The organism is Acidovorax sp. LjRoot129 (assembly GCF_964253765.1).
In the GTDB taxonomy this organism is placed as follows: domain Bacteria; phylum Pseudomonadota; class Gammaproteobacteria; order Burkholderiales; family Burkholderiaceae_C; genus Acidovorax.
In genome coordinates, this window is sequence record NZ_CAXUSE020000001.1 from 3,541,471 (window position 1) to 3,655,507 (window position 114,037).

Annotated in this window: 96 protein-coding genes and 1 pseudogene (2 of these 97 running past the window's edge); 52 read left to right on the plus strand and 45 right to left on the minus strand. The window is 66.1% G+C overall.

All coding sequences use genetic code 11. The features are described from left to right. Positions 1-1,001, minus strand: partial view of a phosphoenolpyruvate synthase gene (gene ppsA / locus ACSQ3Q_RS16230; protein ID WP_436135374.1) — the start only. Its footprint begins 1,390 nt before the window's first position; 1,001 of the gene's 2,391 nt are visible here — the first part of the coding sequence; the start codon lies at positions 999-1,001; the stop codon falls past the left edge of the window. A gap of 195 nt (positions 1,002-1,196) precedes the next feature. On the opposite strand from ppsA, the gene ppsR reads away from it, so the two are divergent. After that, complete coding sequence (gene ppsR / locus ACSQ3Q_RS16235) at positions 1,197-2,018, plus strand: posphoenolpyruvate synthetase regulatory kinase/phosphorylase PpsR (RefSeq protein WP_436135375.1); 822 nt, start codon at positions 1,197-1,199, stop codon at positions 2,016-2,018. Between the two features lie 375 nt (positions 2,019-2,393). Continuing rightward, entirely contained in the window at positions 2,394-2,615 is a 222-nt protein-coding gene (locus tag ACSQ3Q_RS16240) for a hypothetical protein (RefSeq protein ID WP_436135376.1), read from the plus strand. 96 nt (positions 2,616-2,711) lie between these two features. Here the strand turns inward: ACSQ3Q_RS16240 and ACSQ3Q_RS16245 are convergent, their stop codons facing one another. The 6 genes from ACSQ3Q_RS16245 to ACSQ3Q_RS16270 form a co-directional block, all read right to left on the minus strand. Further along, positions 2,712-3,104 carry a hypothetical protein gene (locus tag ACSQ3Q_RS16245; RefSeq protein ID WP_436135377.1) on the minus strand — a complete coding sequence of 131 codons (393 nt, stop codon included), beginning with the start codon at positions 3,102-3,104 and terminating at the stop codon, positions 2,712-2,714. Between the two features lie 42 nt (positions 3,105-3,146). Continuing rightward, positions 3,147-6,266 carry an efflux RND transporter permease subunit gene (locus ACSQ3Q_RS16250; RefSeq protein ID WP_436135378.1) on the minus strand — a complete coding sequence of 1,040 codons (3,120 nt, stop codon included), beginning with the start codon at positions 6,264-6,266 and terminating at the stop codon, positions 3,147-3,149. 12 nt (positions 6,267-6,278) lie between these two features. Then, the gene (locus ACSQ3Q_RS16255; RefSeq protein WP_436135379.1) at positions 6,279-7,400 is read right to left on the minus strand and encodes an efflux RND transporter periplasmic adaptor subunit; all 1,122 of its coding nucleotides are present in this window, start codon (positions 7,398-7,400) and stop codon (positions 6,279-6,281) included. Beyond that, entirely contained in the window at positions 7,397-7,954 is a 558-nt protein-coding gene (locus ACSQ3Q_RS16260; protein ID WP_436135380.1) for a hypothetical protein, read from the minus strand. Before ACSQ3Q_RS16260 ends, ACSQ3Q_RS16255 begins: the two co-directional genes overlap by 4 nt. A gap of 37 nt (positions 7,955-7,991) precedes the next feature. Continuing rightward, positions 7,992-9,251: a TolC family protein gene (locus ACSQ3Q_RS16265; RefSeq protein WP_436135381.1), complete on the minus strand. Its 1,260-nt coding sequence runs from the start codon at positions 9,249-9,251 to the stop codon at positions 7,992-7,994. A 140-nt stretch (positions 9,252-9,391) separates the two neighbouring features. Then, positions 9,392-9,796, minus strand: coding sequence for a hypothetical protein (locus ACSQ3Q_RS16270; protein WP_436135382.1), 405 nt, complete (start codon positions 9,794-9,796; stop codon positions 9,392-9,394). A gap of 157 nt (positions 9,797-9,953) precedes the next feature. Here ACSQ3Q_RS16270 and ACSQ3Q_RS16275 point away from each other — a divergent pair, with 157 nt between their 5' ends. Both ACSQ3Q_RS16275 and ACSQ3Q_RS16280 read left to right on the plus strand, forming a co-directional pair. Beyond that, positions 9,954-10,382: a GNAT family N-acetyltransferase gene (locus ACSQ3Q_RS16275; protein WP_436135383.1), complete on the plus strand. Its 429-nt coding sequence runs from the start codon at positions 9,954-9,956 to the stop codon at positions 10,380-10,382. Positions 10,383-10,484: 102 nt separating this feature from the next. Continuing rightward, positions 10,485-10,862, plus strand: a complete 378-nt coding sequence (locus ACSQ3Q_RS16280) for a DUF4288 domain-containing protein (protein ID WP_436135384.1) — start codon at positions 10,485-10,487, stop codon at positions 10,860-10,862. A 163-nt stretch (positions 10,863-11,025) separates the two neighbouring features. Here ACSQ3Q_RS16280 and ACSQ3Q_RS16285 read toward each other — a convergent pair whose 3' ends face one another. The 3 genes from ACSQ3Q_RS16285 to ahpC form a co-directional block, all read right to left on the minus strand. After that, positions 11,026-12,186: a PIN domain-containing protein gene (locus tag ACSQ3Q_RS16285; RefSeq protein ID WP_436135385.1), complete on the minus strand. Its 1,161-nt coding sequence runs from the start codon at positions 12,184-12,186 to the stop codon at positions 11,026-11,028. A 323-nt stretch (positions 12,187-12,509) separates the two neighbouring features. After that, positions 12,510-14,126 carry an alkyl hydroperoxide reductase subunit F gene (ahpF, locus tag ACSQ3Q_RS16290; protein WP_436135386.1) on the minus strand — a complete coding sequence of 539 codons (1,617 nt, stop codon included), beginning with the start codon at positions 14,124-14,126 and terminating at the stop codon, positions 12,510-12,512. A gap of 150 nt (positions 14,127-14,276) precedes the next feature. After that, a complete protein-coding gene (gene ahpC / locus ACSQ3Q_RS16295) occupies positions 14,277-14,852 on the minus strand; it encodes an alkyl hydroperoxide reductase subunit C (protein WP_436135387.1) in 576 nt (191 codons plus the stop codon). A gap of 424 nt (positions 14,853-15,276) precedes the next feature. Here ahpC and ACSQ3Q_RS16300 point away from each other — a divergent pair, with 424 nt between their 5' ends. The 7 genes from ACSQ3Q_RS16300 to ACSQ3Q_RS16330 all read left to right on the plus strand — a co-directional run bounded on the left by ACSQ3Q_RS16300 (position 15,277) and on the right by ACSQ3Q_RS16330 (position 24,329). Beyond that, the gene (locus ACSQ3Q_RS16300) at positions 15,277-16,080 is read left to right on the plus strand and encodes an FTR1 family protein (RefSeq protein ID WP_436135388.1); all 804 of its coding nucleotides are present in this window, start codon (positions 15,277-15,279) and stop codon (positions 16,078-16,080) included. Between the two features lie 274 nt (positions 16,081-16,354). Next, a complete protein-coding gene (locus tag ACSQ3Q_RS16305; protein ID WP_436135389.1) occupies positions 16,355-18,400 on the plus strand; it encodes a carbohydrate-binding domain-containing protein in 2,046 nt (681 codons plus the stop codon). A 191-nt stretch (positions 18,401-18,591) separates the two neighbouring features. Then, the gene (gene bfr / locus ACSQ3Q_RS16310; RefSeq protein WP_436135390.1) at positions 18,592-19,068 is read left to right on the plus strand and encodes a bacterioferritin; all 477 of its coding nucleotides are present in this window, start codon (positions 18,592-18,594) and stop codon (positions 19,066-19,068) included. A 464-nt stretch (positions 19,069-19,532) separates the two neighbouring features. Next, positions 19,533-19,841: a DUF3649 domain-containing protein gene (locus ACSQ3Q_RS16315; RefSeq protein ID WP_436135391.1), complete on the plus strand. Its 309-nt coding sequence runs from the start codon at positions 19,533-19,535 to the stop codon at positions 19,839-19,841. Continuing rightward, positions 19,838-21,634, plus strand: a complete 1,797-nt coding sequence (locus tag ACSQ3Q_RS16320) for a PepSY-associated TM helix domain-containing protein (RefSeq protein ID WP_436135392.1) — start codon at positions 19,838-19,840, stop codon at positions 21,632-21,634. Before ACSQ3Q_RS16315 ends, ACSQ3Q_RS16320 begins: the two co-directional genes overlap by 4 nt. A gap of 5 nt (positions 21,635-21,639) precedes the next feature. After that, positions 21,640-21,972: a DUF3325 domain-containing protein gene (locus ACSQ3Q_RS16325; protein ID WP_436135393.1), complete on the plus strand. Its 333-nt coding sequence runs from the start codon at positions 21,640-21,642 to the stop codon at positions 21,970-21,972. A gap of 173 nt (positions 21,973-22,145) precedes the next feature. Further along, entirely contained in the window at positions 22,146-24,329 is a 2,184-nt protein-coding gene (locus ACSQ3Q_RS16330; RefSeq protein WP_436135394.1) for a TonB-dependent receptor, read from the plus strand. Between the two features lie 229 nt (positions 24,330-24,558). On the opposite strand, the gene ACSQ3Q_RS16335 is transcribed toward ACSQ3Q_RS16330, so the two are convergent. Both ACSQ3Q_RS16335 and ACSQ3Q_RS16340 read right to left on the minus strand, forming a co-directional pair. After that, positions 24,559-24,984 (minus strand): type VI secretion system amidase immunity protein Tai4, encoded by a 426-nt coding sequence (locus ACSQ3Q_RS16335; protein WP_436137016.1) that lies wholly within the window; start codon positions 24,982-24,984, stop codon positions 24,559-24,561. 89 nt (positions 24,985-25,073) lie between these two features. Continuing rightward, positions 25,074-27,227: a M48 family metalloprotease gene (locus ACSQ3Q_RS16340; RefSeq protein WP_436135395.1), complete on the minus strand. Its 2,154-nt coding sequence runs from the start codon at positions 27,225-27,227 to the stop codon at positions 25,074-25,076. 312 nt (positions 27,228-27,539) lie between these two features. Between ACSQ3Q_RS16340 and ACSQ3Q_RS16345 the strand changes: the two genes are divergently transcribed. The 7 genes from ACSQ3Q_RS16345 (at position 27,540) to ACSQ3Q_RS16375 (ending at position 37,610) form a co-directional block, all read left to right on the plus strand. Next, positions 27,540-27,719 carry a hypothetical protein gene (locus ACSQ3Q_RS16345; RefSeq protein ID WP_436135396.1) on the plus strand — a complete coding sequence of 60 codons (180 nt, stop codon included), beginning with the start codon at positions 27,540-27,542 and terminating at the stop codon, positions 27,717-27,719. 84 nt (positions 27,720-27,803) lie between these two features. Then, positions 27,804-29,033, plus strand: a complete 1,230-nt coding sequence (locus tag ACSQ3Q_RS16350; RefSeq protein ID WP_436135397.1) for a PepSY-associated TM helix domain-containing protein — start codon at positions 27,804-27,806, stop codon at positions 29,031-29,033. Then, on the plus strand, positions 29,030-29,308 hold the full coding sequence (locus tag ACSQ3Q_RS16355; protein ID WP_436135398.1) for a hypothetical protein: 279 nt from the start codon (positions 29,030-29,032) through the stop codon (positions 29,306-29,308). Before ACSQ3Q_RS16350 ends, ACSQ3Q_RS16355 begins: the two co-directional genes overlap by 4 nt. 34 nt (positions 29,309-29,342) lie before the next feature. After that, a complete protein-coding gene (locus tag ACSQ3Q_RS16360; protein WP_436135399.1) occupies positions 29,343-31,583 on the plus strand; it encodes a TonB-dependent receptor in 2,241 nt (746 codons plus the stop codon). A 341-nt stretch (positions 31,584-31,924) separates the two neighbouring features. Further along, complete coding sequence (locus tag ACSQ3Q_RS16365) at positions 31,925-32,662, plus strand: DUF4198 domain-containing protein (protein WP_436135400.1); 738 nt, start codon at positions 31,925-31,927, stop codon at positions 32,660-32,662. A gap of 411 nt (positions 32,663-33,073) precedes the next feature. Next, a complete protein-coding gene (locus ACSQ3Q_RS16370; RefSeq protein WP_436135401.1) occupies positions 33,074-35,239 on the plus strand; it encodes a TonB-dependent siderophore receptor in 2,166 nt (721 codons plus the stop codon). Between the two features lie 184 nt (positions 35,240-35,423). Beyond that, positions 35,424-37,610, plus strand: a complete 2,187-nt coding sequence (locus tag ACSQ3Q_RS16375; RefSeq protein WP_436135402.1) for a TonB-dependent siderophore receptor — start codon at positions 35,424-35,426, stop codon at positions 37,608-37,610. A 301-nt stretch (positions 37,611-37,911) separates the two neighbouring features. On the opposite strand, the gene ACSQ3Q_RS16380 is transcribed toward ACSQ3Q_RS16375, so the two are convergent. Continuing rightward, positions 37,912-41,868, minus strand: coding sequence for an IPTL-CTERM sorting domain-containing protein (locus ACSQ3Q_RS16380; RefSeq protein WP_436135403.1), 3,957 nt, complete (start codon positions 41,866-41,868; stop codon positions 37,912-37,914). Between the two features lie 683 nt (positions 41,869-42,551). Between ACSQ3Q_RS16380 and ACSQ3Q_RS16385 the strand changes: the two genes are divergently transcribed. After that, positions 42,552-43,520: a porin gene (locus ACSQ3Q_RS16385; RefSeq protein WP_436135404.1), complete on the plus strand. Its 969-nt coding sequence runs from the start codon at positions 42,552-42,554 to the stop codon at positions 43,518-43,520. A 176-nt stretch (positions 43,521-43,696) separates the two neighbouring features. Here ACSQ3Q_RS16385 and ACSQ3Q_RS16390 read toward each other — a convergent pair whose 3' ends face one another. The 7 genes from ACSQ3Q_RS16390 to ACSQ3Q_RS16420 all read right to left on the minus strand — a co-directional run bounded on the left by ACSQ3Q_RS16390 (position 43,697) and on the right by ACSQ3Q_RS16420 (position 54,418). Further along, positions 43,697-44,380: a GNAT family N-acetyltransferase gene (locus tag ACSQ3Q_RS16390; RefSeq protein ID WP_436135405.1), complete on the minus strand. Its 684-nt coding sequence runs from the start codon at positions 44,378-44,380 to the stop codon at positions 43,697-43,699. Further along, positions 44,377-44,925: a MarR family winged helix-turn-helix transcriptional regulator gene (locus ACSQ3Q_RS16395; RefSeq protein WP_436135406.1), complete on the minus strand. Its 549-nt coding sequence runs from the start codon at positions 44,923-44,925 to the stop codon at positions 44,377-44,379. The genes ACSQ3Q_RS16390 and ACSQ3Q_RS16395 overlap by 4 nt, the downstream gene beginning before the upstream one ends. Positions 44,926-45,153: 228 nt before the next feature. Then, positions 45,154-46,590, minus strand: a complete 1,437-nt coding sequence (locus ACSQ3Q_RS16400; RefSeq protein WP_436135407.1) for an NAD-dependent succinate-semialdehyde dehydrogenase — start codon at positions 46,588-46,590, stop codon at positions 45,154-45,156. A 368-nt stretch (positions 46,591-46,958) separates the two neighbouring features. After that, positions 46,959-48,476 (minus strand): efflux transporter outer membrane subunit, encoded by a 1,518-nt coding sequence (locus ACSQ3Q_RS16405; RefSeq protein ID WP_436135408.1) that lies wholly within the window; start codon positions 48,474-48,476, stop codon positions 46,959-46,961. Positions 48,477-48,552: 76 nt separating this feature from the next. Next, positions 48,553-51,786: an efflux RND transporter permease subunit gene (locus ACSQ3Q_RS16410; protein WP_057269874.1), complete on the minus strand. Its 3,234-nt coding sequence runs from the start codon at positions 51,784-51,786 to the stop codon at positions 48,553-48,555. 28 nt (positions 51,787-51,814) lie between these two features. Next, positions 51,815-53,068 (minus strand): efflux RND transporter periplasmic adaptor subunit, encoded by a 1,254-nt coding sequence (locus ACSQ3Q_RS16415; protein ID WP_436137017.1) that lies wholly within the window; start codon positions 53,066-53,068, stop codon positions 51,815-51,817. Between the two features lie 471 nt (positions 53,069-53,539). Further along, positions 53,540-54,418 carry an alpha/beta hydrolase gene (locus ACSQ3Q_RS16420; RefSeq protein WP_436135409.1) on the minus strand — a complete coding sequence of 293 codons (879 nt, stop codon included), beginning with the start codon at positions 54,416-54,418 and terminating at the stop codon, positions 53,540-53,542. A gap of 177 nt (positions 54,419-54,595) precedes the next feature. Between ACSQ3Q_RS16420 and ACSQ3Q_RS16425 the strand changes: the two genes are divergently transcribed. Next, a complete protein-coding gene (locus tag ACSQ3Q_RS16425; protein WP_436135410.1) occupies positions 54,596-55,513 on the plus strand; it encodes a LysR family transcriptional regulator in 918 nt (305 codons plus the stop codon). 61 nt (positions 55,514-55,574) lie between these two features. Next, a complete protein-coding gene (locus ACSQ3Q_RS16430) occupies positions 55,575-55,913 on the plus strand; it encodes a VF530 family DNA-binding protein (protein WP_436135411.1) in 339 nt (112 codons plus the stop codon). A 103-nt stretch (positions 55,914-56,016) separates the two neighbouring features. Here the strand turns inward: ACSQ3Q_RS16430 and ACSQ3Q_RS16435 are convergent, their stop codons facing one another. The 4 genes and pseudogenes from ACSQ3Q_RS16435 to ACSQ3Q_RS16450 form a co-directional block, all read right to left on the minus strand. Further along, complete coding sequence (locus ACSQ3Q_RS16435) at positions 56,017-56,976, minus strand: alpha-E domain-containing protein (RefSeq protein WP_436135412.1); 960 nt, start codon at positions 56,974-56,976, stop codon at positions 56,017-56,019. A 56-nt stretch (positions 56,977-57,032) separates the two neighbouring features. Beyond that, positions 57,033-57,125: pseudogene (locus ACSQ3Q_RS16440) on the minus strand (alpha-E domain-containing protein); the annotation flags it as partial. 1 nt (position 57,126) lies between these two features. Continuing rightward, positions 57,127-58,647 (minus strand): circularly permuted type 2 ATP-grasp protein, encoded by a 1,521-nt coding sequence (locus ACSQ3Q_RS16445; RefSeq protein WP_436135413.1) that lies wholly within the window; start codon positions 58,645-58,647, stop codon positions 57,127-57,129. 91 nt (positions 58,648-58,738) lie between these two features. Continuing rightward, positions 58,739-61,282, minus strand: coding sequence for a DNA internalization-related competence protein ComEC/Rec2 (locus tag ACSQ3Q_RS16450; protein WP_436135414.1), 2,544 nt, complete (start codon positions 61,280-61,282; stop codon positions 58,739-58,741). A gap of 210 nt (positions 61,283-61,492) precedes the next feature. Here ACSQ3Q_RS16450 and ACSQ3Q_RS16455 point away from each other — a divergent pair, with 210 nt between their 5' ends. After that, the gene (locus ACSQ3Q_RS16455; protein ID WP_436135415.1) at positions 61,493-61,951 is read left to right on the plus strand and encodes a RidA family protein; all 459 of its coding nucleotides are present in this window, start codon (positions 61,493-61,495) and stop codon (positions 61,949-61,951) included. Positions 61,952-62,102: 151 nt separating this feature from the next. Here ACSQ3Q_RS16455 and ACSQ3Q_RS16460 read toward each other — a convergent pair whose 3' ends face one another. The 4 genes from ACSQ3Q_RS16460 to ACSQ3Q_RS16475 all read right to left on the minus strand — a co-directional run bounded on the left by ACSQ3Q_RS16460 (position 62,103) and on the right by ACSQ3Q_RS16475 (position 69,593). Then, positions 62,103-63,938, minus strand: coding sequence for a methyl-accepting chemotaxis protein (locus ACSQ3Q_RS16460; RefSeq protein ID WP_436135416.1), 1,836 nt, complete (start codon positions 63,936-63,938; stop codon positions 62,103-62,105). A 259-nt stretch (positions 63,939-64,197) separates the two neighbouring features. Further along, a complete protein-coding gene (gene parC / locus ACSQ3Q_RS16465; protein WP_436135417.1) occupies positions 64,198-66,555 on the minus strand; it encodes a DNA topoisomerase IV subunit A in 2,358 nt (785 codons plus the stop codon). After that, positions 66,552-67,361, minus strand: a complete 810-nt coding sequence (locus ACSQ3Q_RS16470) for a lytic transglycosylase domain-containing protein (protein WP_436135418.1) — start codon at positions 67,359-67,361, stop codon at positions 66,552-66,554. Before ACSQ3Q_RS16470 ends, parC begins: the two co-directional genes overlap by 4 nt. 246 nt (positions 67,362-67,607) lie before the next feature. Continuing rightward, positions 67,608-69,593, minus strand: a complete 1,986-nt coding sequence (locus tag ACSQ3Q_RS16475; RefSeq protein ID WP_436135419.1) for a DNA topoisomerase IV subunit B — start codon at positions 69,591-69,593, stop codon at positions 67,608-67,610. Between the two features lie 259 nt (positions 69,594-69,852). On the opposite strand from ACSQ3Q_RS16475, the gene ACSQ3Q_RS16480 reads away from it, so the two are divergent. The 6 genes from ACSQ3Q_RS16480 (at position 69,853) to ACSQ3Q_RS16505 (ending at position 74,858) form a co-directional block, all read left to right on the plus strand. Further along, a complete protein-coding gene (locus ACSQ3Q_RS16480; protein WP_436135420.1) occupies positions 69,853-71,070 on the plus strand; it encodes an MFS transporter in 1,218 nt (405 codons plus the stop codon). Between the two features lie 2 nt (positions 71,071-71,072). Beyond that, on the plus strand, positions 71,073-71,258 hold the full coding sequence (locus ACSQ3Q_RS16485) for a hypothetical protein (protein WP_436135421.1): 186 nt from the start codon (positions 71,073-71,075) through the stop codon (positions 71,256-71,258). An 81-nt stretch (positions 71,259-71,339) separates the two neighbouring features. Beyond that, positions 71,340-71,885, plus strand: a complete 546-nt coding sequence (locus ACSQ3Q_RS16490) for a class I SAM-dependent methyltransferase (protein WP_436135422.1) — start codon at positions 71,340-71,342, stop codon at positions 71,883-71,885. 30 nt (positions 71,886-71,915) lie between these two features. After that, entirely contained in the window at positions 71,916-72,812 is an 897-nt protein-coding gene (gene dapA, locus ACSQ3Q_RS16495; protein ID WP_436135423.1) for a 4-hydroxy-tetrahydrodipicolinate synthase, read from the plus strand. Positions 72,813-72,856: 44 nt separating this feature from the next. Further along, complete coding sequence (gene bamC, locus ACSQ3Q_RS16500) at positions 72,857-73,951, plus strand: outer membrane protein assembly factor BamC (RefSeq protein WP_436135424.1); 1,095 nt, start codon at positions 72,857-72,859, stop codon at positions 73,949-73,951. A gap of 115 nt (positions 73,952-74,066) precedes the next feature. Next, positions 74,067-74,858, plus strand: coding sequence for an MBL fold metallo-hydrolase (locus ACSQ3Q_RS16505; protein WP_436135425.1), 792 nt, complete (start codon positions 74,067-74,069; stop codon positions 74,856-74,858). 163 nt (positions 74,859-75,021) lie between these two features. On the opposite strand, the gene ACSQ3Q_RS16510 is transcribed toward ACSQ3Q_RS16505, so the two are convergent. The 3 genes from ACSQ3Q_RS16510 to ACSQ3Q_RS16520 all read right to left on the minus strand — a co-directional run bounded on the left by ACSQ3Q_RS16510 (position 75,022) and on the right by ACSQ3Q_RS16520 (position 77,159). Next, the gene (locus ACSQ3Q_RS16510; RefSeq protein ID WP_436135426.1) at positions 75,022-75,276 is read right to left on the minus strand and encodes a hypothetical protein; all 255 of its coding nucleotides are present in this window, start codon (positions 75,274-75,276) and stop codon (positions 75,022-75,024) included. Between the two features lie 199 nt (positions 75,277-75,475). Next, entirely contained in the window at positions 75,476-76,003 is a 528-nt protein-coding gene (locus tag ACSQ3Q_RS16515; protein WP_436135427.1) for a hypothetical protein, read from the minus strand. Positions 76,004-76,022: 19 nt separating this feature from the next. Next, entirely contained in the window at positions 76,023-77,159 is a 1,137-nt protein-coding gene (locus tag ACSQ3Q_RS16520) for a JmjC domain-containing protein (protein ID WP_436135428.1), read from the minus strand. 52 nt (positions 77,160-77,211) lie between these two features. Here ACSQ3Q_RS16520 and ACSQ3Q_RS16525 point away from each other — a divergent pair, with 52 nt between their 5' ends. After that, positions 77,212-77,736, plus strand: a complete 525-nt coding sequence (locus ACSQ3Q_RS16525) for an FKBP-type peptidyl-prolyl cis-trans isomerase (RefSeq protein ID WP_436135429.1) — start codon at positions 77,212-77,214, stop codon at positions 77,734-77,736. Positions 77,737-77,800: 64 nt separating this feature from the next. On the opposite strand, the gene ACSQ3Q_RS16530 is transcribed toward ACSQ3Q_RS16525, so the two are convergent. The 4 genes from ACSQ3Q_RS16530 to coaBC form a co-directional block, all read right to left on the minus strand. After that, the gene (locus tag ACSQ3Q_RS16530) at positions 77,801-78,304 is read right to left on the minus strand and encodes a glycine zipper 2TM domain-containing protein (RefSeq protein ID WP_436135430.1); all 504 of its coding nucleotides are present in this window, start codon (positions 78,302-78,304) and stop codon (positions 77,801-77,803) included. A 187-nt stretch (positions 78,305-78,491) separates the two neighbouring features. Next, on the minus strand, positions 78,492-78,938 hold the full coding sequence (gene dut, locus ACSQ3Q_RS16535; protein ID WP_436135431.1) for a dUTP diphosphatase: 447 nt from the start codon (positions 78,936-78,938) through the stop codon (positions 78,492-78,494). Continuing rightward, complete coding sequence (locus ACSQ3Q_RS16540) at positions 78,935-79,414, minus strand: hypothetical protein (RefSeq protein WP_436135432.1); 480 nt, start codon at positions 79,412-79,414, stop codon at positions 78,935-78,937. Before ACSQ3Q_RS16540 ends, dut begins: the two co-directional genes overlap by 4 nt. A 19-nt stretch (positions 79,415-79,433) precedes the next feature. After that, positions 79,434-80,657, minus strand: coding sequence for a bifunctional phosphopantothenoylcysteine decarboxylase/phosphopantothenate--cysteine ligase CoaBC (coaBC, locus tag ACSQ3Q_RS16545; RefSeq protein WP_436135433.1), 1,224 nt, complete (start codon positions 80,655-80,657; stop codon positions 79,434-79,436). A gap of 371 nt (positions 80,658-81,028) precedes the next feature. Here coaBC and ACSQ3Q_RS16550 point away from each other — a divergent pair, with 371 nt between their 5' ends. The 6 genes from ACSQ3Q_RS16550 (at position 81,029) to ACSQ3Q_RS16575 (ending at position 86,397) form a co-directional block, all read left to right on the plus strand. Then, entirely contained in the window at positions 81,029-82,684 is a 1,656-nt protein-coding gene (locus tag ACSQ3Q_RS16550) for a CTP synthase (protein ID WP_436135434.1), read from the plus strand. Positions 82,685-82,695: 11 nt separating this feature from the next. Further along, positions 82,696-83,550 carry a 3-deoxy-8-phosphooctulonate synthase gene (kdsA, locus tag ACSQ3Q_RS16555; protein ID WP_436135435.1) on the plus strand — a complete coding sequence of 285 codons (855 nt, stop codon included), beginning with the start codon at positions 82,696-82,698 and terminating at the stop codon, positions 83,548-83,550. A gap of 12 nt (positions 83,551-83,562) precedes the next feature. Continuing rightward, entirely contained in the window at positions 83,563-83,868 is a 306-nt protein-coding gene (locus ACSQ3Q_RS16560; RefSeq protein WP_436135436.1) for a DUF1330 domain-containing protein, read from the plus strand. Between the two features lie 25 nt (positions 83,869-83,893). After that, positions 83,894-85,180 carry a phosphopyruvate hydratase gene (gene eno / locus ACSQ3Q_RS16565; protein WP_436135437.1) on the plus strand — a complete coding sequence of 429 codons (1,287 nt, stop codon included), beginning with the start codon at positions 83,894-83,896 and terminating at the stop codon, positions 85,178-85,180. A 260-nt stretch (positions 85,181-85,440) separates the two neighbouring features. Beyond that, on the plus strand, positions 85,441-85,719 hold the full coding sequence (locus tag ACSQ3Q_RS16570; protein ID WP_436135438.1) for a septum formation initiator family protein: 279 nt from the start codon (positions 85,441-85,443) through the stop codon (positions 85,717-85,719). 171 nt (positions 85,720-85,890) lie between these two features. Then, positions 85,891-86,397, plus strand: a complete 507-nt coding sequence (locus ACSQ3Q_RS16575; RefSeq protein ID WP_436135439.1) for a hypothetical protein — start codon at positions 85,891-85,893, stop codon at positions 86,395-86,397. Between the two features lie 190 nt (positions 86,398-86,587). Here ACSQ3Q_RS16575 and ACSQ3Q_RS16580 read toward each other — a convergent pair whose 3' ends face one another. The 3 genes from ACSQ3Q_RS16580 to ACSQ3Q_RS16590 form a co-directional block, all read right to left on the minus strand. Further along, on the minus strand, positions 86,588-87,064 hold the full coding sequence (locus tag ACSQ3Q_RS16580) for a CZB domain-containing protein (RefSeq protein WP_436135440.1): 477 nt from the start codon (positions 87,062-87,064) through the stop codon (positions 86,588-86,590). Between the two features lie 268 nt (positions 87,065-87,332). Next, on the minus strand, positions 87,333-88,325 hold the full coding sequence (locus ACSQ3Q_RS16585; protein WP_436135441.1) for an Hsp33 family molecular chaperone HslO: 993 nt from the start codon (positions 88,323-88,325) through the stop codon (positions 87,333-87,335). A gap of 39 nt (positions 88,326-88,364) precedes the next feature. Further along, entirely contained in the window at positions 88,365-88,889 is a 525-nt protein-coding gene (locus ACSQ3Q_RS16590) for a gamma carbonic anhydrase family protein (RefSeq protein ID WP_436135442.1), read from the minus strand. A 92-nt stretch (positions 88,890-88,981) separates the two neighbouring features. Between ACSQ3Q_RS16590 and ACSQ3Q_RS16595 the strand changes: the two genes are divergently transcribed. The 3 genes from ACSQ3Q_RS16595 (at position 88,982) to ACSQ3Q_RS16605 (ending at position 92,536) form a co-directional block, all read left to right on the plus strand. After that, complete coding sequence (locus tag ACSQ3Q_RS16595; RefSeq protein WP_436135443.1) at positions 88,982-89,785, plus strand: ferritin-like domain-containing protein; 804 nt, start codon at positions 88,982-88,984, stop codon at positions 89,783-89,785. Between the two features lie 95 nt (positions 89,786-89,880). Beyond that, on the plus strand, positions 89,881-91,146 hold the full coding sequence (locus ACSQ3Q_RS16600) for an EAL and HDOD domain-containing protein (RefSeq protein WP_436135444.1): 1,266 nt from the start codon (positions 89,881-89,883) through the stop codon (positions 91,144-91,146). A gap of 109 nt (positions 91,147-91,255) precedes the next feature. Then, complete coding sequence (locus tag ACSQ3Q_RS16605) at positions 91,256-92,536, plus strand: EAL and HDOD domain-containing protein (protein ID WP_436135445.1); 1,281 nt, start codon at positions 91,256-91,258, stop codon at positions 92,534-92,536. A gap of 101 nt (positions 92,537-92,637) precedes the next feature. Here the strand turns inward: ACSQ3Q_RS16605 and ACSQ3Q_RS16610 are convergent, their stop codons facing one another. From ACSQ3Q_RS16610 to ACSQ3Q_RS16620, 3 genes are all read right to left on the minus strand, one after another. Further along, positions 92,638-93,627 carry a Bug family tripartite tricarboxylate transporter substrate binding protein gene (locus ACSQ3Q_RS16610; protein ID WP_436135446.1) on the minus strand — a complete coding sequence of 330 codons (990 nt, stop codon included), beginning with the start codon at positions 93,625-93,627 and terminating at the stop codon, positions 92,638-92,640. 72 nt (positions 93,628-93,699) lie between these two features. Beyond that, positions 93,700-94,599 carry a site-specific tyrosine recombinase XerD gene (gene xerD / locus ACSQ3Q_RS16615; RefSeq protein WP_436135447.1) on the minus strand — a complete coding sequence of 300 codons (900 nt, stop codon included), beginning with the start codon at positions 94,597-94,599 and terminating at the stop codon, positions 93,700-93,702. A gap of 94 nt (positions 94,600-94,693) precedes the next feature. Then, a complete protein-coding gene (locus ACSQ3Q_RS16620; protein ID WP_436135448.1) occupies positions 94,694-95,659 on the minus strand; it encodes a tripartite tricarboxylate transporter substrate binding protein BugE in 966 nt (321 codons plus the stop codon). Between the two features lie 171 nt (positions 95,660-95,830). On the opposite strand from ACSQ3Q_RS16620, the gene ACSQ3Q_RS16625 reads away from it, so the two are divergent. The 3 genes from ACSQ3Q_RS16625 (at position 95,831) to ACSQ3Q_RS16635 (ending at position 98,199) form a co-directional block, all read left to right on the plus strand. Then, positions 95,831-96,736, plus strand: a complete 906-nt coding sequence (locus tag ACSQ3Q_RS16625) for an AEC family transporter (protein WP_436135449.1) — start codon at positions 95,831-95,833, stop codon at positions 96,734-96,736. Positions 96,737-96,874: 138 nt separating this feature from the next. After that, positions 96,875-97,357, plus strand: a complete 483-nt coding sequence (locus ACSQ3Q_RS16630; protein ID WP_436135450.1) for a hypothetical protein — start codon at positions 96,875-96,877, stop codon at positions 97,355-97,357. Positions 97,358-97,518: 161 nt separating this feature from the next. Continuing rightward, a complete protein-coding gene (locus ACSQ3Q_RS16635; protein WP_436135451.1) occupies positions 97,519-98,199 on the plus strand; it encodes a GDSL-type esterase/lipase family protein in 681 nt (226 codons plus the stop codon). Between the two features lie 106 nt (positions 98,200-98,305). Here the strand turns inward: ACSQ3Q_RS16635 and queG are convergent, their stop codons facing one another. Further along, entirely contained in the window at positions 98,306-99,352 is a 1,047-nt protein-coding gene (gene queG / locus ACSQ3Q_RS16640) for a tRNA epoxyqueuosine(34) reductase QueG (RefSeq protein WP_436135452.1), read from the minus strand. Positions 99,353-99,364: 12 nt separating this feature from the next. Here queG and tsaE point away from each other — a divergent pair, with 12 nt between their 5' ends. From tsaE to ACSQ3Q_RS16660, 4 genes are all read left to right on the plus strand, one after another. Then, complete coding sequence (gene tsaE, locus ACSQ3Q_RS16645) at positions 99,365-99,913, plus strand: tRNA (adenosine(37)-N6)-threonylcarbamoyltransferase complex ATPase subunit type 1 TsaE (RefSeq protein WP_436135453.1); 549 nt, start codon at positions 99,365-99,367, stop codon at positions 99,911-99,913. Positions 99,914-99,934: 21 nt separating this feature from the next. Further along, positions 99,935-100,081: a hypothetical protein gene (locus ACSQ3Q_RS16650; RefSeq protein WP_436135454.1), complete on the plus strand. Its 147-nt coding sequence runs from the start codon at positions 99,935-99,937 to the stop codon at positions 100,079-100,081. Continuing rightward, positions 100,078-101,514 (plus strand): N-acetylmuramoyl-L-alanine amidase, encoded by a 1,437-nt coding sequence (locus tag ACSQ3Q_RS16655; protein ID WP_436135455.1) that lies wholly within the window; start codon positions 100,078-100,080, stop codon positions 101,512-101,514. The genes ACSQ3Q_RS16650 and ACSQ3Q_RS16655 overlap by 4 nt, the downstream gene beginning before the upstream one ends. 320 nt (positions 101,515-101,834) lie before the next feature. Further along, a complete protein-coding gene (locus tag ACSQ3Q_RS16660; protein WP_436135456.1) occupies positions 101,835-102,173 on the plus strand; it encodes a cupin domain-containing protein in 339 nt (112 codons plus the stop codon). 14 nt (positions 102,174-102,187) lie between these two features. Here the strand turns inward: ACSQ3Q_RS16660 and ACSQ3Q_RS16665 are convergent, their stop codons facing one another. Continuing rightward, a complete protein-coding gene (locus tag ACSQ3Q_RS16665) occupies positions 102,188-103,753 on the minus strand; it encodes a methyl-accepting chemotaxis protein (RefSeq protein ID WP_436135457.1) in 1,566 nt (521 codons plus the stop codon). Positions 103,754-104,015: 262 nt separating this feature from the next. On the opposite strand from ACSQ3Q_RS16665, the gene ACSQ3Q_RS16670 reads away from it, so the two are divergent. Next, positions 104,016-104,255 carry a glycine zipper 2TM domain-containing protein gene (locus ACSQ3Q_RS16670; RefSeq protein WP_436135458.1) on the plus strand — a complete coding sequence of 80 codons (240 nt, stop codon included), beginning with the start codon at positions 104,016-104,018 and terminating at the stop codon, positions 104,253-104,255. Between the two features lie 129 nt (positions 104,256-104,384). Here the strand turns inward: ACSQ3Q_RS16670 and ACSQ3Q_RS16675 are convergent, their stop codons facing one another. Next, positions 104,385-105,035, minus strand: a complete 651-nt coding sequence (locus tag ACSQ3Q_RS16675; protein WP_436135459.1) for a DedA family protein — start codon at positions 105,033-105,035, stop codon at positions 104,385-104,387. Between the two features lie 156 nt (positions 105,036-105,191). Between ACSQ3Q_RS16675 and mutL the strand changes: the two genes are divergently transcribed. The 3 genes from mutL to ACSQ3Q_RS16690 all read left to right on the plus strand — a co-directional run bounded on the left by mutL (position 105,192) and on the right by ACSQ3Q_RS16690 (position 109,174). Next, positions 105,192-107,222 carry a DNA mismatch repair endonuclease MutL gene (gene mutL, locus ACSQ3Q_RS16680; protein WP_436137018.1) on the plus strand — a complete coding sequence of 677 codons (2,031 nt, stop codon included), beginning with the start codon at positions 105,192-105,194 and terminating at the stop codon, positions 107,220-107,222. Positions 107,223-107,287: 65 nt separating this feature from the next. After that, entirely contained in the window at positions 107,288-107,974 is a 687-nt protein-coding gene (locus ACSQ3Q_RS16685; RefSeq protein ID WP_436135460.1) for a hypothetical protein, read from the plus strand. Positions 107,975-108,079: 105 nt separating this feature from the next. After that, positions 108,080-109,174, plus strand: a complete 1,095-nt coding sequence (locus tag ACSQ3Q_RS16690; protein WP_436135461.1) for a phosphotransferase enzyme family protein — start codon at positions 108,080-108,082, stop codon at positions 109,172-109,174. Positions 109,175-109,307: 133 nt separating this feature from the next. Here ACSQ3Q_RS16690 and ACSQ3Q_RS16695 read toward each other — a convergent pair whose 3' ends face one another. After that, on the minus strand, positions 109,308-110,471 hold the full coding sequence (locus tag ACSQ3Q_RS16695) for a glycerophosphodiester phosphodiesterase (RefSeq protein WP_436135462.1): 1,164 nt from the start codon (positions 110,469-110,471) through the stop codon (positions 109,308-109,310). 223 nt (positions 110,472-110,694) lie between these two features. Between ACSQ3Q_RS16695 and gdhA the strand changes: the two genes are divergently transcribed. The 3 genes from gdhA to ACSQ3Q_RS16710 all read left to right on the plus strand — a co-directional run. Next, the gene (gdhA, locus tag ACSQ3Q_RS16700; protein ID WP_436135463.1) at positions 110,695-112,038 is read left to right on the plus strand and encodes an NADP-specific glutamate dehydrogenase; all 1,344 of its coding nucleotides are present in this window, start codon (positions 110,695-110,697) and stop codon (positions 112,036-112,038) included. Positions 112,039-112,173: 135 nt separating this feature from the next. Continuing rightward, positions 112,174-113,007 carry an alpha/beta hydrolase gene (locus tag ACSQ3Q_RS16705; RefSeq protein WP_436135464.1) on the plus strand — a complete coding sequence of 278 codons (834 nt, stop codon included), beginning with the start codon at positions 112,174-112,176 and terminating at the stop codon, positions 113,005-113,007. 153 nt (positions 113,008-113,160) lie between these two features. Then, positions 113,161-114,037, plus strand: partial view of a multidrug effflux MFS transporter gene (locus tag ACSQ3Q_RS16710; RefSeq protein ID WP_436135465.1) — the 5' portion only. Its footprint extends 365 nt past the window's final position; the window shows 877 of its 1,242 coding nt (coding positions 1-877); it begins with the start codon at positions 113,161-113,163; the stop codon falls past the right edge of the window.

Genomic DNA, 114,037 nt, shown 5'->3' on the forward strand with positions numbered 1-114,037 from the left:
TAGAGCAGGCCGTCGGTGCCGTCCTTGCCCCATTCGATGTCCATCGGGCGGCCATAGTGCTGCTCGATCACCAGCGCATAGTGCGCCAGCTGCTGCACGTCGGCGTCGCTCAGCGAATAGCGGTTGCGCTGCTCGGTGGCCACGTCGATGGTCTTGACCAGCTTGCCCGAAGCGGCTTTTTCTTCGGGGGTCGAGAACACCATCTGCAGCAGCTTGCTGCCCAGGTTGCGGCGGATCACGGCCTTCTTGCCGGCCTTGAGCATGGGCTTGTGCACGTAGAACTCGTCAGGGTTCACGGCCCCTTGCACCACCGTCTCGCCCAGGCCATAGCTGCTGGTGATGAACACGACTTCTTCAAAGCCCGATTCGGTGTCGATGGTGAACATCACGCCGGCCGCGCCCAGGTCGGAGCGCACCATGCGCTGCACACCGGCGGACAGGGCCACCACGTCGTGCTCGAAGCCCTTGTGCACGCGGTACGAGATGGCGCGGTCGTTGTACAGCGACGCGAACACTTCCTTCATCTTGTGCAGCACGTCGTCGATGCCCACCACGTTCAGGAAGGTCTCCTGCTGGCCCGCAAACGATGCGTCGGGCAGGTCTTCGGCCGTGGCGGACGAGCGCACGGCGAACGATGCGGCGGGGTTGCCGGCGCTCAGCGTGGCAAAGGCCTCGGCAATGGCGGCTTGCAGGTCGGCCGGGAAGGGCTGGGCCTCGACCATGGCGCGGATTTCGGCACCCACCGTGGCCAGGGCGCGCACGTCTTCGGTGTCCAGGCTCTTGAGCTTGGCGCTGATCTTGTCGGCCAGGCCGTCGTGGGCCAGGAACTGGCGAAACGCGTGCGCCGTGGTGGCAAAGCCCGTGGGCACCCGCACGCCCTGGGGCAGTTGGGAGATCATCTCGCCGAGGGAGGCGTTTTTACCGCCTACCGACTCGACATCGGTCATTCTCAGGTTTTCAAACGGTACGACCAGGGCGGTCGGGCTGAAAAGTGCAGACATGGGAAAGCTCCAGAAGTTGAAACCGGGTCTGCGCGCCCGCCCCCTTGGAGCGATGGGCGAGCGGCCATGCACGGCGGGCGGCTTTGTCGTTGTGGTTGTAGGCCGACGAAGTGCATGGTGAGAATTTGGATAATTGTGACAATTGTAGGCCTGCGGCACTGGCGGCAGGCTGACGCTCTGAAAGGCTCCCCCTCCATGCACACGCGCACCGTATTTTTTGTCTCTGACGGCACCGGCATCACGGCCGAGACGTTCGGCAATGCCATCCTGGCCCAGTTCGAGATGAAGCCGCGCCACGTGCGCCTGCCCTTCATCGACAGCGTGGACAAGGCCCACCAGACGGTCCGCCAGATCAACCATACGGCCGAGATGGAAGGCAAGAAGCCCATCGTTTTCACCACGCTGGTGAACATGGAGGTCCTCAAGGTCATCCAGGAAGGCTGCAAGGGCATGCTGCTCGACATGTTCGGCACCTTCGTGCACCCGCTGGAGGAAGAGCTGGGCATCAAGTCACACCACCGTGTGGGCCGCTTCAGTGACGTGAGCCGCAGCAAGGAATACACCGACCGCATCGAGGCCATCAACTTCAGCCTGGCGCACGACGACGGCCAGAGCAACCGCGACCTGGCCGGTGCCGACGTGATCCTGGTAGGAGTGAGCCGCAGCGGCAAGACCCCCACCAGCCTGTACCTGGCCATGCAGTGCGGCCTCAAAGCCGCCAACTACCCGCTGATCCCCGAAGACTTCGAGCGCCGCCAGCTGCCGCCCGCACTGGTGCCGCACCGCGCCAAGATCTTCGGGCTGACCATCCAGCCCGAGCGCCTGTCCGAGATCCGCAACGAACGCCGCCCCGATTCCAAGTACGCCAGTCTGGTGAACTGCCGCCACGAGGTGGCCGAGGCCGAGGCGATGATGAGGCGATCGGGCATCCGTTGGCTGTCTACCACCACCAAGTCGATCGAAGAGATCGCGACGACGATCCTGCAGGAGATTCGGCCGGAACGCCTGGTGTACTGACGACACCCGAGGGTGGCCGCCTGCCGCGAGAGCGCCGAGCAGCCAAAATATTGATCAAAATGGGCCCTAGCGCTTATTCCATAAGCGCTAACAGCTATTAATAAGTGAGCAATCGACACTGTGCCGGTCGCCCCTCCCCGAGGGGCTAGGGGATGTGCGGGTGCACTCGCACAGCCTCGCGGGTCTACCAACTGCTTCATGATGCGGCCACTGCGCGGCGCGGACAGATGGCTTTGTTCCGGTTCGGGCCACGAGCCCGACCTCCCTCTCGCACCGCAAAATCCACCCGCCTTTTCACCTTTATCTGGACACCGTCCATCACCCACTCCCCCGGAGCCCCTCTTGCAAAAATCTCCCGTCCTTAAAGTTGTCCTGATGGTGTTCGTAGCCACCCTCGTGGTGACCCTGTATGTTGGCAAGCGTTGGTATGACTACGTGAGCAATGCCAGCTCGCCCTACGACGAAGTAGGGATCGAGCTGAACTCCCGCGCGCCCGGCCCCATCAACCGGTGGGGCTGCGCAAAGCTGCAGGAACGCTTTGCCCGGGCGACGCCGCCGTATGGATGCTCGGCAGGCAACGGACGCCAGTGGAAATAGGCCGCCGTTGACGGCGAAACGCACCCACGCCAGCCAGCGGCGCGCAAGGCAGGCGCCGCGCCGCTGGCTGCGGGCGATCTTCTCTTAGGCAGTTGGTTACTTCACCGCAAACCGCACATTCGCCGGCTTCTTGCCCGGCAGCGTCACCAACGCCACCACCTTGGTGCCCGCCGCCACCTTGAACGTGCCATTGGCTTCGAGCTTGCCCTCACCAGCCGGGACCAACACCGCTTCGGATTTTTCGGTGCCGTTGAGCAAGGTCAGCTTGGCGCTCACGCCCTGGGAACTGGCCGGCTTGCCGTGGTCGCGCAGGTGCAGGGTGATCACGTCGGGCCGCGCCACCAGTTCGTAGTCCATGTCGTGGGTGCCGGCCACGATGCCGCCGTGCTGCGGCTTGTGGTCGTCGCCATGGGTGTGGTCGCCGGCGGCGAAGGCTGCGCCAGAGAGGGCCAGAGCCAGCGTGGCCAGGAGGTACTTGGTGGTTGTCATGGAGGTCCTTTCAAAGGGTTGAGGGAACGGGAGAGAGAAAGATCAGAACGCCTCGGCGTTCTTGTCGTCCAGTAGCCGCTCGGCATCGCGGCGGCCGAACAGCCAGAACAGAGCCGGGGTGAGGAAGGTGTCGAGTAGGGTCGAGCTGATCAGGCCCGAGAAGATCACCACCGCCACCGGGTGCAATATCTCGGTGCCGGGGCGCTCGGCCTCCAGCAGCAGCGGGGCCAGCGCGAAGGCGGTAACCAGGGCCGTCATGAGCACGGGAGAGAGGCGTTCGAGCGAGCCGCGCACGATCATGGCGTGGTCGAAGTTCTCGCCCTCCACGCGCATCAGGTTCAGGTAGTGGCTCACCTTCAAAATGCCGTTGCGCACCGAGATGCCCGCCAGCGTGATGAAGCCGATCAGCGCCGCCACCGACAGCGGTTGCCCCGATATCCACAGCCCCAGCACGGCCCCCACCAGCGCCAGCGGGATGTTGGCCATGATCAGCACCGACAGCGTGGCCGAGCGGTAGCGCGTGTACAGCACCACGAACATCAGCACCAGCGAGACGATGGCCAGCATGCCCACCAGGCGGCTGGCCTCCTCCTGCGCCTGGAACTGGCCGCCCAGGGTGATGAAGTAGCCATCCGGCAGGCGCGTCTCGCCCACCACCTTGCGGATGTCGGCCACCACGTCGGACAGCGCCCGGCCCTGCGCGTTGGCAGACAGAACGATGCGGCGCCTGCCGTCGTCGCGGCTGATCTGGTTGGGGCCGTCGCCGTCCTCGATGCTGGCCAGGCGCGACAGCGGCACCCGCCCGCGCGGGGTCTCGATCATGATCTGCGCCAGGCCTTCGAGTGAGCGCGCGCTCTCGGGCAGGCGAACCACCAGCGCAAAGCGCCGGCTGCCCTCGACGATCTGCGTGACCTTTTCGCCCTCCACCAGGCCCTGCAGCGTGGCCAGCACCTGCGCGGCCGGCACGCCGTACTGCGCGGCTGCCGCGTGGTCCACGCGCACGGTGATCTGCGGTGCCAGCACCTGCTTTTCCACCTCCAGGTCGGCCAGGCCGTCGATGGTGGCCAGGCGTGCGCGCAGCGCATCGGCCTGTCCGCGCAGGGTGTCGAGGTCTTCGCCAAAGAGCTTGATCGCGATCTGCGAGCGCACGCCCGACAGCATGTGGTCGATGCGGTGTGAGATCGGCTGGCCGATGGCGATGGCTGCCGGCATCTGCGCGAGCCGGCTGCGGATGTCGGCCTGCACCTCGGCCATGCTGCGCTTCAGCTCGGCCGCAGGCAGCAGGCCCACGTCGAGCTCGCTCACGTGTACGCCCTCGGCATGCTCGTCCAGCTCGGCCCGGCCGCTGCGCCGGCCCACGTGCGTGACCTCGGGCACCTGGCGCACCAGCACCTCGGCCTGGCTGGCCAGGGCGGTGGACTCCGCCAGCGTCACGCCCGGGTTCAGGCGCATGCCGATGAGCAGCGTGCCCTCGTTGAACGGCGGCAGAAAGGTGGTCGGAAAGAACGGCACCGCCGCCACCGAGAGCACCACAGCCACTGCGCTCACGGCCATGGCGATGCGCGGCCGCGCCAGCACACCCAGGAGCCCGCTGCGGTAGCGCGCCTTGAGCCAGGCCACCACGCGCGTGTCGCCGTGGTCCAGGTTCTTCATGCGCGGCAGCAGGTAGAACGCCAGCACCGGCGTGACCGTGACCGACACCAGCAGCGACGCCACGGTGGAGACGATAAAGGCGATGCCCAGTGGCACGAACAGCCGCCCCTCGATGCCCGGCAGCGCAAACAGCGGCAGAAACACCAGCACGATGATGGCCGTGGCATAGAGGATGCCCGAGCGCACCTCCATCGACGCCAGCTTGACCACCTCCAGCGGGTGCAGCCGGTGGTTCGGGTGCTTCGAGCGGTCCATCTTCAGGCGCCGCAGCACGTTCTCCACGTCCACCACGGCATCGTCCACCAGGCCGCCGATGGCAATCGCCAGGCCGCCCAGCGTCATGGTGTTGATCGACAGGCCGAAGTACTTGAACACCAGCGCGGTGATGAAGATCGATACCGGGATGGCCGTGAGTGCGATCACCGTAGGCCGCAGCGTGCCCAGGAACACGAACAAAATCACCGCCACGAACACCGAGGCGCCCATGAGCTTGCCCTGCAGCGTAGTGACCGAGGCCTCGATGAAGCTGGCCTGGCGGAAGGTGACGCGCGGCGCCGCCATGCCTTCGGGCAGCGACTTCTTCAAATCACCCAGCGCCGACTCGATGCTGCGCGTGAGCGCGATGGTGTCGGCCGTAGGCTGCTTCTGGATACCGAGGATCACGGCCGGCTTGCCTTCGAAGCCCGCGTCCCCGCGCTTGAGGGCGGCAGCAAAGGTCACCTCGGCCACCTGGCGCAGCAGCACCGGTTGGCCATTCTTCGCAGTGAGCGCCAGGTTCTGCAGGTCTTCCAGGCGCGATGTGCGGCCCAGGTGGCGTATCAGGTACTCGCGCCCGTTGAGCTCCAGAAAGCCCCCCGACGTATTGGCCGAGAAGCCCTTGAGCGCCCCGGTGAGCTGGTCGTGCGTGATGCCCAGCTCGGCCATGCGCGCCGTGTTGGGCTGCACCTGAAACTGGCGTACCTCGCCGCCGATGGGGATCACCTGGGCCACGCCGGCAATCGCCAGCAGGCGCGGGCGCAGCACCCAGTCGGCGTACTCGCGCACGGCCATGGGCGTGGTGCGCTGCACGTCGATGGGGATCGCCACCTGCATGATCTCGCCCATGATGGAGCTGATGGGGCCCATGCGCGGCGTCACGCCCACGGGCAACCCCTCCTCCATGGACGACAGGCGCTCGGACACCATCTGCCGCGCGCGGAAGATGTCGGTGCTCCAGTCGAAGGTGACGTAGATGAACGACAGGCCCGCGCTGGAGGTGGAGCGCACGCTCTCCACGCCGGGCAGCCCGTTCATCGTGGTTTCCAGCGGAAAGGTGATGAGCTGCTCCACCTCCTCGGCGGCCATGCCGCCGGCCTCGGTCATCAGCGTGACGGTGGGTTTGTTGAGGTCGGGGAACACGTCCACCGGCGTGCGCGAGAGCGTGAAGGCGCCATAGGCCATGAGCACGCCGGCGGCGATGAGCACCAGCAGCCGGTTGGCCAGGCTGTTTTCGAGTAGCCACTTGAACATGCGGTACTCCCTTCAGCGGACTTGGTTGATCAGCGTGGCGCCCTGCGTGGCCACGCGGTCCCCGGCCTTGAGGCCCGAGGTCACGGCCACCGAGGTGCCGTCCAGCGGCACGTAGGTGACCACGCGCGGCACAAAGCGCTCGGGCGACTCCTTGACCCAGACGATGGTCTGGTTCGCGGGGTTGCGCAGCAGCGAGGCCACGGGCACCTGCACACCGGCTGCCTGCTCGGTGGACTGCACGAACACGCGCACGGGCTGGCCCAGGGCCAGAGTGCCGAGCACGGCCGAGTCACCGGCGAACTGCATCGGCAACGCCTGCTCGCGCAAGCTGCGCGCCGCTCCGAGGAAGCGCAGCGGCACACGTTGCCCGCCCACGGCCAGCGCGGCACCGGCGACGCTGTGCGCTTGCGCCGTGTCGTAAGCCAAGGCCTCGATGCGCAGGCGCGCGGGGTCCACCACCTCGAACAGCAGTTCGCGCGCATCCACCACCTGTCCTGCCACGGCGTTGGCCGAGGCGATCACGCCCGACACGGGCGCCACCAGCGCATCGCGCGTTGCTAGGCCGGCACCCACCGCGCCCAGGCGCTGGGTAAAACTCTGCAGCTCGCTCTCGGCGGCCTCGATGTCCTTGCGCGGCACGGTATCTGCTAGCTCTTTCAGCCGCGCCACGCGCCGTGCAGCCAGGTCGCGCGCCGCGCGCAGCTCGGCCTGCTGGGCCACCTGGTTAGAGCGCTCGATGGCGCCCGCCGTGGGCACCACATAGGCCAGCACCTCGCCCTTTCGCACCGCCTGGCCCACGCCAGGCAGGCCCTTGGGGCCCGCTTCTAGGCGCCCGGCCAGCGCGGCCTGCACCTTGCCGCCGGCATTGGGGTCCATCACCACCGTGCCCGCCAGCTCGAAGGCCTTGGGGTGCTGGCCTTCGGCGGCCACCAGGGTGCGCACGCCCAGCTGGCGCTGCGCGGGCTTGGGCAAAAACACGCTGCCATCGGGCTGTCGCTTGGGGCCATTGCCTTCGGCAGCCGGTGGGGCGTCGCCATGGTCGTGGCCTTCGCCAGCGTGTGCCACCGCCGGGGCGCACAGCGCCGCGGCCATCAACAGCGCCGTCATGGAATGCAGAGAGGTCAACCGCTTCATGCTGCACCTCCCAAGCGCTGAGTGCGCGCGGTGCGGCCACGCCGCAGGCGCCATACCGCGGCCAGGGCCAGCAGCACGGCAGCCACGGCGCCTGCGACCAGCGCATTGCGCCGGCCCGTGGGCTCGGCATGGGCATGCGCTGCGGCATGGATGTCGATCTCGCCGGCCAGCAGGTCGGTGTCTTTGCCGGCCACCACGGTGGCGGTGACGGGGCTCACGCCCTCGGCCAGTGGTGCGGCCAGCGCGGCCTGGAACTCGCCGTCCGCCACGCGGGTGACGGGCACGCGTGCGCCGGCAATGTCGAGCTCGAGCTGCGCCTCCTTTACCGGGCTGTTGTCGCCCGCATGGTCGAGGTAGAGCGCCAGCTTTTGCCCGTCGAGCACACCGACCAGCTCGAACAGGTCGGAGGTGGCGGCAAAGCGCGGAATGGCAGGGCCGGCCGCGGCGGCGGGAGCTTCGCCGTGGTCATGCCCAGCATCGGCCAAGGCTGCCGGCGGAACGAGGCCCAGCACCAGAGCCAGGCCCAGTGTGGAAAGAAGAGAAAGGAATGGCATGGTGATCACAAAAATGAGGTGGGGATAAACAGCGCGCTCACTGCGGCAGCAGGCCCAGGGCCTGGCGCAGGGTGGAGACGGCGGCGGCGGCATCGATGCGGGCGCGTGCCCACTGGCGTTCGGCCTGCACGGCTTCGAGCTCCACACGCAGGCGCGTGGGCCAGTCGGCCTCGCCCAGGCGGAAGGCCTTGTCGATGAAGCCGCGCGTGTCGCGCGCCAGGGCCGCATGGCGGGACATGGCCTCGCGCTGGGCCTGGGTGGCCTTTACACGCGCAGTAGCAGCGGCCACGTCGGCGGCCAGGCGGTCCTGCTCCACGCGGGCGCGCACCTCGGCATCGAGGGCATCGGCTCGGGCCGCCGTCTCTTTGGCACGCGCACGGTCACCACCGCCCAGGGGCACGCGCACGCCGACGGTGAAGCTTTGCAGGTAGCGCTCGCCCGCCTGTTCACGCCCGCGCGTGGCGGCCACCGTGAGCTCCGGGTTGGCACGCGTTTGCACGGCGGCCAGATCGGCGGCGCGGCGCGCCACCTCGGCCTGATCCTGCCAGTCGGCCACGGCCGGGTGGTCCGCCGGCAGCGCGGTACCGGGCATGGCTTCGGCCTCTGGCTCTGCACCCACTTCAACGCTGCCACCCCAAGCACTCAAGGCCGCCTGCGCAATATCCCGCGCACCCTCGGCCTCCGCCACCGCGGCTTCAGCTTGGGCCACTGCACCGTCGGCCTGAGTCTGGTCGGCACGCGACATGTCGCCCGCCTTGAAGCGGCGCGCCACATCGGCCGCCAAGCGCTGGGCATTCAGCAGCCGGTCCTGGGCCAAGCCCAGTTCCGCCTGCGCACGCTGCAGGGTCCACCAGGCCTCGCGCACGGTGGCAGCCAGTTGCAGCTGCGCGGCCAGTCGGCGACTCTCCACCGCCTTGATTTCCGCATCGCCCAGCGCAGCCTTGCGTGCGCGCTCGCCGGGCAACCACAGCGGCAGGGCCACGCCCAGCTCGACCTCGCGGCTGCCCTGGTTGCTGCCGGGCCGGTCGGTCTTGGCCTGCAGCTCCAGCGCCGCGGGCTCGGCCGTCCAGGACGATGCGCCACTGCGCGCAGCCTGCGCCGATTCGCGCCGCAGCGCGGCCGACTGCGCCTCGGGCTGGCGCTCCCAGGCCCTGTCGAATAAGGCCTTGAGCGTGAGGGGTGGGGCAGCGGGCGCTGCCATGGGCTGGGCCAGCGCGGCACTGCCGGCCAGCATCCACCCCAGGGCCACGGCCACCATCCATGGCCGAGGTGTGTGTGTTCTTCTCGTTTGTTGCATCCGATTCCTCTGCAGTGGCCAGCGGCCACAGGGTTGAAATCGGCAAGGCACGATGCCAGGCGCACCAGCGTGCGCCGCTACTGCCCGCCAGGGCAGCGTGGAATCATCAGAAAGGGGCTACCCGCAGCCCGCCTCGCCGCTCAGGCGAGGAAGGACCAGTTGGGGCGTTCTGGGCGGGAAAGCGGGGGGTGTACCCAAGCCTGGGTCACATGGTGCACAGGGCGCGCAACCGTGACCACAATGGCCTGGGCATTCGTGCTCAACGCCATGCCGCTGCCGGCACCGTGGCAGGCATGGCAGTCGATGTCGGCCATGGCACCTGGTCCGGTGTTGCCTAAGGCCTTCAGGTCGAGTGCCTCGCCGGCCCCTGGGGACACAGAAGACTCAGCGTGCTCCATGGAGGCGCCGGCATGGTGCTCATGCGCATGGTGACCAAAGTGCGACGCCTGTGGCGCGGCCTCGTGCGCGCAATAGGGCGACGCGGCCGCCCAGATGCTCTGGAGCGGCAGGAACACCAACAGGAATGTGAGCAGCAAGCGGCGCATGGGCAGCGGGATTCTAAGCAGACAGCACAGCCAGCGCCCTCACATGGCCCGCAGCGGACAAGGGCATAGGCCCGTCACCACAAGCCGGACGCCCGGCCTTTCGATGTCGGCCAGAAGCTGACCTTCACAGCGCAGGCTCCGTTATGCTTCTTCCAGAATGGAAAACATCGTCATCACCGCAGCCACGCCCGACGAAATTCGCTCCGGCGAACTTGGCCGCCAACTGCGTCACTACATCTATGGCTTCGTCGGGGAGTATCCCGAGCAGCAGTACATCCGGCTCAACGCCAGAGACGGGAACGGCCGACTGCTAGGCGGACTGCGAAGCTTTGTGTTTCTCTACTGGCTCAACATAGATGTGCTGTTCGTCGAAGCCGACGTACGCGGCTCTGGCCTGGGCAGCCGCCTGCTCGCTGAAGCGGAGCAGCAGGCTATTGAGTTAGGTGCAGCGAACGCCAGGCTTGAGACTTTCGAATGGCAAGCGCCCGCGTTCTACCGGAAGCACGGGTACGAGGAATACGCGCGCGTCGATGGCTATGCCCCCGGGTTCTTCCTCTCCTCCATGAAGAAATCGCTGGCGCGGTGAGAGCTGGCACAACTTCGGCTGCCGGCCAGGAGCAGTCGCTCAGGGTTGCGGTTGAGCGAGTGGCGCTTTCTTTGGTACTGGCTACAGGTTTGAGAGTTTTTGATGACGTACGACAAAAATCTTTCCCCAGTGGGCTGGTATGTGGTCTCGTATTTGATGCGCTTCGTTGAGTTGGAAGACGACAGAAAGGACGATGATGAAGCTCGATTCCTGTCGTGGGAAAACACAATCCTCGTACGTGCATCGACCCTTGAAGAAGCCTATGAAAAGGGCATGACGGTAGCTCGCGAGAATGCGAAACCATACAAGGGCGGAACTCAAGGCGTACCTGTTCAATGGAAGTTGGTAGGTATCACCGATGTCCTCCCAATCTACGAGGAGCTGGAAGATGGGGCGGAAATTTTGTGGACTGAGCGCGCGCCTCGAAAGCTTAAGAATCTCAAACAGATGGTGAGACCGAAGGGCTCGTTTCGGCAGTAGCTGCCAACTTAGAGCAGGGGCGACGAATGTGAACTGGAGGCCCGCTTTCCAGAAAGTTTTACGTCGCCTCAGGGCCCGCTAGCGTCCGTCGCCGTAGGGCAGAATTCGGCCAGGAACGGCAGTTCATAAACGGCTGCTCTGCGCCTCATCGCCAGAGCCTGCGCTATTCCGGTTCCTCTTCATCACCCGAATGCCTCAACCAATCAGGCCCTATTTCGCCAAAGTCCATCGTCGTGCTTGCTGGAAGCAATTCGACTGAGTCGATGGTCGCGCTTCCATTGTCGAAGAGCACGGTGATGATGAGGTCCAGCTCGAGGGCCTCCGTTTGGCTTACCGTAGTTGAGCCCATGCTCGAGTACTCGCGATCGATGGAATCCCAAAGCTGGAAGCTCGCGCTGAAATGCGCTGTGACGTCGATCGTCAGCGAAGTTTGAAGCACCAGCGTTTTGTCCTCGTACTCAACGACGTCAAAGGCTTTGATTTGGTCAGTAAGCGGTGTCACAGATGTGACCTTGACATTGTCTACCTCGGCTTCGTAGTACCAATTGGATGCCGCCTCGAAATCAATGTCGATCTTGTCTGACTGTGTATCGACAGCATCCAGCAAAATCGCATCAAGGTCCTCGATTTTTCCGTCGCGCAGCATGGCCTTGAACAACGCAGCGGCATCGTCCCCACTCGCCTGAAATACCGACAACGCATGGGCTAGGTCGTCAACATAATGGACGTGATCGGACTCTAAGCAGAACCGCTTCCAGTCCCCATCAGAAGAAACTGCGACAACGGTGGTGTCGTTCTTGATAGCCCATCCTTCGAGAGCCAGCAATGCGATGGCATCTGGGAATTCGTACTTCTTAGCCTCCTTGTTGCCAAATGGTGGCTTTGTCTCAACGAATCGCGAGAGCACATCCTGTAAGCCGACGAACTCAGCACAGGTAACCACCGTGGCCGCGCTGTCATCGAGAAATGCCTGCAGGCGTTCTTGTGTTCTTGCGTCGCCCGACTGAGCGCCAAACAAAATACGAAGCGCTTCTACTCGCCTGTCCTTGTCGATGCCCCATGAATTGCCAAGCGGCTTCAGCGCGTTCGTTACTTGGCTACGGACAAGGTCTGCCTCCTTCGTGAGGTGCGCACGCATTTCGTGGAGCACTATGTCCAGAGCCAGATGCTTTGTCTCGGCACGGCTGAACTGAGACATCTTGGCAAGGACACCGCTCTCGAAGCCGTACTGATGACGTTCGACAACTGACGTATCAATGGAGATGGCGCCGACACGACCGGCAACCACGGATTGCTTTAATTCGTCGATTGATAAGACTGCCATATTTCCCTCTTGAAAATTCGTTGCCCGTTGGCGCACTACGCTCGGATTGAACCGAAACTCGGGAGATACCCACAGTGTGTGCCGATCTCAACCCCACTTGATCGTTGGCTGATTGCTCCAAAAGGTTGAACGGCTGCTCTTGGATACCCAATCCCATGGAGCCAAGGACGGCAATGGGCCCCGAGCCGCCATCGACCACGCACGCCGTGGCACGCTCTCGCCCCAAACAAAAGCGACCGGCTGCACAAGACAACCAGTCGCTCTTCTTTTGATAGCTACTAGCGCTTTACCATCAAGCGCTAGCGGCCATTTTTACCTAAAATTCAGGCCACTTCTGCCACAGGCTCGGCGGCCAGAGCCCCCGCTGGCGCAGCCGCCACGACGGGCATGCGGATGAGGTGGTCAAACGCGCTCAGCGCGGCCTTCGACCCATCACCCGCCGCGATCACGATCTGCTTGAACGGCACGGTGGTGCAGTCGCCCGCCGCGAACACGCCGGGGATGTTGGTGCGGCCGTGCGAGTCGACGATGACCTCGCCGAACTTGGACAGCTCCACCGTGCCCTTGAGCCATTCGGTGTTGGGCACCAGGCCGATCTGCACAAACACGCCTTCGAGCGGCACCAGGTGCTCCACGTTGGTGACGCGGTCCTTGTATTTCAGGCCGTTGACCTTGCCGTCGGCGCCGGTGATCTCGGTGGTCTGCGCGTTGGTGTGGATGGTCACGTTGGGTAGGCTCTTGAGCTTGTTGACCAGCACGGCGTCGGCCTTGAGTTGGTCGGCAAACTCCACCAGCGTGACATGGGCCACGATGCCGGCCAAATCAATCGCCGCCTCGACACCCGAGTTGCCGCCGCCGATCACCGCGGTGCGCTTGCCCTTGAACAGCGGGCCATCGCAGTGCGGGCAGTAGGCCACGCCCTTGTTCTTGTACTCGGCTTCGCCGGGCACGTTGACATTGCGCCAGCGCGCGCCGGTGGACAGGATCACCGTCTTCGATTGCAGCGTGGCGCCGTTGGCCAGTTGCACGCCGATCAGGCCGCCGGGCTGCGCCGCGGGGATCAGCTTGTCGGCGCGCTGCAGGTTCATGATGTCCACATCGTAGGCGCGGGTGTGGGCTTCAAGCGCGGCGGCGAACTTGGGGCCGTCGGTTTCGAGCACCGAGATGTAGTTCTCGATGGCCAGTGTGTCGTTGACCTGGCCGCCGAAACGCTCGGCCGCGATGCCGGTGCGGATGCCTTTGCGGGCGGCGTACACGGCGGCTGCGGCGCCTGCGGGGCCACCACCGACGATGAGCACGTCGTACGGTGCCTTGGCCGACAGCTTGGCGGCATCACGGGCAGCGGCGCCGGTGTCGAGCTTGGCCACGATTTCTTCAATGGTCATACGGCCCGAGCCGAAGACTTGGCCGTTCATGAACACCATGGGCACGGCCATGATCTCGCGGTCGGTCACTTCCTGCTGGAAGGCGCCGCCTTCGATCACGGTGGCCTTGATGTGGGGGTTGACGATGGCCATGAGCGACAGCGCCTGCACCACGTCCGGGCAGTTGTGGCAGGTCAGGCTCATGTAGACCTCGAAGTTGAAGTCTCCGTCCAGCGCCTTGATCGAATCGATCACGTCCTGCTCGACCTTGGGCGGGTGGCCGCCGGTCCACAGCAGGGCCAGCACCAGCGAGGTGAACTCGTGGCCCAGAGGCAGGCCAGCAAAGCGCAAGGAGTTGGTAGCGCCCACGCGCTGCAGGCTGAACGAAGGCTTGCGCGCATCGTTGCCATCGGTGCGCAGCGTGATCTTGTCGCTGCGCAGCGCCTGGATGGTCGTCAGCAGCTCGCGCATGTCGCGCGCCGTCTCGCTGTCGTCCAGGGAAGCCACCAGCTCAAACGGCTGCTGCACGCGCTCCAGGTAGGCGGCGAGTTGGGTCTTGAGTTGTTCGTCGAGCATGGTGGTGTCCTTTGAATTTGGAGTTGTATGTGGGGAGCGTGATGGCAAGCGTGGTTCGGATCAAGCCTGCGGGTCAAACTCCGGGCGTAAAAAAGCCGGACGGCATGGCGCACAGGCGCCATGACGCTGTCCGGCTTTGGGGGCCGAAGATTAGATCTTGCCAACCAGGTCCAACGAAGGCGTCAGGGTCTTGGCGCCTTCCTTCCACTTGGCGGGGCAGACTTGGCCGGGGTTGGCGGCGGTGAACTGGGCCGCCTTGAGCTTGCGCAGGGTTTCCGACACGTCACGGGCGATCTCGTTGGAATGGATTTCCAGGGTCTTGATCACGCCATCGGGGTTGATCACGAAGGTGCCGCGCAGTGCCAGGCCTTCTTCAGCGATGTGCACGCCGAAAGCGTTGGTCAGTTGGTGCGTTGGGTCGCCGACCAGAGGGAATTTGGCCTTGCCCACGGCGTCCGACGTTTCGTGCCAGACCTTGTGCGAGAAGTGGGTGTCGGTGGTCACGATGTAGACCTCGGCGCCAGCCTTCTGGAACTCGGCGTAGTTGTCGGCAGCGTCTTCGATTTCGGTGGGGCAGTTGAAGGTGAAAGCGGCTGGCATGAAGATCAGCACGGACCACTTGCCCTTGAGGTTGGCTTCGGTCACTTCGATGAATTCACCCTTGCCGTCGCGGTTGACGAAAGCGGTGGTCTTGAAGGGCTGAACTGGCGTATTGATCAGGGACATTGCTGTTTCCTTAGTGGTTGGTTGTGAGAACAAGGATGGAGTCTAGGCCCATCGGGGCCATGAATCCAATTAATTGATTGAATTGAATCAATTGTCTATGACTATAAGGCGGCGCGGCCTGCCGAGGCTTGAGACTGTGTTGCTCCCTCTGGCACAGAGGGGTTCCGACCTCTTGGACTTCTCGGCGGCGCGCCGGGTTTTGCGCACACCGACTGCTGACCCTTGCGGCAACTCAAACATTCAAATACAACTGATTCGCATTTGAATTCATAATCAGGACACCTGCGCTTCGCTAGTCGATTGCGCAGGCTGCCGGCTGACGGAGGGCCACCCTCCCCCAGCCAGAAATATTGGTCAAAACAGCCTCCAGCGCTTATTCCATAAGCGCCAAAAGCTCATAAATTCATAGCAAAGACCTCCAACCGTGTTCCAAACCCTGTTGATCTGTTTCCGCGAAGGGCTTGAAGCCCTGCTCGTCGTGGCCATTGCCACCTTGTACCTGCGCAAGACCGGGCGCTTGCACTTGCTGATGCCGCTGCGCGCGGGCGTGGTTGTGGCCGCGCTGCTGTCCGTGGTGCTGGGCTGGGTGCTCTCGCAGGTGGGCGCGATGTCGCCCGCGGCCGAGGGCGTGATGGCCCTGGTGGCCGCAGCGGCGGTGGCCTGGTGTGTGGTGCATATGCGCAGCGCTGGCAAAGGCATGGGCCAGGACATCGCGCAGCGCATGGATCGCGCCAGCATCCTGGAAGGCCCGCGCGCCTGGGCTGCGGTGTTCCTCTTCGCCCTGTTCATGGTCGGCCGTGAAGGCGTGGAGACCGCGACCATGCTGGCCGCCCTGGCCCGCAGCGCCGAGCTGGCCTACATGGCGTGGGGCGGGGTGGCGGGCCTGGCCCTGGCGATAGCGATTGCCTGGGCGTGGACCCGTTACGGCCGCGCCGTGAACCTGGCGCGCTTCTTTCAGGTCACCTCGTGGTTCATGGCGGTGTTTGCGGTGCAACTCGTGATCTACGCGCTGCACGAGTTCACCGAAGGCGGTCTGGTCCCGGGCATCGATAACGCCTGGTGGCATGCCAATACCGAGGACCTGGCCGAAGGCACCATCGCGCAGGCGATCTCGCTGGCGCTGGTGCTCGTGCCCACGGTCTGGCTGGGCGTGGCGCAGTGGCGCGACCGGCAGCACAACGCGGGCACGGTGTCCGCCCAGCCGGGCCCATCGGCCAAAGCGCTGTAGCCCGTCAGAAGCCGGCCAGACTGCGGCCGGTACATCTTCCAAGCCCAGGGCCGCAATGCCCCGGGCTTTTGTTTTTGTGGGCGGGAAGCCACGTCGCAAGCGCCCCGCCCCGCGCCTCCCCGCCTGCGCAGATCACCAAAGTGTTTCGGATTGAAACGCCATGAGCTCCCACCCCCCTTCTTTGCGCTTTTTACTGGGTCACCGCCCAAAAGCTGCACTACAAGGCAAAAGGCGGTGACAGCAGATGTCATCAACTGAACGAGAGGGTGTTTCCATGAGCACGAGATCTTTAACTTATGCGATTGCATGCGGCACAGCGGCGTTGGCCCTGACCGCCTGCGGGGGCGGAGGCAGCGACACGGCAACGATGGCGGCAGGCGATCTGTCGGCCGGCAGCGCCAAGGCCGAGGCCGCGAACCTGGTGGTGCGCGCCCGCGCCAGCCTGCTCGCCAACGTCGGCCCCCTGATGCAATTGCGCGTCAACGGCATTGCGGTGGCCGACACCGAAGTGCGCGAGACCAGCTACCAGAACTACAGCTTCACCGTGCCTGCCATCGCAGGCGGCGACAAAGTGGACGTGGTCTTCACCAACGACCTCAACGCGAATGGCGAAGACCGCAACCTGTACGTGGAATCGATCACCGTGAACGGCACCACGGTGGCTGCCACCGCCGAGGGCGTGACCCTGGACCGCGGCACGGGCGCGAAGGCGTTTGATGGCGTGGACGTGATCCCCGGGCAGCGCTCGCTGCTGTGGAACGGAGCGCTGCGCTTTACCGCACCCGGCAGCACCGCCATTGCCTCTACCCTGAGCCCGGGTTGCAAGGCCTTTTACGAAGCGCGCCCCGGCTTTGAGCTGAGCACCGCACGCACCCTGGTGACCGCGGCCACGCTGGCCAAGCCTGCCAAGGGCACCGTGCTGGCAGAACCCGACTACGGGACCTGCTTTACGCGCGCCACCAACCACGCGGCCGACGGCGTGGCGACCTTCGCGCGCAACGACTACGCGCGCCGCCAAGCCTTCAACGCAGACAGCACCCGCCACCTGATCTATGCGCTCGACGGCCACTGGCATCTGTACGACGCACACACGCACGCGCGGCTGAAGGTGCTGCCCTACCTGGCAGCCGATGCCGAGCCACAGTGGCACGCCAGCAACCCCGACCTGCTGTACTACCTGCCCACCAACGGCGTGGGCATGCAGATCCACGAACTCAACACCGCCACCGGTGCCACGCGCGTGGTCACCAACCTGTCTGCGCGCCTGAAAACCCGCTGGCCCGGCGCCAATGCGGCATGGACCCGCTCCGAAGGGTCACCGTCCAAGGACGGCCGCTACTGGTGCCTGATGGTGGACGACGCCAACTGGAAGAGCCTGGGCGTGATCACCTGGGACCGCGACACCGACACCATCGTCGGCACCAAGAACACCAACGGCGTGCGCCCCGACCACGTGAGCATGAGCCCGAGCGGCAACTACTGCGTGGTCTCGGGTGACGATGCCAGCGGCACCGTGGCGTACTCGCGCGACTTCAGCCAGTCCAAGAAGCTGCTGCACAAGTCCGAACACTCGGATCTGGCGATCGATGCCAATGGCGACGATGTGTATGTGTCGGTGGACTATCAATCCGGCGTAGGCGACATCTTCCTGGTCAACCTGCGCACCGGCGTGCGCACCTTCCTGCTGCCCAGCTACCTGAACGGCTCGACCACGGCGCTGCACCTGTCGGGCAAGGGCTTCAACAAGCCGGGCTGGGTGCTGTTGAGCACCTACGCCGACACCGTGAACCGCCAGTGGTTCCACCGCAAGCTGATGGCTGTAGAGCTCAAGGCCAACCCGCAGGTCCACACCCTGGCGTTCACGCGCGTGGCCTCCAATGAGTATTGGTCGGAGCCGCACGCGTCCGTCAACCGCGACTTCACCAAGGTGCTGTTCAACTCCAACTGGGACACGGGCAGCGCGACCGACGTGGACGCGTACATGGTGCAGATCCCGGCAGGCGTGCTCAAGTCCACCGGCTTGCCCGGCACCGGCACGCCACCGCCCACAGAGGCCCTGACGGTCGCCGTGGGTTCGGTCGCCCACGCCGGCTACAGCGCCAGCTACGTGCTGACCACCAACCAGGCAGCGGCTTGCCGGGCATCGTGGAGCACGGGCAACAGCTACGGCGCGCTGTATGACGACATTGCCGCCAGCGCCAACGGCCTCACGCACACCAAGTCGCTGTCGCTGGGCAGCACCGGCGCGCAGACGGTGTATGCCGTCTGCAAAGCCACCGCTACAGGGGCCGAGGAGGAAGTCGCGATCCTGCTCCCCTGACCCGCGCCGACCGCGGTCTGCGGATCCAAAGGGGCTGGCTGCCGTTGAGGCAGCCAGCCCCTTTTTTGGTGTCCAGATGCGAACACAACTCAGCATCACACGCAGACAGAGCGACGCAACAGGGGTTTGGCTTGCGGTGGTGGAGCGAGGTCACGACAATCGGGCCCGAATCAACACAATAAGGAGTCCCCATGAAAGGTGACGCACAGGTTATTGGCCATCTGCAGGCCCAGCTCAAAAACGAACTCACGGCCATCAACCAATACTTCCTGCACTACCGCATGCTCAAGCATTGGGGCTTCGACAAGCTGGCCAAGAAAGAATATGCGGAATCCATCGGCGAGATGAAACATGCCGACTGGCTCATGGACCGCATCTTCACGCTGGACGGCCTGCCCAACCTGCAGGACCTTGCCAAGCTCCAGGTCGGCGAAGACGTGCCAGAGATCCTGGCCTGCGACCTGAGCTCTGAGCTCGGCGCCCAGGCGACGATCAAGGAAGGCATTGCCCACTGCGAAACGGTGCGCGACTATGTCTCGCGCGACCTGCTGCAAAAGATCCTGGACGACACCGAAGAGCACATCGATTTCCTCGAAACCCAGATCGACCTCATTGGCAAGGTCGGGCTGCAAAACTACCTGCAGTCGCAGATGGGCGAGATCGAGTGAGCTGAGAGTTTCACGAGCGCTCCACGAAACTACCAAGAAGAATTAAAAACGGGCCTCGGCCCGTTTTTTTGTGCCGGACTCTCCACAGGCCGTCCGCAAACGCCTCACGAGGCACCCCTACCCGTCACACGATGTTGCAATTGCACATCAAAGCACTCGACGCAGCACGGCGGTTAATGCGAATGCTTCTCAACAAAAGTAGAATGCGCCATACCGGCGGCCTATCTGGTCGCCGAATGAAGGCGCTGCCAAGGCACGCCGCACACACCGCGCGCCCTTCAAGGCCGCACATCCATACTTAGCCAGCCAGTCAGCCCGGGCCTTGCCGCCGCTGCAGCCAGCGTTTGCACACCAACGTGCACTACCTGCCTGGAGCTTGCCCTGATGCTGAGCCGCACCGCCAGCCCCCGCACTGCGGGGTTCTTGTTCCGACCCTTGCGCCGCTGCCGCACGGCGGCACAGCCATGAAGGCCGCCCGCGTCGACAGGCGCTATCGGCTCGCCGTCGCGTCCCGCGCGCTGGCGGCAGCAGGCGGCGGCTACGCGCTGGCTGCCGGCTTCACGGCCGCGCTGTCGCTGCTGCTGGCGCAATCCATGCCGCGGGTCGAGGCCGTGCTGACCGCGACCATGCTCGCCTGGTTGATGTATGCCATCGCCGCCGGCTGGGCGTTTTACGCACGCACGGCCTGGGGGGCCTGGGGCGGCACGTTGCTGCCGGCACTGGCGCTGGGCGCGTGCGCCATGGCACCGCAATGGATAGCGGGTGCGCAATGACAACCACGACCACTACCGCTGCACGCAACGGCGCCGACCGCGAAGGCTTTCGCCAGGCGATGGCGTGGCTGCACACCTGGGCCGGGCTGATCCTGGGGTGGCTGCTGTTTGCGATCTTCCTCACGGGCACGCTGTCGTTCTTTCGCAGCGAATTCAACCTGTGGATGCGGCCCGAGTTGCACAGCATGCTCGGCGCAGCCACCACCCCGGCAAACCAGGCGGCCCAAGCAGCCATCGATGCAGACGGTGCCGCCTTCCAGGTCGCACAAAAATCCATCGATGCGCTGATGCGCAAGGTGCCCGATGTCACGCAATGGATCCTGCACCTGCCCGACGAACGCGACCCCGCCGTCAACATTCTGTGGCGCGACACCGGCAACGGCCGTTTTGAAACCCTGCGCATGGACCCGCAGACCGGCGAGGCCATCGACACGCGCCAGACCATGGGCGGCGATTTTTTCTACCGCTTCCACTTCGAGCTGCGCACGGCCCAGAAGGGCCGGTGGGCCATCGAGGGCCGCTGGGTGGTGGGTGTGGCCACGATGCTGATGTTCATCGCGCTCATCACGGGCGTGATCACGCACCGCCGCATCTTCAAGGACTTCTTCACCTTCCGCCCCACCAAGGGCGGGCAGCGCGCCTGGCTCGATGCGCACAACGTGAGTGGCGTGCTGGTGCTGCCGTTCTATTTGATGATCACCTTCAGCGGGCTGATGATCTTCCACTCGCTGTACATGCCGGCCGGCATCGCAGCCACCTACAAAAACGAGAAAGGCGTGGACTCCAACGCGTACTTTGCTGAGCTCCAGGGCGAAAAGGCGGAGCAGCGCGTGCGCCGCGGCCCGGGCGACAAGGTCGCGCCCCTGCCGGCCATCGCGCTGCAGCCGATCCTGAACGAAGCGCGCACGCGCTGGGACAACGGGCGCATCGGCAGCGTGCAGGCGCGCCGCGATGCCAAGGGCCGCGCGGTGGTGGAGGTCACGCGCCACGAAGGCGACCGCCTGCAATACCGCCCGCCGCGCCTTTTGTTCGACGCCGCCACCGGCCAGTGGCTCGACCAGGCCGACCCCACCGGCCCTGCCGCCAAGACCTACGGCGTGCTGTACGGCCTGCACATGGCGCGGTTTGCCGACGTGGGCCTGCGCTGGGCGCTGTTCGGATTTGGCGTGCTGGGCAGCTTGATGATCGCCACGGGCATGGTGTTGTGGTCGGTCAAGCGCGGCGCCAAACACCTGGGCAGATCGCCATTGCAACCGCAAATGCAGCCCGGCAGCAACGATGCCACCGAGCCCCATGCCAAACCGTTCAAGGCGCCCTTCGGCGAGCGCCTGGTGGTGGGCATCAACATCGCCACGCTGGCGGGCTTGCCGCTGGCTTGCGGGGTGTACCTCGCCTCCAACCGCCTGATCCCTGTGGGCACCGACGGCCGGGCCGATGTGGAACTGGCCTGGTTCTTCAGCGCCTGGGGCCTCACGCTGCTGTGGGCTCTGGCGTGCGCGGTGGTGCGGCCCAGCCGCATGGGCTGGTCGGTGCCGCTGGGCGCGGCGGGCCTGGTGTGGGCCGCACTGCCGGTGCTCAACGCCGTCACCACCCACACCCACCTGGGCATCACGCTGCCTGCGGGGCAATGGGCGTGGGCGGGCATGGACCTGGCCTTCCTGGTCAACGGCGCGGTGTTTGGCTGGCTCTCCTGGCGGCTGCGCCCGGGCCGCGTGCGGCGCGCCAGCGCAGGCGCTGCCCACGTGTCGCGCCAGGTGGGCCCGGCCCCGGACGTTTCCGCCTCGGGAGCCTGACCGCCATGTCGGCATTTCTGCTTTGTTTTGCAGCCTGGGCCGCCATCGCCCTGGGCATGGACCGCCACCACGCAGACGCGCTGGGCAGGGAGGCCACCGCGCGCCGCTTGCTGCAGCTGCGCCGCGGCGGATGGCTGCTGCTGGCCCTGTCGCTGTGGCTGGCGGCGCGGCCAGTGGGCAACGTCCCCGCCTCGGTGGGCATCACAGCCTGGACGGTGGCGCTGTCGCTGGCTGCAGTGGCCGTGACCGCGGCAGTCACCTGGCGCCCGCAGCGCACCCCGGCGCTGGCCGGAGCTGCTTTGCTGGCGGGCTTGCTGGCCTGGGCGCTGGGGTGGTGATGGCCTGCACTTCGCCGCGCTGAGCCGCCGCTCCTGTCCCTTTTCCCCTTTCTCCCGCTTCTTTCTTCACTCACGCCGCTCCCCCAGCCAGCGGGCCGCCAAGGCCTGCGCCAGGCCGGGCGTGCGTGGGCTCTTCGTCGTCACCGCGTTGCGCATCTACCAGGAAAAAAACCATGCACGCCTTTGCTTCCCACCCGCACCACCGTTTGCACCCCTTGATGGCCGCCCTGCTCGTTGCGTTCTGCGGCACCGCGTTTGCGCAAGCCGCGCCGCCTGCAGCCACCACCGCGACAAACACAGCCACCCGGACGCTGGGCGAAGTCACGGTGCAATCGACCACCGGCGATGACGGGTACTCTCCCGCTGCCAGCACCTCGGCCACCAAGGGCAGCGCGCCGCTGCGCGACGTGCCCCAGGCCGTGAACGTGGTGCCCGAGCAGCTCATGCGCGACCAAGGCGCGCGGTCGATGGAAGACGTGCTGCGCAACGTCCCCGGCGTGGCCATGAGCCACGGCGACGGCCAGCGCGACCAGGTGGTGATCCGCGGCTTCACGGCCATTGCCGACCAGTTTGTCGACGGCGTGCGCGACGATGCGCTGTACTTCCGCGACCTGGCCGACATCGAGCGCGTGGAAGTCCTCAAGGGCCCCGCCGCCGTGCTGTACGGGCGCGGCTCATCCGGAGGCCTGATCAACCGCGTGACCAAGAAGCCCAAGTTCGGCGAGACCTCGGGCGAGGCATCGCTGGGCCTGGGCAGTTTTGACTACCGCCGCGCCACGGCCGATGTGAATGTGGGCATCAGCGACTCCGCAGCCTTCCGCATCAATGCCGCGGTGGAAGACTCCGGCAGCTACCGCGACCAGCAGTTCGTCAAGCGCCACAACTTCGCGCCGTCGCTTGCGCTCAAGCTCGCGGCGCAGACCGACCTGCTGCTGCAGTACACCAACGCGCGCGACAAGCGCCTGACGGACTTCGGCATTCCGGCGCTCAACGGCCGCCCCGTCAACGTGTCGCCCCGCACGTACTACGGCTCCAGCAACGCCGCGCAAGACGACACCACCACCAGCACCATGCAGTCGTTCGCGGCCACGCTGAACCACCGCTTCAACGAAGACTGGTCGGTGCGCAACGTCACGCGTTTGTACGACTACGCGCTCGACCGCTACAACACCCTGCCCGGCGGCACCACCGACCCGGTCAACCTGACCGTGGGCCGCACGCGCTCGTTCATCCTACGCGACGAAAAAGGCTTCTTCAACCAGACCGACGTCACCTGGCGCAACCAGCTGGGCGGCTTCAAACAGGAATGGTTGATGGGCGTGGAACTGGGCCAGCAGAAGAAGCGCGCCGAATCCGTCTCGGGCGGCGCCGACCGCGTGCCGATCTTCAACCCCGGCAACCGCCCTGCCCCCGCCATCCCGGCCGCCAGCTTTGCGGCCGACAGCGCCATCCCCAGCCACACCACGCAGGACACCGCAGCTCTGTACTGGCAAAACCAGATCACGCTGACGCCCCAGTGGAAGGCGCTGGTGGGCGCCCGCTACGACGTGTTCGGGCAGGAGACCACGTTCGACCGCAAGCTCGCGGGCCTGTCGCGCACCGACAAGAAGTTCAGCCCCCGCGCGGGCCTGGTGTGGCAGCCCAACGATGCGCTGTCGTACTACGTGTCGTACAGCAAGTCGTTCCAGCCCTCGGCCGAGACCTTTGCGCTGGCGGCCAACACCACGGCGGCCGAGCCCGAGATCACCGAGAACAAGGAAATCGGCGTGAAGCTGGATGTGCTGGACGGCCGGCTGAACTTCACCGGCGCGCTCTTCAACCTGGAGCGCACCAACATCAAGAACACCGACCCGACCAACCCTTCGCGCCAGATCAACGTGGGCACGCAGCGCACCAACGGCCTGGAGCTGACCGCCAACGGCCGCCTGCCCGGCCGATGGGACGTGAGCGCCGGCTACGCCTGGCTCGATGGCCGCATGACGAAGTCGCTGGCCACCACCGGCTCGCTGCAGCTGCCCGTGGCCGCCACCCCCGCGCTGGGCAAGGTACCTGCACTCACGCCGCGCAACTCCGCGTTCCTGTGGGCCATGAAGGACCTGGGCCACGGCCTGCGCGTGGGCGGCGGCGTGAACTACGTGGGTGCGCGCTTCACCTCGCTGACCAACCTGGTCACCCTGCCCGGCTACACCACGCTCGACGCGGCGCTGCAGTACACGCTGGGCCAGTGGGATGTGGACGTGAACATCAAGAACCTGGCCAACCGCAAGTACTACGTGTCGTCCCACGGCAGCAACGACAACCTGATCCTGCCCGGCTCGCCGCGCGCACTGCAGGTGACGCTGCGCACGCGGTTCTGAAGCGGCGCTGTCGTGCCGCCTCCCTGTGCCGCCGCAGGCCGTACGGGCTTTTCAGAACCTTGATTTGAAGCTTTTTAGGCTGCTAGCGCTTGATACATAAGCGCTAGCAGCTACTAAATTAATAGCAAACAAGAAATACCGAGGAGGAATTACCTGTGGGGGATGGTCCAGCCGGCACAGCCGCATCGTTTTAAATTGGCCGGGCCCTTTCAGCGAACCCGCACACAGCTCAGTTTCTCTTCGCCGGGTTGTCCTGACGATAGGTCCGCTGGGGGCGTATCACTAGGCGCTTGACCTGGGCATCCAACTCTTTGCTGTGGTACAGGTCCAGACACTTCAGCAGATCGAATCGAACACCCTTGATTTCCGACTCCACCATCGGATTGGCGTAGTCGCGTGCCAGATAGCTTTCGACCAACGACTTCACCGCATCGGGGCTTTTTTCAAGGTCGTAGTAGGTCCAGTCACGCAAGGCGCTCACGCTGCTGCCGGCGTCCGCCGCCGTGCTCTTGTCTTTGCCATAGGCGGTCGCGATGCAGGTTGCCAAAACCATGTCCCGGTAGTTTTGCGCATAGGTGCGTTCGCCAGCCTGGGGTGAGACGGGTGCGCCTTCCTTTGCATGCAGCGCCGCGGCACTGAGGGCAAGGGCCCACATTGCCGCCATGCGACCGACCGCCATCACGGCAGGCACGCCTGCACGCAGCCGCACCACCCACGGCACCAAGGCAACCGCCATCCGTGGCCTCACATCGTCTCCAGGTGCTGCCGCGCGTGCCAGCCCGCCAGGTAGCCCGTCACCGCGTTGTGCAGCGCATCCAGGTCCATGCCGCGCACCTTGGCGGTGTTGACCACCAGCTTGTGGGCCTTGGCACGATAGGTCACGCGGCCCAGGTTCTTGTGGGGCGCTTGAAGGCGCGGGGCGCCCGGGTGCAGTTCGAATTGCATGACCAGGTTTGAGCCGTTGATCAGCGTCGATGAATAGTCGTTCACGGACGACCAGGGCACGACCTCTGGCCAGCCGGGAACCACGATGCCATCGGCCGTGAGCTGCATGAGCATCACCGAGGAGCGGCGCCAGAACCAGGCAGCAAACGCCCCCAGCACCAGGGCGCCCGCCAACGTTCCGCCCAGCAGCTTCCACGAGCCCGCCAGCGATTTACCGGGCGCCAGGTGGGTCACCACCAAACCGATGAACGCCGCCAAAACCACCGCGGCCAGACCGGCAAAAAGCCAGACGTTGCTCTTGCGCTCATACACCTCGACCGCGCCCTGCGCCTGCTGCACGGCGTCGGTGAGTTCCTTGCGCACCTGCTCGTTGTGCTCGTGCGCCACGCCCTTGAAGTCGGCCAGCAGCCGGGCCTGCAGGCCCTGGCTGTCGGCAAACAGCGAGCGCACCCACACCAGGGATTCCGGGTCCGGCACCGTAAGGGTCGACTGCACCATCGCGTCGGTCACCGGCGCGTTCACGGCCTTGGCGCGCTCCAGCGTCGGAGGATGCGTGTCGGTAGGGTGGGCCGTGGCCACTTCGGTGGCGAAGTTGGGGGCTGTGAGGCCGGTCTCGCGCACGGCGTCGTGCAGCATCTGCACCAGGTCGCTGCCCGCCTGCTGGGGGCGCCGGCCGATGTCGGTAAGCACTTTGTCGACCACCTCATGCAGGGCCGTCACCCGCACCAGCGACCGCGCGATGGCGTCACCGCTGACCAGCTTGGCCGCGACCTGGTCGGCCGCGAATTCGCGCACCCGGCTCCAGTGCTTCACGGCCAGGTCGAAGCGCTGCAGCAGGTATTCGATGAAGGTGGTGGCGGGCAGGTCCATCCATTCGCCGCTGTCATCGCGGCCATAGATGGCATGCAGGCTGGCCACCAGCTGCTGGTAGATGGGCGAAAACTTCAGGCTGTAGGCCGTATCGGCCCCGGCAAAGTGCCCCAGCTCATGGGCCAGGATGGCGCTGATCTCGTCGCGCTGCAGCAGCGAGAGGTACGTGAGCGGCAGGTACATGGTCTCGCCGGAGAGCTGCTGGCCGCTGGGCACCAGCCGCATCGCATGGCCGGTGACGTAAAAGCCATCGGTCAGGCCCACCACCAGATGGGCTGGCGCTGCAGCCCCGGCGCCTTGGGCCAGCGTGTCCACATAGGCCCACAGCGCAGGCGCTTCGTGGCGCGACACCGTCACGCCCATGACTTCGCTGGGTTCGTCGTGCAGCACTTTCAGCGACTTGTAAAGCGCCAGTAACAGCGTTGCGCTCCACCACAGCACCAGGGCGGCAAACAGCAGGATCACCATCTGGAACTTGGCCTCGCCCGACCCTGCGCGCTGCAGGATTACGACCTGGTACGCCACGCCCAGGCGCGCCACCAGCAGGCCCCCCACCGTGGTCATCAGCAGGCCCATGTGCACGGTGAGGTAGGTGGGCAGGAGCTTGCGCCACCGGGCAAACTGGTGCATCAGCGCATCGCGCGACTGCAGTGCCCGGCGGCCGGCTGCATTGACGCCCCACAGCCCCGCAAGCGCCACCAGCGCGGTCAGCACACCCGCCACCATGGCCACGATGCTGGCCGGGCGCACCACAGCCGCCACCTGGGCGCGCGATTCGCTGTCGCCCCGGATGCTTCTGGCGATCTGCTGCAGCTGGTAGGTGGCTGCCAGGCCGCTGACTTGCCGGCCGTCGATGGTGAAGGTGCTGCGGGGGTTGGCGCGGGCCTCGGCCTCGGCCTGGGTCACTTCCTCCAGCAGTTCCTGGAGCTCGGGGGACAAGCCCGTGTGCTGGTATTGCCGGTACTCCCACAGCCCGATGCCCGAGAGCAGCAAGGGAACACACACCGCCCACAGCACCAGTTGGGCACTGCTGGGCAACCGGTTCCACACCTTGCGGATTTTTTGACCGAACGAAGACGCCATGATTTTTGAATGATTGGTTTTTGATGGACTGGAATCGAGGCACCCACGGGTTGCCTGTGGGTGCGCGGGCCACTGCCTCCACGTCAGTGACCAGCCCCCTTGCGGCTGCCAAGCGCCGCCCGTGTAGAGACAGAGGCCGGCGTGCATCAGCGCGGGCCGATTCTGCCGCCGGTGCGGGCCAGAACCCCGCGGTACACAGTGGCAAGAAGCAACCGTTTGTACGTTGTGTGGCGTCGTGCGTTTCCGCGAGGACCGGTCAGCCGCAACCGACAAATCGCCTCCACCTGTCCGTGTTGCGAAAACGCCTCCTCCATGACCCACCAAACCTCAAATCAACGTAAAAAGAACCATTCTCATTTAGAATGTAACTTTACTTATCTGCAAGCCACGGCAAAGCACCCTTGCTTTGCGCAGCCAGCATTTGCCTTCCACCCTGCTGTGGTGAAGGCCGTCTGGCTCGAGCCCGTGGGCTTGCCGCAAATGCCACCCTGACCGCTGCACCGCAGCCATGAGGTTCAGGGGCGTTGCCATGCCAGAGGGTCCGCACCAGCGCTCCCCTTCTGCCCACTACCCGCCATGCTTTCGCCCACCGCCCTGCGCCGCTGGTCATGGACCCACAAGTGGTCCAGCCTGGTGTGCACCGTGTTCATGCTGCTGCTGTGCCTCACCGGCCTGCCGCTCATCTTTCACCACGAGATCGGCCACCTGCTCGGCACCGAGGTGGAAGCGCCTGCCATGCCCGCCCACACGCCGCGCGCCAGCCTGGACAAGGTGCTGGCCGCCGCGCAGGCCCTGCACCCTGACCGCGTGGTGCAGTTCGCCTCGCAGCCCGAGGACGACGACGCGCTGTGGTTCGTCACCCTCACGCCCACGCCCGCACCGACCGAGGACTTCAAGTCCATCGCGGTCGACGCGCGCACTGCCGCCGTGCTGTCGCAGCGGCCGGTGGACGAGGGCTTCATGCACATCATGTTCCGCCTGCATGTGGACCTGTTCGCGGGCCTGGCGGGCAAGCTGTTCCTGGGGTTCATGGGCTTGCTGCTGCTGGTGGCCATCGTCACCGGCGTGGTGCTGTATGCGCCCTTCATGCGCAAGCTGGCCTTCGGCGAGGTGCGCCGGGACAGATCCACCCGCGTGAAGTGGCTCGACCTGCACAACCTGCTGGGCATCGTCACGCTGGTGTGGGCCTTTGTGGTGGGCGGCACGGGCATGATCAACACCTGGGCGGACCTGATGATCAAGTACTGGCAGTACGACCAGCTGTCCACCCTGCTCAAACCGTATGCGGGCCAACCCACCGTGCCCGTGGCCGAACGCGGGCCGCTGCAGCAGGCGCTGCAGGCCGCGCAGGCGCATGCGCCGGGCATGAAGCTGTCGTTCATTGCCTTCCCGGGCACGGCGTTTTCCAGCCCGCACCACAACACGTTTTTCCTCAAGGGCAACGAGCCGCTCACGTCACGCCTGCTGCAGCCGGTGATGGTGGATGCCCGCACCGCAGAGGTCACCGCCGCACCGAAGCTGCCGTGGTACCTGACCGCGCTGCTGGTGTCGCAGCCGCTGCACTTTGGCGACTACGGCGGCATGCCGATGAAGATCCTCTGGGCACTGCTCGACATCGCGACCATCGTCGTGCTGGGCAGCGGGCTGTACCTGTGGCTGCGCAAGGGCGTGCAGGCGGGCAGCGCCAGCAACGCCAGTGCCAGCAGCACCACGGCGGCCGCCACCGTACAAGGCCACACCAGCCTGCCAGCAACGGCTGCAGCGCGCACCGGCAGCCCGCGGCCCCACACGGAGGGCCGAGCATGAAGCCGAACCCGTTGTGGTCGCTGTGGGGCTGGCCCATCGTGATGGGCGTGCTCACCACCACGGGCCTGATCACCGCGCTGGTGTCCGACACCTGGGGCGACTGGTGGTCGTGGGTGGGCCTGGGCGTTCCGGTGGCGGTGATGGGCTGGTTCTCGTGGCCTTTTGCGCACCGTGCCCACCGTGCCTCCTCTGCCCCGCACGCCACCCAAAGCCGCGCCGACGACTCTGCAGATACCGACGTCCGCAGCAGCGACACCGCTTCCGCCCCGCGCTGACACCTCCTTCAATTTCACTTTTCACACCACCACCATGCGCCCAGCCACATCCTTCCAGCCCGCTCCGCTGCGCCCTGTTTTTGCCGCCACGCCGGTGGCCATCGCCGCCGCCGTGATGTTCGCCCTGGCCGCGCCTGCCGTGCTGGCCCAGCAGGCTGCGCCAGCCGCCGCAACTGAAGGCAAGGCGCTGTCCACCGTCACGGTGAACGCCAGTGCCGACGCATCGGCACAGGGCCTGTCGCCGGCCTACGCTGGCGGCCAGGTGGCCCGCGGCGGGCGTGCCGGCGTGCTGGGCACCAAGGACACGATGGACACGCCGTTTTCCATCACCAGCTACACCAACGAGTTCATCCAGGACCGCCACGCCCGCAGCGTGGGCGATGTGCTGCAGAACGATCCCACGGTGCGCGTGGCGCGCGGCTTCGGCAATTTTCAAGAGGCGTATTTCATCCGCGGCTTCATCCTGGACTCGGACGACACGGCCTACAACGGCCTGTACAGCCTGCTGCCTCGCCAGTACATCGCCACCGAGCTGTTCGAGCGCGTGGAAGTGCTGCGCGGTGCATCGGCCTTTTTGAGCGGTGCCAGCCCCAACGGCGGCGGCATCGGCGGCTCGATCAACCTGCTGCCCAAGCGCGCGCCCAACGAGCCCTTGAACCGCGTCACGTTCGGCGTGTCGAGTGGCGGGCAGACGCAGCTCGCGGCCGACATCGCGCGCCGCTTCGGGCCCGACGGCAACACGGGCATCCGCGTGAATGCGGCCACCCACAACGGCGGCACGGCCGTGGACCATGAAGACGTCAAGCTCGGCCTGGCAGCCGTGGGACTGGACTGGCGCAGCCGCGACGTGCGCCTGTCGGGCGACATCGGCTGGCAGGACCACAAGCTCAAGAGCACCCGCACCAACGTGACACTGGGCGCCACGGCCACGCAGATGCCCATGGCCCCGGACGGCGGCACCAACTTCGCACAGCCCTGGACGTATTCCAACGAGCGCGACACCTTCGGCACGCTGCGCGGCGAGTGGGACATCACGCCCGGCATCACCGGCTGGGCTGCGGCCGGCGCACGCCGCAGCTCCGAGGCGAACTCGCTGGCCAACCTGACGGTCAGCAACAGCAGCACCGGCGCAGCATCGACCTACCGCTTCGACAACACCCGCAAGGACAGCGTCAACACCGGTGAAGCAGGCCTGCGCGGCAAGCTGCAGACGGGCAGCGTGGGCCACGAATGGGTGGTGGTGGCATCGCACTTCAGCGCGGACAAGAAGAACGCGTATGCCATGGACTTTGCCAACACGCAGGCCACCAACCTCTACAACCCCGTGTACAGCCCGCTGCCAGGCTTCAGCGCGGGTGCCTTCCGTGGCGGCGACCTGGCCGACCCGCGCCTGACCGGCAGCACGCGCCTGACCAGCTTTGCCATCGGCGACACCATCTCGCTGCTGGACAAGCGCCTGCTGCTCACCGGCGGCCTGCGCCACCAGAAGCTGGAGATCGCCAACTACGCCTACGGCACAGCCGCCGAGACCGACCGCTACGACCAGAGCCGCACCAGCCCGCTGCTGGCGGCGGTGTACAAGCTGGACAAGAGCCTGTCGCTGTACGGCAACTACGTGGAAGGCCTGAGCCAGGGCCAGACCGCGCCCTCCACCGCCGCCAACCGCGGCGAGATGCTGTCGCCCTATGTCGCCAAGCAAAAGGAAGTGGGCGTGAAGTTCGACGGCGGCCGCTTCGGCGGCAGCGTGGCGCTGTTCTCCACCACCAAGCCGCGCGCCTACGTGGGCAGCGACAACATCTTTCGCAGCAACGGCAAGGACCGGCACCAGGGTATCGAGCTGGCCGTGCAGGGCGAGGCCACCAAGGGCCTGCGCCTGCTGGGCGGCCTGACCTGGCTGGAAGCCAAACAGCTGAACACAGGCACCGCCAGCACCGACGGCCGCCGCGTGATCGGCGTACCCAAGCTGCAGGCCAACATCGGTGCCGAATGGGATGTGCCGGGCGTGACCGGCCTGGCGCTGGACGGCCGCCTGGTGCACACCGGCTCGGTCTATGCCAACGCCACCAACACCATCGGCGTGCCCAGCTGGAACCGCCTGGACATGGGCGTGCGCTACCTGACCGAAGTGCAAGGCCGCCTCGTGACGCTGCGTGCCCGCGTGGACAACCTCACCAACCGCAACTACTGGGCATCGTCGGGCGGCTACCCCGGCGCGGGCTACCTGGTGGTGGGTGCGCCGCGCACGCTGTCGGTCAGCGTGGGCGTGGACTTCTAACGAGTGGTAGGCGTTGGTCTGGACCAGCGCCTCACCCTGCCTTGTTCGGGCTGACCTGGCTTGTGCGGGACGTGATGAAGCGCCCCAGATGCGCGGCCCTGGCTGAAGAGCCGCTGGCGCCGCCCAGGGCGAACGGTGCTGCCCGAGGCTGTCGCCCATGTCAGGCAGAAATTGAGGCAAAAAAGCCACCCAGCGCTTATTCCACAAGCGCAGGAAGCTATCAAAAAGTGAGTATTTCACCGCCCCTGCATTTGCAGGTGCGCGGAGCCTTGCGCCCCGCCCTTTGTTGCTGTCGTCGCTATTGCTGTTCTTGTCATCAAACCATTGAAAGGAAAACGTTCATGTCCTCGCACCCCTCCCTCAAGGCACCGCTGCTGGCCACCCTGCTGGCCTGCGCCACCCTCGCCGCGGTCAACACCGCCCACGCCCACCAGGTCTGGCTGGAAAACGCGGGCGGCCAGGCGCGCCTGCACTTTGGCGAGTTCAACGAGAACCTGCGCGAGACCTCGCCTGGCCGGCTGGACAAGTTCAAGGGCGTGCCCACGCTCGAGCAGCAGCGCAGCGGCGGCGCCGCCCAGCGCGTGGAGGGGCAGCTGGGCAAGGATGCGTTCACCTACACCACCACCGGCACGCCAGACACCCTGTTCGCCACCGCCCACTACCCGCTGATCGACCGCAGCCAGCGCAACCTGCCAGCGATGTACTGGCAGCCTTCGGCCCGCTGGGTGGCGGGCCTGACGCAGCCCGTGGCGCCCACCGCGCCGCTGGACCTGGTGCCCACTGGCAAGCCCGGCGAGTTCAAGGTCGTGTTCAAGGGCGCACCGCTGCCCAAGACCAAGGTGCAGCTGGCTGCCCCCTCGGGCTGGACGCGCGAAGCCGAGGCCGATGCCAACGGCACCGTGGCCTTTGTCACACCGTGGAAGGGCCAGTACGTGGCCGAGGTCAAGCACAGCGACAAGACCCCCGGCGAAGCGCAGGGCGAGAAGTACGGCGAAGCCAGCTACGTGACCACGCTGACGTTTGTGCTGGCCGAGGGCATGGCATCGCCCGCGCTGCCGCCTGCGCCCCACGCGCACTGAGGCGCTGAGGCACTGAGGCGCTGAGGCACTGAGCGCTGACGGCGACTGCGCAGCAGCCTCGCGCTTGCTTCGCTGCCGCCCTGCAGCCCTGCGGACACACAGCCACCCGGACACACGCAGCGGTTTGCGCGGCGCGTGCTGCGGCAGCGGGGCACCCCCCGCAGGTCGGCAATGTGATCCATCGGTCTCGGCGGGCGCACGTCGCCATTGCGTGGCCGACAGCCCTGCCCCCATGGCCCTGCTTCCACCCGCTGGGGGCTGGGCCTGCCCCAGCAAGTCCGTCTTCGACCCCGGCCGTCGCCAGTACTCGTGCCACAGGCCGCGTCGGAAGCCCTCTCGCTCAAATATCAAGCCCATTTGCCGTCTAGCGCTTGTTCCATAAGCCTTAATAGCTACCAAAACCATAGCATCATGATTCACCCCCATTTCTTTCGCACCGCGGTGGCCCAAGCCGTCTGCCTTGCTGTGTGCGGCGCGGCGCACGCGCAGGTCGGCACGGCGGATGTCAATGCCAATAGCAGCGCCAGCACGGAAGCCAACACCCTTGTCACGCAGAACACCACCGCGCCCTCCCTGCGCCAGGTCGACGTCATCGACTCCACCGCAGGCGCGGCGGCCACGCCCGCGCGGCGCGCGCAAAGCAGCTCGCGCCTGGGCCTGTCGGTGCTGGAGACGCCGCGTTCGGTCAGCGTGATCGACAACGCGCTGCTGGAGCAGCAGATGGCCACCACCGAGCGCGACGTGCTGCGCAATGCCTCGGGCGTAGCCACGCGCAGCGAGTACTACGGCTCGTACTCGCAGTTCTCCATCCGCGGGCTGTGGGCCAACAACACCTACAACTTCCTGCGCGACGGCGCCAAGTTCGTCCACCTGCTGGACCCACCGCTGTTCAACATCGAACGGGTCGAGGTCATCAAGGGCCCTGCCGCGCTGGAGTTCGGCCAGGTCGCGCCCGGGGGCCTCGTCAACTACGTGAGCAAGCGTCCCCAGGCCGACCCGCTGCGCACCATCAAGATCGGCGCCGGCAGCCACGGCTGGCGCAGCGCCGAGTTCGACCTGACCGGCCCGCTCAACACCGACGGCACGCTGCGCTACCGGCTCGACGGCGGCGCCAGCCGCGGCGGCAGTTTTGTGGACGGCAACACCCCGCGCAAGCAAGGCATTGCAGCCAGCCTGGAGTGGCAGATCACGCCCGACACCGTCTGGCGCGCGCAGGCGGAGACCCAAAGCATCGACGGCACCTCCACCTCCGGTCTGGCCGTGCCAGACCCCAAGAATCCACGCAGCGCGGACGTGCTGCCGGTGGGCGCGTTTTATGGCGAGCCCTGGTTGAAGACCGACGGCCATCTGCGCTTTTATTCCACCGAGCTGCAGCACCGTTTGACGGACCAGCTGGAAGCCCGCGTGCACCTGTCGCGCAACGAGACCTTTCGCAACGTGAACATCGTGTCGCCCATGGGCCCGGCGGCCAACGGCCGGGTGCCGCGCACCTACTGGATGGCGCCGGGACAAAACTACACGTCGGACACGGCACTGGCCGAGCTGCGCGCGCAGCTGCAAACCGGCGCGGTCAAACACACCATGCTGGCGGGTCTGGACTGGCGCGCCATTGCGGGCTTCTATGGCGCGCGCACAACGGGCAACCTGGGCGCCATCGACCTGTACAACCCCATTGCAGGCCTGGTGCCACCCGTGGCCTCCACCGGCGTGGGCAAGCTCTCCTCCGACGCCCGCAACACCGGTGTGTTCGTGCAGGACCGCATGGTGATGGGCGACTTCGGCCTGCTGCTGGGCCTGCGCCATGACAAGTTCAAGGACGCCTACACCGCGCCCGTCACCGACCTGAGCCAGACGCAGCCCAGCGCCGCGCTGAGCTGGGAAGTGCGCCCGGGCAGCATGGTGTACACCAGCTACGCACGCTCGTTCCAGGCCAACTCGGGCACGCTGATCTGGGGCGACCGCGCCGCGCCGCCCTCCGAAGGCAAGCAGCTGGAAGTGGGCTGGAAGCAGGAATGGCTGGACAAGCGCCTGATGACCACGGTGTCGGCCTTCGACCTGGAGCTGACCAACGCGCCCGCCACCGACCCGCTGCATCCCGGCTACTCGGTGCTGACCGCGCGCCAGCGCATCAAGGGCGTGGAGCTGGAGCTGCAAGGCCGCATCACACCTGGCTGGACGGTGACGGCCAATGCGAGCTTCCAAAACCCCAAGGTGCTGGCTGACACCACGGCCGGGGCTAACGTGGGCAACCGCGTCGCGCTGGCCACGCGCCGCAACGCATCACTGTGGACGCAATACCGCCTGCCGCAACTGCCCGGCCTGTGGGTGGGTGGCGGCCTGGTGCACCAGGGCGACAAGTTCATCGCCAACGACAACAAGTGGCGCCTGCCGGGCTACACCGTGGTCGACCTGGCCGTGGGCTACCAGTTTGCGGGTGGCGTGCGGCTGCAGGCCAACCTGAAGAACGCGGGCAATCGCCGCTATTACCTGGACGGAACGACCACCACGGCAGGTTTTGGAAGCGTCGTGCCGGGCACGCCACGCAGCCTGCAGGTGTCGCTGGACTACACGTTCTGACGGCCGCGCTCCGGCGCCCGTCACACACCGACCGAGCACCCAACTCCCAGCACCCATCACCGGGGCTGGGGGCAGGCCCCCCGTGCCTCGCATCCGCTACCGGACATCCCGTTCCCGGCGCCCAGTGCGCAGGCCCGGTGCGGTCGGGCCTGCACCATTTTTTTAACGATCGGAGAACAGCACCATGAAAACTGGCATCACCGTTTGCCGCACTGCCATCGCCCACGCCACATTGCTGGCGCTGTGCGGCGCCGCCCATGCGCAACAAGCCGCGCCCGCCACCACCACCGCGCCATCTGCCCCCACGGCTGAAAAGACCTTGGCCCCCGTCACCGTTAATGCCGGCGGCGAGCAGCAAAGCCCCACCGCCCCTGTCACCGGCTTCGTGGCCCAGCGCGCGCTCAGCGCGACCAAGACCGACACACCGCTCATCGAGACCCCGCAGGCCATCAGCGTGATCACCCGCGACCAGATGGAAGCCCAGGGCGTGCAGACGCTGCGCCAGGTCACTGCGTACACGGCGGGGGCTGTGTCGAACTATTTCGACGCCCGCAGCGATACCTTCAAGGCACGCGGCGGTGACGTGACGCAGTACCTTGATGGCATGGTCCGCTTCATCGGCTACTGGAACGACACGCGGCCCGACCCGTACACGCTCGAGCGCGTGGAGTTCCTGCGCGGCCCCTCGTCGGTGCTGTACGGCCAGGGCAGCGTGGGCGGTGTGCTCAACCTCACCAGCAAACGCCCGCAGGCCGAGCCCTTGCGCGAAGTGCAGGTGCAGCTGGGCAGCAACGCGCGCAAGCAGATCGCCGCCGACATGACCGGCAAGCTCACCGAAGACGGCCAGTGGCTTTACCGCCTGGTGGCTGTGGGCCGCGACAGCGACACGCAGGTGGACCACGTGCGCGACGACCGCCTGGTGATCGCGCCCACCGTGACCTGGAAGCCCAGCGCCGCCACCTCGCTCACGCTGCAGCTCACACACCAAAAAGACAAGAGCGGATCGCTGATCGGCTTCTTCCCGTGGCAGGGCACGCAGCTGCCCAACCGCTACGGCCAGATCCCCACCAACACCTTCATCAGCGAGCCGGGCTGGGACCGCTACAACTCCGAAAGCACCTCCTGGGGCTACCTGTTCAGCCACCAGATCGACAGCGCCTGGACCGTGCGCCAGAACCTGCGCCGCAGCGTGAGCGAGGTGGACTACCGCACGCTGTACACCAGCTTTGCCGCCAACGCAGCCCTGGGCCGTCCCGCACGCCCGGTGTTCAACGCGGACAACCGCACCGTGCTGCGCGACGCGTCGTGGACGCTGGGCAACGCGCGCATGCTGCTGGTCGACACCCAGGTCGAAGGCAAGCTGCGCTGGGGCGACACCGAACACACCGTGCTCGGCGGCCTGGACGTGCAGCGCAACCACTGGGGCCAGCAGACCTGGCGCTCCGTGGCGCCCGCCATCGACGTGTACAACCCCGTGTATGGCAACTTCACGGCGCCATCGGCATCGGCCCTGGCACGCGTGCCCAGCGTGGCGCAGCGCCAGCTGGGCTTCTACGCCCAGGACCAGATCAAGTGGGGCCGCTGGACTGCCACGCTGGGCCTGCGCCATGACAACGCCAAGAGCGACACCGAAGGCCGCCCCGCAGCAGCCGCAGACGACAAGGCCTGGACCAAGCGCGCGGGCGTCACGTACCAGATGGATGGCGGCTGGGCACCGTACGCGGGCTATTCCGAATCCTTCCAGCCTCTGGGTGGCGCCAACCTCTACGGCGTCCCCTTCAAGCCCCAGCGCGGCGAACAGTGGGAAGCTGGCGTGAAGTGGCAACCGTCGGGCCAAGGCATCAGCGCCTTTGCCGCCGTCTACCAGTTGCGCGAGAAGAACCGCAAGACCACCGACCCGACCAACCCGCTCAACAGCCTGCAGATCGGCGAAGTGAAGGTCAAAGGTGTTGAGGCCGAGATGACCGCCAGCCTGGCCCGCAATTGGGACTGGACCGTGGGCTACGCATTCACCGACGCCAAGATCAGCCGCAGCAACACCGGCGACCAAGGCACCCCCGTAGCCAGCACGCCGCGCCATACGGCATCAACCTGGCTGAGCCACCGCTTTGCCAGCAGCGGGCGCGGCGGCTGGACGGTGGGCGCCGGCGTGCGCTACACCGGCTCGCAGTGGAGCGGCACCAGCGCCATCAGCACCCCGGCCGCCACGCTGGCGGATGCCATGGTTGCTTACGACGCAGGCGACTGGCGCGTGGCCTTCAACGTGGTCAACCTGGCGGACAAGGTGCACATCACCCAGTGCCTGGCGCGGGGGGATTGTTTCTACGGACAGGCGCGGACGTATACGTTGACTTCAACGTACCGGTTTTGATGGCGCCCGCGTTGAAATTTTGAGCCCAAACAGGGCCCAGCGCTTGCTGATCAATCGCTTATAGCTAGCGTTTTGATAGCAAACGCATCCAATCGCTGGCGGCGTGGTTTGGCAATCGATGTGCTGAATGCGGCCCGCCGATGCGGAGGACCGCTGTCGTTGAAACTCCAAAGCCGGGCATGGCCGGCCCGCCGCTGACAAGCTTGCGCCCTGCGCGCGGGGCCGCTTCAAGGGGTGGAGCGACCCCGCCCTATCTCCCCTTGCCTCTCACTCAGCCCTTTGCAGATCGACAGGTGCGTGTTCACGCGCGGCGCGCAGGCTGGGCATTGAGCTTCTTCGTGCGGCGGGCATTCAGCCCCGCAGCAGCGGCCAGCAACAACGACAGCAGGAACACCCCCCATTGCGACAGCGTGGGAATCCCGGTGGCACCCGGCGCCAAAGCCAGGGCCACGCCGCCCGGGTCCGCAATGGTGCCGTTCTGCGCCAGATCGTCATCCCCCAGGACACCATCGGTGAGCACTAGCGTCACGGTGCTTCCACCAATCGTCGCGCCAGCGAAGGGGTACCAGTGGGGCGCGGGCTGGCCCGGCGTGGGGCCGTACTTCAGGTACACAGCGCCCGGCGGAAACGGCTGCGGATAGGTCAGCGTGACCGTCACGGTAGCTCCGTTCGGGCAGCCCCCGACCACCACATCGAGCAACCCCTGGCTGAACACAAAGCCCGCCGTGCCACCGGGTGGCGGCGAGGCGGGGGCGCCCGTCAACGGGATGAAATCCGCGCGGTCAAAACCGCAGCCCACGGGCCCCGACAAGCTGGCATTGACGGTGCCGCCTCCGCCCGGGCTCGTCCCCGTCGCCGTGGTGGGGCGCGACCGCGTCACGGTGACTGTGTAGGCCCTGGGGGAGCCATCCTGGGCGGTCACCTGCACGGTGATCACGTTGGTGCCAACGTTGAGCGCAATGGGGCCCGACGCGTTGCCGCTGGTGACGGCAACCCCGTTGACCGTCACGCTCGCACTGCTGTCCGCCACGGTCGGGGTGACAGTGAGGGAAGCGCCGGGGACGGTGGCCGTGTAGTTTTGCTGCGCCGCGCTGAACACGGGGTTCAAGGTGCCGCTCGACAGGGCCAGCGCGGCCAGATTGTTGTTGGCCGACACCGCACGCGTCACCGTGACCGTGTAGGTTTTGGTGGTGCCGTTTTGCGCAGTGACCACGACCGTGACGGTGTTCGCACCGGTGTTCATGGCGATGACGCCGGAGGGGCTACCGCTGGCCACGGCGACGCCGTTGACCGTCACCGCAGCGTTCGGTTCATTGACCGTCGGCGTGACGGTGATGCTGGCGGTCGCGGCCGCAATGGACATCGTGTAGCCCGTGGTGCTCGGCGCAAACGCCGGGCTGATGCTGCCGCCCGACAAGGCCAGGGCCGACAGGTTGGCATCGCCCGATCCCGCGCGCGTCACCATCACGGTGTAGGTCTTGGTGGTGGTGCCGTCCTGCGCTGTCACGACAGTGGTGAGGGTGTTGGCGCCCACCGCCAGCGCAATCGCGCCCGAGGCACTGCCGCTGGTGGTGGCCACGCCGTTCACTGTGACGCTGGCAGTGGCATCGGCCACGGTGGGCGTCACGGTGAGTGAGGTGGCGCCGTTGCCGACGCTGGCCGTGTAGCTGGTGGTGCCGGCGGCAAAGGCAGGCGCCAAGGTGCCGCTGGACAGGGACAGTGCAGACAGATCAGCGTTGCCCGAAGGCAGCGCGCGCGTGATGGTCACGGTGTAGCTTTTGGTCGCGCCGTTCTGGGCGGTGACGACGATGGTGACCGTGTTGCTGCCCGGGTTCATCGCGATGGCACCCGAGGCGGCCCCGCTGGTGACAGCCACCCCGTTGACGGTGATGCTGGAAGTGCCAGCGGCCGCCGTGGGGGTGACGGTAAGGCTGGAGGTCCCGGCCGCGATGGAGGCGGCATAGCCCGTCGTGCCCGCCGCGAACACCGGGCTCAGGGTGCCGCTAGACAGGCTCAGCGCAGACAAGTCAGCGTTGGACGACGCGGCACGGGTCACGGTCACGGTATACGTCTTGGTCGTGGTGCCGTCCTGCGCTGTCACCACAGTGGTGAGGGTGTTGGCGCCCACCGCCAGCGCAATCGCGCCCGAGGCATTGCCGCTGCTCGTGGCGACACCGTTCACGGTGACGCTGGAGGTACCAGAGGCCACGGTCGGGGTCACGGTGAGCGAGGTGGTGGCGTTGCTGACGCTGGCCGTGTAGCTGGTGGTGCCACCTGCAAACGCAGGTGCCAAGGTGCCGCTGGACAGCGACAGCGCAGACAAATCGGCATTGGACGATGCGGCCCGGGTCACGGTCACGGTGTAGCTCAGCGGCGTGCCGTTCTGCGCGGTGACGGCGACGGTGATGGTGTTGCTGCCGACATTCAGCGCAATCGCGCCCGAGGCGTTGCCGCTGGCGGTGGCCACGCCATTGACGGTAACGCTCGCAGTGGCGTCGGCCACGGTCGGAGTGACGGTCAGCGACGTGGTGGCATTGCTCACGTTGGCCGTGTAGCCGGTGGTGCCCGAGGCAAACGCGGGGGTCAGGGTGCCGCTTGAAAGCGACAGCGCGTCCAGTTGGTTGTTGCCCGACGCGGCACTGCGGGTGACCGTCGTGGTGTACGTCTTTGTGGTGGTGCCGTCCTGGGCTGTCACTACTGTGGTGATCGTGTTGGTGCCAACTGCGAGCGCAATCGCCCCCGAGGCATTGCCGCTGGTGACAGCGACCCCGTTGACGGTGATGCTGGCAGTGGCGTCGGCCACGGTTGGTGTCACGGTGAGCGACGTCGTGTTGAACGGGACGCCAGCGGTGTAGGACGTGGTACCCGAAGCGAACACAGGGCTTAGTGTGCCGGCCGACAGAGCCAGGCTGGAGAGGTTGGCGTCGCTCGACGGCGGAGCGGCGCGCGTGACGGTTGTGGTGTAGGTCTTGGTGGTAGAGCCGTCTTCAGCCGTGACGACCGTCGCAATGACATTGCTGCCGACATTCAGCGCAATGGCGCTGGATGCGGCCCCGCTGGTCACGGACAGCCCATTGACGGTGACGGTTGCGCGACCGGTGTCGCTGACTGTCGGCGTGACGGTGATGGAGGCCGTGGCATTGCTCACTGACGCGGTATAGCTGGTCGTGTTGACCGCGAAAACCGGGGACAACGTACCGCTGGAGAGGCTCAGTGCCGCAAGATTGGCAATGGTGCTGTAGACGGGATTGGCGAAAACAAAGGTGTTGAATCCTTGCCAGATATTTTGGTTGCCCGGCTGCGGTGCATTTCCGCCGTCTGAAGTGATGCGCACTTCAGTGACACTGTCGAACTGTGCCGGCAGCGTGACGGTGCGGGCGTATCCACCATTTTGTGTAATAGCGAAGTTGAACGGCGTGCCGCGGGGAACTCCGTTCAAATAGGGAGTGGCGGTGTAGTTGGAGTTCATGCCGTAATAATCCTGAATTAGGAAACTGGTCAGCTTGAACTTGCCCGCCTGGCTTTTGATGATGAACGAATACGCCGACTGATTGTCCTGAGCCCCAGCCGACGTGTCTAAAATCAAAACCGTCCCGACGGCGCCCAAGCCGTTGTTGAACGTTGCCACTGTGCCGGTCGGTGTCCCGCTGGAAGCGGCGAAGAACATTTCGTAGGAAATGTTGGGGATGTCCCCGCCATCACCCTCGCTGTCGTTCAACGTTGCGCCGAAATTGACCCAATTGGCGCCGGTGTTGACGGAGACAGTCCCGGCCACCGACTGCAAGAGTTCGCGGTACGCCGGGAACACCAGTGCAGCAGTGCGCATGGCACCTGTCTGGCGCTCCAGCATCCAGTCTCCCCCTTTGTCGAGGTAGCCCGTAGGATTGGTGGATGCCGCGACTCGAGCACCCGTCGCGTCAGCCAGCATGGCGGTCAACTGCTGCCCATCGGGGCCCTGTCCGACTTCGCAGCCGTACAACAACAAGTCAGCATCGCTGCGCAGAGCTGCACGAATGCGGGCCAGGTCTGTGCTCCGCTGCACCAGCGCGTTCCTGTCCAACTTCAGCGAGCCCAAATTCACAACGCCCGGCGCGCCGTGCGATATCAAATGGACGGCAGGAACATTCCTGCGGCCCACCAACGCATCGGCGATTTGCCGCAGGCCGTCTTCCCGGGCATTCAGCACCACGACCTCCAGAGAGGCACTCGCATCAGCTGCCAACTGCTGATAGTCAGCCACATCGCTTTCGATGAACAAAATGCCAGTGGAGGGTTGGAGCCCTGGCGCCGAACGGGCCGCAGCAAAGGCGGGGAACGCCACCGTGAGCAACACCCACGCAAGGGCTAGAAAAAAGAGCGCCTGTAAGGAGACGAGATTTCTGGTGAGTTTTTCCACTGAGTCTCCGACGCAACAATTAGTAAGTACGCGCAGTACATCATGATTACCAATAATCAACTACCTTTAAGTTGGTCGTTTGCATGACAGGAGGCACAGGCGCGAAGAATCGGGTCGTCGTACCTTTGGCGCCCCGATTTCCACCTCGTTGAACCGGTCTCGACGCCCGATATCCATCGCACCCTCAAGCGGCTGGAGGCACAGTTCTTCTGATGCATATGCCACTTAGGGAGAGCTACCCAAAGCGGGCTCATCGGTCGGCGGCGACGGCAAGGCACGCACTTTCACCAAGCGCTAGCGCACCCGATGGCACGTCGCGGTGTTCAGCTTGTTGTTTGCCACCCACATCCCAAGGCCCCAAGGTGTTTACCCCTGTGGCGCCTCTGCGGCCTCGCCATTAGCATCCCCCTCCGTTGCAAAGTGCAACGATCACATCACCGCAGGCATCAAATTTGCTTCAAGCGACGGCCCGAAGACATTACCCACATGTGTTTTGGCCCGTGATTAATTGTCATCAAACAAAATTTGATAAAGGAAACTTGCTAATGAAAACGATGAACCGCTGCGCTGTGGCCGCGCTCGCCCTGATTGGAACGTCTGCCGCATTTGCGCAGAGCAGCGTCACGCTGTACGGCCGGGTCAACACCACGTTCGAACACCAAAAAGAAGGCAACGTCTCCAAGACCGGCCTGTTCAACAACTCCTCCCGTTTTGGCTTCAAGGGCCAGGAAGACCTGGGCGGTGGCTTGTTGGCTGGCTTCCAGCTGGAAAGCGGCTTTGATTCGAGCTCCGGCGCTTCTGACTCCCGCGGCATTTTTGCGCGCCAGAGCGAGGTGAACCTGTCCGGCGGCTTCGGCATGGTGCGTCTGGGCAACTTCACTTCCGAGTCGTACTACGCCACCGCTGACTTCATCAGCAACCACAACCACGACACCGGCTCGTCGGCCGACGCGCTGTACGCCTACCCCGCCCGCGACATCAACAAGATCGCCTACCGCACCCCCAGCTTTGGCGGCGCCACGGTAGAAGCCGGCTGGGCCATGCACGAGCAGCCCAACGGCGCCGGCGGCAAGAACAGCATGGACCTGGCAGCCAACTACGAAATCGGCAAGCTGGGCCTGGGCGCTGGATATTCCAAGCTGGGCGACCAGAACCAGTTTGCAGTGCGCGCTTCGTACTCGGCCGGCCCCTTCGTGGTGGGTGCCTATGTGCAACGCGACAAAAACGTGTTCATCGCCAACGGCGGCAACCGCACCAACGTGCGCCTGTCGGGCGCCTACATCATGGGCGTGTCCGAGTTCCACCTGAACGTGGGCCGTGCGGGCAACTACTCCCACGTGAGCGATAGCGCTGCTACCCAGTACACGGTGGGCTACAACCACAACCTGAGCAAGCGCACAAAGCTCTACGCCTTTTATACCCGCATCAACAATAACAACAACGCCACCTACGGCGTAGCCACTGCGGGCAACGACTTCAGCTCCTTCGCGATGGGTGTGCGCCACAACTTCTGATGGCCTGACACCCGCTGCTGCCCTGACTGGTGGGAGGGCAGAGACACAGCTATTTACCCCGTACTTCTTTGGAAGTGCGGGGTTTTTTTATGCCCGCTGAAGATGAGTGGCAAGCCGTTGCTGGGGCGCAGACGCCAAGTCGCAGGATGGCCCGGGCACACACCTTGGACCCGAGGTCACCGCCCCAGCACAGCCACCTGCATTTGGGTGCGGATCTCAAAGCCCAGGCTTTCGTACAGGGCAATGGCTGCGTCGTTCGTGGTCCAGGCATGCAGAAAAGGCCGGTCCCCGCGCTGCTGGATGGCGTGGGCCACCACCGACGAAAGCCGGCGGGCGAAGCCGCGCCCCCGAAAGTCAGGATGGGCGCAAACGCCGCTGACCTCGGTACCGCCCTCAAAACGCATGCGCTCTCCCGCCATGGCGACCAGCCTCCCACCGGACCGGATACCCACGAAGCGGCCCATGGTGGGGGTGCGCCAAAGGAACGGACCGGGCTCGGTCAACTGCGCCAAGGTCAGCATCTCGGCGGCATCGGCGTCGCCCAGCTCCACGACCTCCTCAGCACCGGGCTCCGCCGCAATGGCGCGCGTGGCCAACATCTGCACGCCCTGGGCGCGGCGAAGGGCCTGCATCCCGTCGGGCACAGCGATGGGCTGCGCTTGCAGCACGAACGCCGATTCCCCCTCAGCCACCAAGTCCGCCAACGCTGCGAGGCTGGCCGGGTCGCCCTCATCCCGCGCCGAGGCAAACAGATTGACATCACGCCGGTAGCGTTTGGCCAGATTGCCGCCTTCTGCCAAGTTGGGCGCGTAGCTCAGCGATGCCCAGACGGGCCGATCGAACGGGTTGGGCGTGGTCATCGTGCTTTTTCCTTTGCTTTGGTTGTGGCCGCTTTTTTGCGCTTGCGTGTAGCTTGCTCGGTGGCGATGGAGGCAGCCGAGCGCTGCAGCAGCGAGGTACGTTCCAGCCCGGACTCCAGGGCCGCCAACTGGTCCAGCAAAGGCCCTTCAAGCGACGCGCACACCTGGGCGACGGAGGCTTCGAGCACGGGCCAAACATCGCGCTGCGCCCGCTGGACCAGGGCCTGGCCTTGCGGGCTGAGCGCCACCCGGCGCACTCGCCGGTCGCCGTCCACGGCCTCCGACTGCACCAGCCCACTGTCTTCCAGCCCTTTCAAGGAGCGGGTGACCACGGGCTGGCTGACGCCGACCGCTTGGCTCAACTCGCCCACGCCCAGCGCGCCATGCCAGTCAAGGGCCGCCAGCAGCGGAAAGTGCGCTGCGGGCATATCGATGCCGTGCTGGGTCAGCAGTGCCTGCGTTTGCGCCTGCAGCGCCTCGCCAATGCGCTTGAAGCGCGTGCCCAGAGTGAGGAATCCGAGTTCCTTGACGACGTCTTTGATCATGGTTTATTTGGTTAGATATATATCATGATATGCAACTAACAGACTGCGTCAATTCATTTCTTCGCCGTTGCCTTGGCACTTCTTCCAGGACCCATTCCAACGCGCAAAAAACAAAAACCTGCAGGCGCTCTCGCAGGACCTGTTCCTGAAAGATCACCCGCAGGCTTTGACTGAGCCACGCAGGGCGCGGGGCTGCGCACAGCCCCAGAGCCCCGGCGCCCATGTCCCTTACACGTTCATGATCGACACCAGACGCGTGTTCAGATGCGCCTCGATGGCCTCCGGGCCACCTTCCGAGCCATAGCCGGAATCCTTCAGACCACCGAACGGCAGCTCTGCGGCAGGGGCGGCTGCCTGATTGATCCAGAGCATGCCCACTTCAAGGCGCTGGGCCAGCAAGTGCGCGTTCTTCAGCGACGTGGTGAAGGCATAGCCGGCCAGGCCGAACGGCAGGCGGTTGGCTTCGGCAATTGCGTCTTCGATCTTCTCGAAGCCGCGCACCGCGGCCACGGGACCAAAGGGCTCTTCGTTGACGATGCGGGCCGACAGAGGCACGTTGTCGAGCACGGTGGGCTGAAAGAAATTGCCTTCGCTGCCAATGCGCTCGCCACCCGTTACCAGCGTAGCGCCCTGCTGCACGGCATCGGCCATCAAGTCGGCCATGGCGGTGATGCGGCGGGGGTTGGCCAGCGGGCCCATTTGCGTGCCGGCTGTCAGGCCATCACCCACCTTGAGGCCTTGCGCGTACTTGGCAAAGGCCGCGACAAAGTCGGCGCGGATGCTTTCGTGCACCAGGTAGCGCGTGGGCGAAATGCAGACCTGGCCTGCGTTGCGGAACTTGGAGCCGCTGGAGATCTTGATGGCCAACTCGAGGTCAGCGTCCTCCGCCACGATCACCGGCGCGTGGCCGCCCAGCTCCATCGTCACGCGCTTCATGTGCTTGCCCGCCAGCGCCGCCAGCTGCTTGCCCACGGGCGTGGAGCCGGTGAACGTGACCTTGCGGATGATGGGGTGTGGAATGAGGTAGCTGGAGATTTCAGCCGGGTCGCCATAGACCAGGCCCACGGTGCCGGCGGGCACGCCCGCATCGGCAAACGCGCGGATTAACTCGGCGGGGCTGGCGGGGGTTTCTTCGGGCGCCTTGACCAGGATGGAGCAGCCTGCGCCCAGCGCGGCAGCAAGCTTGCGCACCACTTGGTTGATGGGGAAGTTCCACGGCGTGAAAGCCGCCACCGGGCCCACGGGGTCCTTGATCACCATCTGGGTGGCCTTGAGGTTGCGCGACGGCACGATGCGGCCGTACACGCGCAAAGACTCGTCGGCAAACCATTCGATGATGTCGGCAGACGCCATGGTCTCGACCTTGGCTTCGGCCAGGGGTTTGCCTTGCTCTTGCACCATGATGGCGGCGATCGCATCGGCACGTTCGCGCATCAGCGCAGCGGCGCGGCGCATGGTCTTGGCGCGCTCGGCGGCAGGGATGTCGCGCCAGGCTTCAAAGCCCTTTTGTGCAGCGTCCAGAGCGCGGTCCAGGTCGGCCTTGCTGGCGTGGGCCACGCGGCCGATTTCCTTGCCGGTGGACGGGTTGAACACGGCGATGGTCTTGCTGTCGACGGCATCCTGCCATTGACCGGCGATAAAGAGTTGGGTGCTGGGGTAGCTCATGCAAAGGCTCCTGATGACGAAACGGTGGGACGGAACGCGCCGGGCCCACAGGGGCCGTGCCGCGCGCGAAACCAGACACTATAGGCGCCAGCGCGACGCCCCGCAGACGCACTGCGGTAACTCCGCCCTGCCGGGCTGGCTATTGGCCAGCCACACACCGGCACGGGGTTTGCGCTGCGTGGCCCGACGCAGTGCAGACGTAGTGTTGTCGACGGCTTGCGCAGCGCTTCGACAAGCTCAGCGTGAACGGGCGGTGAGGATTGAGGGCGCGGGGCGTCTCTCTCCGCTCTCCGCTCGCCAGTTGCCGGGCGCCGGTCTCCATGGCGCAACATCGCCCCCGCCCGCCACGGGGGCTGTTGCCGCAAAACCTACCGGGACGCTGCCGCCACGTTGGCCGGAGCGTCGCCGCCCCAGCCACCACCCAGCGCGCGGATCAGGCCCACGGTGGCCACGTACTGTGCGGTGCGCACCTGCAGCTCCTGCCGCCGATTGCGCAGCTCGCTGCGGCGCGCGTCCAGCAGTTCCAGCTGGCTGACCAGGCCGTTGCGGTAGCGTGCGTCCGACAGCTGCGTGGCGCGGCGCGCAGCTGTCACGGCACGGGCCTGTGCCTCGGCCTGGCCGGACAGCAGGCGCAGCGAGCTAAGCTGGTCTTCCACGTCGCGGAAGGCGTTGAGCACTTGGCCGCGGTGGTCCGCCAGCGCGGCCTCCAGGCGGGCCTTGGCGCCCTGCACCTGCGCATCGCGCTGGCCGCCGTCGAAGATGGGCAGCGACAGCAGCGCGCTCACGCCCCATGCACGGGCCGACCACTTGAACAAGTCACCCAGCTCGGGCGATGCATGCCCCGCATTGCCGGTGAGCGTGACCGCCGGGAACCACGCCGTCTGCGCCACGCCCACACGGGCCTGCGCAGCCAGCACGGCGGACTGTGCAGCCGACACATCGGGGCGCCGCGCCAGCACGGTGCCGGGCACACCGGGCGGTATGACGGGCAAGGCGGCATCGGTGGCGGCCGCCGGCAGCGTGAAGCCGCTGGCCACATCGCCCACCAGCACGGCCAGCGCGTTGGTCAGCAAGGCTTGCTGGCGCTGCAGTGCCAAGGACTCGGATTCGGTGGAAGACACCTCGGTCTGCACGCGGGCCACGTCCAGCTCGGCCACGTCGCCCGCCTGCAGGCGGCGCTGCGTGAGGCGCAGGGTGTCCTGGTAGGCACCCAGGCTCTCGTTCACCAGCATCTGCTCGGCCTGCACCGAGCGCAACTGCAGGTACGTCTGCGCCACATCGGCCTGCACCATAAGGCGCGTGCTTTGCAGCAGGGCATCGCGGGCGTCGGCATCCAGGCGCGCTGCGTCGCTGGTCTGCGACAAGCGGCCGAACAGGTCCAGTTCATACGATGCGTTGAGGCCTGCCGTGCCCAGCGTGGACGGCGATGAGCTGCCCGTGCTACTGGCACCGGCCTGGCGCGAGACTCCGGCCGAAGCGCCAATCTGCACGGACCGGGCCGCATCGGCCGAGCGCAGCAGCGAGCGTGCCTCGGCCAGCCGCGCGGCGGCCTGCTGGATGCTGGTGTTGGCTTGGCCTGCGCGCTGCACCAGGTCGGCCAGCACCGGGTCTTGAAAGCCCAGCCACCATTCGCCGCGGGGCTGCGCCTCGGCGGGTGGGGCCACGGTCCACGGGGCGACGGGCAGGGCCGCGCCGCCGGCGCTGAAGCTCTCGGGCACGGCCACGCCGGCATGGGGCGCGGGTGCCACGGGCTGGGTCATGCACCCGGCCAGCACCAGGGCCGCGGCCAGAGGTGCCAGCAGACTGAACCTGCGCGAAGGCGCTGCCGCCGTCACCGCGTTGGTGGCAGCCGCATCAGCGTTCTTGTTCGACAAAAAATCCATCATGGTCGGTCTCCTGCCCGCCCTGCTGCCAGGGGCAGCGTGGTGCGGGGGGTGGTATTGAAAATGGCCAGGGAGCCCATCATTCGTGCTCCTTGCGCGGCGCGGCCAGCACAGGGTGGGCGGTGCCACCGCTGCCGGGGGTGTGCGAGATGGGAGCCACATGCGTGCCATGCTCCACCAGCGGGCGGTTGCCTGCCAGCTTGCGCAGCAGCACATAGAACACGGGCGTGAGGAACAGGCCAAAAGCCGTCACCCCGATCATTCCGGAGAACACCGCCACACCCATGGCGCTGCGCATCTCGGCACCAGCACCGGTGGAGAGCACCAGGGGCAGCACACCCATCACGAAGGCCAGCGAGGTCATCAGGATGGGACGAAGGCGCAGACGGCTGGCTTCGATGGCGGCCTGCACGGGGGTGCGCCCGGCAAACTCCAGCTCGCGCGCAAACTCCACGATCAGGATCGCGTTCTTGGCCGATAGCCCCACGAGCACGATGAGCCCGATCTGCGTGAACACGTTGTTGTCGCCGTTGCTCAGCCACACCCCGGTCATGGCCGCCAGGATGCCCATGGGCACGATCAGGATGATGGCAATCGGCAGCGTGAGGCTTTCGTACTGCGCGGCCAGCACCAGGAACACCAGCAGGATGGCCAGCGGGAACACCAGCACGGCAGAGTTGCCGGCCAGGATTTCCTGGTACGTCAGCTCAGTCCACTCGAACGTGATGCCCTGGGGCAGCGTCTCTGCGGCAATGCGCTCGATGGCAGCCTGGGCCTGGCCCGACGAGTAGCCGGGTGCGGGGCCGCCGTTGATGTCCGCGGCCAGGTAGCCGTTGTAGCGCATGGCACGCTCGGGGCCGAAGCTGGGCTCCATCTTCATCAGCGCCGACAGGGGCACCATCTCGCCGGTGGCAGAGCGCACCTTGAGCAGGCCCACGTCTTCAGCCCGCGCGCGGTAGGCCGCATCGGCCTGAACACGCACGCTGTAGGTGCGGCCGAACTGGTTGAAATCGTTGGCGTAGAGGCTGCCCAGGTAGATTTGCAGCGTGTCGAAGATGTCCGTCACCGGCACACCCAGCTGGCGCGCCTTGGTGCGGTCGATGTTGGCGTACAGCTGCGGCACGTTGACCTGCCAGCTGGTGAACAGGCCGGCCAGCTCGGGCGTCTGGTAGGCCTTGGCCATGAAGGCCTTCACGGCGCCGTCCATGGCCTGGAAACCCAGCGACGCGCGGTCTTCGATCTGCAGCTTGAAGCCGCCGGTGGTGCCCAGGCCCGCCACGGGTGGCGGCGGGAACATGGCGATGAACGCATCCTGGATGCTGCCGAACGACTGGTTCAGCTGCCCAGCCACGGCGCCGCCACTCTGGTCGGCGCGGGTGCGCTCGGCAAAGGGCTTGAGCGTGGCGAACACGATGCCGGAGTTGGAGCTGTTGGTGAAGCCGTTGATCGACAGGCCGGGGAAGGCAATCGCGTCTTCAACGTTGGGGTTTTCCTTCATGATCTCGCCCATGCGGCGGATCACGTTCTCGGTGCGGTCCAGCGTGGCGCCATCAGGCAGCTGGGCAAAGCCGATCAGGTACTGCTTGTCCTGCGCGGGCACGAAGCCGCCGGGCACGATCTTGAACAGGCCCACGGTGGCACCCACCAGTGCGAGATAGATCACGAACATCAGTGCTTTGCGGCCGATGACACGCTTGACGCCGCCGCTGTACGCCTCGGAGCCCCGATGGAACAGGCGGTTGAAGCCGCGGAACAGCCCACCGAACACCTTGTCCATGCCGCGCGTGAGCGCGTCCTTGGGCTCGTTGTGGCCCTTGAGCAGCAAGGCGCTAAGCGCTGGCGACAGGGTCAACGAGTTGATCGCCGAGATCACCGTGGAAATCGCAATCGTCACCGCAAACTGCTTGTAGAACTGCCCCGTGAGCCCACTGATGAAGGCCAGCGGCACAAACACGGCCACCAGCACCAGCGCAATCGCGATGATGGGGCCGGACACTTCACGCATCGCGCGGTAGGTGGCTTCGCGGGGGGTCAGGCCCGCCTCGATGTTGCGCTCGACGTTCTCCACCACCACGATGGCGTCATCCACCACGATGCCGATGGCCAGCACTAGGCCGAACAGGCTCAAAGCGTTGATGGAGAAGCCCAGCAGGTGCAGCACCGCGAACGTGCCCACCACCGACACCGGCACGGCCAGCAGCGGGATGATGGAGGCGCGCCAAGTCTGCAGGAACAGGATCACCACCAGCACCACGAGGGCGATGGCTTCCAGCAGCGTGTGGATCACGGACTTGATCGAGGCACGCACGAACTGTGTCGGGTCGTACGCAATGCGGTACTCCACGCCTTCGGGCATGTTCTTCTGGATCTCGTCCATGGTCTTGCGCACGTTGGACGAGATGTCCAGCGCGTTGGAGCCCGGCGCCTGGAACACGCCCATGCCCACGGCGGGGTCGTTGTTGAGCAGCGAGCGCAGCGAGTAGTCGGCAGCGCCCAGCTCCAGGCGGGCGATGTCGCGCAAACGCGTCACCGCGCCGTCGGCACCGGTCTTGACGATGATGTCGCCGAACTCTTCTTCGGTCTGCAGACGGCCCTGGGCGTTGATGGACAGTTGCAGGTCCACGCCGGGCAGGCCGGGCGATGCGCCCACCACGCCAGCGGCGGCCTGCACGTTCTGGCCGCGGATGGCGGTCACCACGTCGCTGGCCGAGAGGCCGCGCTGCGCGACCTTTTGCGGGTCGAGCCACACCCGCATGGAGTAGTCGCCGCCGCCGAAGATCTGCACCTGGCCGACGCCGCCGATGCGGGCGAGGCGGTCCTTCACATTGAGCACCGCGTAGTTGCGCAGGTAGTCGATGTCGTAGCGGTTGTTGGGCGAGACCAGGTGGACCACCATGGTCAGGTCCGGCGCGCTCTTGACGGTGGTGACGCCCAGGCGTCGCACTTCCTCGGGCAGGCGCGGCTCAGCCTGCGAGACGCGGTTTTGCACCAGCTGCTGGGCCTTGTCGGGGTCGGTGCCCAGGGCAAAGGTCACCGTCAGCGTCATCACGCCGTCGGTGGTGGCCTGGCTGCCCATGTAGAGCATGCCTTCCACGCCGTTGATGGATTCCTCCAGCGGTGTGGCCACGGTCTCGGCGATCACCTTGGGGTTGGCGCCCGGGTACTGTGCGCGCACCACCACGGAGGGCGGCGCGACTTCAGGGTATTCGGAGATGGGCAGACCGCGCAATGCGATGAGCCCCCCGAGAAAGATGAGCACCGACAGCACCCCGGCAAAGATGGGGCGGTCAATGAAAAAGCGGGATAGATTCATGGATGCAAATTCCTTGGGTCGCTCTGGCTCAGGCCGCTGGCGACTTGGCTGCGTTCTTGGCTTCCTTGCGATCACCCGCAATCTCGGCCTTGGCGGTCATGGGGACGGACTGGGGCGCTACCACGGCACCGGGGCGCACGCGCTGCAGGCCGTTGACGACGATGTTCTCGCCCGCCTTCAGGCCGGACGTGACCACGCGCAGGCCGTCGATGGGCGCGCCCAGCGTGATTTCGCGGTACTCGGCCTTGTTGCCCTCGCCCACCACCATCACGAACTTCTTGTTCTGGTCGGTGCCCACGGCACGCTCGTTGATCAGCAGGGCCTGGGTGTCACGCGCCTGGCCCATGCGGATGCGGGCGAACTGGCCGGGGATGAGTGCGCCGTCTTCGTTGTCGAACACGGCACGCACGCGCACCGTGCCGCTCTTGGCGTCCACCTGGTTGTCGATGAGCTGGAGGCGACCGGTGTGTGGCGTGCTGCCCGCGGTGCCTGTGCCCATCTGCACGGGGATGCGCTCGATGAGCTGGCGCGCGCTGTGGCCGCGCTGGCCGCTTTGCAGATCAGCCAACGCCTTCACCACGATCTGCTCGTCGGTGTCGAAGCTGGCATAGATGGGGCTCACCGACACCAGCGTGGTCAGCACGGGGGCGCCCGCTCCAGCGGCTACCAGGTTGCCCACGGTGACTTCGATGCGGCCTACGCGGCCCGCCACAGGGGCGCGCACCTGGGTGTAGCTGAGGTTTAGCTTGGCAGTCTTCAACGCGGCCTGGGCAGCGCGCAGGTTGGCATCGGCTTCACGCTGCGCGTTCAGGCGCTCATCGTGCTCGCGCTGGGCAATGGCGCGTTCTTCGAGCAGGCGTGTGGCCCGCTCCATTTCGCTGCGGGTGTACGAGACGCGGGCCTGGGCGGCCCCCACCTGGGCTTCGGCGCGGTCGACCTCGGCGGCGTAGGGTGCCGGGTCCACGGTCACTAGCAGGTCACCCTGCTTCACCAGCGAGCCTTCGCGGAAGTGCACGGCCTGCACCGCCCCGGAAACGCGTGGGCGCACGTCCACACGCTGCACGGCTTCGAGTCGGCCGGAGAACTCGTCCCACAGCGAGATGTCTTTTTGCACCACCGCGGCCACCGACACGGGCATGGCGGGAGGCGTTGCGCCTTCGCCGTTGGCCTGCGCGGTAGGTGCCTGGAAGGCAAGGATCAGTGCGGCAACGGCAGCCGTCACGGCGGTAGCCATGGTGGCCAGGCCCAGGGGGCGGTTCTTGGAGAGCGGATTGGAGTTCATGGTCATTTCAATCAGTGTTGGGGACCGCCTCGCGGGCGGGCCGGTGAATGTTTTCTGCCACGCCCCACGGGCAGCAGGCGGTGGTTTGCCAGGGTTCAGAGCAAGGCGGATGGCAGTCTGGGCAATGACACGGTGGAAAGGTCAAGGCCCAGGTGGCACGCCACCGGCTTCTTCGCACGCCAACGTCAGAAGACGCAGCAGCGCAGGGCGGTGTGACAGCAGGAGCTGCGCGCCCCTGAAAAATTCGGTGTGTTGTTCACGTTGTTATTTCCTCCGTATCGTTGACATCAATGGCCCTGCCAGCCGTCCTGCCCCTCACGGGCCCGGCTTGCAGAAATGAACAGGCAAAGCCTCTCCCTCCGGCATGGCATGCCAGAAGAATCAGCGTTGAAAACCAGGTGGTCGGTAAAGAGGCTGCAGTATCGAACCTCAACTTAAGTTGAGGTCAACACCTTTTTGCAGCCGAGCTTCTCAAGAAGGCACCGGACATCGGGTGGCTTCAAAGAACAGGCGAAATTGCTCTTGTGCTGCGGCAGCACAAGGGCATTCGTGCTCACCGGTCTGCAGCAGGGCATCGGGCCACTGCGCAGCCTTGGCAAACACGTGGCAGGTCACCGCCAAGCCGGCGGCGTCGAGCCGGGCTGCATACGCCACGGCTTCGTCGTGCATGGGGTCGGTGTCGCCCACCAACACCAGCGTGGGCGGCAGGCCAGCCAGGCGGCGCGCGGCTCCGGGCACGGCGTAGGGGTGTTCGGCATCCCGCGGGCCACCCAAGAAATTGCGCCAGCCTTCAGACCATTTGCAACCGGTGGCGGGGCCCGTGGCTTCGCGCAACGAAGCCGTGCCCACGCAAGGGTCCAGCATGGGGGACAACAAAATCTGGCCGGCCAGCGGCGGGTGCGACTGGTCGCGTGCCATCAGGCCCACCGCGGCGGCCAGATTGCCGCCGGCTTCTTCACCCGCCAGGTACACCAGGGCGCCCTGCCCGCCCAGCTTGACCCGATTGCGGTGCACCCACTTGAGCACGTCATAGCCGGTATCTACAGGCTGGGGGAAGGGCGTGAGTGGATAGGCCACCGACACCACCACGGCGCCTGCGCATTCCAGCAGCGACGCCACCGTGCAACCATTGTCCAGGTCGCCCGAGGTGAATGCGCCACCGTGAAAATGCACGACCACCGGCGACACCTTGCCCGTCTTCTTGCGGCCATACATGCGCACGGCCACGTCCTGGCCGTTGGCCACCTCAATGGTGGAGTCGGCGCACACTGACGACGCCTTGGACACCTTGTCAGGTGCGGCGGCGGACTGCGATGTGGAAGATGGCAAGGACGGATGGTCGGGCTGCATGGCATGTACCCAGTGAATTGAGGATGAGTGAAATGTAGTAGCTTGCGCCTTCGGGATAAACAGGCCAAACACCACTGCACTGTTTCCAAAAGCTCAACAATCGGGGGGCGGCCCGCGTGTGAGAATTCCTCAGCACCCACTGGTGGGTGCTGCAGTTTCAGATTTCAAGGAGAAGCCATGGACCAAATACAGGCCATGCGCATATTCGTGCGGGTGGTGGAGGCCGGCACGTTCACCCGGGCGGCCGATTCACTGTCGTTGCCCAAGGCCACCGTCACCAAGCATGTGCAGGCGCTGGAGGAGCGCCTGCGCGTGAAGCTGCTCAACCGCACCACGCGACGCGTGACGGTCACGCCGGACGGTGCCGCCTACTATGACCGTACGGTGCGCCTGCTGACCGACCTCGACGACATCGAGGCCAGCATGACCAACGCGCGCGCCAACCCGCGCGGACGGTTGCGCATCGACGTGGGCACGTCGGTGGCGCAATTGCTGCTGATCCCGCACTTGGCGGATTTCCACGCGCGCTATCCCGACATCCAGCTGGATCTGGGCGTGAGCGACCGCATCGTGGACCTGATCGGAGACAACGTGGACTGCGTGATCCGCGGCGGCGAGCTCAGCGACCAGTCGCTGGTGGCCCGGCGCATCGGCAATCTGGAGTTCATCACCGTGGCATCGCCCGATTACCTTGCGCGCCGGGGTACGCCGGCCCACCCGCTGGAGATCGAAGAGAAACACACCAGCCTGCTGTATTTTTCGCCCCACTCAGGCCGGCACTACCCGCTGGAATTCCGCAAGGACGCCGAGTCCATCGACATCACAGGGCCCTACCAATTGAGCGTGAACGAGGCCAACGCATACGTGACGTCGCTGATGGCGGGCCTGGGCATCGGGCAGATCACGAGCTTTCAGGCCGAACGCCATCTGCAGAGCGGCGCCCTGGTGCAGTTGCTGCCCGAGTGGACCCAGCCCCTGCTGCCGGTGTACGTGGTGTACCCGCCCAACCGCCACCTGAGCGCCAAAGTGCGTGCCTTTGTGGACTGGGCGGCCGAGCTGTTCCAACGTGAAGCCCACATGCAGCGCACCACCTGAATCGGCACAAGCGTGAGCCCCTGGCGCCGAAGCGGCCGGCCCCAGGCGATATGCTTGCGCCATGACCGCGACACCGACACCCCCCGCCCCGGCTCCCGAACCCGCCCCCCGCGACACAGTCCCAGAAACCTCGGCAGATCCACAAGCAGCGGCACCCCCTGTCCGTCAGGCGCGCAATCCGCTGCACGGCGTCACGCTCGAAACAATGGTGGTGGGCCTCGCGGATTATTTCGGTTGGGATGAGCTAGGGCAGCGCGTCCCGATCCGCTGCTTTCAGAGCGATCCGAGCGTCGGCTCCAGCCTCAAATTTTTGCGCAAGACGCCCTGGGCACGCGAAAAGGTCGAAAGCCTGTACCTCTTCATGCTGCGCGACCAAAAGCGCAGTGGGCATCTGGACTGAGCGAGCGCTGCAATGCGGCCCATCCTGGCCGCGCGTGCCGGACGCATGACGGCAAGCGCCGGCAAGGAGCAAATTCCCCGCCCCCAGCCAGCCCGCCCTGGCTTCAGTCGCCTGAGGCCACCAGAAAGTCCCGGCTGATTCCACCCCCGAGGTCATTCACCCGGTCAAGGAACTGCGTCAGGAACGCGTGCAGCCCCGTCGCCAGGATCTCGTCGATGCGGCCGTACTGCAGGTCGGCCAGCAGGCGCCCCGCGCGGCGCAGGGTCTCGGACGACTGCTGGTTGGCCACCACCCCCAGGTTGTCCACCACCTCGCGCATGCAGGCGTGCAATGACCGCGGCATGTCACGGCGCAGGATCAAGAGGTCGGCCACACGGCCCGGGGTGATCACGTCGCGGTAGACCTTGCGGTACACCTCGAACGCGGAGACGCTGCGCAGGATGGCGCTCCAGTGATAGAAATCGTTCTCCTGGTTGCGCTCGCTCGCTCGGCCGAAGAAGTCGTTTTCGACCGCGTGGAATTTCACATCCAGCAGACGCGCCGTGTTGTCGGCCCGCTCGAGGAAGGTCCCCATGCGCAAAAAGTGAAACGCCTCGTCCTGCAGCATGGTCCCCAGCGTCACGCCCCGCGACAGGTGCGACCGGTACTTCACCCACTCAAAGAACTGCCCCGGCTCGCGCTCGAATGCCCCCCCTTCGAGCAACCGGTGCAGCTCCAGCCACGTCTGGTTCTGTGTCTCCCACACTTCGGTGGTGAGCGCCCCGCGCACGGCGCGGGCGTTTTCGCGCGCAGCCCGCAGGCACGACAGGATGGACGACGGGTTGTCGCCGTCACGCACCATGAACTCCAGCACGTTCTGCGGCGTGACCTTGCCATGCCGTGCGGTATAGGCAGGGATCAGCTCGCTGATGGACAGCAGCCCCTCCCACCCTTCTTGCGCCACAACGGCGGACTGGGGCAAGAGCGAGGTTTCATAGCTCACATTGAGCATTCTTGCGGTGTTCTCTGCCCGCTCGGTGTAGCGGGACATCCAGAACAAGTGGTCGGCAGTGCGGCTCAGCATGCGGCCTCCTTCATCGAACAGGGCAGAGAACCCCGCACGTGCTGCGCACGCACGCGATGTTGTATTGAAAGCCCCCCTGCGGTGACCTTTTCTGCCCGCTCGGTGTAGCGGGACATCCAGAACAAGTGGTCGGCGGTACGACTCAGCATCTTAAAAACCTCCCTGTGATTGCGCCATTCCGCCCATGGACTGAGACTGCGACTGCACTGGCAGCGACGGCCCGGCCGTGTCGCCCAGGACCCAGGTGTCCTTGGTCCCGCCGCCTTGGGATGAATTCACCACCAGGGAGCCATCTGCCAGCGCCACGCGCGTGAGGCCGCCGGCGGCCATCTGCACCTCGCGGCCGCTGAGCACAAAGGGGCGCAGGTCGATGTGGCGCGGGGCGATACCGCTTTCCACGTAGGTGGGGCAACTCGACAGGCTGAGCGTGGGCTGGGCGATGTAGCCCGCGGGGTTGGCCACGAGCGCGCGGCGAAAGTCTTCGATCTCGGTCTGTGTGGAGGCGGGGCCGATCAACATGCCGTAGCCGCCGGCGCCGTGCACCTCCTTGACCACCAGGTCCTTCAGGTTTGCCAGCACGTACTGCAGGTCGTCCTGCTTGCGGCACATCCAGGTCGGCACGTTCTTGAGGATGGGCTCCTCGCCCAGGTAGAAGCGGATCATCTCGGGCACATAGGGGTACACCGACTTGTCGTCGGCCACGCCCGTGCCCACCGCATTGCAAATGCCTACATTGCCCGCGCGATACGCTTCCATGAGGCCGTGGCAACCCAGCGTGGAATGGCGCTTGAAAACCTTGGGGTCCAGGTAGTCGTCGTCCACACGGCGGTAGATCACATCCACCCGCTGCAGGCCGCGCGTGGTGCGCATGTAGACAAACTTGTCCTTGACGACCAGGTCCTGCCCTTCGACCAACTCCACGCCCATCTGTTGGGCGAGGAACGCGTGTTCGAAGTAGGCGCTGTTGTGCATGCCGGGGGTGAGCACCACCACCGTGGGCTCATCGGCCGCCGCGGGCGCGCTGGCGCGCAGGGTCTCCAGCAGCATGTCGGGGTAATGGGCCACCGGGGCCACTTTGTACAGGCTGAACAGCTCAGGGAAGAGCCGCATCATCATCTTGCGGTTTTCCAGCATGTAGCTCACGCCGCTGGGTACGCGCAGGTTGTCTTCCAGCACGTAGTACTCGCCCTCGCCCTGCGCATTGGGGGCGCGCACGATGTCGATGCCGGCGATGTGCGCATAGATATTCTGCGGCACGTTCAGGCCGGCCATTTCGGGACGGTATTGCGCGTTGTTGAGGATGAGGTCGGTGGGCACGATGCCGGCGCGGATGATGTCCTGGCCGTGGTAGACGTCGTGGATGAACCGGTTGAGCGCCGTGACCCGTTGCACCAGCCCTTGCTGCATGCTGCTCCACTCGTGCGCCGGGATGATCCGGGGGATCAGGTCGAACGGAATCAGCCGTTCGTTGCCTGCGCCGCCCTCGTCCTTGGCGCCATAGACGGCAAAGGTGATGCCCACGCGCCGGAAGATCATTTCGGCTTCGGCCCGGCGGGCCTGCATCACGTCAGGGGGCTGCTTGCTCAACCATTGCGCGTAGCGCTTGTAGTGGTCGCGCACATCGCTGCCATCAAAAGGCAGCATGGCGTACATCTCATCAAATTTCTGCATGAACTGGCCTCCTGCATGCAGGATAGCAAGTTGTGCGCCCACGCCTGAAAAAATGCCTGCGAAGCCCCCCTGCCGCAAGCCGGCGGTGCGCTCATTCCGCCCGGGGCGGCACCCGGTGTTGCCAGTAGCGGGCCGCTGCATCGCGCTCGCAAGCCACCTGCCCGGGTTGCGCCGACGACCAGGTGGCGGCGCCACACCGCGCGGATTCCACGAGGTCAATGCCGCGGGCGCGGTAGCGCTGCAGGACGTCGGCAGCCGGGTGGCCAAACCGGTTGCGGTAGCCGGCCTGCACCAGCGCAGTGCGGGGCTGGACAGCGTCCAGAAACGCCGACGAGGAAGACGTCTTGCTGCCGTGGTGGGGCACCAGCAGCACATCGGCCTTCAGGGCTGCGCCGCGGGCGAGCAAGGCCTGCTCCTGTGCGGCCTCGATGTCGCCCGCCAGCAAGGCGATCGGCGCACGAGGCCCTGCGGCCGTGATGCGCAGCACGCAGCTGACCGTGTTGGGCTTGGTGGCCTGCGCTGTATCGCCGGCCTGCGGGTGCAGGACCTCAAAGGCCACGCCGTCCCAGTCCCAGCGTTGGCCCGCCACACAAGGTGCGATCGGGCGCAGCGCCTGCAGCGCATGCTCGGCCTCGATCGAGCCGATGGCCTGGGCCTGAGGCTGCTGGGCCAGCACCGCGGCCGCCCCGCCGGTGTGGTCGGCGTCGCGGTGGCTGAGCACGAGCGTGTCCACCTTTTCACCCAGGGCCCGCAGCAGCGGCACCAGCACGCGGTGGCCTGCATCGCTCTCCCGGCTGAAACGCGGCCCCGCGTCGTACAGCAGCGTGTGGCTGGCCGTGCGCACCAGCACGGCGTTGCCCTGGCCAATGTCGGCCGCGAGCAGCTCGAACTGCCCCGGCGCCGGGCGGGCGGGCTGCCACCACAACGCGGGCCAGAGCAGCGGCAAAGCCAGCATCCGCAAGCGCCACGGCAGGCGCGCGGCCAGCAGCGTGCCACCGGCCACCGCCGACACGCCCGCCCACAGCGGCGCGGCCGGCACAAACACCACGGCCCAGGGCCATTGCGCCAGCCATTGCAGCAGCGCCGCCAGCGGCTGCAGGCTGAGCGCAGCCAGGCTCCACAGCGGCGCCCACAGCACGCCGCCCAGCGCCAGCGGGGTGACGACCAGCGTCACCCACGGGATGGCCAGCAGGTTGGCGGCAAACCCCACCAGGGACACCTGGCCAAACAGCAGCAAGCTCAGCGGCGTGAGGGCCAGCGTAACGACCCATTGCTCGCGAAATAATGCATAAAAATGCCGCCCAGCGCTTGATCCATAAGCACTATTAGCTACAGTATTTGTAGCAAACAGCACCCCCACCGCCACAAAGCTCAGCCAAAACCCCGCCTGCGCCAGCGCCCAGGGGTCTGCCACCACCACGGCCGCACAGGCCAGCAACCACACGTGTGGCCAGGGCCAGCGGCGGCCACCCAGCTGCAGCAGCGCAATGGTGGCCAGCATGATCACCGTGCGCTGCGCGGGCACGCCCCAGCCGCTGAACACCGCGTACGCTGCGGCCAGCGCCACGCCGGCCACCAGCGCGGCGGTGGGTGCGGGCACGGCCAGGCACAGCCGCGCCGACCGCCGCCAGAGCGAGCGTACGGCCAGCGCCGCCAGCCAGGCAAACAGAGTGATGTGCAGGCCCGAGATGCTCATCAAGTGGGCCACCCCTGTCGCGCGGAACACATCCCAGTCTGCGCGGTCGATGGCGCGCTGGTCGCCCGTCACCAGCGCTGCAATGACCCCCGCTGCGCGCGCCTTGGCCGGGTCGTCGCCATTCACGTCGCGCGCCAGGCGCTCCAGGATGGCGTCGCGCACGGACTGCCGCGCCCGTTCCACCGGGTGGCGCCACGTCGATGCCAGGCGCACCGCAGGCTCGTCCTTGGGCCCCGCACGCACATAGCCCGTGGCCTGCACGCCCTGCTCCCAGGCCCACAGCTCATAGTCAAAGCCGTGCGGGTTGCGCAGGCCGTGGGGCGCCTTCAGGCGCACGGTCAGCGACCATCGGTCTCCGGCCGTGATGGCAGGGGGCTGGCGCTGCAGGTCGAGCGCACCCGATGCGTCGCGAAACGGACCGCCATACCAGGCCACGTCGATGCGCGGCGGCAACCGCACGGGGGCGCCACCCAGGTGCGCGGCCTCGACATCCAGGCGCAGCCGCGTCCCGGCCTCGTTGGTTTGCGGCATGGCTGCCACCATGGCGGTGATACGGACGTCCTGGCCTTCAAGCGCTGGCTCCAAGGCCTGGTCCACATAGCCCACCGCACGCAAGCCACACAGCGCAAACATGGCCACCACCCCCGCGCCCAGTGCCAACGCGCGGGCGGCCGGCGGGGCCACGGCCCGCCACCGGCTGCCGCCGCGTCCTGCGGCCCACCACGCGGCGCATCCCACGGCACAGGCCGCGGCGAGCAGCCAACCGTAGACCGTCCCCAGCCACAACGCAGACTGCTGCAGCTGCAGCGCCGCGCCCAAGACCAGCCCAAGCAACCACGCAGGCACCTGCCAGGATGGGGTCTGGCTGAACGAAGGGCTCACGCCTTCCAGCCCCGCGCTGGGCGTCGAAGCGGTATCAGGGGCGCTTATGGCGGACATGGGCTGATGCTAATGGCCCCGCGGGGGCCCGGCGGCGGGGTGCGGAGCACCGGCCTGTGTAACACTCGCGGCCACCCCGCCCCACCCACGTGCTGAACGCATCAGGCACAACATGGCATGCAGGTCGCGAATGTCGCGCACGCCACGCACACCAGGTTCAACAGGCGGCCCGGACCCTTCATTCACCGCAACCTATCCCCGAGGAAAACCATGAACGTCTACGACAAGCTGAAAGAACTGAACATCACGCTTCCCCCCGTGGCGGTCCCCGCTGCCGCGTACGTGCCCTTCATGCAGACCGGCAACCTGGTGTTCCTGAGCGGTCACATCGCCCGCAAGGACGGCAAGCCCTGGGCAGCGCAGTTCGGCAAGAACATCACGACCGAAGAAGGCAAGGAGGCCGCCCGGGCCGTGGCCATCGACCTGCTGGGTACGTTGCACGCCGCCTGCGGCGGTGACCTCAACCGCGTGCAGCGCATCGTCAAGCTCATGAGCCTGGTCAACTCCACCGGCGACTTCACCGAGCAGCACCTGGTGACCAACGGCGCGAGCGAGTTGTTTGGTCAGGTGTTTGGCGACAAGGGCGTGCACGCCCGCAGCGCCTTTGGCGTGGCGCAGATCCCCCTGGGCGCGTGCGTCGAAATCGAACTGATCGCAGAACTGGCCTGAGCCACCGGTCCATCCGCAAAAAAGCCCATGGCATCGCTGCCATGGGCTTTTTGTTTTTGTATCGCTAACTGCTGGCGGATCTGCAAGGAGCGCCGCAAGGTAGCTGTGCGCAGGCCCACGTGCCCGCACGCTGGCCACGGCAAGCGATGGCTCAAAAGGATTCCCAGTCGTCGTCGCCCCCTTGCGCGACCGCCGCCGGACGGCTTGCGGACGAAGCCACGGCGGGCGCTTTTGCGGGCGCCGGGGCCTTCTTGGTCACGGCGGGGCGCAAGGCCGTCCCGGTGCTCCCCTGCGCTGGCTTTGCGGCACCGGATGCTGCCGGTGGCCGGAGGGCGCCCGTTGACGTCGGCGCAGCGGCAGGGTGTGCGGCGCGCTGTTGCGGCGCCACTGCAGCGCGTGGGGTATGGGAGGGCGCAGCGGGTGCACCGGGCGCGAGGTCCCCCGCGGCATCCACCTTGAACATCGACACCACCTGCGCCAGGTGGTCCGCCTGCTCGCGCAGGCTCTGCGCGGCGGCGGCGCTTTCCTCCACCAGCGCAGCGTTTTGCTGCGTCATCTGGTCCAGGTTGCCGATGGACTGATTGACCTGCGACACGCCCGCGCTCTGCTCAGACGCCGCAGCGGTGATCTCGCCAATCATGTCCGTCACGCGCTGCACGGATTGCACGATGTCGGTCATCGTGGTCCCGGCGTCGGCCACCAGCCGCGAGCCCACCTCCACCTTCTCGACCGATGCGCTGATGAGATGCTTGATCTCCTTGGCGGCTTCGGCGCTGCGCTGGGCCAGGCTGCGCACTTCGCTGGCGACCACCGCAAACCCGCGGCCCTGTTCGCCCGCGCGCGCGGCCTCCACCGCGGCGTTGAGCGCGAGGATGTTGGTCTGGAACGCGATGCCGTCGATCACCCCGATGATGTCCGCAATCTTCTTGCTGCTGTGGTTGATGTCCTGCATGGTCGTCACGACCTGGGTTACCACTTCGCCGCCGCGGCGGGCCACGCCCGTGGCACCAGCCGCCAGGCTGCTTGCCTGCTGCGCGCTGCCTGCGCTTTGCTGGATGGTGCTGGTGAACTCCTCCATGGCCGATGCCGTCTGCTGCAGGTGGCTGGAGGTCTGCTCGGTGCGGGTCGACAGGTCGTGGTTGCCCGCGGCGATCTCGGCGCTGGCAATGGCGATGCTGTCGGTGCTGTGGCGCACCTGCTGCACCATGCGGCCCAGGTCGCTGCTCATGGTGTAGAGCGAGCGCAGCAGGTCACCAAACTCGTCGCCGCGCGTGACAGACTGCTGCACGCTGAGGTCGCCCCCGGCAATGCGCTCGGCCACACCGCGGGCCTGCTCCAACGGCCGCTGGATGCTGCCAATCAGGTAGTACGCACCGACGATGATGCCCAGCAGCAGCAGGCCCACCGCCACCGCGGCGATCTTCACGGTGAGCATGCGCGAAACCGCCATCTCGCGCTGCTTGGCTTCGGCCGCCTGCGTTTGCTGCTGCACAAAATCGCGTAGCGTCTGCAGGTAGGCTGCCACCGCAGGGTTGTAGGACTGCTTGACCAGCGACACCGCCTGGTCCTGCTGGCCGTCGCCCTTGAGTTTGCGGGCCTGGCCGCGCAGGTCGATCATGGTCTTGCGTGCCGCAGCGATCTTGGCCATCTGGGCCTTGTCGCTGTCGGACAATGCCATGGACTCGAGTGATTTCTGCACCTCGCTGATCTGCGCCGAAGTGGCCGCAATCTGGTCCTTGAACTCGGCCTCGACGGCGGGGTCGCTGCTCACGATCAGCGCCTGTGTGCGCGCCGCATTCGTTTCGGTGAGGCCCGACCAGCGCAGCGCGGCCTGCACGCGGGCCTCCATCTCCTTGGCCACCACCTCGGCCTCGGCCTGCACCTTGGCCGATCGGTAACCCGAAAAGCCCACCACGGCCGCCAGCATCACCACGATCACAATGACCACCATCCAGAGCTTGTGGGCCATCCGAAGTTGCTTGGGCATGGTCTTCTCCTGTCTCGTTGTGGGGTTTGCGCAGCGTGCGCACGGCCAGCATTGCACAAACTGCCGGGCAATGCACCAGGGTCAGCCCCAAGGGGGCCGGCGGCCTGACGGCACCATGGCTCGGGCGGTTGCTACGAAGCCTGCAGCGCTACCCAGTCCGTGTGTCCGCGCCTCCACAATGCGCCCCTCGCAAAGATGTCATGTCAGGCGAAAGGCCAAAACAGGGTGGGACCACGGCGCAGGTCCCGCCCAACCCGCATCACTCCACCCGGGTGACCGCCGACGGCTTGAACCCCAGGTCGGCCGCCTTGCCCTTGCGTCCGCGCGCGGCGCGGGCGTTGTTCAGCGAACGGATCTCCAGCGTCTCCTCTCGTTCCTTGCCGCCGCGGCCGACGCCGTCGATGCGGATGCTGCGCGTGTACGCGGCCGCGCCCGCCAGGGTGTCCTTGGGCTCCAAGTCGATGAGCATCAGGCCCCGGCCGCCGTTGGCCATGGTCTTGAGCTCGGTGATCTCGAAGGTCAGGATGCGCCCGCCCGCCGAGGCGCAGGCCACATGCGTGGCAGGCGGCACAGCCTTGCCGCCGGAAGATCCGGCTGCATGGGAAGGCACGCACACGGTTTCACCCTCGCCCAGCGTAAGGAAGGCCTTGCCGCCCTTCTGCCGCGAGACCATGTTCTCCACCGCCGCCAGAAAACCGTAGCCACCCGAATTGGACAGCAGCAGCGTGGCGTTGGCCGGGCCGGCAAAGTAGTGCAGCAGTTGTGTGCCCGACTCCAGCTCGATCAGCGTGGTCACAGGCTGCCCATCGCCGCGCGCACCGGGCAGCAGCGACACGGCCACCGAATACACGCGGCCGTTGCTCCCGAAGGCCAGCAGCGTGTCGACCGTGCGGCATTCGAACGTGCCGTACAAGCCGTCGCCCGCCTTGAAAGCAAAACTGGACGCCTCGTGGCCATGGCCTGTGCGCGCACGCACCCAGCCCTTTTGCGACACGATGACGGTCACCGGCTCGTCCACCACCTTCACTTCGGCCACGGCCTTCTTCTCGGCCTGGATCAGCGTGCGGCGCGCATCGGCAAAGGTCTTGGCGTCGGCCTCGATCTCTTTGACCATCGTGCGGCGCAGCGAGCCCGGGTTGTTCAGGATGTCTTCGAGCTTGCCCTGGCTTTCACGCAGCTCCTTGAGCTCCTGCTCGATCTTGATGGCTTCGAGCCGCGCGAGCTGGCGCAGGCGGATTTCAAGGATGTCTTCGGCCTGCCGGTCGCTGAGGTTGAACCGCGCAATCAGCGCCGCCTTGGGCTCGTCGGCCTGGCGGATGATGGCAATCACCTCATCGATGTTGAGCAGAACAATCTGCCGCCCTTCGAGGATGTGGATCCGCTCCAGGACCTTGTTCAAACGGTGCTGCGTGCGGCGGGTGATGGTGGTCTGGCGGAAGGCAATCCACTCTTCCAGCATCTGCCGCAGCGACTTCTGGGTGGGCCGGCCATCGAGCCCCACCATCGTGAGGTTGATGGGCGCCGACGACTCCAGGCTGGTGTGCGCCAGCAGCGCAGTGATGAGTTCTTGCTGCGGGGTCTTGCCGGTCTTGGGCTCGAACACCAGGCGCACGGGCGCATCCTTGCTGGATTCGTCGCGCACGACATCGAGCACCGCCAGCATGCTGGCCTTAAGCTGGGTCTGGTCCTGCGAGAGCGCCTTCTTGCCGGCCTTGACCTTGGGGTTGGTGATCTCTTCGATCTCTTCGAGCACCTTCTGCGTGCTCACGCCCGGCGGCAGCTCGTTCACCACCAGCTGCCATTGGCCGCGCGCCAGCTCTTCGATCTTCCAGCGCGCACGCACCTTGAGGCTGCCGCGGCCGGTGCGGTAGGCGTCTGCGATGTCCGATGCAGCGCTGATGATCTGGCCGCCGCCCGGGTAGTCGGGGCCAGGCACCAGGGCCAGCAGGTCTTCCTGGCTCAGCGACGGCGTCTTGATCAGCGCGACACAGGCGTCGGCGATCTCACGCAGGTTGTGGCTCGGGATCTCGGTGGCCAGGCCCACGGCGATGCCGCTGGCGCCGTTGAGCAACGCAAACGGCAGGCGTGCGGGCAGCTGGCGTGGCTCCTCGGTACTGCCGTCGTAGTTGGGCATGAAGTCGACCGTGCCTTCGTCGATTTCATCGAGCAGCAGGCTCGTGATGCGCGACAGGCGCGCCTCGGTGTAGCGCATGGCCGCAGCGCCGTCGCCGTCGCGGCTGCCGAAGTTGCCCTGGCCGTCGATGAGCGGGTAGCGCTGGGCAAAGTCCTGCGCCATGCGCACCAGCGCGTCGTAGGCCGACTGGTCGCCATGCGGGTGGAACCGGCCGAGCACATCGCCCACCACACGGGCGCTCTTGACCGGTTTGGCCGCCGTGTTGCGCGTGGGGCCGCTGTAGCCCAGGCCCATGCGGTCCATCGAATACAAGATGCGCCGCTGCACGGGCTTGAGGCCGTCGCACACATCGGGCAGCGCGCGGCCCTTGACGACGGAGAGCGCGTATTCCAGGTAGGCGCGTTGGGCATAGCCCGCCAGGCCCAGGGAGTCGCCCCCGTCATCGCCTGCGGTGGTGAAATCCAAAGTCGGTTGGTCGCTCATTCGTTGGGTACAACAGTTTCTTGATTCAGGGTCGGGGGCGTGCCCGGGGTCTGCGCCACGCTGGTGGGCGGCAGATTGCCGCGGTTCACAGCGCCACCCGAGAGCTCCATGCGCACGCGGCCCGGTGCCGCGCGGCGGGCCAGCACGGGGGCAGGTGGCTTGAGCTGCGCATAAAGGCCCAGCACCGTGCGCACATAGTTTTGCGTTTCCTTGAAGGCCGGGATCTGGTTGCCCGCCCTTTGCACCGCACCCTCGCCGGCGTTGTAGGCGGCCACGGCCAGGTCCATGCGGCCGGGGAACAGGTCGAGCAGGTGGCGCAGGTAGCGCGTGCCGGTGGGCACGTTGACCGCCGGGTCGGCAAGCTTTTGCTCTACGGTGCGCTTGGCGTCAGCGCTCACGCCGAAGCGGCTGGCCGTGGCGGGCATGACCTGCATCAGCCCCACAGCGCCTTTGGGCGAGACGGCCTTGGCGTCAAAACCGGATTCGGCCGCGATCACGGCCTGCAGCAGCTCGTAGTCCACGCCGTGTTTCGTGGATGCCGCGCGCAAGTGGTGTTTGACGCGCTTGTAGTCCGGTGCGATGTCAAAAAACGCCAGCAGGCTCTTGCCCCCGGCGGGCAGCGCGTAGGGCATGGGCGGCGCATTGGCCGGCGCATCGCGGGTCGAGTCGAAGTCGTTGCCGCGGAAAAATAGCTGGTAGCGCGCATCCACCTGCTCGGCGGCAAAGTGCGTCACGCCGCGCTCGTCCACATGGGCCCACAGGTCCGCCCAGGCCGATTGCTGCAAAAAACATAGCAACAAACCCATGCAGAGCAAGCGCCAGGGGCTTGTTTGACTTGAAATTTTCATATCAAGCCCTGCCACAGGCGCTGTCGCCGTCGCCGTGCACGCTGCGGCCGCAGGCGCAGACCAGCGCACTGCTGCCCGTCAGCGTCGCGCACCACAAACGCAGATCGCGCACCCAAGCCCCGCCGCCCGCGCTGCAAAGAGCACGGGTGGCACCGGGGAGAGGGGTGGCGAGATGAGCAGGCATGGCGGTAGGGCTCGCGCTTGTCAGATATCGATCTCTACCGCGTCGCCGTGCAATTCCATCAGCTCACGCCGCGAAGCCGCTTCGCCCTTGCCCATGAGCTTGGTGATCAAGTTCTCGGTCGCGGCAAAGTCCATGTCGCCCAGCTGCACCGGCAGCAGGCGGCGGGTGTCGGGGTTGAGCGTGGTTTCCCAGAGCTGCTCGGCGTTCATCTCGCCCAGGCCCTTGAAGCGGCTGATCTGGCACTTCTCTTTGGGCACGCCGTCCTTGGCGCACTTGTCGAGGATGGCAGTCAGCTCGCCATCGTCCAGCGCATACATCTTGGCGGCGGGTTTCTTGCCGCGCGCAGGCACGTCCACGCGGAACAGCGGCGGGCGCGCCACGTAGATGTGGCCGGTCTCGATGAGCTTGGGAAAGTGGCGAAAGAACAGCGTGAGCAGCAGCACCTGGATGTGCGAGCCGTCCACGTCGGCGTCCGAGAGGATGCAGACCTTGCCGTAGCGCAGGCCCGACAGGTCGGGCGTGTCGTTGGGGCCGTGCGGGTCTACGCCGATGGCCACCGAGATGTCGTGGATTTCGTTGTTGGCAAACAGGCGGTCGCGCTCGACCTCCCAGGTGTTGAGCACCTTGCCGCGTAGCGGCAGGATGGCCTGGCTTTCCTTGTCGCGGCCCATCTTGGCGCTGCCGCCGGCCGAGTCGCCCTCGACCAGAAACACTTCGTTGTGGGCCAGGTCCTTGCTCTCGCAGTCGGTCAGTTTGCCGGGCAGCACGGCTACGCCGGAGCCCTTGCGTTTTTCGACCTTTTGGCCGGCCTTCTGGCGCGTCTGCGCGGCCTTGATGGCCAGCTCGGCCAGCTTCTTGCCGTAGTCAACATGCTGGTTGAGCCAGAGCTCCAGCGCCGGGCGTACAAAGCCCGAGACCAGGCGCACCGCGTCGCGCGAGTTCAGGCGTTCTTTGATCTGGCCCTGGAACTGCGGGTCCAGCACCTTGGCACTCAGCACATAGCTGGCGCGGGCAAACACGTCTTCGGGCAAAAGCTTGACGCCCTTGGGCAGCAGGCTGTGCAACTCGATAAAGCTCTTGACCGCGTTGAACAGGCCGTCGCGCAGGCCGCTTTCGTGCGTGCCGCCAGCGCTGGTGGGGATCAGATTGACGTAGCTCTCGCGCACCGGCTGGCCGTCTTCGGTGAAGGCCACGCACCAGGATGCGCCCTCGCCTTCAGCAAAACTTTCGTTGTTGCGGTCGGCAAAACCTTCGCCTTCAAACAGCGGGATCACCGGGTCGCCGTTCAAGGTCTGCATGAGGTAATCACGCAGGCCGCCTTTGTACTGCCAGGTTTGTGTATCGCGGGTTTTCTCGATGACGAGCTGCACTGTCACGCCCGGCATCAGTACGGCCTTGCTGCGCAAGAGGTGCGTCAACTCGCCCATGGGCAGTGCGCTCGACTCGAAGTATTTGGCGTCGGGCCATACGCGCACGGTGGTGCCCTGCTTGCGCTCGGCCACCTCCAGCGCACGCGCCACCAGGGGTTCGATCACATCGCCGGCTGAAAACACCAGCCGCGCCGCCTTGCCTTCGCGGTAACTGGTGGCTTCGAGCCGCGTGGCCAGGGCGTTGGTCACGCTCACGCCCACGCCGTGCAGGCCGCCCGAGAAGCTGTAGGCACCGCCCTTGCCCTTGTCGAACTTGCCACCCGCGTGCAGCCGGGTGAACACCAGTTCGATCACCGGGGCGTTTTCCTCGGGGTGCATGCCAAAAGGGATGCCGCGCCCGTCGTCCTCCACGCCCACCGAGCCATCGGCGTGCAGCGTGACGCGGATTTTTTTGCCGTAGCCGGCCAGCGCTTCATCGGCCGCGTTGTCGAGCACCTCCTGGATGATGTGCAAGGGGTTGTCGGTGCGGGTGTACATGCCCGGGCGTTGCTTGACGGGCTCCAGGCCCTTGAGCACGCGGATCGAGCCTTCGGAATATTCACTACTGGTGGACACGGACGACGGTTTGGCAGACATAGCGGCGGATTGTAGTGCGGCACCGGGCCAACAGCTGGATGGAAAAACAGTAGAGGCAACGCTGTCAAAGCCGCAGATGGCGGCATCAGAGACCCGTGGCGGGCGGAGCGGTAGCGCTCCCATCCACAGTGGGGCCTATGGGAAAACTTGCAACACGGCCAAAGGTTCCGCGCTGGCGGTTTTGGCCCGACCCCGCTGCCAACTGTATTGGTCCGCGGTGTATCAGCGCGTTTCACGCAATCTGGCTACATTCCTGCGCATGCATATGAATCCTCCCAAACTGTCCATGTTCCAGGTGCTGGCCTGCGGCGCGGCCATCGTGACACTGTCGATGGGCATCCGCCACGGGTTCGGGCTGTGGCTCTTGCCCATCACGCAGGAGATGGGCTGGACGCGCCAGTCGTTCGCGCTGGCGATTGCGATCCAGAACCTCTCGTGGGGCGTGATCGGCATCTTTGCCGGGATGATCGCCGACCGGTTCGGCGCATTCCGGGTGCTCATGGGCGGGGCGGTGCTGTATGGCCTGGGCCTTGCAGGCATGGCGCTGTCGCCCACGCCCACGCTGTTTGCGCTGACGGCCGGTGTGCTGATTGGCGCGGCGCAGGCTGGCACCACCTATGCGGTGATCTACGGCGTGCTGGGTCGCCAGATTGCGCCCGAGCGCCGCTCCTGGGCGATGGGGGTGGCCGCGGCCGCGGGCTCGTTTGGCCAGTTCCTCATGGTGCCGGTGGAGGGCTGGCTGATTGCCGGCCTGGGCTGGCAGCAGGCGCTGCTGGCGCTGTCGCTCATGGTGCTGCTCATCGTGCCGCTGGCTTTTGGCCTGCGCGAACCCACCTTTGCCGGCACGGCCCCGGCCAAACGCGAGCAGACCATCGTGCAGGCGCTGGGCGAGGCATTCCGCTACCCCAGTTTCAACCTGTTGATGGCCGGCTACTTCGTGTGTGGCTTCCAGGTGGTGTTCATTGGCGTGCACATGCCCAGCTACCTCAAGGACCACGGTCTGTCGCCCCAGGTGGCCAGCTATGCGCTGGCGCTGATTGGGCTGTTCAACGTGCTGGGCACTTATGTGGCCGGTACCTTGGGCCAGCGCATGCCCAAGCGGTTCATCCTGGCTTTTATCTACTTTGCCCGCGCGGCAGTGATCACTGTGTTCCTGCTCGTGCCGCTGTCGCCGCTGTCGGTGTATGTGTTCTCAGCGGTCATGGGCACGCTGTGGCTGTCGACCATTCCACCCACCAACGCCACCATTGCCCAGATCTTTGGCGTGCAGCACTTGTCGATGCTGGGCGGCTTCGTTTTCTTCAGCCACCAGATCGGCAGCTTCATGGGCGTGTGGCTGGGCGGCTATCTGTATGACGCCACGGGCAGCTACGATGTCGTCTGGTACATCGCCATCGGCCTGGGAGTGTTTGCCGGACTGGTGAACCTGCCCGTCAAGGAAAGCCCGATCCAGCGCACCACACCCCAGCCCGCCTGACCATGACCCCACCCGCCATCACCGCCGTTGAAGCCAGCCCTGCCGACGCGCCATCCGCGCGTCCACGGCGCGCACTGCGTTGGCTGGCGGGCGCTGTGGCGGTGCTGGCCTGCCTTATGGTGTTTGGCATGTACACCGCGCCCGACTTCATGGTGGTGCTGGCCGACCAGATGTGGGCGTGTTTCTGAGTCTGTGCGGACAAATTTCAAGCCTTTTTGGCCTCCAGCGCTTGATCCATAAGCGCTGACAGCTATCATTTTAGTAGCATGATGCACGGCAATGAAACCGCTTCCGATTGGGTGCGCCGCTGGTCACACCTGATCGCACCCGGCAGCGCCGTGCTTGACATAGCCTGCGGCGCCGGGCGCCACCTGCGCTGGCTGCATGCCCTGGGCCATGAGGTGGTGGGTGTGGACCGCTCGGCAGAGGCCCTGGCCGCCTGCGAGGGGCTTGGGGAATTGGTCCTGGCCGATATCGAGAATGGCCCCTGGCCGTTGGCGGGCCGTGAATTTGGCGCCGTGGTGGTCACCAACTACCTGTGGCGGCCGCTGATGCCCACCGTGGTCGGCAGCCTTGCGCCGGGTGGCGTACTCATCTATGAGACCTTTGCACGCGGTAACGAAACCGTGGGCCGCCCGTCGCGGCCGGAGTTTCTGCTGGCGCCGGGCGAGCTGCTGGCCGCCTGCGCGGGCTTGCGGGTGGTGGCATACGAGGACGGCTTCTTGCAAAACCCCGACCGTTTCGTGCAACGCGTCACGGCAGTGCGGGAACTCCCGGGGCCGGCCGGTCCGGCCCGGCATCTTCTGCCTAGTTAGAATGCTCCTTTACCGTTTTTCACTGCGGACATGACCTCTTCCTCCGTCCCCCTTACCGGCAGCATCGTCGCCCTCGTCACCCCCATGCACGAGGACGGTAGCGTGGACTACCCTACCCTGCGCAAACTGATCGACTGGCACATTGCCGAAGGTACCGACTGCATTGGCGTGGTGGGCACCACGGGCGAATCCCCCACGGTCAATGTCGAAGAACACTGCGAGATCATCCGCGTGGCGGTGGAGCAATCCGCCAAGCGCGTGCCCATCATGGCCGGCTGCGGCGCCAACTCCACCGCCGAAGCGATCGAGTTGGCCAAGTTCGCGCGCGGCGTGGGGGCCGACAGCCAGCTGCAGGTGGTGCCCTACTACAACAAGCCCACGCAAGAGGGCCAGTACCAGCACTTCAAGGCAATTGCCGAAGCCACGGGCGACCTGCCGATCGTGCTGTACAACGTGCCCGGCCGCTCGGTGGCCGATATGCTGCACGACACCGTGCTGCGCCTGGCCCAGGTGCCCGGCATCATCGGCATCAAGGAAGCCACCGGCAACATCGAGCGCGCCCAGTGGCTCATCCGCGATGTGCCCAAGGGCTTTGCCGTGTATTCGGGCGACGACCCAACCGCTGTGGCCCTGATGCTGTGCGGAGGCCATGGCAACATCAGCGTGACCGCCAATGTGGCGCCACGTCTGATGCACGAGCTGTGCGAGGCTGCGCTGGCCGGCGACGCCAAGCGTGCGCTGCAGATCCAGTTCCAGCTCATGCCCGTGCACCGCAACCTGTTCGTTGAAGCCAACCCGATCCCGGTCAAGTGGGCCATGGCCCGCATGGGCCTGTGTGGCGGCACCCTGCGCCTGCCGATGACGCCGCTGACCAGCGGCAACGAAGCCATCGTCGAATCCGCGCTGCGCGCGAGCGGCCTGATCTGATCCGGGCCGCGCCCGTTCCCTGAGACTTCTTCGAGGATTTCTGCGTGAAAGCTGCTACCACCCGCCTGAGCCTGCTGGCCCTTGCCATGGCCTTGTCCGCCTGCGCCGCCCTGGAAGGCGACAAGATTGACTACAAGAGCGCCGCCAAGGGCTCCACCCTGGAAGTCCCCCCGGACTTGACACAGCTGTCACGCGATTCGCGCTACGCCGTGCCTGGCGGGCCCGTTTCGGCTGCAGCCATGCAAGCCGGCCAAGCCGCCCAGCCTTCGGGCACCGCCAACGCCGCGGCCCTGCAACTGGGCGATGTGCGCATCGAGCGCGATGGCAACCAACGCTGGCTGGTGGTCAACCGCCCGGCCGACAAGCTCTGGGAGCCCGTGCGCGACTTCTGGCAAGAGAGCGGCTTCAACCTGGCCCAGGCCGAGGCGAACGTGGGGATCATGGAAACTGACTGGGCCGAGAACCGCGCCAAGCTGCCCCAGGACTTCATCCGCTCGACCCTGGGCAAGCTGCTCGATTCGCTGTATTCCACCGGCGAGCGCGACAAGTTCCGCACCCGCCTGGAACGCAACGCCAACGGCGGCACCGAAATCTACATCACGCACCGCGGGATGATCGAGGTTTATGGCACGACCACCAAGGACAACACGGTGTGGCAGCCACGCCCCTCCGACCCGGAACTTGAAACCGAATTCCTGCGCCGCCTCATGGTCAAGCTGGGCGTGAGCCAGGAGCAGTCCAAGGCTGTGGCTGCTGCGCCTGCCCCGCGTGCGCAGGCCGCCCGCATGGCCACGGTGGACAACCGCCCTGTGGTGCAGCTCGACGAAGGCTTTGACCGCGCATGGCGCCGCGTAGGCCTGGCGCTGGACCGCACCGGCTTCACGGTGGAAGACCGCAACCGCAACGAAGGCACGTACTTCGTGCGTTATGTGGCACCCAACGCCGACAAGAAGGAACCCGGCTTCTTCGGCAAACTGTTCACTGGCTCGTCGTCCGCCACCCCTCCGCTGAAGTACCGCATCGTGGTGCGCAGCCAGGGTGAGGCCAGCACCGTGTCGGTGCTCAACGAAGGCGGCTCGCCCGAGTCATCGGCCAATGCAGAGCGCATCGTGCGCGTGATTGCAGACGACCTGAAGTAACGGGCGGCATCGCCGCGGAGCACGCACCTCGACGGCTGCTCCGCGGGCCCACGCCCCCCGCCCTCGCCCTCTTCAGGGCGCCCGGGCACGACACACCACCCCGCGACGACTCCACATGCTGCGTTTCAAGAACCTGGGGAGTGGCAGCACTGGCAATGCCACCGTGGTTGAAGGCCGCAGTGGCACGCAGGTGCGTCGGCTGCTGATCGACTGCGGCTTTGGCATTCGGCAATTGCAGGGCCGCCTCGCGCAGGCGCAATTGCAGATCGAAGACCTGGACGCCGTCTTCATCACCCACGAACACTCCGACCACATCGGCTGCGCACAGGCCGTGGCCCTGCGCTATGGCATCCCGGTGTGGATGAGCCAGGGCACCCACGCCGCGCTGGGCCAGCCGGACTTTGGCGACAGGCTGCGCATTGCGCACGACATGGCGCCGATTGATCTGGGTGAGTTCGAAGCCCGGCCCTTCACGGTGCCACATGATGCCCGGGAGCCGCTGCAGCTGCGCTGCTCCGATGGCGCCGCCCACCTGGGTGTGCTGACCGACCTGGGCCACGCGAGCGAACACGTGCTTCAGCAGTTGGCCGGCTGCCATGCGCTGATGATCGAAGCCAACCACGACCCCGCGTTGCTGGAGGCGTCCCGGTACCCGCTTTTCCTGAAGCGCCGGGTGGGCGGCCCCTATGGCCATCTGGCCAATCTCGCCACGGCAGACATCCTGCGCGCCGTGCGGCACCCCGGGCTCCATACCGTGGTTGCGGCCCACCTGAGCGCCAAGAACAACGCACCGTCCATCGCACAAGAAGCCCTTGCACCTGCGCTGGACTGGCCGGTAGAAGCGATCACAGTGGCAAGCCCGGTCACCGGCACCGCCTGGCTGGCGGTTGCTTGCGCTCCAGCGTAGCCAGCCCCCACGCGCCCGGTCGCTCGGCCCTCCGGTTCTTCAAAGTCAGCAGCGGCCTTTTCCAACAACCCGCCTTGGGCCCAGAAAAAGAAAAAGCCCCGACCTTGCGGTGCGGGGCTTTGCGGCAATGGCGGGTCTTGCGACCCGCCAGGCCTGCAGCAAATTACTTGGCTGCGGAAGCGCCGGTGGCGGCCGAAGCGGCAGCGTCAGCAGCGGCCTTGGCGGCGTCAGCAGCAGGTGCTGCGGCGTCGGAAGCGGCAGGAGCGGCGTCGGAAGCAACAGGAGCTGGTGCTGGAGCTGCAGGCGCTGGAGCTTCCACGGGAGCAGGTGCTGGTGCTGGAGCGGGTTCTTCCTTCTTGCCGCAAGCGGCGAGGGCTGCAGCAGCGATCAGGGCGGCCAGAACGAGGGAGTTCTTCATTTGGATTTTCCTAGTTGGACAAACATATCTTGAAAAGCCACGGCGCCCGGCTCTTGAAAGCCCCGGTACGCGTTGGCACAACGCACTTGGCTTGCACCTTTTTGGCGCAGCCGCCGATTATATTGGTATTTAGTCAATACTGACTAACACTGACGAAAGCTTTACAGGCGATTGACATCCAGCAATCCGCGTGGGGCCGTCACAAACCGAGGGTTGAGGCCGGAAAACCCGGCGAGCTCTTGCTGCGCATCCATTCGTTGAGCGTCTCGCGGAGCAGCACGCGCCGCTCGGGCTCGTGGCCTGAAACCCCTACGCAGCGCTCAGGGTCCAGCCGGTGCATGACCCAATGGGGAGACCACAACACGCTTGGAATGTCGAGGGGATCGGCGGATGGACTGCGCCGACAGGTGATGATGTGGTCCCAGGTGCCACGCCAGCGCACAAACCGGGCATGGCGGCGGATCACGTCGTCGTAGCTGCCCGCCAGCATGGTGAATCGGCGGCTGCCATGGGCCCATTCCTGCAGCGCGTCCGTCACCGCCCGCTCACCCAACGGCCAATCATGGAAGTTGGCATCGCTGATGACGATTTCCTGCCAACCGTCCCGCACCGCGGTGGCAAAAGCGTCCCGCACCATCTGCAGAAAGTCTTCACGGCTGCTGAAGCGGCCTGAAGGCAGGCTGGGCGGCAACGTGGAAGAAGGTGTTGTGGACGACGAATCGGTCATGGAAGGTCTCCCAAAGATTTCAGCCGATCTGCTCGGCCCAGGTATGCGCCCATCCGGCATCGCACCACGACGAGAGCAGTTCCAGCGCATCGTCGCTGGCCCGCGCCAGCTCCCGCGCGGTAAGCTGGCGCTGGTCGGCCAGGCGGCGCATCAGCGTGGCGTCCCGGCCCGCGGCGCGGTAGCTTTCGCCGTTGATGAACACGTGGTGGGCGTCGTACATCATGCGGCTCTTGCGGTCCAGGCGCACACCTTCCAGCATCACGCGCGCGTCACCCGGCTCAAACCATACACTGGCCTTGGGCTCGGTCAGGTACTCGCCCAGCGCACGCTCCAGTACCAGCGGCTCGGCCAGGGCGCGGGACAGCGCCTCGCGGGCGAAATCGTGCAGGCCGACCGGAATGGCAGCCGGCTGCGCGACGGCCTCCTGCCCGGCATCTCGGTACAGAAAGGGGCTGCCCTCGGCATCGCCCGCATCCTCGGCCAGCCGCGCCAACAGTTCCTGCGCGAGCTCAGCCCGTGCGGGGGCCCGGAACCCAATCGAATAGGTCATGCACTCGCCTTCGGCGATGCCGTCGTGGGCATAGCGGGGAGGCAGGTACAGCATGTCCCCGGGCTCCAGGACAAACTCTTCCTCAGGCTCAAACTGGTCCAGCACCTTGAGCGGGATGCCTTCGCGCAGCGTCAGGTCTTTCTGCCGCCCGATGCGCCAGCGCCGCTTGCCGTGGGCCTGCAGCAAGAACACGTCGTAGCTGTCAAAGTGCGGACCGACCCCTCCGCCGTCCGATGCATAGCTGATCATGAGATCGTCCAGCCGCGCTTCGGGCACAAAACGGAACTGCTGCATCAGCGCATGCACAGCATCGTTGTGCAGGTCGACGCCTTGCACCAGCAGGGTCCAGTCCGGCTGCTGCAGCGCGGGCAAAGCCCTGCGGCTGAAGGGCCCGTGGCGCAGCTTCCAAGCGCCTTTGACGAGCTGCACGAGGCGTGACTCGACGCCCTCCTCCGCAGCCAGCGCAAAAAGATCGGACCGCAACACGGGCGGCTGAAACTGGGGAATAGCTTGGCGCACCAGCAGCGGCTTTTTCTGCCAGTGGCGGCGCATGAATTGCGCGGGGGTGAGACCGCCGAGCAGGGAGAGAGGTTGCTGGATATCCATGGGGAGACGACCCAACGTGCGGGGCCTTTGGTCAAACTGCGACAATTCTCCTATGGAAATTACCCAACAATGTGTGGTCGCTCTGACCTGGACACTGAAAGACACCCTGGGCGAGGAACTGGACGTTCTGGACGAACCGGTGGAGTTTTTGGTGGGCGGCGACGACCTTCTCCCCCGCATCGAAGAGGCTCTGCAGGGCCATGGCCCTGGCGCCACCCTGCAATTGCACCTCGAACCTGAAGACGCCTTTGGCGACTTTGACGACCAGCTCCTTTTTCTGGAGCCGCGCTCACTCTTCCCCGGAGAGATTGAAGAAGGCATGACGTTTGACGGCGCTGCCCTGCCCGCAGGGTGCAATCCTGACGCACCGCGCACCGTGCTCTACACCGTGGCCGAGATTTATCCGGAACACGTGGTGCTGGACGGCAACCACCCTCTGGCCGGCATTGCGCTGCGGCTGCAGCTCACTGTAGAAGCCGTGCGGGACGCTACTGAAGAAGAGATTGGCCGCGGCAGCGCGGGCACCGGTTTCTTTCGCGTGCAGCCCCAAGCACCGGGCAGCTCACTGCTGCATTGATCCCCAAAACAAGCTCGGGGCGCTTGAACTTCAAGCGCCCCGAGCAAAGACGACGTTTTTTGGTTTAAACGCGGGAGATCTGGCCGTTGTAGAGGCGCACGCGGTCGCCGATGCGCAAATCGCCTGGCGTGCTCACGTCATAGACGCGGTACCCGCCTTGATCCAGCTGGACCGACAGGCGATAGCCCTGCACTTCCTGGCTGTTGTTGCGGCCCTCGATGGCATTGCCTGCAACGGCCCCACCCACGATACCGACACCGGTTGCCGCCGCACGGCCGGAGCCCTTGCCGATCTGGTTGCCCAACACACCCCCGACCACGGCGCCGATAACGGCACCTGCGCCCGAGGTCTGGCCCTGCGAACGGCCCTGCAGCACTTCGATGTTCGAGACACGGCCGAACTCGGTGCCCGATGGATTGTTCGGATAAGCCGGGGCCGTCTGGTACCCGCCGGAATAGCCGCCAGAGTACTGCGGCGCAGGTGCCGCACCGTTGTGACCGCAAGCTGCCAGCGAGGCGGCCAGGACCACAGCACCAGTAATCGCAAAGGGGCGGGTAAATCGCAGCATATTCATCTCCTAAAAAGTGAGCTCGTGCCAGGCACACGGAATCGGCCTTTAGAACACATGCCTTGATTGGAACAACGCGCCAGGGGTCTGGGGCGTAGACAGTTGGAGTGCAGCCACGTGGGTAACAAACTCCTTGAAAAGTAAGCGCCGTCTTACAAGTGGGCTTGCGAAAGGCCTGCCACCTGCGTCAGGCCTTGCCGGTGGAACCGTAGCCGCCCTCGCCGCGCTCGGTGGCGGCGAACTCCGTCACCACATTGAACTGCGCCTGCACCACCGGCACGATCACCAACTGGGCCAGGCGCTCCATAGGCTCGAGCGTGAAAGCGGTGCTGCTGCGGTTCCAGGCGCTCACCATGAGTTGACCCTGGTAGTCGCTGTCGATAAGCCCCACAAGATTGCCCAGCACGATGCCATGCTTGTGCCCCAGGCCAGACCGCGGCAGGATCAAGGCAGCGTAGCCGGGGTCCTTGATGTACAGCGAGATGCCCGTGGGGACCAACTGCCAGGCGTTGGGCTGCAGGGTCAGCGGCGCATCCAGGCAGGCCCGAAGGTCAAGGCCCGCGCTGCCGGGTGTGGCATAGGTGGGTAGCTGGTCCGCCATGCGCGGGTCGAGAATCTTGACGTCAATCTTCACTGCGATTTCTTCTTTCCTGTCTTGTTGCGCTGCTGGGCCACTTGCCGCAGCCGCTCTTGCAATGCGTCGGTGCCAAAGCCCGCCGCGGTGTTTCCGGACGCCACAATTTTGGGCGCCGACTGGATCAACCAGCCCAACCCCCACCAGATTGCAGCCATGACCAACAGCCCGGGCAACGAGCCCTGGCTGAAGATGAACAAGGCGATGCCATGCAGAACGGTGAACAGCAAAAGCACCATTCGAGCGACCCGCAGCATGCCCAGCAGCGGCACAATGGCCTGCGCCAGATCTGGAGGCATCGTCTGCCCTGGCGCACGCGACCCTTCTGAGGGAGACGGTTTGCGCGCCGCCATGCCAGACGACGCAGCAGCCGTTGCAGCCCTGGCCGCGCCGGAAGCGGTCAACCGCTCCACATAGGTCGCAAAGTCGCCGTCAGGTGGCGTGTCCCATTCGGGTTTGGTGGCACCGGTTTGCATACAGCCCCTTCAGACGACATCAGTGACGGGTTGGCGGCAACCGCGCCGCAATGTCTTCAACAAGCTGCTGCGCCAGCGCGCGCTTGGATGCACGGGGCAACTCACGGTGTCCGTTGGCGTCGACCAGCAACAAGGCATTGTCGTCCTGCCCGAAGGTCGCAGGGCCAATGTTTCCTACCAGCAGCGGGACACCTTTGCGTGCCCGTTTGGCCGTGGCGTGGGCCAGCAGGTCGTGGCTCTCGGCGGCAAATCCGACGCAGTACAAGCTTCCGCCTGTGGCCCGCGGCGACTGGGCCACGCGGGCGAGGATGTCGGGGTTCTCGACAAAGCCCAGCGTGGGCGTCTGGCCCGAGCCATCCTTCTTGATCTTCTGGGCAGAGGGGGCCGCAGGCCGCCAGTCGGCCACCGCGGCAGTTGCTATAAAAACAGAAGCACCCTGCGCTTGCTGCTCCACCGCGAGCAGCATTTCTTGAGCAGATTGCACATCCACGCGGCGCACCCCGCGTGGCGTGGGGAGATGCACGGGGCCGGCCACCAGCGTGACGTCGGCGCCCGCTTCGCGCGCGGCACGCGCAATGGCAAAACCCATCTTGCCGCTGGAGAGGTTGGTGATGCCCCGTACCGGGTCAATGGCTTCAAAAGTGGGCCCCGCGGTGACCAGCACCTTGTGTCCTGCAAGCACCTTGGGCGCAAAAAACGCGATCACTTCTTCCAACAATTCGCCGGGCTCCAGCATGCGCCCGTCCCCGGTTTCGCCACAGGCCTGGTCGCCATTGCCCACGCCCAGCACCACGGCGCCATCCTGCGCCACCTGGGCCAGGTTGCGCTGGGTGGCGGGATGGGCCCACATCTCACGGTTCATCGCGGGCGCTAGCAGCAAGGGCACGCGCTCGATAGGCCGTGCCAGGCACAGAAGGCTCAGCAGTTCATCGGCCCTGCCCTGCACCAGGCGTGCGATGAAGTCGGCGCTGCAGGGCGCAATCAGGATCGCATCGGCCTCGCGGCTCAGGTTGATGTGCGGCATGTTGTTGGGTTCGCGCGCGTCCCACTGCGAGCCATACACCGTGCGGCCGGACAGGGCCTGCATGGTCACCGACGTGATGAACTGCTCGGCCGCCTGCGTCATCACCACCTGCACAGTGGCGCCGGCTTTGATCAGCTGGCGGCACAGATCGGCCGACTTGTAGCAAGCCACGCCGCCACTCAGACCCAGAACAATGTGTTTGCCAGCGAGCTCATTCATGGGGCGAATTTAGCAGACGGTGCCAAGAGCCTGTTGACGATCTCCCAGGGGATCGCGTTGGAGCGCAATCGGTATGAGTGGATGCCTCAGGTGCGCCGCATGGGCTCATGCCCATGCAAGCAGCTGGGGCGCCAACACTCAAGTTCATCGACCCGATTTCGCTCCAACCCTTCAGGCAGCGGTCTTTGCGGGCGGTCTGCTGTGTTGCGGCGCTTGCCAATAGCCGAGCTATTGGCTGCGCACCGCGCCTTGCATCCCATCCCGCAAAGACCGCTGCGCGACCCCTGGGAGATCGTCAACAGGCTCTAAGCCAGCCAGAGCGCCCGCAGGTGCCCATCTATAATCCCGATTTCCCACCACCATAAAGCGACATGACCAAATTTGTCTTCGTCACCGGCGGTGTGGTGTCTTCCCTGGGCAAGGGAATCGCCTCAGCCTCCCTTGCCGCGATCCTCGAATCGCGGGGACTCAAAGTCACTCTCATCAAGCTTGACCCCTACATCAACGTAGATCCGGGCACCATGTCGCCGTTCCAGCACGGCGAGGTTTTCGTGACCGACGACGGTGCAGAAACCGACCTCGACCTGGGCCACTATGAGCGTTTCATTGAAACGCGCATGAAAAAGACCAACAACTTCACCACGGGCAAGATTTATCAGTCCGTGCTGGAGAAGGAACGTCGCGGCGACTATCTGGGCAAGACCGTGCAGGTCATCCCCCACGTCACCAACGAAATCCAGGAATTCATCAAGCGCGGTGCCGGCATCGGCACGCCCGATGCCGTGGATGTGGCCATCGTTGAAATCGGCGGCACGGTAGGCGACATTGAATCGCTGCCGTTCCTGGAAGCCGTGCGCCAGATGAGCCTGCGCATGGGCCCCAACAATGCGGCCTTTGTGCACCTGACTTATCTGCCGTGGATTGCCGCGGCCGGCGAGCTCAAGACCAAGCCCACCCAGCACACCGTGCAGAAGCTGCGCGAGATCGGTATCCAGGCAGACGCCCTGCTGTGCCGTGCCGACCGCCGCATCCCCGAGGAAGAGCGCGCCAAGATCTCGCTGTTCACCAACGTGCCCGAATGGGGCGTGATCAGCATGTGGGATGTGGACACCATCTACAAGGTGCCCCGCATGCTGCACGAGCAGGGCCTGGACGGCCTGATCTGCGACAAGCTGCGCCTGAACACGCCACCCACCAGCCTCAAGCGCTGGGACGACCTGGTGCACGAAACCGAGCATCCGCAAGGCGAAGTCACCATCGCGATGGTGGGCAAGTATGTGGACCTGTCGGACAGCTACAAGTCCGTCAACGAAGCCCTGCGCCACGCCGGCATGCGCAACCATGTGCGCGTGAAGATCGACCACGTCGACTCCGAGACCATCGAGAGTGCTGACGCCGCCGCCAAACTCGCCAAATACGACGCCATCCTCGTGCCGGGCGGCTTCGGTGCGCGCGGTGTGGAAGGCAAGATCGCCACCGCGCAATTTGCCCGCGAGCACAAGGTGCCGTACCTGGGCATCTGCCTGGGCATGCAGGTCGCCACCATCGAGTACGCACGCCATGTGGCGGGCTTGGCCAATGCCAACAGCACCGAGTTCGATGCCACCACGCCCCACCCCGTGATCGCGCTGATCACCGAGTGGAAGGACGCCGACGGCACGATCAAGACCCGCAACGAAAACTCCGACCTGGGCGGCACCATGCGCCTGGGGGCGCAAAGCTCCGACGTATCGGCCCAAACGTTAGCGCACAGCATCTACGGCGACGTAGTGACCGAGCGCCACCGCCACCGCTACGAAGCCAACGTGAACTACCTGGACCAGCTGCGCAGCGCCGGCCTCGTGATCTCGGCGCTGACCCAGCGCGAACAACTCACCGAAATCGTGGAGCTGCCGCAGAACGTGCACCCCTGGTTCATCGGCGTGCAGTTCCACCCCGAGTTCAAGTCGACTCCCTGGAACGGCCACCCGCTGTTCAACGCCTTCATCAAGGCGGCCGTGGAGCACAAAAAGCAAGCAAAAGTCTGAGGGAGCCAACCATGCAGTTGTGCGGATTCAACGTCGGCCTCGACCAGCGCTTCTTCCTGATCGCGGGCACCTGCTCCATTGAAGGCCTGCAGATGTCTCTCGACGTCGCAGGCCAGCTCAAGGAAGCCTGTACCGCTTTGGGCATTCCACTGATCTACAAGGGCTCGTTCGACAAAGCCAACCGCTCGTCCGGCAGCAGCCAGCGCGGCGTGGGGCTGGATGCGGGCCTCAAAATCCTGGACGAAGTGCGCCGCCAGTTGCAGTTGCCCATCCTCACCGACGTGCATGACACGGAGCAGGTGGCCGAAGTGGCCAGCGTGGTCGATGTGCTGCAAACACCGGCCTTTTTGTGCCGCCAGACGGATTTCATCCGCGCCGTGGCGCAGTCCGGCAAGCCGGTGAACATCAAGAAGGGCCAGTTCCTGGCGCCCTGGGACATGAAGAACGTCATCGACAAGGCCCGCGCCGCAGCTGCGGAAGCAGGCCTGTCGGAAGACCGTTTCCTCGCTTGCGAGCGCGGCGTGAGCTTTGGCTACAACAACCTCGTCGCCGACATGACCAGCCTGGCCGAGATGCGCAAGTCCGGCGCGCCGGTGGTGTTTGACGTGACCCACTCCGTGCAGAAGCCCGGCGGCCTCGGCGCAGTCAGCGGCGGTGCCCGCGACATGGTGCCGGTGCTGGCCCGGGCCGGTGTGGCCGCGGGCGTGGCGGGGCTGTTCATGGAGACCCATCCCAAGCCCGCCGAAGCCTGGTCCGACGGTCCGAACGCCGTGCCACTCAAGCACATGAAGGCGCTGCTGGAGACGCTGGTGGCGCTCGACGACATCACCAAAAAAAGCGGATTCCTCGAAAACAACTTCAACTGACAGGACGACAAAATGGCCGTTGCCTACATCATCGTAGACATGAAAGTGACCGACCCCGAACAGTACAAGCAGTACATGGCTGCCGCCCCCGCTGCGGTGAAAGCCCATGGCGGCGAGTACCTGGTTCGCGGTGGAAAGTTCGAGACCCTGGAAGGCAACTGGACGCCCGCGCGAGTGGCCATGCTCCGCTTCCCCAGTTTCGAGAATGCCAAGGCTTTCTACGATGCCGAGTTGTACCGCGCCGCGCGCGCCAAGCGCGAAGGCGCCACCGAGTTTTTCAATATGGTGCTGGTCGAAGGCGTGGACGCCCCGGTCTGACCCTTATCTATCCCAAAGGAAAAAAATGAGCGCAATCGTTGACATCGTAGGCCGCGAAATTCTGGACAGCCGCGGCAACCCCACCGTCGAATGCGACGTGCTGCTGGAATCGGGCGTGATGGGCCGCGCCGCCGTGCCGTCGGGCGCGTCCACCGGCAGCCGCGAAGCCATTGAAATGCGCGACGGCGACAAGAGCCGCTACCTGGGCAAGGGCGTGCTCAAGGCGGTGGAGCACATCAACACCGAAATCTCCGAAGCCGTGCTGGGCCTCGATGCCTCCGAGCAGGCCTTCCTGGACAAGACTCTAATCGACCTGGACGGCACCGAGAACAAGAGCCGCCTGGGCGCCAACGCCATGCTGGCCGTGTCGATGGCCGTGGCCCGCGCCGCGGCCGAGGAATCCGGCCTGCCGCTGTACCGCTACCTGGGCGGCATGGGCAGCGTGCAATTGCCCGTGCCGATGATGAACGTGATCAACGGCGGCGCACACGCCAACAACAGCCTGGACCTGCAGGAGTTCATGATCATCCCCGTGGGCGCGCCCACGTTCCGCGAAGCCGTGCGCTGGGGCGCCGAAGTGTTCCACGCCCTGAAGAAGATCCTGCACGACAAGGGCATCAGCACGGCCGTGGGCGATGAAGGCGGCTTTGCCCCCAGCGTCGAGAACCACGAAGCGGCCATCCGCCTCATCCTGCAAGCCATTGAAACCGCAGGCTACACGGCCGGCGAGCAGATCGCCCTGGGCCTGGATTGCGCGGCCAGCGAGTTCTACAAGGACGGCCACTATGTGCTGGAAGGCGAAGGCGGCCTCAAGCTGACTGCCCAGCAATGGACCGACATGCTGGCGGCCTGGGTCGACAAGTACCCGATCATCAGCATCGAAGACGGCATGCACGAAGGCGACTGGGACGGCTGGAAGCATCTGACGGAACGCCTGGGTGACAAGGTACAGCTGGTGGGCGACGACCTGTTCGTAACCAACACCAAGATCTTGAAGGAAGGCATCGACAAGGGCATCGCCAACTCGATCCTGATCAAGATCAACCAGATCGGCACGCTGACCGAAACGTTTGCCGCCATCGAGATGGCCAAGCGCGCCGGCTACACCGCCGTGATTTCGCACCGCTCGGGCGAGACCGAAGACAGCACCATTGCCGACATCGCTGTGGGCACCAACGCCGGCCAGATCAAGACCGGCTCGCTGTCGCGCTCGGACCGCATGGCCAAGTACAACCAGCTGCTGCGCATCGAAGAAGACCTGGGCGAAATCGCGCACTACCCAGGCCGCGCTGCGTTCTACAACCTGAAATGAAGCTCCCCCTGAGCCGCTTCGCGTCTCGGCGCTGCCGCCAGAGTCGGCAGCCCTCCGTGACCGTCCAAGCCTGCGCAGGCAGGCTTGGAGCCGCGGTTCTCAGCTCCTCTCCTGCGGGAGGGGGACGCGCCCAGTGGCCCGGCCAAGCCGGCTCCACGGGTGCGCTGGCCTGGAGCGCGCCCAGCACAACACAGGCACCCTGGACGGGTGCAGCCGCGAGCACAGCGGCACAGCATCGCGCCCAAGGCTGAACCGCCGCCATGGTCTCTCGCATCGTGCCCGTCATTCTGCTGGCCTTGCTGGCAGCGCTGCATGCCCAGCTGTGGCTGGGGCGCGGCAGCGTGCCGCGCGTCAACGAGATGCAGCGGCAGATTGACGTGCAAAAAGCCGCCAACGACCAGGCGCGCCAAGCCAACGAGCGGCTTTCGTCCGAGGTGCACGACCTCAAGGAAGGGCTCAACATGGTGGAAGAAAAGGCGCGCAGCGAGTTGGGCATGGTCAAGCCCAACGAGGTGTACGTGCAGTTCACGCCGCGCTGAGAAACCGGTTGAGGGCGGCTCAATCCAGCACCAGCGCCCCGCCCTTGCACTTTGCTGATTGCGCCTGAGTGATCCGGGTCGTGATCAGCCCGACATTCATTGACCGGCGCCCCGCGCTGCCGCCCTCTGCAGCTGTGGCTGCCCACCCTGTTCTTCTGTTGAATCCACACCGTGCCGCATCAGCCCACCATTGTTCTGCTTGGCGCCCCCGGCACCGGCGCGCAGCTGCTGTACATGGCGTTGGCGGCCCGCCTTGTGGCCGCAGACGTGCGCATTCTCCGCAGCGAGGGTTTGGACGATCCCGAAGTAGCGGCAGCGGTGCGGCACGACACCACCACTGCGCTGCTGATGGGGCTGGATCTGCCCTGCGCTGCCGGTGACCGACCCGCGCAGGAAGCTGCCGATGCCCACCTGCGCGCAGCACTCTCAGCTGCCGGCGTGGGTTATCGCGTGGTCTACGGGCACGGTGACCAACGCACTGCCAACGCCCTCAATGCTATCAAAAATATAGCTATAAGTGCTTATATATCAAGCGATGGAGGCCATTTTGGCTCGAAAAATGACGAACAGACCGAGCGCAGCGCCCGCCTGCGGGCCTGGAACTGCGAAAAGTGCAGCGATCCCGAATGTGAGCACCGCCTCTTCAGCGCCTTGATGGGCCGCGACACGGGGCCATAGCCGCTCCTGATCGATCAGGACAGGGCGCGCGGCGGACCGCCGCTGTCCCATGCTTGAAACCGCAGTGCTCCGGCGGTGGTCGCGCCTTTGCTATGAAGATTGCGATCACGTTGCCGCCGCGGTCGCGCTTGCGGTCGCAGTTGCTGTTGCGCATGCCATGGCCGCGGTTGCCTTTACCGCCTCCCCGCGCCTACACCAGGCCGCGCTTGAGTTCCTTCAGCAGCAACACCACCTGCCCCGACCCGTACCGGTACCCACCGTTGAGCACCGCTACGGCCTTGTCCCACTCGCCCAACTGGGCCAGCTCGATCAGCAGCGCCGCCTGTTCGTGAAAGTACCGGTGCCGCGCCATCAGCACGGCATACGCGGGCAGATGGCCCATCACCTCGCCGCCCACGCCGTGCAGCCACCGCCCCAGGGCGCCCCGGTCGCTGCGGCGCACCTCGGCAGGGTCCAGGCCGTGGCGGGTGCGGCCCTCCAGGTAGTCCATGAGGTGCTCTTTCCATCGCTCGTGGGCGTTGATGGCCGCGTCGATGTCCAGGGCGGCCAGCACGGTGTCTGCGCGCAGCGAATCCGCTGCCTCGCAGGCGCTGCGGCTGTCAATGAGCTCAAGCCCCGGCGCGGCAGCGCGGCCGCCACTGCCAAATACACGACGAAGAATTTGCATAGCCTCTGGTGGGATCGCTCTGGCAGTCTGCGGAGCATGCACAGCCTGCAATGCGCAGCGCCGCAAGGGGCGCGGCAGGCACCGTCATCGGGCTGCGGTGTGAAGAGCGTCGATCTTAGGGGCGCGGGCGGCGAGCGATTGTCAACGATGGTCAGCCGCCGCCAGCGCGCGACACGTCCGCACAGTGCGCCGTTCACGCAGCAGGGCAGCAGAGCGATGACGCCACAAGACGGCAAGCCTGCTCATGGCTCTACGGGGCCTACAGGCCCTACTGAATCCCGCTGGGCCCTGGCAGCTGGCTGACGGTCGGCGGTACAAAAATTTGCGCCGCATCCACCGCATCAAAGCGGTACTGCTGCCCGCAGAACTCGCAACCCACCTCGATGTCTTCGCGCTCGGCCAGGATGCTCTCGGCCTCTTCTGCGCCCAGGTTGCGCAGCATGTTGGTCACACGCTCGCGGCTGCAGGTGCAGGCAAAGCGCGGGCCGGTGGGGCCGACCTGGGGCTCAAAGCGCAGCAGCTTTTCTTCCCAGAACAGGCGGCGCAGGATGGTGTCCACGTCCAGGCTCAGCAGCTCTTCGCGCGTCAGGCTCGACGCCAGGTGCGCGATGCGGTTGTAGTCCTCGTTGTGGCCGATCTGGTCTTCGTTCTCGCGGTGCGTGAGGCTGGAGGCCAGGTTGCCCTCGCCCTTGATCGGCATGCGCTGGATCAGCAGGCCCGCGGCGACCTGTTCGTTGGCGCCCAGCACCAGGATGGTGTCGAGCTGCTCGGACTGCAGCATGTAGTGCTGCAGCACGTCGGACAGGCGCTCAAGCTTCTCGTGCCGGTCGCCGTGCAGGGGCACCACGCCCTGGTAGGGCTGCTGGCCAGGGTGGCGGTCCTTGGGGTCGAGCGTGATGGCGCAACGCCCGCCGCCGCCCACGTTCACCATCTGGCTCAGGCGCGCGCCCTCGGGCACCTCGCCGTTGACGGTGGCGGTGGCACGAAAGCTCAGGTCCGACTGCACCTCGACCACCGAGAGCTTGACCGGGCCGTCGCCAAACACCTGCAGCACCAGCGCGCCGTTGAACTTGATGTTGGACTGCATGAGCACGCCCGCGGCGGCCATCTCGCCCAGCAGTTCGCTCACGGGCGTGGGGTAGGCGCCGGTGCTGGTGTTGCCGGCACGCCGGCGCAGGATTTCGGTCCAGGCATCGGTCAGGCGCACGATCATGCCGCGCACGGGCAGGCCGTCGAAAAGAAACTTGTGGAGTTCAGACACGCAAGGGGTTCCAGGAAATGAATCGGACGGCAGCAGTGCTTAGCCGATTTTGTGCAGGCCGCGTTGGAAGCGGCGCGCGTTGTCGATGTAGTGCTGGGCGCTTTGGCGCAGGCCCTCGATCTGCTCGGGGGTGAGCTGCCGCACCGCCTTGGCGGGGCTGCCGATGATCATGGAGCCGTCGGGAAACTCCTTGCCCTCAGTGACCAGGGCGCCTGCGCCCACCAGGCAGTTTTTGCCGATCCGGGCGCCGTTGAGCACGATGGCCCCGATGCCGATCAACGATTCGTCCCCAATCGTGCAGCCATGCAGCATGACCTGGTGGCCCACCGTCACGCGCTCGCCGATGACCAGGGGTTGGCCGATGTCGGCGTGCAGCACGCTCGCGTCCTGGATGTTGGAGCCGGCGCCAATGGTGATGCTTTCGGTGTCGCCCCGCACCACGGTGCCAAACCACACGCTGGTGTCCTCGCCAAGAACGACATTGCCCATGACCTGGGCACCTTCGGCCACCCAGGCCGAGGCTGCCAGCTGCGGAGCCACGCCGTCGAGTTCGTAAATCGCCATGCAAACACTCCAGAAAGGGGGATCGGGACCAGGCCGCTGATGGTTACAAAGCGTGCGCAGTGTTCCGGACGGCAAGGCCTAGAATTGTAAGGATGGAGCTTCGCCACAGTGCACTGCAGGTTTTGCGCCTCGCAGACCCCGAACAAAAAGCGGCCGCAGCGCTTGATCTGTATGCGCAAGCAGCTACTCTTTCGATAGCAGAGCAGACCCCCACAGCCCCGCCGGACGCCCGCGCCCTGCCCGGCCGCCCCGAGCGCCCGGCGCTGCTGCGCCACAGCGACGTGGCCCGCCGCTCGCCCGCCACCGCCGAGGGGCGCGCGGTCCTCATCCATGCCATTGCCCACATCGAGTTCAACGCCATCAACCTGGCACTCGACGCCGTCTGGCGGTTTGCAGGCATGCCCCGCGAGTACTACCTTGACTGGATGCTGGTTGCCGCCGAAGAGGCGCGCCATTTCAGGCTGCTGAGAGACCACCTGCGCAGCCACGGGCACGACTATGGCGACTTTCCTGCGCACCAGGGCTTGTGGACCATGTGCGAGAAGACCAGCCACGACGTCCTCGCCCGCATGGCCCTGGTGCCGCGCACCCTCGAGGCCCGGGGGCTGGACGCGACGCCGCAGATCCAGGCCAAGCTGCGCCAGGTGGGCACGCCCGACGCGCTGGCCGCCGTGGACATCCTTGACATCATCTTGCGCGACGAAGTGGGCCACGTGGCCATCGGCAACCACTGGTACCGCTGGCTGTGCAACCGCGCCGGGCTGGACCCGGAGAGCCACTACGGTACCCTGGTCAAGCAGTACGAGGCGCCGCGCCTGAAGCCGCCTTTCAACGAAGCCGCGCGCCGGCGCGCGGGTTTTACCGATGCGGAACTGCAGTGGCTGCAGCAGGTGTGACCCACCACCCCACGCTGGCATACCATGGCTCCTACAATCCGCGGCGCCTGTGGCTGCTGCACGAGCAGCACCGCACCCACCCCAACCTCTGATCCATGACTTCACTCTCTGCCCCTGGCACTCCCCTCGCACCACCGCCCGGCGGCCAATCCTCGGTCGCCATGATTGCGCGGCAAGCCATCGTGAACGCGCAGCAGGTGGTGGTGGGCTACGAGCTGTTCAACCGCTCGCGCACCGGCGCCGGGCACACGGCCGCAACCGACGTGATCCTGGTCTTTACCGCGCTTTCGCACGCGGGCACCGAAGAGCTGGTGGGCAAGAAGCTGATCTTCGTCAATTGCACGCACGAGAGCCTCTCGGGCGGCCACCTGGAGCTGCTGGAACCCGACAAGGTGGTGCTGGAGATCCCTCCGCTGGGCCACACTGCGGCCGAAGAAGTCGCCACGCGCATGCCCATTCTGGCGGGGCTGCGCGACCGGGGTTTTCACCTGGCGTTCAACCACACGGTGCTGCAGTCGGCCTATGCGCCCTGGCTGCCGCTGGCGGACTACATCAAACTGGACCTTTCGGTGCTCGCCCCCGACCAGCTGGCGGTGCTCATCAGCTACGCCGGGCGCAACTCCCAGGCCGAGCTGATCGCCGAAAAAGTCGAGACCGCCCAGCAGTACGACATGGTGTCCAGCCAGGGCGTGCAGATGTTCCAGGGCTACTGGTTTGCGCGCCCTGCGCTGGTCGAGGCCAAGCTGCTCACACCGTCGCAGTCCAGCATCATCGAGCTGATCAACCAGGTGCGCAGGCAGGCCAGCACCGACGACATCGAAGAGACCTTGAAGAAGGATGCGGGCCTGGCCTTCAACCTCATGCGCCTGATCAATTCGGCAGGGTTTGGCCTCACGCGCGAAATCACGTCCTTCCGCCAGGCCGTGATGCTGATGGGGCTCAAGCGGCTGTTCCGCTGGGCGGCGCTGCTGCTCACGGCTGCGCGGGCCGGCGGCACACCGTCGTCCGTGGGCCAGACGGCCGTGGTGCGCGGGCGGCTGATGGAGTTGCTGGCGCTGGAAACCCTGCCGCCCGAGGAGGCCGACCAGGCCTTCGTGGTCGGCATCTTCTCGCTGCTGGACGTGATGCTGTCCATGCCCATGGAATCCGCGCTCGGCCTGCTCAACGTGCCCGAGCCGGTGGCGGCAGCGCTGCTGCGCCGCGAGGGTTTCCTCGGCGACCTTCTCACCCTGGCCGAGGCCTGCGAATCCAGTGACGACGCGGCCTTTGACCGCACGGCCGGCTTGCTGCACCTCACCAGCCAGCAGATCAACTTTGCTCACCTGCAGGCACTGGCATGGGGCGACCAGCTCACCGAATGAGCGGCCCGGCGCTGCATGCGTAGCGCCTGGCGCGCAAAGCATTGGTGTGCGGCTGCGACTCCCCGGTCTAGAATCATCTCAACCCCGAGCCAATTACCACAGCGAACCCATGTCGAGCACACCTGACCAAGACGCCCCGGAAGCTGTTTCTGCCGCCGTGGAGCCTGTCGACGAGAACATCGCCATCATCGCCCGCCAGGCCATCGTGGACGAGAGCCGTACCGTCTATGGCTACGAGCTGTTCGACCGTTCCACAGCCTCCGACGCACACACCGCTGCCAGCGATGCCGCCCTGCTGTTCAATGCCCTGTCTTATGCAGGTACCGAAGCGCTGGTGGGCAAGAAGACGGTGTTCATCAACTGCACGCACGACAGCCTTTCGGGCGGCCACCTGGAGCTGATCCACCCCGAAAAAGTGGTGCTCGAAGTCCCACCCCTGCCCGAAGGCGCCACGGTCGAAGAGATCGAAGGCCGTCTGCCGACCCTCGAAGCCCTGCGCACGCGCGGGTTCCGCCTGGCGTTCGACCAGCAGGCCCTCAAGCGCGCCTACACCAGCTGGCTGCCGCTGGCCGCGTTCATCAAGCTCGACATGATGGCCTTCAAGCCCGAGCTGGCGGGGCCGCTGGTGAAGTTCTCGACAATGCACAGCAAGGCCACGCTGGTGGCCGAAAAGGTGGAGACCGCCGAACAGTACGAACTGATGCGCGGCCTGGGCGTCAAGCTGTTTCAGGGCTTCTGGTTTGCCAAGCCCTCATTGGTCAAGGCCACCACCATCCGGCCTGCGCAGGCCACCATCATCCAGTTGCTCAACCTGGTGCGCAAACAGGCCACCACGGCCGAAATCGAAGACCTGCTCAAGAAGGACCCCACGCTGTCCTTCAACCTGTTGCGCTTCATCAACTCTTCAGGCTTTGGCCTGTCGTGCGAGATCACGTCCTTCCGCCACGCGGTGATGATCCTCGGCCTCAAGAAGCTCTTCCGCTGGGCAGCGCTGCTCATGACCACGTCCCGCATGGGGGGGGTGCCGCCAGCCGTGGGCCAAACTGCCGTCGTGCGCGGCCGGCTGATGGAGCTTTTGGCCGCTGAACTGCTGCAGCCCGAGGATTGCGACAACGCCTTTGTGGTGGGTGTGTTCTCGCTGCTCGACAGCATGCTGGGCGTCCCGATTGAAAAGGCCCTCGAGTCCGTGGCGCTGCCCGAGTCGGTGATGGACGCGCTGCTGCGCGGCACCGGCGTGTTTGCCCCGTTTCTCGAACTCACCAAGGCTTGCGAAAGCGGCGACGAAGTGGCTTTTGCCAAGGCGGCCGAGGCCCTGCACCTGTCCAACCGCCAGGTCAACTGGGCCCACTTGCAGGCATTGACCTGGGCTGAAAGCCTCACCGACGACTGACGATGCGGGTCCGGGCGTGCCGACAGCGCGCGCCGCCCTGACTTCCCTGGCACCAAAAACGCACAGGCCCTGGTCATCCAGGGCCTTTTGCTTTGGGGGTGTCAATTTCCCTGGATGCCCGCGGCGCGGACGATGCGCGCGTTGTTTTCCGATTCCTGTGCGATCTGCCGCGCAAACTCTGCGGCCGTGCCGCCCGTGGGCACGTTGTCGGTGGCATCGAGCTTGGCACGGATGTCGGGCAGGGCCAGCGCCTTGTTCACCTCGGCATTCAGGCGCGCCACCACGGCGGCTGGCGTTTGCGCTGGCGCATAGATGCCAAACAGCGACGACAGGTTGGCCGCGGGCTGACCCAGTTCTGCCAGCGTGGGCACCTGCGGCAGCGAGTCCAGCCGCGCGGGCGCACCCACCGCCAGGGGCTTGAGCTTGCCCGCCTGGATGTGCTGCAGCACGGCGGGCCCGGCGTTGGTCGACAGCACCTCGAACTGGCCGCCCAGCGCGTCGTTCATCTGCTGGCCACCGCCCTTGTAGGGCACATGCGTGATCTGCACCTGGCTCTTGACCGCAATCTGCTCGAGCATGATGTGACCGAGCGATGCGAGCCCTGACGTCGCCCAGCGCACCTGGCCCGGGTGGGCCTTGGCGTTGGCCAACAGCGCAGCAAAATCGCCCGCCTTGCTCGCAGGCGTGCCCAACAGCAGCACGGGCGAGTACATAACGCTCACCACCGGGGCAATGTCCTTGATGGGGTCAAACGGCGACTTGCCCAGGTACGGATTCAACGCCAGCGGGCTGATGGCGGCAAAGCCGAGCGTGTAGCCATCGGGCGCCGCCTTGGCCACGGCATCTACGCCGATGCTGCCACTGGCCCCGGCCTTGTTCTCGATGACCACTGGCGTGCCCAGCTGCACCGCCAGCTTGTCGGCCAAAGCGCGGGCCACGTTGTCGCTCACGCCGCCCGCAGGGTAGGCCACGATGATGCGGACCGGCTTGGCTGTGGGCCAGGCCTGGGCAAAAGCCACGGCAGGCGCGAGCGCGAGGGCGGCCGCCGAAAGGACGAGGCGTCTGGACAGCGGTGGCAGGTGGGTCGTCATGCGAAGTTTCCTAATGTCGGGGGAGAGGCAAAAAAATCGGAACTGCGGCGCGACGCGCGGACATGCGCAACGTCAGCCGCGCGGATGGTGCTGCGAATGCAGCACCTTGAGCCGCTCACGCGCCACGTGGGTGTAGATCGTCGTCGTCGAGATATCGGCGTGGCCCAGCAGCAGCTGCACCACGCGCAGGTCAGCGCCGTGGTTGAGCAGGTGCGTGGCAAACGCATGGCGCAACGTGTGCGGCGACAGCGGCACGGTGATGCCCGCAACGGCCGCCCATTTCTTGACGATGACCCAGAACATCGCGCGTGTCATGCCGCTACCGCGCTGCGTCACGAAAAGGTCGTCCGTCTGCTGCCCGCCGAGGATGGCGCCCCGCGCTTCTTCAAGGTAACGTTCGAGCCACATGCGCGCCACTTCACCAAACGGTACCAGCCGCTCCTTGCCACCCTTGCCCATCACCCGCAGCACGCCCTCGTTCAAGCCCATCTGAAAGGTCTTGAGCGTGACCAGCTCCGTCACGCGCAAGCCGCTGGCGTACATCAACTCCAGCATGGTGCGGTCGCGCACGCCCAGCGGGTTGCCCAGGTCGGGCGCGTTGAGCAGCGCCTCCACCTGGGCCTGCGACAGGGTCTTGGGCACGCGCAGCGGCTGGCGGGCGGCCATCAGGCGCACGGTGGGGTCGGCGGTGATGCGCCGCTCCCGCAGTGCCCAGTGAAAGTAGCGCCGAAGCACCGTGAGCCGCCGGTTGGCCGAGGTGGCGCGGGTCTGCGCATGCCGGGCGGCGAAGTAGCCGTTCAGGTGCTGCTCGGCCGTGTCGTCGAGCGCCAGGGCAGGCTGCTGGGCGGCCAGCCATTGCGAATACAGCGTGAGGTCGCGCCGGTAGGCAGCCAGCGTGTTGCGCGAAAGGCCGTCCTCCAGCCACAGGGCATCCACAAAGGCATCAATCGCGTTCAGGCTGGGGGCAAGCATCCAAAAACGATAGCACGTATGCCGTGTCAGGCACGAAAAAAAGCCGCCCGTTGGCGGGGCGGCTTCTGCGCGGGGGCAAGGGCCTGCGCCCTGCTTATTCCAACGTCAGCTTTTGCTTGACGACCACATCCTTGTACACGGCAAACTCGGCCTTGATCTGCTCGGCAAACTGCTCGGGCGTGTTGCCCAGCACGATGGAGCCGGTGTCTTCGATGCGCTTCTTGACGGCCGGGTCTTCCAGCGCCTTGCGCACGGCGGCGTTGACCTTGTCGACCACTTCCTTCGGCAAGCCCTTGGGTCCGACGATGCCGTAGTAGGCCATGCGGTTCACTGGCTCCAGGCCCATTTCCTTGAAGGTAGGCACGTTGGGCAGGGCCGCCAGGCGCTGGGGCGCAGCCACCACGATGGGCACCAATCGGTTGTCCTTGATGAAAGGCAGGGCCGAGGGCAGGTTGTCAAAAATCATCGGCACCTGGCCGGCCACGGTGTCGTTGAGCGCAGGGCCCGCGCCGCGATAGGGGATGTGCGTGACGAAGGTGCCCGACAGGTTCTTGTACAGCTCCATCTGCAGGTGGCCGATGCCACCCGTGCCGGAGGACGAATACGAATATTTGCCCGGCGACTTCTTGAGCTCGGCCACAAACGACTTGTAGTCCTTGGCCGGGAAGCTGGGGTTCACCGCAATGATGTTGGGCGTGGCCGCGATGTTGATGATGGGCGTGAAGTCCGTCAGCGGGTTGTACGGCGTCTTGGGGTTGATGGCAGGGTTCGCCGCCGTGGTGGACACGGTCGCGATGCCCAGCGTGTAGCCGTCGGGTGCCGAGCGGGCCGTTTCGGACGCACCCACCACACCACCGCCACCGGCCTTGTTCTCCACGATCACGCTTTGGCCCAGCGCCTTGCCCAGCGGGTCGGCGATCACGCGCGCAATGATGTCGGTGGTGCCACCCGGGGCAAACGGCACCTGCAGCTTGATCACCTTGTTGGGATAGCCCTGGGCGGCGGCCGATCCGGCGGCGGCGGCCAGTACGGTCAGCGCGAACCATTGACGACGATGCATTTGAGTTCTCCTTCGAACGTGAGGACAGACAGACAGCGCAGATGGTATGCGCAATGCCGCCCCTGCCAGCCTGCGGATTCCACATAAGGGCTAACCCCAAGAGCGGGCTGCGCAAAGCGTCTCAGCGCCCCCCAGAACAGCAGGGCCAGCACCATCAAGTATTCTCAAACCGTGAACTACGCCCAGCTCCTGCTCCCCGACTTCTCCCTCATCCTGTGCGGCTACCTTATCTGCCGGTACACCGCCCTCAACCGGTCAGTGTGGCAGCCGGTGGAGAGCCTGGTGTACTACCTGCTCTTTCCCGTTCTGCTGTTCCAGTCCATCGTCAAAAGCCCGGTGGACATCGGCGCCGCATCGGGCCTGATTGGCGCCGGGCTGCTGTCGGGCCTCATCGGCATTGCGCTCGCCTACAGCCTGCCGCACTGGCCGTGGGTGGGCAAGCACATCGACGCGCGCGACCACGCAGCCAGCGCGCAGGTGGCGTTCCGTTTTAACTCCTTCATTGGCCTGGCGATTGCCGAGCGGCTGGCGGGTGCCGAGGGGCTGCTGATGATCGCGGTGCTGATTGGCGTGTGCGTACCCCTTTTCAACGTGGCTGCCGTGTGGCCCATGGCGCGCAACGGGCAGCACAGCTTTGTGCGCGAGCTGGCACGCAACCCGCTGATCGTGGCCACGCTGTCGGGGCTGGTAGCCAATCTCCTCGGGTTCAAGATCCCCGACTGGGCCGCGCCCACCGTGGGCCGCATCAGCGCGGCATCGCTGGCGCTCGGGCTTATGGCCGCAGGGGCTGGGCTGCAGTTTGGCTTGCTCGCGCGGGGCAAGGCCCTGAGCGTGGCGGTGCTGTCCATCCGGCACCTGGTGCAGCCGCTGCTGGCATTTGGCATGGCGCAGCTTTTTGGACTCAATGCGGTGCAGACCACCATGCTGCTCGCGTTCTCGGCCCTGCCCACGGCATCCACCTGCTATGTGCTGGCCGCGCGCATGGGCTACAACGGGCCGTATGTGGCGGGCCTCGTCACCCTGTCCACCCTGCTGGGCATGCTGAGCCTGCCCTTTGCGCTGGGTTTCTTGCGGTAGTTGGCTGGCATGGCATGGGCCGGGTGCGCCCCTTCCTACGCTGGTGCCCGCGCCACACCGACAAGCCCGGCACCGCCACCTCCCCAGCATGAATGCATCCGCTGACCACCGTGGTCGGCACCTCACCAGGAGATGCACATGCCCAACCAGGAAGAATCACGCGACGGCAAGCCCCATGTCGACAAGGACCGCCCCTCGCCCGATGTGGAACAGTACGCGACCGATGGTCAGAGCAACGCCCGCGGCAAGGGCCCGTCGGACGAGCAGGGCCAAAAGCTTGTGCCCGACACGGACCCCGCGCAGACAGCCAAAGCTGGCACCCAGGGCGTAGCGGCGGACACCGGGGGCCGCAGGCAAGGCGGCGAGGTCGCACCCAGCGCGCTCAACGAAGGCGACCGGGGCGCCGCCGACACCCCGCCTACTACCTCCGAACAGCTCAATTTCGACGACGCCAGCGAGGATCATCCGCGCGGCGACAACCGCCGCACGGGCGGCACCTGGGACACCCCGCCCCACAACACGGGCGACCAGGGCGAGGTAGGCAAAGCACCGGGTGCGGGACTGTCCAACCGCAACGGGCCGAGCGACCCGGATGCCAAAAACGATCCACCGCGCCGGTAAGGCGCTGCGCGGCGCTGGCACAGCGACGACCGGGGCTTTGGCATGATGCCGTTCTCGTTCGCAACGCATCTTCACCACGGATCAGCGGCGTGCACGGTTTTGGTTGCCGTCGCAGCCCGTGGTGAAGGCGCGCTGAGCGCTCCGCACTGCCATACCCCGTCATGCCCGGACCCTGCCCTACCGCCCCCACCTTTTCGATCGCACGCAGGCAGGCCCTTTTTGCAGGCCTTGCCAGCGCCCTGCTGCTACCGCTGGCCGCCTGCGGCCGCAAAGCCCCCCGCGCGCAATCCGTGCCGCCCGATGCCACCGTCCTCGCCCTGGGCGACTCACTGACCTCGGGCGTGGGCGCGTCGGCCGACACGGCCTACCCCGCCGTGCTGCAGAAGCTCTCGGGCTGGAAGGTGGTCAATGGCGGCGTGTCGGGCGACACCTCGGCCCAGGCGCTGGAGCGGTTGCCTGCCCTGCTGCAAAAACACCAGCCCGCGCTGGTGATCGTGGGCATCGGCGGCAACGATTTTCTGCGCCGCCAAAGCGCCAGCACCACCCGCGCCAACATCGTGCGCATCTGTACCGACGCCCGCGCGAGCGGCGCCCAGGTGCTGCTGGTGGCCGTACCCGAGCTGTCTTTTCTGGCGGCCTCGGCCGGCCTGCTGAGCGACCACGCGATGTACGAAGAGATTGCCAGCGAGCTCAAGATTCCTCTGCACCGCAAAGGCTGGTCCAGCGTGCTGGCGGATGCAAGCCTGCGGTCCGACCAGATCCACGCGAATGCGAAGGGCTATGAGCGGTTTGCGCAGGGGCTGGTAGAGACGCTCAAGGCCAGCGGGCTACTGGCGGGTTGAAAGCCGCAAAACCGGCGAGACCCCGATTTGCTACTATTTTTATAGCTATAAGCGCTTATGGATCAAGCGCTGGGCGCCATTTTCATTCAAATTTATCGCCATCACCTCAGCCCAAAGCCCACGCCACGTGTTCGCGCACCAGCGGGCTCGGGTCCTCGGCGCGCGCCTGCAGCGCGGCGCGCACGGCCTCATCCGCGGTGGACCGCAGCGTATTGCCCAGCGCCACCGCCACATTGCGCAGCCAGCGCTCGTGCCCGATGCGGCGGATGGGGCCGCCCTCGGTCATGCGCAAGAAGGTGGCCTCGTCCCACGCGAACAGGTGCACCAGCTGCTGGCCCGACAACCCTTTGCGCTCATCAAAATCCGGCAGCCGGCTGACCTGCGCGAACTTGTTCCAGGGACAGATGAGCTGGCAGTCGTCGCAGCCGTAGATGCGGTTGCCGAGCAGCGGCCGCAGCTCCAGCGGGATCGGGCCCGCGTGCTCGATGGTCAGGTACGAGATGCAACGGCGCGCATCCACCCGGTGCGGCGCGATGATGGCCTGCGTGGGGCAGATGTCGATGCAGGCGCTGCAGCTGCCGCAGTGCGCGGTCACGGGCTCGCTGGGCGGAAGTGCCATGTCGACATAGATCTCGCCCAAAAAGAACATCGAGCCGGCCTCGCGGTTGAGCACCAGCGTGTGCTTGCCGCGCCAGCCCTGGCCGCTGCGTGCGGCCAGCTCGGCCTCGAGCACCGGGGCCGAATCGGTGAACACTCGGTGGCCGAACGGGCCGATGGCCTCGGCGATGCGGTCGCTCAGCTTCTGCAGCCGCGCGCGCAGCACCTTGTGGTAGTCGCGCCCCCGGGCGTAGACCGACACGATGCCCTCATGGGGCCGCGCCAGCCGGCCCAGTTCAAAGGCCTGCCAGCCCTCCTGGGGCGCACCCTGCCCCATGCTGCGTGGCAAATAATCCATGCGCGCCGTGATCACGCTCACGGTGCCGGGCACCAGCTCTGCCGGGCGCGCACGCTTCAAACCATGCGATGCCATGTAATGCATCTCGCCATGGAATCCTTGCGCCAGCCAAGCCGAAAGCCCGGGCTCTGCAGCGGACAAGTCCACCCCCGCCACGCCGATTTGGGAAAATCCCAGTTCGCGGGCCCACTCCTGCATTTGAGGAACGAGTTGACTGTTGCACCACATACCGGCCAGATTGTAGAAAGCGGGGGCCCGGCCCCCGCCGAGCCCATCGAGCCCATCGAGCCCGCCCGCCACTTCACCTGGCGCAGCGAGGACGACACCGCCGCGTTTGCAGGCCGCCTGGCCGCGCAACCGCAGTTGGCCAACGCCTTCGTGACGCTGCACGGCGACCTGGGCGCAGGCAAGACCACGCTGGTGCGCCACCTGCTGCGCGCGCTGGGCGTGCAGGGCCGCATCAAGAGCCCCACCTATGCCGTGGTGGAGCCGCACGATGCCCCGGGCCTGGCGCCACACCCCATGGTGTGGCACTTTGACTTCTACCGCTTTGACGACCCGCGCGAATGGGAGGACGCTGGCTTCAGGGACATTTTTGCCAACCCCGGGCTCAAGCTGGCAGAATGGCCAGAGAAGGCTGCAGCGCTGACCCCGCCTGCGGACCTTGCTATACACATTGAAGCAATTGACGACACGACAAGGACCATCACGGTGCACGCCCATACCGCCGACGGCCGCCAGATGCTGCAGGGGCTCTGAGACGCCGTGAACGAACCCGACATGCACGCCCGTCCCGCCACCCCACACGGCCGCAGCGACGTGAACCCTGCCCGCACGGGCCTGCGCCGTGTCGTTGCCTTGCACCACCACGTGTGCTGGTGCACAGCCCCCGTCGCCAGCGGCTCCACGCGCCGCATCTGCCCATGAGCGACAACGCCCCCAAAGCCCCATCCCGCCGCGCCGTGCTGCAAGCCGGCAGTCTGGTGCTGCTGCTGGGCACACAGCAGATCGCCCGCGGCGCGACCATCCTGGCCGTGCGCGTGTGGCCGGCCCCCGAATATTCGCGCGTGACCATCGAATCCGATGGCGCGCTGGTGGCCAAGCAGTTTTTTGTGACCACGCCGCCGCGCCTGGCCGTGGACATCGAAGGCATCGACCTGAGCCCCGAGCTGCGCGAGCTGGTGGCCAAGGTCAAGCCCGACGACCCGAACATCGCCGGCATCCGCGTGGGGCAGAACGCGCCCGGTGTGGTGCGCCTGGTGGTGGACCTGAAACAGGCCGCCATGCCCCAGGTCTTCACGCTGCCGCCCGTGGCGGCCTACCAGCACCGGCTGGTGTTTGACCTGTATCCCGCCGCACCCGTGGACCCGCTCGAGGCACTGATTGCCGAGCGCCTGCGCGACGCGCCCACTGCGTCCGCCACACCCGGCAAACCAGGCGCTGCCACCACCGCGCGCCCCGCCCCCGCAGCGCCGGCCGAGCACGACCCGCTGGGCGAGCTGATCGCGCAGCGCAGCCAGCGCCCCACGCCCGCGCCGGCCCCCGCGCAAGCCCCGCCGCCCGTCGTTGCGGCAGCCCCAACACCCGCGCCCGCCGAGCCCCCACGCAGCGGCAACCGCGCCACATCGACCCAGACCGACCGCATCATCATCGTGGCGCTCGACCCCGGCCATGGCGGCGAAGACCCCGGCGCCATTGGCCCGGCCGGCACGCGCGAAAAAGACGTCGTGCTGCGCGTGGCGCACCTGCTGCGCGACCGCATCAACGCCACCACCGTGGGCGGCAACCCGATGCGGGCCTACCTCACACGCGACGGCGACTACTTTGTGCCGCTGGGCACGCGCGTGCAAAAGGCCCGGCGCGTGCAGGCCGACCTCTTCGTCTCGATCCACGCCGATGCCTTCACCACCCCGGCCGCGCGCGGCGCCAGCGTGTTCGCGCTGAGCCAGGGGGGCGCGTCCAGCACGGCCGCACGCTGGCTGGCCAACAAGGAAAACCAAGCCGACCTGGTGGGCGGCATCAACGTGCAAAGCAAGGACCAGCACGTGCAGCGCGCGCTGCTGGACATGAGCACCACCGCGCAGATCAACGACAGCTTGAAACTCGGCAGCGTGCTGCTGGGCGAGATCGGCGGCATGGCCAAGCTGCACAAGCCGCGCGTGGAGCAGGCGGGCTTTGCGGTGCTCAAAGCCCCTGACATCCCGAGCGTGTTGGTGGAAACCGCCTTCATCAGCAACCCCGAGGAAGAGCAGCGCCTTAAAAGCAGCGCCTACCAGGAACAGCTGGCGGATGCGCTGATGCGCGGTATCACGCGCTATTTCGCCAAGAACCCGCCGCTGGCGCGCAGCCGCTCGGTGTGAGCTGCGCAGGGCTGGGGCTGCAGGCGGGCCGCAAAGCCTCCAGAGGACTAAAGGGCCGCCCAGTCACTGGCATCAAGTCGCCGTCGAAAACACAAGCCCCATCACGCTGAGCCTGTCGAAGGGCCGCGCCGGGCCCAGGCTTTCCCGCCGGCTCCCGACAACCTCCATCGGATCGGATGACCGAGCCCGAATCCGTAGGACTCCCCGCCTTGCGCACACTGCCAAGTGCAGGCAAAGTAGGCTTCATCGACCACACCCCCACGCGCAATTCGCGGCGCCACACAGGCCCGCAAGCCCCTGGGGAACGCAAGGAGAACACCATGGCACTGCCCCATGCCCAGTCCGGCCAGATCGTCAGCGTGCGCCCCTTGGGCGACCGCCTTCCCGAGGCCATGACCACCGCCATCCTCAAGGCCGGCCAGCTCGAAGTCATGCGCGTGGTGCTGCCCGTGGGCAAATCCATGAAAGAACACCAGACCCCCGGCGAAGCCACCGTGCAATGCATCGAGGGCGTGGTGGAGTTCATGAACGAAGGCGCCGTGCAGCAGCTCCACGCTGGCGACTTCGTGCACCTGGCGCCGCGCATGCTGCATGCGCTCAAGGCCGTGCAGCCAGCGTCGCTGCTGGTCACGCTGTGCCTGCAGCCTGGCGAGCGCTAAAGGCTTTTAGTCGATCAAGGCGCGAGCCGGAACACGCTCACCACCTCGGCCAGCCGCGCGGCCTGGTGCTTGAGGCTCTCGGCCGCAGCGGCGCTTTGCTCCACCAGTGCGGCGTTCTGCTGCGTGACCTGATCGAGTTGCGTCACGGCTTCGCCCACCTGGCTGATGCCGATGGTCTGCTCGCCCGTGGCGCTGGAGATCTCGGCGATGAGGTCGCTCACGCGCTGTACCTGCGCAACGATGTCGTCCATGCTCTGGCCCGCATGGCCGACCAGTTGCGTGCCGTCTTCCACCTTGGTCACGCTGGCGTTGATCAGCGCCTTGATCTCCTTGGCGGCGTCGGCGCTGCGCCCGGCCAGGCTGCGCACCTCGCTGGCCACTACGGCAAAGCCCCGCCCCTGCTCACCGGCGCGTGCGGCCTCCACGGCCGCGTTTAGCGCGAGGATGTTGGTCTGAAACGCTATGCCATCGATCACCGCAATGATGTCGGTGATCTTGCGCGAGGCAGCCGAGATGTCCTGCATGGTGGCCACGACCTGCCCCACCACCTCGCCACCCTTGACTGCCGCGGCCGATGCCGTGCCGGCAAGCACCGCGGCACGCTGGGCGGTGTCGGCGTTGTTCTTCACGGTGCTGGTGATCTGCTCCATCGACGCCGCGGTTTCCTCCAGGTTGCTGGCCTGCTCCTCGGTGCGCTGGCTCAGGTCGGCGTTGCCGGCAGCGATCTCGCTGGAGCCGGTGGCAATGGAGTCGCTGCTGTGGCGCACGTCCCCCACGATGCGCACCAGCGATGACTGCATGACCTCCATGGCGCGCAGCATCTGCGCCACCTCGCCGCGCCCCTGGGCCTGCACGGGCTGCGACAGATCACCCTCGCCAATGCGCTGGGCCACGGTGGCCACCTCGGCCAGCGAGCGGCGGATGCGCCGCACCACCACCCACGACATCAGCACCAGCAGCGCCAGCCCCGCAACGCCCGCCACCAGCACCGTGGTGCGGTACGACTGGATCAGCCCCGCCGCTTCGGCCGCCTGATCGGCCGAGCGCTGCACCTGGTAGCTCACCATCTTGTCGGCCACGGCGTTGTACTGGTCGACCACCGGGGCAAAGCTGCCCAGTGCATAGGACTTGGCCTGCGCCATGTCGCCGGCCTTTTTGAGCGCCAGGGCCTTGTCGCGCACCTCGAGGTAGGGCTTGCGGATGGTGGCCAGCTCTTCCTGGATGCGCAGGCCCTCGGGGCTGTGCTCGAGCTCCGTGTAGCGCTTTTGCACCTTGCTGGTGTCGGCCGTGGTGGCAGCCATCACGTCCTTGAAATAGTTCTGCAGGTCGTCGCCCTCGGACTGCACCACGGCAAACACCCGCGTGGCGTTGACGGCGATGTTGCTGCGCCAGCGCAGCGCCAATTGCAGCCGCTCGACCTGCTCGGTGGCCAGCCGGTCCACCGTGCTGCCCAGGTGCTGCACGCGCACCAGGCTCAGCGCGAGGATGAGCACCAGCGCCAGCACCGCCACCCCCACGATCAAGCTGATCTGCTGTGCCACCGTGAGCTGTAGCCCGCCCTGCTGTGATGTTTGTGCCATCGCTTCTCCTCCTGCCCGCTTGTATGCGGAAATGATCTGCCGCTGCCTGGCGGTTGGCAACACTGCCAAAGCCTTGTTAACCCTAGTGCATACGCGTGTCAGATGGCCCAAATCGGGCGCGGGCGAGGTCAGGCGTCCTACAGGCGGCAGCCTCCCCTGCCTACGCTGTGCACGGGGCGCCCGCGAGATAGTCAAGTCACAGGTCGAGCCGGACGCACCCGCTGCCGGCAACAAGGCCTGATCCACTTAAAGGACTCTAGCCATGAAACTCCGTCACATCCTTCTCGCGACCACTTGTACCGCAGCCCTGGCACTGGGCGGTTGCGCCTCGAATCCTACGAACGCCCAGGTCGGCACCGGTGTCGGCGCTGTGGTGGGCGGTGTCGCCGGCAATGCCATCTTTGGTGGCCCTGTGGGCACCATCGGCGGTGCAGCCGCCGGCGCATTGGTCGGCCACGAAATTGGCGAAGACCGCGACCAACGCCGCGGCTATCGCCGCTGAGTCCTGGGCTGACGAAGCCGCGGGCCCAGCCCCGGCTCTGTCACCCGGCCCAGTGCGAATTTAGGCACAAAATTGGCTGCCTGCGCTTTATACACAAGCGCAGGCAGCTATTTTTTTGATAGCAACCAATCAGGCCGCTGTGCGCGCTTGCCGCCCAGCGCGCCAGGCGCCAAAGATGGCGATCAGGCCGGGGATAAAAATCATCGCCCAGATGATCTTGTCCAGGTTTTCCTTGACCCAGGCAAAGTTGCCGAAGAAGTAGCCCGCGGTGCAGATGCCCAGCACCCAGAGCAGCGCGCCGCCCACATTGAAGGCGGTGAACTTGGTACGGCTCATCTCGGCCACGCCGGCCACAAAGGGCGCAAACGTGCGGATAAACGGCATGAAGCGCGCCAGGATGATGGTGACGCCGCCGTAGCGCTCGTAAAAATCGTGCGCCTGGTTGAAGGCGCGGCGATTGAACCAGCGCGAGTCTTCCCACTGGAACACCTTGGGGCCAAAGTACCGCCCGATCGAGTAATTGCACTGGTCGCCCAGGATGGCCGCCAGCACCAGCACCGTGCAGGCCAGCGGCAGGTTCATCATCCCGGCGCCGCACAGCGCGCCCACGATGAACAAGAGCGAATCGCCGGGCAAAAACGGCATGACCACCACACCGGTTTCCACGAACACGATCAAGAACAGCAGCGCATACACCCACGCGCCGTAGTTCTGCACGAACGCCTCGAGGTACTTGTCCACGTGCAGGATGAAGTCGATGAGAAAGGTGACAAGTTCCATGGGAGTCCGGCCCGGAGCCGGTGGTAAAAAAGGCAGCGGGCATTATCCCCAGCACCGGGAGTCCCCCACCCAAAGCCCCTGCGCGACCTGCCCCCTAAAATCTGGCGGGTGAACGAACCCACCCCCCCTCTCGCCGTGGTGCAGCCCGCATCCGCTGTGGCAGCCACCCCGGTTGCCGCCCCCGTCCGCCGCCCCATCCGCGACCTGCCCGACGAGCTCATCAGCCAGATCGCGGCGGGCGAAGTGGTGGAGCGCCCCGCCTCGGTGGTGCGCGAGCTGGTGGACAACGCGCTCGATGCCGGCGCCACGCAGATCACCGTGCGGCTGTCGGCGGGGGGTGTCCGCCTGATCACGGTGGAAGACGACGGGGGCGGCATTCCGCAGGCAGAACTGCCGGTGGCGCTGCGCCGCCACGCCACCAGCAAGATCACGAGCCTGACCGATCTGGAAACCGTGGCCACCATGGGCTTTAGGGGCGAGGCGCTAGCGGCCATTGCTTCGGTGTCTGAGATGGCGCTGCTCTCGCGCCCGGCTGCACAGGCCAGCGCGTTTTTGCTGGATGCACGCAGCGGCGAACTGCGCCCTGCCGCACGCAGCACGGGCACGACGGTGGAAGTGAAGGAGCTGTTCTTTTCCACCCCCGCGCGCCGCAAGTTCCTGAAGACCGACGCGACAGAACTCGCGCACTGCATTGAGTCCGTGCGCCGCCACGCGCTGGCGCGGCCCGATGTGGGCTTTGCCATCTGGCACGAAGGCAAGCTGGTGGAACAGTGGCGCGCGACCTTCGTGCCGGGCCAGGCCACCGCCCACGGCCTCCAGGACGCGCTGGCGCGCCGCCTGTCGGATGTGCTGGGCGAAGACTTTGTCGCGCAGTCTGTCGCCGTGCAGCACCGCGTGGGCCCGGTGGTCGTCACCGGCCGCGCCGGCCTGCCCGATGCCGCCCGCTCGCGCGCCGACCACCAGTATTGCTATGTCAACGGCCGCTTTGTGCGCGACAAGGTGCTGACCCATGCCGCACGCAGCGCCTACGAAGATGTGCTGCACGGACACAAGCAGCCCGTGTACGCGCTGTACGTAGAGATCGACCCGGCACGTGTGGATGTGAACGTGCACCCCACCAAGATCGAGGTGCGCTTTCGCGACAGCCGCGAGGTGCACCAGGCCGTGCGCCACGCGGTCGAAAACGCGCTGGCCGCGCCCCGTGCTGCAGCGCTGGCTGCCGCCGCCAAGGCCGCAGCCGCCGGGGGCACCGATGGGGAGGCCGGTGGCGCTGCTGATTTCAATCCAAAACAGGCTCCAGCGCAGATCTGGCAAGCACAGTCTGCTATGAAATTTGAAGAGCGGGGCCACCATGTGGCGGACCTGCAGGCGCTGTGGGGGCCGCGCAAGGACGGCGCACCGCTGGGCGCCGCAGCGGGCCATGGCGGGTTCGCAGAGCCCGGGGCTGGGGTGACGGGTTCATCGCAGGGCCTGGGCTCAGGCGCGACGACGTCCTTTTTGTCGCCCACCGCTGCGCTCAGCGCCAACCCGCTGGCCGCTGAAATTGATCGACCAACCGCTGGTGCGAACGCACCTGCAGCCCGTGATGACAACGGCGCCACCTGGCCCTTAGGGCGCGCAGTGGCGCAGCTGCACGGCGTGTACATCCTGGCCGAAAACGCCCAGGGGATGATCGTCGTGGACATGCATGCGGCCCACGAACGCATCGTGTACGAGCGCCTCAAATCCCAGGTGGACGGCGGCGCGCGCATTGCCAGCCAGCCGCTCTTGATCCCCGCCACGTTTGCGGCCACGGCCGAAGAAGTGGCCACGGCCGAAGGCTCCACCGAGGTGCTGGAGATGCTGGGCCTGGAGGTGGTGCCCTTCTCCCCCAAGACGCTGGCCGTGCGCGCCGTGCCCACCACGCTGGCGCAGGGCGACCCAGTGGAGCTGGCGCGCAGCGTGCTGGCCGAATTGGCGGCGCACGATGCCAGCACCGTGGTGCAGCGCGCGCGCAACGAGATCCTGGGCACCATGGCCTGCCACGGCGCGGTGCGCGCCAACCGCCGCCTCACCATCGACGAGATGAACGGGCTGCTGCGCCAGATGGAGACCACCGACCGGTCGGACCAGTGCAACCATGGCCGCCCCACATGGCGGCAACTCAGCATGAAGGAACTGGACGCGCTGTTCCTGCGCGGCAGGTAGCGGCCCGCAGCGCTGCATCTCCTCAGCTTCTTTGTTCTTCCGCATAGCCAGACGCCCTCCAGCCAATGCACTCCACACCGCCCCGCCGGCACCTTCGTCGCCTCCCTCTCGCGGCCGCCTTGATCGCTGCGCTGTGCGCGGCGCAGCCTTCTGCCCACGCCGGGCGCCCCCTCGCTGTGGACGATGCCGGCGTGGACGAGGTCGGCCACGGCCATGTCGAGGTCTGGTGGGAGGGCTTGCGCGGGCAACGCGGCACCTTCTACGCAGCGCCTGCGTTCACCCCCATCGACGGCCTGGAGCTGGGCGCGTTGCTGGCCCGCGACGTGGGCGAGCGCCACACACTGCAGGGCGTGCAGGCCAAATGGCTGTGGAGCCCCGCAGAAACCGACGGCTGCAACGCCGCCAGCACTGCGGGCGTCACCCACCGCCGGCAGGCCCAGGGCCACAGCGGGGGCAGCGCGGTGGCGCTCAACCTGATTGGCACCTGCGCGGCACCCTGGGGCGTGGCCAATGCCAACCTGGGCGCGCTGCGGGAGCGCGCCCAGCCCTGGCGCGCGACCTGGGGCGTCTCGCTGGAGCGCAGCTGGGGCGCCATCACTCCGCATGTGGAGGCCTTTGGGGTTCAGCACAGCGGGCCCACCTTCCAGGCTGGCGCGCGCTACGAATGGGCGCCCGGCCGCCAGATCGATGCCACGGTGGGCCGGCAGCAGGGCCGCACCTTGCTGAGCGTGGGTTTCGCACTGGGCTTCTGACCGGCGGGCCGGGCGGGCTTGCGCAGACCCGTCTTTGGCTGCCGTTAAGGCACAGCGCATTGGTTTATCGGCAGAATCGGCCGCCCTGCCGCACGGACCCTGCCCATGATCGCCCTTGACGCCCAATCCATTGCCCAGACCACCCCCACGGGCAACGCCATCGCGCAGGCGGTGATGGCGGGCTGGACGCTCGGCCCCGTGGTGCACTGCGTGCTGCTGCGCCGCGGCTTCAACCAGGTGTACGAGCTGCGTTTTGCCAGCGGGCTGCACGCGATTGCGCGCCTGTGCGCCGAGCGGCCGCGCGGCGAGCCCAATATCGCCTACGAAACCGCCCTGCTTACGCACCTGCGGGCTAGTGGCATTCCGGTGGCGGCGCCGTTGCCCGCTGCGGATGGGACGTTCAGCGTGGCGGTGGCCTTGCCCGAAGGCGCCCGCGCGCTGCTGCTGTTCGAGTTCCTTCCGGGCGATCCGCCCGGCGAATCGCTGGTCGATCTCGAAGCCACCGGCCGCGGGCTGGCGCAGTTGCATGGCGCAGCACAGGGCTATGAGGGCCCCGACAGCCTTTACACGCTCGACCTTCCCCTGCTGCTCGACGCGTCGCTTCAACGCCTGCTCACCGCGCCCACGGTGGACGAAGCCCTGGGGCGCGAGTTTTCGGCCCTGGCCGGTGCGCTGCGGACGCGTTTCGCCGCGCTGCCCGGCCTCACCCGCGTGCATTGCCATGGCGACTGCCATGGGAGCAACAACTTCATGACGGACGGAGCAGATGGGCCAACGGGATCTCAAGGAGGCGCGGGATCGGAGGGCCGCAGGGTGGCGGCGTTCTTCGATTTCGATGACGCGGGCCCGGGCCTGCTGGCCTACGACCTCAGCGTGTACCTGTGGGTCTTGCTGCCGCGAAGCCTGGAGACCCCGCTGTCGGCACCCGTGCTGGAACGCTGGACGCGCTACCTTGCCGGTTACACCAGCGTGCGCCCCGTGCCCGCAGCCGATCTGGTCGCCATTGCACCGTGCCTGGCGCTGCGGCACTTCTGGGTGATCGGCGAATACGCGGGGCGCATCCCGGTGTGGGGCACGCAGGCCATGCCGACCCACTGGCTGCGCAAGCAGGTGCCGCTGATGCTGGCCTGGATGGAACTGCCGCGCGCCGACGAGCTGGTAGCCGCGGCGCCGGCGGTGCCCGTCGCGCCAGCGCATTGAGTTGCGTGGCCCACCAGGTGACCAGGTGGCTTAAGCGGCTTGGCCAGCAATGAAATAAGCCCGCAACCGCGGGCTTTTTTCTTGGTCAGCAGGCGCGAGGCCTGGCCGCAAGGCGCTTTGGTGCGCGGGCCGATCAGTTGTCCCGCGCTGCCTTGGCCGTGTCCGGGAAGTCGCTGAACACGCCGTCCACGCCCAGTTCGTAGAACAGCTTGTACTCGGCCTTGGGGTCGCCCTTGAAGTCCGACGCCAGACGCTTGGCTTCGTTGCGGAAGGTGTAGGGGTGCACCACCAGGCCGGCGGCATGGGCGTTCTTGACCACATCGGTCGCAGGCATCATCACGCGGTCGCGTTCGTCGATCTTGCCGTCGCCGTTGAGGTCGTCGGCCTTGCCGTCCTTGTTGGCATCCACCTGCTTCGAAGGAATGAGGTACGGCTTCCACGGGCCGATACCGTCGGCGTAGGTCTTGACTTCCTTCAGGCCCGCGGGGGTGAGAAGGCTGGCAAAGGTGCGCGCATCGCCGGCCACGGCAAAGTCATACGGCTTGTCGTAGGGAGCGGTCAGGTCCATGCTGCCGTCGGGGTTCACATCGTTGCCATCCACCAGTTGCACCAGGCGGATCTGGGTCTTGGTGCGCAGGTACTTGAGGTTCGACACTTCAAACGACTGCACGATGACTGGCGAACTCTTGGTCGTGTAGCCGTACTTGGCCAGCGTGGTCAGCAGGCGGTCTTCGAGCGGCAGTCCCAGCCGAGTGTGGAAGGTGGGGTGCTTGGTCTCGGGGTAGACCCCCACCGTGCGGCCCGCCTTGGTGCCTTCGCTCTTGGCGAGGTCCAGCACTTCTTCGAGCGTGGGGATCTGGTACTTGCCGTTGTGCGACTGGTCGCGGTCGGACAGGGGCTGGATGGCGCGCAGAGTCTTGATCTCGGCCAGGGTGAAGTCAGAGACAAACCAGCCTTCTTCTTCGACGCCGTCCACCATTTTCTTGGTCTTGCGGCTGGCAAATTCAGCGCGCGTGGACACATCGGTGGTGCCGGTGATGTTGGGCTCGTGGCGGGCAATCAGCACACCGTCCTTGGTGGCGACCAGATCAGGTTCGATGAAATCAGCGCCCATTTCGATGGCGCGCTTGTAACCCTCGAGCGTGTGGTCCGGCAGGTAGCCCGCCGCGCCACGGTGGCCCACCACCAGAGGCTTGTCACCGTTCAAGGTGGGATAGGGGTTGTCGTCGTTGCCACCACAAGCTGCCAGCGTGGCCACCAGGGCCAGCGCACCCAACTTCGCACCAGAAATGTCCATGCTCTTCTCCTCGTTGTGTTTAGAACCGCCGAACTGTGGTCTTACCGTGTGACACGGACGTGACGTCCCTATGGCAAACCGGTGACGGCCGCCCGCATGCACCAAAACGTGGCAACTCCCTCGCCACATTCCCCACCATTGTGCATAGTCATATAACTTTTGAACATAATTCGATGTTGCAGCGCGCCATTGCCTGCTTTTTTGTTACAGAAAGCTTTTGAACATGAAATACGAGTCCGCAGGCAGCTTCCTTTCTCACGTGGCCCAGCGCAATCCGGGGCAGCCCGAATTCCTGCAGGCGGTCACCGAAGTGATGGAGAGCCTGTGGCCGTTTATTGCGCAACATCCCCGGTATGCCGAGCACGGCCTGCTCGAACGCTTGGTCGAGCCCGAACGCATCATCATCTTCCGCGTTTCGTGGGTGGACGACCACGGCACGGTGCAGGTCAACCGCGGCTACCGCATCCAGCACAGCATGGCGATTGGCCCCTACAAGGGCGGCCTGCGCTTTCACCCCTCGGTGAATTTGTCGGTGCTCAAGTTCCTGGCGTTCGAGCAGACCTTCAAGAACGCGCTGACGACGCTGCCCATGGGCGGCGGCAAGGGTGGCTCGGACTTTGACCCCAAGGGCAAGAGCCCTGGCGAAGTGATGCGCTTTTGCCAGGCTTTTGTCTCCGAATTGTTCCGTCATGTGGGCGCCGACACCGACGTGCCGGCAGGCGACATTGGCGTGGGCGGCCGTGAGGTGGGCTACATGGCGGGCATGTTGAAAAAGCTCTCGAACCGGGCGGACTGCGTGTTCACCGGCAAGGGCCTGTCGTTCGGCGGCTCGCTGATCCGCCCTGAAGCCACGGGCTACGGCACCGTGTACTTTGCGCAGGAGATGCTCAAGCAAAAAGGCCGCTCTTTCGACGGCCTGCGCGTGTCCGTCTCCGGCTCAGGCAACGTGGCGCAGTACGCGGTCGAGAAGGCGCTGCAGCTGGGCGCAAAGGTGATCACTGTGTCCGACTCCAGCGGCACGGTCATCGACGAAGAAGGCTTCACGGCCGAAAAGCTCGCCATCCTGATGGATGTGAAGAACCACCACTACGGCCGGGTGAGCGACTACGCAAAGCGCACCGGCGTGAAGTTCGAAGCCGGCGCACGCCCCTGGCATGTGCCCGTGGATGTGGCCCTGCCCTGCGCCACCCAGAACGAGCTGGATGCGAAAGACGCTGCGGTGCTGATCCAGAACGGCGTCATCTGCGTGGCGGAAGGCGCCAACATGCCTTCCACCATCGATGCCGCCAAGGCATTTGAAGCCGCGGGCGTGCTCTACGCCCCGGGAAAGGCCAGCAACGCGGGTGGCGTGGCCACCTCGGGCCTGGAGATGAGCCAGAACGCTGCGCGCCTGTCCTGGCCGCGCGAAGAGGTGGATGCCCGCCTGCTGCAGATCATGCAAGGTATCCACGCGGCCTGCCTGCGCTACGGCAAACACGCCGATGGCCGGGTGAGTTATGTGGATGGCGCCAACATTGCAGGCTTTGTGAAGGTGGCCGACGCGATGCTGGCCCAGGGCGTGGTCTGACGCGATTGCAGCTGAACACCTAAGCGGTGAAAAGGCGGGGAGTTGCCGGCCATCTGCCGGCCTCTCCCAGGAGATGGGCACAAACCCTGCTTGCCTTGTCAGAACTTTCCGACACGATGGCACTCAGTCCTTCTCATGAAACGCACTCCCCTCCTGATCTCGCTGGCGTTGGCCATTGCCGTTTCGGCAGGCTGCGCCACCCTGGACGCCAAGCAGCGCGAGTGGATCTTCCAGCCCAGCGACCGCAGCTGGGGCGGTGCCCAGTCCACTGCCGATATGGAAGACGTGTGGATCAACTTTGAGTCCCGCGACAGCGGCAAGGCCGAACGCCTGCACGGGCTGTGGCTGCCCCATGAACGCGCCGACGCCCCCGTGCTGCTGTACTTGCACGGCGCCCGCTGGAACGTGTCGGGATCCTCGGGCCGCATCCGGCGCATGCAGGAGCTGGGCTTTTCGGTGCTGGCCATCGACTACCGCGGTTTTGGCCGCAGCAGCGCCGGCCTGCCTTCTGAAACCACGGCGGCAGAAGATGCCCGCGCCGCGTGGGACTGGCTCGCACAGCAGCAGCCGCACAAGCCCCGGTACATCTTCGGCCACTCGCTGGGGGGCGCCATCGCGATCGATCTGGCGCGCCAGGTGCAGGACGAGCAGGGCACCATCGTCGAAGGCACTTTCACCAGCATCCCTGAGGTGGTCAGCACCTTCAAATGGGGCTGGCTGCCGGTGTCGGCCCTCATCACCCAGCGTTTTGAATCGGTGCGCAAGGTGTCCGAGATCGGCTCGCCGCTGCTGGTCGTGCACGGCAGCGAGGACAGCCTGATCCTGCCCACCCTGGGCCGCAAACTGTACGAAGCCGCGCAGGAGCCCAAGCAGTTCCTGCTGGTGGAAGGCGGTTCGCACCACAGCACCAACTCGGTGGGCCAAAGCATGTACCGCGAAGCGATGGCCTCGCTGTTCAAGCTCAAGTAAACCCACTGCGGCTCATGCTTGGCCCGCGGTCATGCGCACACCGCGGCCCGGCGCAGCTCCCCCTCCGCAGGATTGATGTGGCGCAAGCGCGCATCACGGGATACGCCTGCTGGCCCCGGTCGGCGCACCCCCTTCTGGTACCCTCAGACAGATATGTCTGCCCCCTCCGCCACCGCCGCTTCGCCGGCTGCTTTGGTCTCGATTCAGCCCGGCATGGCCATCCTGGTGCTGGCGATGCTGCTCTCCATCCAGCCCGTCACCACCGACCTGTACCTGCCCGCCCTGCCGGCCCTCACGCGCAGCCTCGGCGCGCCCGTCTCGGCCGCGCAGCTCACGCTCAGCGGCCTGCTGCTGGCGTTTGGTTGCTCGCAGATGGTGTGGGGCCCGCTGTCGGACCGCTTCGGCCGGCGCCCCATCCTGCTGGCGGGCCTGGCCATCTACACCGTGGCTTCGCTGTGCAGCGCGTTCGCGCCCACCATGGCGATGCTGATCGTCTGGCGCATTGCCCAGGGCGCCGCGATGGGCGCGGTGGTGATGTGCGCGCGGGCCATCGTGCGCGACCTGTACACGCCGCTGGAGGGCGCCCGTGCGATGTCCAAGGCACTCACGGGCCTGGGCATCGTGGCCTGCATCTGCGCGCCGCTGGGTGGTCTGCTGAGCGAATGGCTGGGCTGGCGCGCGGCGCTGATGGCGCTCACGGTGTATGCGGTGGCCACGCTGGCGCTGGTGGCGCTGCGGTTGCCCGAGACACTGGCGCACCGCAACCCGCGGGCACTGCACCCGGGCACACTGCTTGGCACCTGGCTGCATGTGCTGCGCAGCCCCACGTTCTGGGCGTTCTCGCTGCAGACCACGGCCACCTACGGCGGCCTGTTCACCTTTCTGGCGGCGTCGTCGTTTGTGTTCATCGACGTGCTTGGGCTCACGCGCACACAGTTTGGCTGGACCATGGCATCGGCCTGCGTGGCCTACCTCGCGGGCACCTTTTTGTGCCGCCGTTTGCTGGCGCGCCACGGCCTGCTGCGCACGG

Excerpts from the sequence above, each read along its gene's own strand:
- ACSQ3Q_RS16655 (WP_436135455.1), top strand. The coding sequence starts at position 100,078 with ATGAGCGACAACGCCCCCAAAGCCCCATCCCGCCGCGCCGTGCTGCAA.
- ACSQ3Q_RS16315 (WP_436135391.1), top strand. The coding sequence starts at position 19,533 with ATGAAGGCCGCCCGCGTCGACAGGCGCTATCGGCTCGCCGTCGCGTCC.
- ACSQ3Q_RS16595 (WP_436135443.1), top strand. The coding sequence starts at position 88,982 with ATGGAGCTTCGCCACAGTGCACTGCAGGTTTTGCGCCTCGCAGACCCC.
- ACSQ3Q_RS16320 (WP_436135392.1), top strand. The coding sequence starts at position 19,838 with ATGACAACCACGACCACTACCGCTGCACGCAACGGCGCCGACCGCGAA.
- ACSQ3Q_RS16415 (WP_436137017.1), bottom strand. The coding sequence starts at position 53,068 with ATGAACTCCAATCCGCTCTCCAAGAACCGCCCCCTGGGCCTGGCCACC.
- ACSQ3Q_RS16260 (WP_436135380.1), bottom strand. The coding sequence starts at position 7,954 with ATGCCATTCCTTTCTCTTCTTTCCACACTGGGCCTGGCTCTGGTGCTG.
- gdhA (WP_436135463.1), top strand. The coding sequence starts at position 110,695 with ATGAAATACGAGTCCGCAGGCAGCTTCCTTTCTCACGTGGCCCAGCGC.
- ACSQ3Q_RS16690 (WP_436135461.1), top strand. The coding sequence starts at position 108,080 with ATGATCGCCCTTGACGCCCAATCCATTGCCCAGACCACCCCCACGGGC.
- ACSQ3Q_RS16470 (WP_436135418.1), bottom strand. The coding sequence starts at position 67,361 with ATGGGTTTGTTGCTATGTTTTTTGCAGCAATCGGCCTGGGCGGACCTG.
- ACSQ3Q_RS16240 (WP_436135376.1), top strand. The coding sequence starts at position 2,394 with ATGGTGTTCGTAGCCACCCTCGTGGTGACCCTGTATGTTGGCAAGCGT.
- ACSQ3Q_RS16285 (WP_436135385.1), bottom strand. The coding sequence starts at position 12,186 with ATGGCAGTCTTATCAATCGACGAATTAAAGCAATCCGTGGTTGCCGGT.
- ACSQ3Q_RS16660 (WP_436135456.1), top strand. The coding sequence starts at position 101,835 with ATGGCACTGCCCCATGCCCAGTCCGGCCAGATCGTCAGCGTGCGCCCC.
- kdsA (WP_436135435.1), top strand. The coding sequence starts at position 82,696 with ATGCAGTTGTGCGGATTCAACGTCGGCCTCGACCAGCGCTTCTTCCTG.
- ACSQ3Q_RS16455 (WP_436135415.1), top strand. The coding sequence starts at position 61,493 with ATGAACGTCTACGACAAGCTGAAAGAACTGAACATCACGCTTCCCCCC.
- ACSQ3Q_RS16385 (WP_436135404.1), top strand. The coding sequence starts at position 42,552 with ATGAAAACGATGAACCGCTGCGCTGTGGCCGCGCTCGCCCTGATTGGA.
- ACSQ3Q_RS16510 (WP_436135426.1), bottom strand. The coding sequence starts at position 75,276 with ATGAAGAACTCCCTCGTTCTGGCCGCCCTGATCGCTGCTGCAGCCCTC.
- ACSQ3Q_RS16485 (WP_436135421.1), top strand. The coding sequence starts at position 71,073 with ATGACCCCACCCGCCATCACCGCCGTTGAAGCCAGCCCTGCCGACGCG.
- ACSQ3Q_RS16460 (WP_436135416.1), bottom strand. The coding sequence starts at position 63,938 with ATGCCCAAGCAACTTCGGATGGCCCACAAGCTCTGGATGGTGGTCATT.
- ACSQ3Q_RS16610 (WP_436135446.1), bottom strand. The coding sequence starts at position 93,627 with ATGACGACCCACCTGCCACCGCTGTCCAGACGCCTCGTCCTTTCGGCG.
- ACSQ3Q_RS16325 (WP_436135393.1), top strand. The coding sequence starts at position 21,640 with ATGTCGGCATTTCTGCTTTGTTTTGCAGCCTGGGCCGCCATCGCCCTG.
- xerD (WP_436135447.1), bottom strand. The coding sequence starts at position 94,599 with ATGCTTGCCCCCAGCCTGAACGCGATTGATGCCTTTGTGGATGCCCTG.
- ACSQ3Q_RS16635 (WP_436135451.1), top strand. The coding sequence starts at position 97,519 with ATGCCCGGACCCTGCCCTACCGCCCCCACCTTTTCGATCGCACGCAGG.
- ACSQ3Q_RS16650 (WP_436135454.1), top strand. The coding sequence starts at position 99,935 with ATGCACGCCCGTCCCGCCACCCCACACGGCCGCAGCGACGTGAACCCT.
- ACSQ3Q_RS16705 (WP_436135464.1), top strand. The coding sequence starts at position 112,174 with ATGAAACGCACTCCCCTCCTGATCTCGCTGGCGTTGGCCATTGCCGTT.
- ACSQ3Q_RS16540 (WP_436135432.1), bottom strand. The coding sequence starts at position 79,414 with ATGCAAACCGGTGCCACCAAACCCGAATGGGACACGCCACCTGACGGC.
- queG (WP_436135452.1), bottom strand. The coding sequence starts at position 99,352 with ATGCAGGAGTGGGCCCGCGAACTGGGATTTTCCCAAATCGGCGTGGCG.
- ACSQ3Q_RS16350 (WP_436135397.1), top strand. The coding sequence starts at position 27,804 with ATGCTTTCGCCCACCGCCCTGCGCCGCTGGTCATGGACCCACAAGTGG.
- ACSQ3Q_RS16425 (WP_436135410.1), top strand. The coding sequence starts at position 54,596 with ATGGACCAAATACAGGCCATGCGCATATTCGTGCGGGTGGTGGAGGCC.
- parC (WP_436135417.1), bottom strand. The coding sequence starts at position 66,555 with ATGAGCGACCAACCGACTTTGGATTTCACCACCGCAGGCGATGACGGG.
- ACSQ3Q_RS16675 (WP_436135459.1), bottom strand. The coding sequence starts at position 105,035 with ATGGAACTTGTCACCTTTCTCATCGACTTCATCCTGCACGTGGACAAG.
- ACSQ3Q_RS16445 (WP_436135413.1), bottom strand. The coding sequence starts at position 58,647 with ATGCAGAAATTTGATGAGATGTACGCCATGCTGCCTTTTGATGGCAGC.
- ACSQ3Q_RS16265 (WP_436135381.1), bottom strand. The coding sequence starts at position 9,251 with ATGCAACAAACGAGAAGAACACACACACCTCGGCCATGGATGGTGGCC.
- ACSQ3Q_RS16665 (WP_436135457.1), bottom strand. The coding sequence starts at position 103,753 with ATGGCACAAACATCACAGCAGGGCGGGCTACAGCTCACGGTGGCACAG.
- ACSQ3Q_RS16395 (WP_436135406.1), bottom strand. The coding sequence starts at position 44,925 with ATGATCAAAGACGTCGTCAAGGAACTCGGATTCCTCACTCTGGGCACG.
- ACSQ3Q_RS16480 (WP_436135420.1), top strand. The coding sequence starts at position 69,853 with ATGCATATGAATCCTCCCAAACTGTCCATGTTCCAGGTGCTGGCCTGC.
- ACSQ3Q_RS16390 (WP_436135405.1), bottom strand. The coding sequence starts at position 44,380 with ATGACCACGCCCAACCCGTTCGATCGGCCCGTCTGGGCATCGCTGAGC.
- ACSQ3Q_RS16600 (WP_436135444.1), top strand. The coding sequence starts at position 89,881 with ATGACTTCACTCTCTGCCCCTGGCACTCCCCTCGCACCACCGCCCGGC.
- ACSQ3Q_RS16355 (WP_436135398.1), top strand. The coding sequence starts at position 29,030 with ATGAAGCCGAACCCGTTGTGGTCGCTGTGGGGCTGGCCCATCGTGATG.
- ACSQ3Q_RS16370 (WP_436135401.1), top strand. The coding sequence starts at position 33,074 with ATGATTCACCCCCATTTCTTTCGCACCGCGGTGGCCCAAGCCGTCTGC.
- ACSQ3Q_RS16450 (WP_436135414.1), bottom strand. The coding sequence starts at position 61,282 with ATGTCCGCCATAAGCGCCCCTGATACCGCTTCGACGCCCAGCGCGGGG.
- ACSQ3Q_RS16405 (WP_436135408.1), bottom strand. The coding sequence starts at position 48,476 with ATGATGGATTTTTTGTCGAACAAGAACGCTGATGCGGCTGCCACCAAC.
- eno (WP_436135437.1), top strand. The coding sequence starts at position 83,894 with ATGAGCGCAATCGTTGACATCGTAGGCCGCGAAATTCTGGACAGCCGC.
- ACSQ3Q_RS16280 (WP_436135384.1), top strand. The coding sequence starts at position 10,485 with ATGACGTACGACAAAAATCTTTCCCCAGTGGGCTGGTATGTGGTCTCG.
- ACSQ3Q_RS16630 (WP_436135450.1), top strand. The coding sequence starts at position 96,875 with ATGCCCAACCAGGAAGAATCACGCGACGGCAAGCCCCATGTCGACAAG.
- ACSQ3Q_RS16330 (WP_436135394.1), top strand. The coding sequence starts at position 22,146 with ATGCACGCCTTTGCTTCCCACCCGCACCACCGTTTGCACCCCTTGATG.
- ACSQ3Q_RS16505 (WP_436135425.1), top strand. The coding sequence starts at position 74,067 with ATGCTGCGTTTCAAGAACCTGGGGAGTGGCAGCACTGGCAATGCCACC.
- ACSQ3Q_RS16695 (WP_436135462.1), bottom strand. The coding sequence starts at position 110,471 with ATGGACATTTCTGGTGCGAAGTTGGGTGCGCTGGCCCTGGTGGCCACG.
- ACSQ3Q_RS16400 (WP_436135407.1), bottom strand. The coding sequence starts at position 46,590 with ATGAGCTACCCCAGCACCCAACTCTTTATCGCCGGTCAATGGCAGGAT.
- ACSQ3Q_RS16515 (WP_436135427.1), bottom strand. The coding sequence starts at position 76,003 with ATGACCGATTCGTCGTCCACAACACCTTCTTCCACGTTGCCGCCCAGC.
- ACSQ3Q_RS16590 (WP_436135442.1), bottom strand. The coding sequence starts at position 88,889 with ATGGCGATTTACGAACTCGACGGCGTGGCTCCGCAGCTGGCAGCCTCG.
- ACSQ3Q_RS16685 (WP_436135460.1), top strand. The coding sequence starts at position 107,288 with ATGCACTCCACACCGCCCCGCCGGCACCTTCGTCGCCTCCCTCTCGCG.
- ppsR (WP_436135375.1), top strand. The coding sequence starts at position 1,197 with ATGCACACGCGCACCGTATTTTTTGTCTCTGACGGCACCGGCATCACG.
- ACSQ3Q_RS16430 (WP_436135411.1), top strand. The coding sequence starts at position 55,575 with ATGACCGCGACACCGACACCCCCCGCCCCGGCTCCCGAACCCGCCCCC.
- ACSQ3Q_RS16475 (WP_436135419.1), bottom strand. The coding sequence starts at position 69,593 with ATGTCTGCCAAACCGTCGTCCGTGTCCACCAGTAGTGAATATTCCGAA.
- ACSQ3Q_RS16270 (WP_436135382.1), bottom strand. The coding sequence starts at position 9,796 with ATGCGCCGCTTGCTGCTCACATTCCTGTTGGTGTTCCTGCCGCTCCAG.
- ACSQ3Q_RS16360 (WP_436135399.1), top strand. The coding sequence starts at position 29,343 with ATGCGCCCAGCCACATCCTTCCAGCCCGCTCCGCTGCGCCCTGTTTTT.
- dapA (WP_436135423.1), top strand. The coding sequence starts at position 71,916 with ATGACCTCTTCCTCCGTCCCCCTTACCGGCAGCATCGTCGCCCTCGTC.
- ACSQ3Q_RS16255 (WP_436135379.1), bottom strand. The coding sequence starts at position 7,400 with ATGAAGCGGTTGACCTCTCTGCATTCCATGACGGCGCTGTTGATGGCC.
- ACSQ3Q_RS16490 (WP_436135422.1), top strand. The coding sequence starts at position 71,340 with ATGCACGGCAATGAAACCGCTTCCGATTGGGTGCGCCGCTGGTCACAC.
- ACSQ3Q_RS16570 (WP_436135438.1), top strand. The coding sequence starts at position 85,441 with ATGGTCTCTCGCATCGTGCCCGTCATTCTGCTGGCCTTGCTGGCAGCG.
- ACSQ3Q_RS16375 (WP_436135402.1), top strand. The coding sequence starts at position 35,424 with ATGAAAACTGGCATCACCGTTTGCCGCACTGCCATCGCCCACGCCACA.
- ACSQ3Q_RS16245 (WP_436135377.1), bottom strand. The coding sequence starts at position 3,104 with ATGACAACCACCAAGTACCTCCTGGCCACGCTGGCTCTGGCCCTCTCT.
- ACSQ3Q_RS16340 (WP_436135395.1), bottom strand. The coding sequence starts at position 27,227 with ATGGCGTCTTCGTTCGGTCAAAAAATCCGCAAGGTGTGGAACCGGTTG.
- ACSQ3Q_RS16275 (WP_436135383.1), top strand. The coding sequence starts at position 9,954 with ATGGAAAACATCGTCATCACCGCAGCCACGCCCGACGAAATTCGCTCC.
- ACSQ3Q_RS16520 (WP_436135428.1), bottom strand. The coding sequence starts at position 77,159 with ATGGATATCCAGCAACCTCTCTCCCTGCTCGGCGGTCTCACCCCCGCG.
- ACSQ3Q_RS16620 (WP_436135448.1), bottom strand. The coding sequence starts at position 95,659 with ATGCATCGTCGTCAATGGTTCGCGCTGACCGTACTGGCCGCCGCCGCC.
- ACSQ3Q_RS16550 (WP_436135434.1), top strand. The coding sequence starts at position 81,029 with ATGACCAAATTTGTCTTCGTCACCGGCGGTGTGGTGTCTTCCCTGGGC.
- ACSQ3Q_RS16560 (WP_436135436.1), top strand. The coding sequence starts at position 83,563 with ATGGCCGTTGCCTACATCATCGTAGACATGAAAGTGACCGACCCCGAA.
- coaBC (WP_436135433.1), bottom strand. The coding sequence starts at position 80,657 with ATGAATGAGCTCGCTGGCAAACACATTGTTCTGGGTCTGAGTGGCGGC.
- ACSQ3Q_RS16435 (WP_436135412.1), bottom strand. The coding sequence starts at position 56,976 with ATGCTGAGCCGCACTGCCGACCACTTGTTCTGGATGTCCCGCTACACC.
- ahpF (WP_436135386.1), bottom strand. The coding sequence starts at position 14,126 with ATGCTCGACGAACAACTCAAGACCCAACTCGCCGCCTACCTGGAGCGC.
- ahpC (WP_436135387.1), bottom strand. The coding sequence starts at position 14,852 with ATGTCCCTGATCAATACGCCAGTTCAGCCCTTCAAGACCACCGCTTTC.
- ACSQ3Q_RS16410 (WP_057269874.1), bottom strand. The coding sequence starts at position 51,786 with ATGAATCTATCCCGCTTTTTCATTGACCGCCCCATCTTTGCCGGGGTG.
- ACSQ3Q_RS16365 (WP_436135400.1), top strand. The coding sequence starts at position 31,925 with ATGTCCTCGCACCCCTCCCTCAAGGCACCGCTGCTGGCCACCCTGCTG.
- ACSQ3Q_RS16335 (WP_436137016.1), bottom strand. The coding sequence starts at position 24,984 with ATGTGGGCCCTTGCCCTCAGTGCCGCGGCGCTGCATGCAAAGGAAGGC.
- ACSQ3Q_RS16420 (WP_436135409.1), bottom strand. The coding sequence starts at position 54,418 with ATGCAGCCCGACCATCCGTCCTTGCCATCTTCCACATCGCAGTCCGCC.
- ACSQ3Q_RS16580 (WP_436135440.1), bottom strand. The coding sequence starts at position 87,064 with ATGCAAATTCTTCGTCGTGTATTTGGCAGTGGCGGCCGCGCTGCCGCG.
- ACSQ3Q_RS16250 (WP_436135378.1), bottom strand. The coding sequence starts at position 6,266 with ATGTTCAAGTGGCTACTCGAAAACAGCCTGGCCAACCGGCTGCTGGTG.
- ACSQ3Q_RS16605 (WP_436135445.1), top strand. The coding sequence starts at position 91,256 with ATGTCGAGCACACCTGACCAAGACGCCCCGGAAGCTGTTTCTGCCGCC.
- bfr (WP_436135390.1), top strand. The coding sequence starts at position 18,592 with ATGAAAGGTGACGCACAGGTTATTGGCCATCTGCAGGCCCAGCTCAAA.
- ACSQ3Q_RS16525 (WP_436135429.1), top strand. The coding sequence starts at position 77,212 with ATGGAAATTACCCAACAATGTGTGGTCGCTCTGACCTGGACACTGAAA.
- ACSQ3Q_RS16305 (WP_436135389.1), top strand. The coding sequence starts at position 16,355 with ATGAGCACGAGATCTTTAACTTATGCGATTGCATGCGGCACAGCGGCG.
- ACSQ3Q_RS16345 (WP_436135396.1), top strand. The coding sequence starts at position 27,540 with ATGACCCACCAAACCTCAAATCAACGTAAAAAGAACCATTCTCATTTA.
- ACSQ3Q_RS16530 (WP_436135430.1), bottom strand. The coding sequence starts at position 78,304 with ATGCTGCGATTTACCCGCCCCTTTGCGATTACTGGTGCTGTGGTCCTG.
- ACSQ3Q_RS16670 (WP_436135458.1), top strand. The coding sequence starts at position 104,016 with ATGAAACTCCGTCACATCCTTCTCGCGACCACTTGTACCGCAGCCCTG.